The organism is Acinetobacter sp. B-6, assembly GCF_056930735.1.
This window is the reverse complement of the sequence record NZ_JBXPBY010000001.1, coordinates 288,358-403,700: the sequence shown is the minus strand read 5'-3', so window position 1 is coordinate 403,700 and position 115,343 is coordinate 288,358. Positions and strand designations below refer to the sequence as shown.

General features: G+C 37.5%; 108 protein-coding genes, 1 tRNA gene, 3 pseudogenes and 1 riboswitch (1 of these 113 running past the window's edge). Of the genes and pseudogenes, 44 read left to right on the top strand and 68 right to left on the bottom strand.

Annotated elements, in window-relative coordinates:
* Positions 1-1,731, bottom strand: partial view of an acyl-CoA dehydrogenase C-terminal domain-containing protein gene (locus AC1Z3T_RS01815; protein WP_100885514.1) — the 5' portion only. Its footprint begins 51 nt before the window's first position; the window shows 1,731 of its 1,782 coding nt (coding positions 1-1,731); the start codon lies at positions 1,729-1,731; its stop codon lies beyond the left edge, outside the window.
* A 492-nt stretch (positions 1,732-2,223) separates the two neighbouring features.
* Here AC1Z3T_RS01815 and AC1Z3T_RS01810 point away from each other — a divergent pair, with 492 nt between their 5' ends.
* The gene (locus AC1Z3T_RS01810; protein ID WP_004824579.1) at positions 2,224-2,844 is read left to right on the top strand and encodes a TetR/AcrR family transcriptional regulator; all 621 of its coding nucleotides are present in this window, start codon (positions 2,224-2,226) and stop codon (positions 2,842-2,844) included.
* 52 nt (positions 2,845-2,896) lie between these two features.
* On the opposite strand, the gene AC1Z3T_RS01805 is transcribed toward AC1Z3T_RS01810, so the two are convergent.
* The 7 genes from AC1Z3T_RS01805 to AC1Z3T_RS01775 all read right to left on the bottom strand — a co-directional run bounded on the left by AC1Z3T_RS01805 (position 2,897) and on the right by AC1Z3T_RS01775 (position 11,094).
* The gene (locus tag AC1Z3T_RS01805; RefSeq protein ID WP_005032325.1) at positions 2,897-3,847 is read right to left on the bottom strand and encodes a LysR substrate-binding domain-containing protein; all 951 of its coding nucleotides are present in this window, start codon (positions 3,845-3,847) and stop codon (positions 2,897-2,899) included.
* A gap of 138 nt (positions 3,848-3,985) precedes the next feature.
* Entirely contained in the window at positions 3,986-4,813 is an 828-nt protein-coding gene (locus AC1Z3T_RS01800; protein ID WP_042086874.1) for an SDR family oxidoreductase, read from the bottom strand.
* Between the two features lie 331 nt (positions 4,814-5,144).
* A complete protein-coding gene (locus AC1Z3T_RS01795) occupies positions 5,145-6,401 on the bottom strand; it encodes an acyl-CoA dehydrogenase family protein (protein ID WP_483396448.1) in 1,257 nt (418 codons plus the stop codon).
* 32 nt (positions 6,402-6,433) lie between these two features.
* Positions 6,434-7,684, bottom strand: a complete 1,251-nt coding sequence (locus AC1Z3T_RS01790; protein ID WP_009584527.1) for an SfnB family sulfur acquisition oxidoreductase — start codon at positions 7,682-7,684, stop codon at positions 6,434-6,436.
* A gap of 318 nt (positions 7,685-8,002) precedes the next feature.
* Positions 8,003-9,394: an LLM class flavin-dependent oxidoreductase gene (locus tag AC1Z3T_RS01785; protein WP_100885516.1), complete on the bottom strand. Its 1,392-nt coding sequence runs from the start codon at positions 9,392-9,394 to the stop codon at positions 8,003-8,005.
* Positions 9,395-9,604: 210 nt separating this feature from the next.
* Positions 9,605-10,519, bottom strand: coding sequence for a DMT family transporter (locus tag AC1Z3T_RS01780; protein WP_483396447.1), 915 nt, complete (start codon positions 10,517-10,519; stop codon positions 9,605-9,607).
* A 104-nt stretch (positions 10,520-10,623) separates the two neighbouring features.
* Positions 10,624-11,094, bottom strand: coding sequence for a YaiI/YqxD family protein (locus AC1Z3T_RS01775; protein ID WP_004824594.1), 471 nt, complete (start codon positions 11,092-11,094; stop codon positions 10,624-10,626).
* A gap of 270 nt (positions 11,095-11,364) precedes the next feature.
* On the opposite strand from AC1Z3T_RS01775, the gene AC1Z3T_RS01770 reads away from it, so the two are divergent.
* Entirely contained in the window at positions 11,365-12,294 is a 930-nt protein-coding gene (locus AC1Z3T_RS01770; RefSeq protein WP_010591375.1) for a hypothetical protein, read from the top strand.
* A gap of 883 nt (positions 12,295-13,177) precedes the next feature.
* On the opposite strand, the gene serC is transcribed toward AC1Z3T_RS01770, so the two are convergent.
* The 4 genes and pseudogenes from serC to AC1Z3T_RS01750 form a co-directional block, all read right to left on the bottom strand.
* Positions 13,178-14,257, bottom strand: coding sequence for a 3-phosphoserine/phosphohydroxythreonine transaminase (gene serC / locus AC1Z3T_RS01765; RefSeq protein ID WP_005032331.1), 1,080 nt, complete (start codon positions 14,255-14,257; stop codon positions 13,178-13,180).
* Between the two features lie 145 nt (positions 14,258-14,402).
* Positions 14,403-14,894, bottom strand: coding sequence for a GNAT family N-acetyltransferase (locus tag AC1Z3T_RS01760; RefSeq protein ID WP_100885518.1), 492 nt, complete (start codon positions 14,892-14,894; stop codon positions 14,403-14,405).
* A gap of 218 nt (positions 14,895-15,112) precedes the next feature.
* A pseudogene (locus AC1Z3T_RS01755) lies at positions 15,113-15,199 on the bottom strand (LysE family translocator); the annotation flags it as partial.
* Positions 15,200-15,284: 85 nt separating this feature from the next.
* On the bottom strand, positions 15,285-15,695 hold the full coding sequence (locus AC1Z3T_RS01750; RefSeq protein ID WP_004824604.1) for an SRPBCC domain-containing protein: 411 nt from the start codon (positions 15,693-15,695) through the stop codon (positions 15,285-15,287).
* 186 nt (positions 15,696-15,881) lie between these two features.
* Here AC1Z3T_RS01750 and AC1Z3T_RS01745 point away from each other — a divergent pair, with 186 nt between their 5' ends.
* The 5 genes from AC1Z3T_RS01745 to gltP all read left to right on the top strand — a co-directional run bounded on the left by AC1Z3T_RS01745 (position 15,882) and on the right by gltP (position 22,439).
* Positions 15,882-17,387 (top strand): TolC family protein, encoded by a 1,506-nt coding sequence (locus AC1Z3T_RS01745; RefSeq protein ID WP_100885519.1) that lies wholly within the window; start codon positions 15,882-15,884, stop codon positions 17,385-17,387.
* 14 nt (positions 17,388-17,401) lie between these two features.
* Entirely contained in the window at positions 17,402-18,634 is a 1,233-nt protein-coding gene (locus AC1Z3T_RS01740; protein WP_100885520.1) for an HlyD family secretion protein, read from the top strand.
* A gap of 2 nt (positions 18,635-18,636) precedes the next feature.
* Positions 18,637-19,767, top strand: a complete 1,131-nt coding sequence (locus AC1Z3T_RS01735; RefSeq protein WP_100885521.1) for an ABC transporter permease — start codon at positions 18,637-18,639, stop codon at positions 19,765-19,767.
* Positions 19,764-20,879 (top strand): ABC transporter permease, encoded by a 1,116-nt coding sequence (locus AC1Z3T_RS01730; RefSeq protein ID WP_483396446.1) that lies wholly within the window; start codon positions 19,764-19,766, stop codon positions 20,877-20,879. Before AC1Z3T_RS01735 ends, AC1Z3T_RS01730 begins: the two co-directional genes overlap by 4 nt.
* A 270-nt stretch (positions 20,880-21,149) precedes the next feature.
* Entirely contained in the window at positions 21,150-22,439 is a 1,290-nt protein-coding gene (gltP, locus tag AC1Z3T_RS01725; protein ID WP_004824615.1) for a glutamate/aspartate:proton symporter GltP, read from the top strand.
* Between the two features lie 537 nt (positions 22,440-22,976).
* Here gltP and AC1Z3T_RS01720 read toward each other — a convergent pair.
* From AC1Z3T_RS01720 to AC1Z3T_RS01690, 7 genes are all read right to left on the bottom strand, one after another.
* Positions 22,977-23,384 (bottom strand): hypothetical protein, encoded by a 408-nt coding sequence (locus AC1Z3T_RS01720; RefSeq protein ID WP_100885523.1) that lies wholly within the window; start codon positions 23,382-23,384, stop codon positions 22,977-22,979.
* A 3-nt stretch (positions 23,385-23,387) separates the two neighbouring features.
* Complete coding sequence (locus AC1Z3T_RS01715) at positions 23,388-23,900, bottom strand: hypothetical protein (protein ID WP_100885524.1); 513 nt, start codon at positions 23,898-23,900, stop codon at positions 23,388-23,390.
* A 235-nt stretch (positions 23,901-24,135) separates the two neighbouring features.
* The gene (locus AC1Z3T_RS01710; protein ID WP_009584508.1) at positions 24,136-24,261 is read right to left on the bottom strand and encodes a KGW motif small protein; all 126 of its coding nucleotides are present in this window, start codon (positions 24,259-24,261) and stop codon (positions 24,136-24,138) included.
* Between the two features lie 139 nt (positions 24,262-24,400).
* Complete coding sequence (locus AC1Z3T_RS01705; protein ID WP_419319908.1) at positions 24,401-24,859, bottom strand: hypothetical protein; 459 nt, start codon at positions 24,857-24,859, stop codon at positions 24,401-24,403.
* A 106-nt stretch (positions 24,860-24,965) separates the two neighbouring features.
* Complete coding sequence (gene purL, locus AC1Z3T_RS01700) at positions 24,966-28,799, bottom strand: phosphoribosylformylglycinamidine synthase (protein WP_483396445.1); 3,834 nt, start codon at positions 28,797-28,799, stop codon at positions 24,966-24,968.
* 185 nt (positions 28,800-28,984) lie between these two features.
* Positions 28,985-29,722 carry a hypothetical protein gene (locus AC1Z3T_RS01695; protein WP_100885526.1) on the bottom strand — a complete coding sequence of 246 codons (738 nt, stop codon included), beginning with the start codon at positions 29,720-29,722 and terminating at the stop codon, positions 28,985-28,987.
* The gene (locus tag AC1Z3T_RS01690) at positions 29,719-30,804 is read right to left on the bottom strand and encodes a hypothetical protein (RefSeq protein ID WP_100885527.1); all 1,086 of its coding nucleotides are present in this window, start codon (positions 30,802-30,804) and stop codon (positions 29,719-29,721) included. Before AC1Z3T_RS01690 ends, AC1Z3T_RS01695 begins: the two co-directional genes overlap by 4 nt.
* A gap of 313 nt (positions 30,805-31,117) precedes the next feature.
* On the opposite strand from AC1Z3T_RS01690, the gene AC1Z3T_RS01685 reads away from it, so the two are divergent.
* Genes AC1Z3T_RS01685 through ruvB form a run of 4 tightly spaced genes read left to right on the top strand, consistent with a single transcriptional unit; the run spans position 31,118 to position 34,768 of the window.
* Positions 31,118-32,458: a deoxyguanosinetriphosphate triphosphohydrolase gene (locus AC1Z3T_RS01685; protein ID WP_058967434.1), complete on the top strand. Its 1,341-nt coding sequence runs from the start codon at positions 31,118-31,120 to the stop codon at positions 32,456-32,458.
* Entirely contained in the window at positions 32,458-33,123 is a 666-nt protein-coding gene (locus AC1Z3T_RS01680) for a hypothetical protein (RefSeq protein ID WP_100885528.1), read from the top strand. Before AC1Z3T_RS01685 ends, AC1Z3T_RS01680 begins: the two co-directional genes overlap by 1 nt.
* 23 nt (positions 33,124-33,146) lie before the next feature.
* Positions 33,147-33,749, top strand: coding sequence for a Holliday junction branch migration protein RuvA (ruvA, locus tag AC1Z3T_RS01675; RefSeq protein ID WP_100885529.1), 603 nt, complete (start codon positions 33,147-33,149; stop codon positions 33,747-33,749).
* Positions 33,750-33,766: 17 nt separating this feature from the next.
* A complete protein-coding gene (gene ruvB, locus AC1Z3T_RS01670) occupies positions 33,767-34,768 on the top strand; it encodes a Holliday junction branch migration DNA helicase RuvB (protein ID WP_004824631.1) in 1,002 nt (333 codons plus the stop codon).
* Positions 34,769-34,925: 157 nt separating this feature from the next.
* Here ruvB and AC1Z3T_RS01665 read toward each other — a convergent pair whose 3' ends face one another.
* Both AC1Z3T_RS01665 and AC1Z3T_RS01660 read right to left on the bottom strand, forming a co-directional pair.
* A complete protein-coding gene (locus tag AC1Z3T_RS01665; protein WP_100885530.1) occupies positions 34,926-37,118 on the bottom strand; it encodes a TonB-dependent receptor domain-containing protein in 2,193 nt (730 codons plus the stop codon).
* 589 nt (positions 37,119-37,707) lie between these two features.
* Entirely contained in the window at positions 37,708-37,998 is a 291-nt protein-coding gene (locus AC1Z3T_RS01660; protein WP_100885532.1) for a hypothetical protein, read from the bottom strand.
* 437 nt (positions 37,999-38,435) lie between these two features.
* Here AC1Z3T_RS01660 and AC1Z3T_RS01655 point away from each other — a divergent pair, with 437 nt between their 5' ends.
* The 9 genes from AC1Z3T_RS01655 to pal all read left to right on the top strand — a co-directional run bounded on the left by AC1Z3T_RS01655 (position 38,436) and on the right by pal (position 46,489).
* A complete protein-coding gene (locus tag AC1Z3T_RS01655; RefSeq protein WP_100885533.1) occupies positions 38,436-39,293 on the top strand; it encodes a hypothetical protein in 858 nt (285 codons plus the stop codon).
* 1,041 nt (positions 39,294-40,334) lie between these two features.
* Entirely contained in the window at positions 40,335-40,742 is a 408-nt protein-coding gene (ybgC, locus tag AC1Z3T_RS01650; RefSeq protein ID WP_004724526.1) for a tol-pal system-associated acyl-CoA thioesterase, read from the top strand.
* Positions 40,743-40,766: 24 nt separating this feature from the next.
* Positions 40,767-41,465 (top strand): protein TolQ, encoded by a 699-nt coding sequence (gene tolQ / locus AC1Z3T_RS01645; protein WP_100885534.1) that lies wholly within the window; start codon positions 40,767-40,769, stop codon positions 41,463-41,465.
* Complete coding sequence (gene tolR / locus AC1Z3T_RS01640) at positions 41,465-41,914, top strand: protein TolR (RefSeq protein ID WP_004824636.1); 450 nt, start codon at positions 41,465-41,467, stop codon at positions 41,912-41,914. The genes tolQ and tolR overlap by 1 nt, the downstream gene beginning before the upstream one ends.
* A 3-nt stretch (positions 41,915-41,917) precedes the next feature.
* Positions 41,918-43,303: a cell envelope integrity protein TolA gene (tolA, locus tag AC1Z3T_RS01635; protein ID WP_100885535.1), complete on the top strand. Its 1,386-nt coding sequence runs from the start codon at positions 41,918-41,920 to the stop codon at positions 43,301-43,303.
* A 63-nt stretch (positions 43,304-43,366) separates the two neighbouring features.
* Positions 43,367-43,813 carry a cell envelope integrity TolA family protein gene (locus AC1Z3T_RS01630; protein ID WP_228153601.1) on the top strand — a complete coding sequence of 149 codons (447 nt, stop codon included), beginning with the start codon at positions 43,367-43,369 and terminating at the stop codon, positions 43,811-43,813.
* Positions 43,814-43,884: 71 nt separating this feature from the next.
* On the top strand, positions 43,885-44,364 hold the full coding sequence (locus AC1Z3T_RS01625; protein ID WP_100885537.1) for a cell envelope integrity protein TolA: 480 nt from the start codon (positions 43,885-43,887) through the stop codon (positions 44,362-44,364).
* Between the two features lie 221 nt (positions 44,365-44,585).
* Positions 44,586-45,869: a Tol-Pal system beta propeller repeat protein TolB gene (gene tolB, locus AC1Z3T_RS01620; RefSeq protein ID WP_005032388.1), complete on the top strand. Its 1,284-nt coding sequence runs from the start codon at positions 44,586-44,588 to the stop codon at positions 45,867-45,869.
* 50 nt (positions 45,870-45,919) lie between these two features.
* Entirely contained in the window at positions 45,920-46,489 is a 570-nt protein-coding gene (gene pal / locus AC1Z3T_RS01615) for a peptidoglycan-associated lipoprotein Pal (protein WP_004824646.1), read from the top strand.
* A gap of 125 nt (positions 46,490-46,614) precedes the next feature.
* Here pal and AC1Z3T_RS01610 read toward each other — a convergent pair whose 3' ends face one another.
* The gene (locus AC1Z3T_RS01610) at positions 46,615-47,220 is read right to left on the bottom strand and encodes an SMI1/KNR4 family protein (RefSeq protein WP_042086463.1); all 606 of its coding nucleotides are present in this window, start codon (positions 47,218-47,220) and stop codon (positions 46,615-46,617) included.
* Between the two features lie 81 nt (positions 47,221-47,301).
* Positions 47,302-47,487 carry an NF038105 family protein gene (locus tag AC1Z3T_RS01605; RefSeq protein ID WP_004824653.1) on the bottom strand — a complete coding sequence of 62 codons (186 nt, stop codon included), beginning with the start codon at positions 47,485-47,487 and terminating at the stop codon, positions 47,302-47,304.
* A gap of 174 nt (positions 47,488-47,661) precedes the next feature.
* Here AC1Z3T_RS01605 and AC1Z3T_RS01600 point away from each other — a divergent pair, with 174 nt between their 5' ends.
* The 5 genes from AC1Z3T_RS01600 to AC1Z3T_RS01580 all read left to right on the top strand — a co-directional run bounded on the left by AC1Z3T_RS01600 (position 47,662) and on the right by AC1Z3T_RS01580 (position 51,008).
* The gene (locus tag AC1Z3T_RS01600) at positions 47,662-48,636 is read left to right on the top strand and encodes a class 1 fructose-bisphosphatase (protein WP_004824655.1); all 975 of its coding nucleotides are present in this window, start codon (positions 47,662-47,664) and stop codon (positions 48,634-48,636) included.
* A 108-nt stretch (positions 48,637-48,744) separates the two neighbouring features.
* A complete protein-coding gene (locus AC1Z3T_RS01595; protein ID WP_004824658.1) occupies positions 48,745-49,521 on the top strand; it encodes a TrmH family RNA methyltransferase in 777 nt (258 codons plus the stop codon).
* Positions 49,522-49,677: 156 nt separating this feature from the next.
* Positions 49,678-50,292, top strand: a complete 615-nt coding sequence (locus AC1Z3T_RS01590; RefSeq protein ID WP_034707874.1) for an RNA polymerase sigma factor — start codon at positions 49,678-49,680, stop codon at positions 50,290-50,292.
* Positions 50,285-50,611 carry a hypothetical protein gene (locus tag AC1Z3T_RS01585; protein WP_004824662.1) on the top strand — a complete coding sequence of 109 codons (327 nt, stop codon included), beginning with the start codon at positions 50,285-50,287 and terminating at the stop codon, positions 50,609-50,611. The genes AC1Z3T_RS01590 and AC1Z3T_RS01585 overlap by 8 nt, the downstream gene beginning before the upstream one ends.
* Positions 50,601-51,008 (top strand): DUF3106 domain-containing protein, encoded by a 408-nt coding sequence (locus AC1Z3T_RS01580; protein WP_004824664.1) that lies wholly within the window; start codon positions 50,601-50,603, stop codon positions 51,006-51,008. The genes AC1Z3T_RS01585 and AC1Z3T_RS01580 overlap by 11 nt, the downstream gene beginning before the upstream one ends.
* A gap of 514 nt (positions 51,009-51,522) precedes the next feature.
* Here AC1Z3T_RS01580 and glnA read toward each other — a convergent pair.
* From glnA to AC1Z3T_RS01525, 11 genes and pseudogenes are all read right to left on the bottom strand, one after another.
* Positions 51,523-52,938, bottom strand: a complete 1,416-nt coding sequence (gene glnA, locus AC1Z3T_RS01575; protein ID WP_208475685.1) for a type I glutamate--ammonia ligase — start codon at positions 52,936-52,938, stop codon at positions 51,523-51,525.
* 409 nt (positions 52,939-53,347) lie between these two features.
* A complete protein-coding gene (locus AC1Z3T_RS01570; protein WP_034707885.1) occupies positions 53,348-53,881 on the bottom strand; it encodes a GTP-binding protein in 534 nt (177 codons plus the stop codon).
* Between the two features lie 120 nt (positions 53,882-54,001).
* Positions 54,002-54,943 carry a hypothetical protein gene (locus AC1Z3T_RS01565; protein WP_009586680.1) on the bottom strand — a complete coding sequence of 314 codons (942 nt, stop codon included), beginning with the start codon at positions 54,941-54,943 and terminating at the stop codon, positions 54,002-54,004.
* 687 nt (positions 54,944-55,630) lie between these two features.
* A complete protein-coding gene (locus AC1Z3T_RS01560; RefSeq protein WP_009586673.1) occupies positions 55,631-55,756 on the bottom strand; it encodes a hypothetical protein in 126 nt (41 codons plus the stop codon).
* A gap of 112 nt (positions 55,757-55,868) precedes the next feature.
* Positions 55,869-56,129 (bottom strand): hypothetical protein, encoded by a 261-nt coding sequence (locus AC1Z3T_RS01555; protein WP_009586674.1) that lies wholly within the window; start codon positions 56,127-56,129, stop codon positions 55,869-55,871.
* 516 nt (positions 56,130-56,645) lie between these two features.
* Positions 56,646-56,846: a hypothetical protein gene (locus AC1Z3T_RS01550; RefSeq protein ID WP_004824680.1), complete on the bottom strand. Its 201-nt coding sequence runs from the start codon at positions 56,844-56,846 to the stop codon at positions 56,646-56,648.
* A gap of 237 nt (positions 56,847-57,083) precedes the next feature.
* Complete coding sequence (locus AC1Z3T_RS01545; protein ID WP_004824682.1) at positions 57,084-57,305, bottom strand: hypothetical protein; 222 nt, start codon at positions 57,303-57,305, stop codon at positions 57,084-57,086.
* Positions 57,306-57,631: 326 nt separating this feature from the next.
* Positions 57,632-57,708, bottom strand: a tRNA-Met gene (locus tag AC1Z3T_RS01540).
* Positions 57,709-57,845: 137 nt separating this feature from the next.
* Positions 57,846-58,145 (bottom strand): annotated as a pseudogene (locus AC1Z3T_RS01535) (transposase); the annotation flags it as partial.
* A 54-nt stretch (positions 58,146-58,199) separates the two neighbouring features.
* Positions 58,200-58,304, bottom strand: a pseudogene (locus AC1Z3T_RS01530) (IS5/IS1182 family transposase); the annotation flags it as partial.
* Positions 58,305-58,364: 60 nt separating this feature from the next.
* A complete protein-coding gene (locus AC1Z3T_RS01525; RefSeq protein ID WP_394892916.1) occupies positions 58,365-58,940 on the bottom strand; it encodes a hypothetical protein in 576 nt (191 codons plus the stop codon).
* A gap of 443 nt (positions 58,941-59,383) precedes the next feature.
* On the opposite strand from AC1Z3T_RS01525, the gene AC1Z3T_RS01520 reads away from it, so the two are divergent.
* Positions 59,384-59,794 (top strand): EF-hand domain-containing protein, encoded by a 411-nt coding sequence (locus tag AC1Z3T_RS01520; protein ID WP_483396443.1) that lies wholly within the window; start codon positions 59,384-59,386, stop codon positions 59,792-59,794.
* Positions 59,795-59,962: 168 nt separating this feature from the next.
* Here AC1Z3T_RS01520 and AC1Z3T_RS01515 read toward each other — a convergent pair whose 3' ends face one another.
* Positions 59,963-60,112 carry a hypothetical protein gene (locus AC1Z3T_RS01515; protein WP_483396442.1) on the bottom strand — a complete coding sequence of 50 codons (150 nt, stop codon included), beginning with the start codon at positions 60,110-60,112 and terminating at the stop codon, positions 59,963-59,965.
* Positions 60,113-60,252: 140 nt separating this feature from the next.
* Entirely contained in the window at positions 60,253-60,930 is a 678-nt protein-coding gene (locus tag AC1Z3T_RS01510) for a hypothetical protein (RefSeq protein ID WP_483396441.1), read from the bottom strand.
* A 718-nt stretch (positions 60,931-61,648) separates the two neighbouring features.
* Here AC1Z3T_RS01510 and AC1Z3T_RS01505 point away from each other — a divergent pair.
* From AC1Z3T_RS01505 to AC1Z3T_RS01470, 8 genes are all read left to right on the top strand, one after another.
* Positions 61,649-62,236, top strand: a complete 588-nt coding sequence (locus tag AC1Z3T_RS01505) for an anthranilate synthase component II (protein WP_005032417.1) — start codon at positions 61,649-61,651, stop codon at positions 62,234-62,236.
* A gap of 15 nt (positions 62,237-62,251) precedes the next feature.
* Positions 62,252-63,298 carry an anthranilate phosphoribosyltransferase gene (gene trpD, locus AC1Z3T_RS01500; protein WP_004828881.1) on the top strand — a complete coding sequence of 349 codons (1,047 nt, stop codon included), beginning with the start codon at positions 62,252-62,254 and terminating at the stop codon, positions 63,296-63,298.
* 18 nt (positions 63,299-63,316) lie between these two features.
* Positions 63,317-64,123, top strand: coding sequence for an indole-3-glycerol phosphate synthase TrpC (gene trpC, locus AC1Z3T_RS01495; RefSeq protein WP_121775282.1), 807 nt, complete (start codon positions 63,317-63,319; stop codon positions 64,121-64,123).
* Between the two features lie 290 nt (positions 64,124-64,413).
* A complete protein-coding gene (locus tag AC1Z3T_RS01490; RefSeq protein WP_151806754.1) occupies positions 64,414-65,397 on the top strand; it encodes a hypothetical protein in 984 nt (327 codons plus the stop codon).
* 114 nt (positions 65,398-65,511) lie between these two features.
* Positions 65,512-66,213 (top strand): Smr/MutS family protein, encoded by a 702-nt coding sequence (locus tag AC1Z3T_RS01485; RefSeq protein WP_005032424.1) that lies wholly within the window; start codon positions 65,512-65,514, stop codon positions 66,211-66,213.
* Positions 66,214-66,341: 128 nt separating this feature from the next.
* Positions 66,342-66,890 carry a GTP cyclohydrolase I FolE gene (gene folE, locus AC1Z3T_RS01480; protein ID WP_171064926.1) on the top strand — a complete coding sequence of 183 codons (549 nt, stop codon included), beginning with the start codon at positions 66,342-66,344 and terminating at the stop codon, positions 66,888-66,890.
* Between the two features lie 77 nt (positions 66,891-66,967).
* On the top strand, positions 66,968-67,327 hold the full coding sequence (locus AC1Z3T_RS01475) for a cupin domain-containing protein (RefSeq protein ID WP_004828890.1): 360 nt from the start codon (positions 66,968-66,970) through the stop codon (positions 67,325-67,327).
* 314 nt (positions 67,328-67,641) lie between these two features.
* Entirely contained in the window at positions 67,642-68,385 is a 744-nt protein-coding gene (locus AC1Z3T_RS01470; RefSeq protein ID WP_151806756.1) for a hypothetical protein, read from the top strand.
* Between the two features lie 24 nt (positions 68,386-68,409).
* On the opposite strand, the gene AC1Z3T_RS01465 is transcribed toward AC1Z3T_RS01470, so the two are convergent.
* The 8 genes from AC1Z3T_RS01465 to eat form a co-directional block, all read right to left on the bottom strand.
* Positions 68,410-69,096, bottom strand: a complete 687-nt coding sequence (locus AC1Z3T_RS01465) for a TetR/AcrR family transcriptional regulator (RefSeq protein ID WP_004828897.1) — start codon at positions 69,094-69,096, stop codon at positions 68,410-68,412.
* 403 nt (positions 69,097-69,499) lie between these two features.
* Positions 69,500-70,372: a metal-dependent hydrolase gene (locus tag AC1Z3T_RS01460; RefSeq protein WP_005032431.1), complete on the bottom strand. Its 873-nt coding sequence runs from the start codon at positions 70,370-70,372 to the stop codon at positions 69,500-69,502.
* Between the two features lie 146 nt (positions 70,373-70,518).
* On the bottom strand, positions 70,519-71,682 hold the full coding sequence (locus AC1Z3T_RS01455) for a lipid-transfer protein (protein ID WP_228153604.1): 1,164 nt from the start codon (positions 71,680-71,682) through the stop codon (positions 70,519-70,521).
* A 126-nt stretch (positions 71,683-71,808) separates the two neighbouring features.
* Entirely contained in the window at positions 71,809-74,880 is a 3,072-nt protein-coding gene (locus tag AC1Z3T_RS01450) for a peroxisomal multifunctional enzyme type 2 (RefSeq protein WP_100885548.1), read from the bottom strand.
* Positions 74,881-74,934: 54 nt separating this feature from the next.
* A complete protein-coding gene (locus AC1Z3T_RS01445) occupies positions 74,935-76,110 on the bottom strand; it encodes an acyl-CoA dehydrogenase family protein (protein ID WP_100885549.1) in 1,176 nt (391 codons plus the stop codon).
* 265 nt (positions 76,111-76,375) lie between these two features.
* Positions 76,376-77,191, bottom strand: coding sequence for an ethanolamine ammonia-lyase subunit EutC (gene eutC, locus AC1Z3T_RS01440; RefSeq protein ID WP_058967454.1), 816 nt, complete (start codon positions 77,189-77,191; stop codon positions 76,376-76,378).
* A gap of 14 nt (positions 77,192-77,205) precedes the next feature.
* The gene (locus AC1Z3T_RS01435) at positions 77,206-78,588 is read right to left on the bottom strand and encodes an ethanolamine ammonia-lyase subunit EutB (RefSeq protein WP_004828909.1); all 1,383 of its coding nucleotides are present in this window, start codon (positions 78,586-78,588) and stop codon (positions 77,206-77,208) included.
* 2 nt (positions 78,589-78,590) lie between these two features.
* Positions 78,591-80,021, bottom strand: coding sequence for an ethanolamine permease (gene eat / locus AC1Z3T_RS01430; RefSeq protein WP_046761473.1), 1,431 nt, complete (start codon positions 80,019-80,021; stop codon positions 78,591-78,593).
* A 301-nt stretch (positions 80,022-80,322) separates the two neighbouring features.
* On the opposite strand from eat, the gene AC1Z3T_RS01425 reads away from it, so the two are divergent.
* Positions 80,323-81,141: a helix-turn-helix domain-containing protein gene (locus tag AC1Z3T_RS01425; protein WP_100885550.1), complete on the top strand. Its 819-nt coding sequence runs from the start codon at positions 80,323-80,325 to the stop codon at positions 81,139-81,141.
* A gap of 22 nt (positions 81,142-81,163) precedes the next feature.
* Here the strand turns inward: AC1Z3T_RS01425 and AC1Z3T_RS01420 are convergent, their stop codons facing one another.
* The 4 genes from AC1Z3T_RS01420 to hemE form a co-directional block, all read right to left on the bottom strand.
* Complete coding sequence (locus AC1Z3T_RS01420; RefSeq protein WP_483396440.1) at positions 81,164-83,095, bottom strand: Lnb N-terminal periplasmic domain-containing protein; 1,932 nt, start codon at positions 83,093-83,095, stop codon at positions 81,164-81,166.
* Positions 83,096-83,258: 163 nt separating this feature from the next.
* Complete coding sequence (locus tag AC1Z3T_RS01415; RefSeq protein WP_004828916.1) at positions 83,259-83,729, bottom strand: DUF3015 family protein; 471 nt, start codon at positions 83,727-83,729, stop codon at positions 83,259-83,261.
* Between the two features lie 144 nt (positions 83,730-83,873).
* Positions 83,874-84,680 (bottom strand): DUF817 domain-containing protein, encoded by an 807-nt coding sequence (locus tag AC1Z3T_RS01410; protein ID WP_171248686.1) that lies wholly within the window; start codon positions 84,678-84,680, stop codon positions 83,874-83,876.
* A gap of 21 nt (positions 84,681-84,701) precedes the next feature.
* Entirely contained in the window at positions 84,702-85,775 is a 1,074-nt protein-coding gene (gene hemE / locus AC1Z3T_RS01405) for a uroporphyrinogen decarboxylase (protein ID WP_100885552.1), read from the bottom strand.
* 272 nt (positions 85,776-86,047) lie between these two features.
* Between hemE and AC1Z3T_RS01400 the strand changes: the two genes are divergently transcribed.
* Together AC1Z3T_RS01400 and AC1Z3T_RS01395 are read left to right on the top strand one after the other, a co-directional pair.
* Positions 86,048-87,277 carry a L,D-transpeptidase family protein gene (locus tag AC1Z3T_RS01400; RefSeq protein ID WP_005032450.1) on the top strand — a complete coding sequence of 410 codons (1,230 nt, stop codon included), beginning with the start codon at positions 86,048-86,050 and terminating at the stop codon, positions 87,275-87,277.
* Between the two features lie 173 nt (positions 87,278-87,450).
* The gene (locus tag AC1Z3T_RS01395; protein ID WP_005032452.1) at positions 87,451-88,140 is read left to right on the top strand and encodes a pirin family protein; all 690 of its coding nucleotides are present in this window, start codon (positions 87,451-87,453) and stop codon (positions 88,138-88,140) included.
* Between the two features lie 101 nt (positions 88,141-88,241).
* Here AC1Z3T_RS01395 and AC1Z3T_RS01390 read toward each other — a convergent pair whose 3' ends face one another.
* The 11 genes from AC1Z3T_RS01390 to AC1Z3T_RS01340 all read right to left on the bottom strand — a co-directional run bounded on the left by AC1Z3T_RS01390 (position 88,242) and on the right by AC1Z3T_RS01340 (position 97,671).
* Positions 88,242-88,994 (bottom strand): class II aldolase/adducin family protein, encoded by a 753-nt coding sequence (locus AC1Z3T_RS01390; protein WP_100885553.1) that lies wholly within the window; start codon positions 88,992-88,994, stop codon positions 88,242-88,244.
* A 313-nt stretch (positions 88,995-89,307) separates the two neighbouring features.
* The gene (locus tag AC1Z3T_RS01385) at positions 89,308-89,547 is read right to left on the bottom strand and encodes a hypothetical protein (protein WP_005032456.1); all 240 of its coding nucleotides are present in this window, start codon (positions 89,545-89,547) and stop codon (positions 89,308-89,310) included.
* 201 nt (positions 89,548-89,748) lie between these two features.
* Entirely contained in the window at positions 89,749-90,648 is a 900-nt protein-coding gene (locus AC1Z3T_RS01380; RefSeq protein WP_100886308.1) for an NAD(P)-dependent oxidoreductase, read from the bottom strand.
* 16 nt (positions 90,649-90,664) lie between these two features.
* Complete coding sequence (gene rutG, locus AC1Z3T_RS01375; protein WP_005032460.1) at positions 90,665-92,023, bottom strand: pyrimidine utilization transport protein G; 1,359 nt, start codon at positions 92,021-92,023, stop codon at positions 90,665-90,667.
* A gap of 24 nt (positions 92,024-92,047) precedes the next feature.
* Positions 92,048-92,614: an NADH-dependent FMN reductase RutF gene (gene rutF, locus AC1Z3T_RS01370; RefSeq protein ID WP_100885554.1), complete on the bottom strand. Its 567-nt coding sequence runs from the start codon at positions 92,612-92,614 to the stop codon at positions 92,048-92,050.
* A gap of 94 nt (positions 92,615-92,708) precedes the next feature.
* On the bottom strand, positions 92,709-93,092 hold the full coding sequence (gene rutC, locus AC1Z3T_RS01365; protein ID WP_005032464.1) for a pyrimidine utilization protein C: 384 nt from the start codon (positions 93,090-93,092) through the stop codon (positions 92,709-92,711).
* Between the two features lie 87 nt (positions 93,093-93,179).
* The gene (gene rutB, locus AC1Z3T_RS01360) at positions 93,180-93,950 is read right to left on the bottom strand and encodes a pyrimidine utilization protein B (RefSeq protein WP_171066824.1); all 771 of its coding nucleotides are present in this window, start codon (positions 93,948-93,950) and stop codon (positions 93,180-93,182) included.
* A gap of 5 nt (positions 93,951-93,955) precedes the next feature.
* Positions 93,956-95,071, bottom strand: a complete 1,116-nt coding sequence (gene rutA / locus AC1Z3T_RS01355; RefSeq protein ID WP_042085879.1) for a pyrimidine utilization protein A — start codon at positions 95,069-95,071, stop codon at positions 93,956-93,958.
* 329 nt (positions 95,072-95,400) lie between these two features.
* The gene (locus tag AC1Z3T_RS01350) at positions 95,401-95,988 is read right to left on the bottom strand and encodes a malonic semialdehyde reductase (RefSeq protein ID WP_174762761.1); all 588 of its coding nucleotides are present in this window, start codon (positions 95,986-95,988) and stop codon (positions 95,401-95,403) included.
* A gap of 5 nt (positions 95,989-95,993) precedes the next feature.
* Positions 95,994-96,785, bottom strand: coding sequence for a pyrimidine utilization protein D (gene rutD, locus AC1Z3T_RS01345; RefSeq protein WP_100885555.1), 792 nt, complete (start codon positions 96,783-96,785; stop codon positions 95,994-95,996).
* A 274-nt stretch (positions 96,786-97,059) separates the two neighbouring features.
* Entirely contained in the window at positions 97,060-97,671 is a 612-nt protein-coding gene (locus AC1Z3T_RS01340) for a LexA family protein (protein WP_042085885.1), read from the bottom strand.
* Positions 97,672-97,948: 277 nt separating this feature from the next.
* Here AC1Z3T_RS01340 and AC1Z3T_RS01335 point away from each other — a divergent pair, with 277 nt between their 5' ends.
* From AC1Z3T_RS01335 to AC1Z3T_RS01310, 6 genes are all read left to right on the top strand, one after another.
* Positions 97,949-98,182: a hypothetical protein gene (locus tag AC1Z3T_RS01335; RefSeq protein WP_004828949.1), complete on the top strand. Its 234-nt coding sequence runs from the start codon at positions 97,949-97,951 to the stop codon at positions 98,180-98,182.
* A gap of 764 nt (positions 98,183-98,946) precedes the next feature.
* A complete protein-coding gene (locus tag AC1Z3T_RS01330; RefSeq protein WP_009587098.1) occupies positions 98,947-99,891 on the top strand; it encodes an ABC transporter permease in 945 nt (314 codons plus the stop codon).
* Positions 99,891-100,772, top strand: a complete 882-nt coding sequence (locus tag AC1Z3T_RS01325) for an ABC transporter ATP-binding protein (RefSeq protein ID WP_009587090.1) — start codon at positions 99,891-99,893, stop codon at positions 100,770-100,772. Before AC1Z3T_RS01330 ends, AC1Z3T_RS01325 begins: the two co-directional genes overlap by 1 nt.
* Positions 100,773-100,852: 80 nt before the next feature.
* Complete coding sequence (locus AC1Z3T_RS01320; protein ID WP_174761447.1) at positions 100,853-101,857, top strand: isopenicillin N synthase family dioxygenase; 1,005 nt, start codon at positions 100,853-100,855, stop codon at positions 101,855-101,857.
* The gene (locus tag AC1Z3T_RS01315) at positions 101,854-102,741 is read left to right on the top strand and encodes a hypothetical protein (RefSeq protein ID WP_100885558.1); all 888 of its coding nucleotides are present in this window, start codon (positions 101,854-101,856) and stop codon (positions 102,739-102,741) included. Before AC1Z3T_RS01320 ends, AC1Z3T_RS01315 begins: the two co-directional genes overlap by 4 nt.
* Positions 102,742-102,757: 16 nt before the next feature.
* Positions 102,758-103,090, top strand: a complete 333-nt coding sequence (locus tag AC1Z3T_RS01310) for a DMT family transporter (RefSeq protein WP_100885559.1) — start codon at positions 102,758-102,760, stop codon at positions 103,088-103,090.
* A gap of 783 nt (positions 103,091-103,873) precedes the next feature.
* Here AC1Z3T_RS01310 and AC1Z3T_RS01305 read toward each other — a convergent pair.
* The 5 genes from AC1Z3T_RS01305 to AC1Z3T_RS01285 all read right to left on the bottom strand — a co-directional run bounded on the left by AC1Z3T_RS01305 (position 103,874) and on the right by AC1Z3T_RS01285 (position 107,922).
* A complete protein-coding gene (locus tag AC1Z3T_RS01305; RefSeq protein WP_100885560.1) occupies positions 103,874-104,896 on the bottom strand; it encodes an ABC transporter substrate-binding protein in 1,023 nt (340 codons plus the stop codon).
* Entirely contained in the window at positions 104,893-106,707 is a 1,815-nt protein-coding gene (gene atzF, locus AC1Z3T_RS01300; RefSeq protein ID WP_171266133.1) for an allophanate hydrolase, read from the bottom strand. The genes AC1Z3T_RS01305 and atzF overlap by 4 nt, the downstream gene beginning before the upstream one ends.
* A 9-nt stretch (positions 106,708-106,716) precedes the next feature.
* Entirely contained in the window at positions 106,717-107,151 is a 435-nt protein-coding gene (locus AC1Z3T_RS01295; RefSeq protein WP_042085901.1) for a CopG family ribbon-helix-helix protein, read from the bottom strand.
* Between the two features lie 4 nt (positions 107,152-107,155).
* On the bottom strand, positions 107,156-107,281 hold the full coding sequence (locus AC1Z3T_RS01290; protein WP_004828958.1) for a hypothetical protein: 126 nt from the start codon (positions 107,279-107,281) through the stop codon (positions 107,156-107,158).
* 281 nt (positions 107,282-107,562) lie between these two features.
* Entirely contained in the window at positions 107,563-107,922 is a 360-nt protein-coding gene (locus AC1Z3T_RS01285) for a winged helix-turn-helix transcriptional regulator (RefSeq protein ID WP_009587107.1), read from the bottom strand.
* Between the two features lie 94 nt (positions 107,923-108,016).
* Here AC1Z3T_RS01285 and AC1Z3T_RS01280 point away from each other — a divergent pair, with 94 nt between their 5' ends.
* Positions 108,017-108,553 (top strand): NAD(P)H-dependent oxidoreductase, encoded by a 537-nt coding sequence (locus AC1Z3T_RS01280; protein ID WP_100885562.1) that lies wholly within the window; start codon positions 108,017-108,019, stop codon positions 108,551-108,553.
* Positions 108,554-108,613: 60 nt separating this feature from the next.
* Here the strand turns inward: AC1Z3T_RS01280 and uca are convergent, their stop codons facing one another.
* The 4 genes from uca to AC1Z3T_RS01260 all read right to left on the bottom strand — a co-directional run bounded on the left by uca (position 108,614) and on the right by AC1Z3T_RS01260 (position 115,041).
* Positions 108,614-112,219: an urea carboxylase gene (uca, locus tag AC1Z3T_RS01275; protein WP_100885563.1), complete on the bottom strand. Its 3,606-nt coding sequence runs from the start codon at positions 112,217-112,219 to the stop codon at positions 108,614-108,616.
* 2 nt (positions 112,220-112,221) lie between these two features.
* Positions 112,222-112,890, bottom strand: coding sequence for an urea amidolyase associated protein UAAP2 (locus AC1Z3T_RS01270; RefSeq protein WP_046761489.1), 669 nt, complete (start codon positions 112,888-112,890; stop codon positions 112,222-112,224).
* A 14-nt stretch (positions 112,891-112,904) separates the two neighbouring features.
* Positions 112,905-113,660 carry an urea amidolyase associated protein UAAP1 gene (locus AC1Z3T_RS01265; protein ID WP_100885564.1) on the bottom strand — a complete coding sequence of 252 codons (756 nt, stop codon included), beginning with the start codon at positions 113,658-113,660 and terminating at the stop codon, positions 112,905-112,907.
* 30 nt (positions 113,661-113,690) lie between these two features.
* A riboswitch (guanidine-I (ykkC/yxkD leader) is annotated at positions 113,691-113,793 on the bottom strand.
* 441 nt (positions 113,794-114,234) lie between these two features.
* Positions 114,235-115,041, bottom strand: coding sequence for a hypothetical protein (locus tag AC1Z3T_RS01260; protein ID WP_100885565.1), 807 nt, complete (start codon positions 115,039-115,041; stop codon positions 114,235-114,237).
* Positions 115,042-115,343: the final 302 nt, after the last annotated feature.

Below are 115,343 nucleotides of genomic sequence, written 5' to 3'. Positions count from 1 at the left end.
ACCAGCTTGGATACGCTGTATTCTTGTCGCTAAGTCTGGAAGCACTTTAGCAACATAATACTGTGCTAAGACTAATTTGTTTTGATAAAAAGTGTCTGATTTACTTTGAGCCGCTTGAGCTATTCGTGCAAACATATAAGTAAAGCTCAACAAGCCAACCACATGTAAATAATCTACGGCAACTGCACTCGGAAAATCTGGACTCACTTTTGACTGCTCAATAATTATTTTCGTGATTTCGTCGACTTGAGCACAGACATCCAATGTGACCGCCTTAATTGACATTGCGTCCTGCATACTGTCGGCAAATTCACGTATTTCTGTCAGATAGTCTGCGATAAAGGCACCATTCGATTTAATTGTTTTTCGTCCAATTAGATCGAGTGCTTGAACACCATTGGTTCCTTCATAAATTTGGGAAATTCTCAAATCACGAATACATTGTTCCATTCCCCATTCACGAATATAACCATGCCCACCGAAGCACATTTGCGCTTCAAGTGCCGCATCCAGTGCCTTATCGGTCAGATATGCTTTTGCAATAGGTGTTAGAAATGCCACACGCTCATTGGCTTTTGTTATGCAATCAATGTCTGTTGAGAATTTGGTGATATCAAGTTGTTGTCCAACATACACAGCAAATGCACGTGATGCTTCATTATTGGCACGTGAGTTGAGCAACATACGGCGCACATCAGCATGAACCAGGATTGAGTCAGCAGGCTTATCTGGAGATTGTTGACCTGATGCAGATCGCCCCTGCAAACGATCTGTGGCATATTGCGCTGCATTTTGATAAGCAAACTCTGACGCACCGATTCCCTGAATCCCCATAGAAAGGCGCTCATAATTCATCATAATAAACATGGCTGCTAAGCCTTCATTTTCTTTACCTACAAGATATCCTTGAGCAGCATCGAAATTCATGACACATGTTGCTGAGCCTTTAATTCCCATTTTATGTTCAATAGAACCTGCAGTAACCGTATTACGCTTACCCAATGAACCATCTTGATTGATAAGAAATTTCGGTACGATAAATAAAGAAATACCTCGGGAACCTGCTGGAGCATGCGGCGTTTTGGCTAATACAAGATGAATAATATTCTCACTGAGATCATGCTCTCCACTGGTAATGAATATTTTTGTTCCTGAAATATTGTATGAACCATCATTATTAGGTACTGCCTTTGTTTTGATAATCCCTAAATCAGTACCTGCATGGGGTTCAGTTAGACACATGGTCCCTGACCATTCCCCTGTATAAAATTTTGGTAAGTAAGTGGCTTTTTGTTCTTCTGATGCTGCTTGATCAATTGCCATCCCTGCACCCACAGTCAACAGTGGATACAACATGAATGAAGGATTGCAACTCCAAATCATCTCATCTGCAAGCACGGTCAGCATTTTAGGCATGCCTTGACCACCCCATGCTTCATTGGCACCTAAACCAATCCAACCGCCTTGGGCAAACTGTTGAAAAGCTTCTTTAAAACCACGTGGAGTTTTAACTTCACCTTGGTTAAATTCAGCACCGCCTTCTTCATCCGCACTACGATTTAAATCCAGAATGACATTTTTAGAAAATTTTGCCATTTCTTCTAATATTGCATTGGCAGTTGCCATGTCCAAATGCGCTAAATTCTCGTTCTCTTGCCAGAACGTTTCAGCCTTAAACACATCTTGAAGAATAAATTGCATATCTTTCAGTGGTGCATTATAAATTGGCATGATTGCTTTCCTTGTGACATGACTTTTCAGTTGCGACTAAAGCCGTGTATAAATCTTTTTGCATTAAAAAAACAAACACCTCATTCATCAACCTAGCTATTTTATATATAAAACATATATAAATTTACAAAGATTGATCAACATTAGAAGTTTGTTTTCTTTAAACACCCCTTAGCTAAAGCCTTATATAATTTGTAAAAATAAAGAAATTACAAGCTTTTTAAGACAAAAGTAAGTCAAAAAACAATAATCCAATTCTTAAAATAATGGAAACATATTTACATAATTTGACCTCATAGGTTCAATTTTATTGACTTTAAAAAAGAAAATTCTTTATCTTTTGCCAATTGATAAATCAATGATTTTTGACTTGGAATCTCAGAGTTCTTTTGAAATATTTTCTTGAAAATGACGACTATAGTTTTATTGAATAACTCAAATAGCTGATATACTCTGATTCTAGTTCTTCATCAGTGGTTTTGGATTAATAGAATGAGTTCAGTGCGCCAACAAAATTTTCTTCTCCGTAAAGAGAAAATTTTAGCAATGGCAGAAACCTTATTGCTTGATAATAATCAGGATATTACTTTAAGTGAGCTTGCCGCAGAACTTGATATTGCTAAAGGCACGATTTACAAGCACTTTAAAAGTAAAAATCAACTCTACCTTGAACTGATTATCTTAAATGAAAAAAGACTCTTAGATATTTCCAAAGCCTACCATCACGACATTAAAATTTATGTCTCTCAATATATGCTGTATAACATGCTGAATTCGAATCGTACGATTCTATTACATGTGATCGAAGAGCGCTTAACCAACAATGAACGCAAGCTCAAAGATTTATTTGAAGAACTTTATTCAATCCGTGAGCAACGAATTTTAGAAATTAAAGACCTCTTTGGTGCACATCTCAAATCATTAAACAGCATTATGTCGATCCGTGATTATCTGTCTTATATTTGGACAGTCACCTATGGCGCATCCCTACTGTTAAATTCAACCCATTATCAAAAGTCAATTGGCTCTCGTGAACGCTTGATTAAACTTTATGTCAATCAAGCCCTGATGACACCTGATAAATTAACTGATTCAGAAACCTCAAACGATTGATATTCATTGTTTTCTGATCAGATTCACTGTTTAGTTAAGACATTATGATTTGCTATATATCTAATTCGTTTTGAGGGCTGAGTAACTGACTAGGTAATGGCATGGAATTAACTTGACTAAAAATTTCATAACACATATGTCTGAGCCACTGATGGCTGGTTTTATGGTGACAGGACATATGCCAATACTGTTTAATCGAATAGGTCGGAAACGAGATAGGTGCAGGAAAAATCTGTAAATTTCCTCGAGACAACAAAACTTCGCTCAAATAATACGGAACGGTTGCAATCGAGTCAGTATCTTGTACCACCAAGCCCACACCGAGATAACTTGGAATGCGCATTAACACATTACGTTTTAAATCCAAATTCAATAGCTCATTGGCAATGTGATAATGCCCCACCCCTGCATCAATATCGATGTGAGATTCACTCAAATACTGTTCAACAGTCATACTTTGCTGATTTAAACGTGGATGGTCTTTTGAAGCAATCACCACATAGAACTGTTCAAATAATTTTTGTTGATAGAATCCATTTTCCAATTGCGGTAAAAAGCCAATGGCTAAATCAATTTCTCCATTTGCCATTTGATAGCTGGTTTCAGAAGTAATGGCACGAACATTTAATTTAACATGAGGTGCATGTTGTTTGAGGTATTGAGAAATCTTTGGAAGCAAAACCAAATGTGAAACATCCGTCATAGCAACAGTAAACTGTTGATGCGATGCTGTTTCGTCAAAGTTCACACTAAAGTTATTGATAATTTCAACTTTGCTCAGAGCCTCGCTCACCAGAGGATAAAGCTGTTTCGACAATTCTGTAGGCACCATTTCATTACCAATCCGTAAAAATAACGGATCGTTATAGTGAGCACGAATTTTGTTCAGAATATTGCTTACTGTAGGTTGGCTCATTGCTAAATGGTCTGCAGCAACAGACACACTTTTAAATTTGTAGATATAGTAAAAAATACTGAGCAACTTACAATCTAACTCAAACACGAAATTACAACTCTCACATTTTTTGTATTCGGTGCTATATCTTCTGCTTTTTTATAAAAATTTCCAATGTTTTAATGTACCGATTTTAAACAATCAGACCAGTGATGAAAAATCGGTACATTTTACTTATATTCATTTCTATTCTTTTACAAATAAATCAACCATTAATTCATCGTCTGAATCTGTATAACGATATTCAGAAAAATCTGTGATGCCTGATTCTCGAAGAACATCTTCATCAATCAACAATCGCCCAGTCAACGCACGTTGTTGGCTATTCAATATATGATAAGCAGCATCCGCCATGATATTTGGTTTGCGTGCCTTACTGAACAACGCCTTACCGCCTAAAGAAAACTCAATTGCAGCAGTTGCAATAATCGTTCTTGGCCAAAGTGAATTTACACTGATTCCATAGCTAGCAAACTCTTGATTCATCCCCAAAGTCAACATACTCATACCATATTTAGTAATGGTATATGGTGCATAACTAGCAAACCATTTCTCATCTAGATTCAAGGGCGGAGAAAGATTGAGGATATGCGGATTATCGCTATTTTTTAAATAAGGTAATGCTGCTTGACTACATACCATCACCGCACGGGTATTGATTTGATACATCAAATCAAAACGATTTGGGTCAAGTAGTTCAACACCAGATAATTTAATTGCACCCGCATTATTAATTAAAATATCAATCCCACCAAATTGCGCGACGGCTTGCTGCATGGCTGCTGCCACAGCAATTTGATCTCTCACATCCAATTGAATTGCCAGCGCCTTCCCACCTGCTGCTTCAACCTCTTTCGCAACAGTAAAAATCGAACCTCCTAATTTTGGATGTTCTTCTGCAGATTTTGCAGCAATCACGATATTCGCGCCATCTTGAGCAGCTTTGAGTGCGATTTCACGCCCTATTCCACGACTTGCACCCGTGATAAAAAGTGTTTTTCCTTGAAGTGACATAACATCCTCTTTGTATTTGTTTTACGGTTAGATCTGTTGACACTTCACAGATGCTTGCGACATTAGACATTTTTAACCGCACAAGGCAGGCTTTGCAAAACTTAACCAGTCTAAGTTAACAAGACCAACATCTTCGCAACAAAAAAGCTCCTATCCAAAAGGGTTAGGATAGAAATGTCAACAGGCTCTAATCTACTAAATTTTATTTTATTCTTATAGCATTAAAACTTCCAATTTATGTACTCACCAGTACATTAATTATTTTAATTTTATCTCGCCTCAAAAACAAAAGCTTGCATATGCAAGCTTTTGATATATTCCCATGAAAAATTTAAGCTGCCCCAATCTTTGGACTCGCGCCAATCTGCCATACAAAAGGTAAAGGCTCATGATTCACCTCCCAATCTCCAATCACTTTTTCCTTATAAACTAAAGGATTATGTGAAGACACGACTCGCGCATTTCGCCAAAAGCGATCAAGCTGCTTAGATGTTGTACTGGCTGATGCACCCAATGCATTAAACAATTGGCTGGTTAGATCCAACACCAACGCAGAGATCACCACTTGACCTTGTGCCGACTCAAGTTCAGCATCATTATTCGCCTGAATATTTTTGATCTCAGACTCTCCAAAATGGCTAAGATACGCTTTTTGTAAAGCTTCTGCTGTTCGTAAGGTAATGGTTTCGCTGGCATAGGCTTGTGCAGATGCTTTACCAATCACTTGTAAAATTTGCGGATCATTACGAACCAGATCTGCATTGCCATGACTAAAGATACGATCACGCTTTTGTACTTCATGAATAAATGTGGCAACAGCTGATTGAGCAATACCCGACAAGGTCGCCAAATGAATGACTTGATAAAATGCTGTTTGGTATTTAAATCGTTGTTCAAAAGGCAATATATGATCACGCTCAATTGCAACATCAGTTAAGCTTAACGTACCACTTCCCGTCGTCTTTTGTCCAAAACCATCCCAATCGTCCAATACCTGCACACCCGAGGCATGGCGAGAAATAGCAGCAATCACATGTTGGTCAGTTGTTTCGTCATAGGCGAATAGATCGACCCAATCAGCAAAAATAGTGCCTGTTGAATAGTATTTTTTCCCATTGACCAACAGTTGATTATTTTTTTGTTTTACCCTAGTGATCACATCCCCAATTTTGACTTGACCAATTTCAGTCCAAGCATTTCCCACCAGATCACCTTGAACAAAACGTTTAAACCACAGCGTTTGATCAGCAACTTTATGCGCGTTTAAACGATCTTCGACAAAGGCAAAATGCCCCCGCAATGCCTGCACGATATTAGAATCTGCTCTGGCAAGTTCGATAAGTAACTGGAACAATTGAGGTAGAGCAACACCATCGCCACCAAACTTCACAGGAACACGAAGTGCCCCAAAACCCGCTTGTTTTAACCAGTTGATTTGTTCATATGGCAATGAACGTTGCTGTTCACGCGCGAGAGTTCCTTCGGCGATTTTTTCGAAAATTGGACGATACTTTGCTGCAACTTTTTCATAATTGGCTGTGATTGATAAATTATCATTAATATTGGTTTGAATATTTTGTTCACTCATGCTGGCTCTCCATTATCCTATTCTTATCACTCTTAGCTCCACGCATGGCGTGGCAAGTGAATGTTATTTAAATAATAATTACCAACCAAATTAAACTTCCAACGCACTGGGTCATGTAAAGTATGGGTGCGTGCATTGCGCCAATGACGATCTAAATTCAACTCGGATAAAGTTGAACGAGTACCCGATAACTCAAATAATTTATTGGACGCCAAAATTGCAATTTCAGTAGTTAGCACTTTAGCCTCGGCGACCAACAATGTCGCTTCATTGGCGTGCTCTTCTGAAGGTTGAGCAATTGCTAAATCAATTGCATCACCTGCCAAGTCTAAAACGGCTTCAGCTGCTCTTAATTTAATTTTTAATTCACCAATATTGGCGATGGTATAAGGATCATCGGATGCTTTTTCCAAACCAGAATCTACCCAAGGACGGGAATGCAATTTGACATATTGAATGGTTTCTTCAATCGCACCACGTGCAATTCCTGCATCGACGGCAGCTTGAATAAACTGAGAAATTGCGCCAGCCACTGTTGGTTTTTCAAATGCTTTATAGATCGGCACAATATATTGGGCGTCCACTTGTACTTGTTTCAATACCACTGTGCCACTTGCTGTTGTCCGCTGTCCAAAACCGGACCAATCATTAATTACCTCTAGTCCAGCTGTGGTTCGAGGTGTTAAAGCTACAACCGGCAAACCTTCTTCATTGACCGCAACTACAGGGACCCAATGCGCCAATAATGCACCCGTGGCAAAAAATTTTTGTCCGTTGATTTCATAGCCTTGAGCTGTTTGATGAATTCTCGTTTCCAAATCAGCAACTGTTTTGCTGCCTTTTTCTGAAAAGGCATTTCCTAAACGACGCCCTTTTAATATCTCTCCAAAGAAAAACTTTTGCTGTTCTGGACTTGCATCCAAACGTAAATGTTCAATGAATGCCCAATGGTTTTGTGCAATTTGCCCCAAGGATGGATCAACACTTGAAATCGTTTTGACCACTTCTGCTAAAGTTCGATATTTGACTTCAGCGCCACCAAAAGCTTTAGGAATATTGATTCCCCACAAACCACTTTGTGAATACTGTTGTATTTCAGCAAGAGGGAGACGGCGCTCATAATCACGTTGTGAAGCTTCTTTGGCAAACTCTTTCGCCAAAGCTTGAGCCACTTGAACAGCTTCTGCATCCGATCGAATCACATGTGCATCTTGATTAACTTCAAAAAAATGTAAAGGCACAGCCGTCTGAGAAGAAAAATTTTCTTGGTTTAAATCAGTCATTGTTGTCACTCTCTTAAAATAAGCATGACATTAAACTAGCATTATTCTTTTCAATCATTTATATCAATAAATGCATTCAATATTCAAAATAAAATCATAAATTTATCATTAAAATTCATAATCAATAAAATCAAAAAATAATACCCACATAAAGTGGGCATTCTATTGAATTTATCATGTTTTATTTCTAAGCGATGCATAATGCTTATTATTTTACTAAATATTAAGCTTTAAATAAAACATTGAATACTTGCTTAAACCAGCACATTTATATATTGAATGAACAAATTTAAAAACCTTTAAACCTGATGAAAACACTTAACTGGCTTGTGCAAATTTATCTTTAGTTACTTTTCTGAATTGTGCACCACGATGGTTTTCGACCAGATATGCACCCTGCCCAAATAACTTCTCTCTTAGCGTTCCAGTCCGATATTCAGTTTGATAGACCCCACGTCGTTGTAACTCGGGGACAATATACTCCACGACATCGATAAAAGTTTGATGTGCCAAAATATAAGCCAGATTGAAACCATCTACGTCAGTTTCTTCAATCCAGTGTTGCAATTCATCAGCAACCGTTTGAGCTGAACCGACAATTACAGGACCATTTCCACCAACACTATTCCATTGTGCAATTTCTTCTATCGTCCATACACGATTAGGATCTGCATTAACATAAGCATCTAACATTGATTGAATAGCATTGGTTTCAATATATTCCACTTTATCTTTTGCTTGATATTGGGAGAAATCTACTCCAGACCAGCCTGAAACCAATGTTAGCGCCCCATCATAACTTCCATAACTTTGATATTCTTTAAATTTATCCTGTGCTTTTTGATCGGTTTCATCAGTCACAATAGACAATAATGTATAAATTTTAACAGCATAAGGGTCTCGCCCTTCCTCACTCAATTTCTGACGAATGCTCTGAACAATTTTCTTTGCAGCAATTTTTGAAGGTGGTGCAATAAAAATACATTCCGCATTTTGACTGGCAAATTTTTGTCCACGAGATGAAGCCCCTGCTTGGTACAATACAGGCGTACGCTGTGGTGATGGTTCACAAATATGAATACCAGGTACTTTAAAATATTTACCTTCATGCAAAATCGGATGAACTTTGGTATGGTCTGCAAATTGACCAGCTTGTTTATCTCTTAAAACTGCTCCTTCTTCCCATGAGCCCTCCCAAAGCTTATACAGTACTTCTAAATATTCATCTGCAACGTCATAACGGTCATCGTGATTGAGTTGTGTGCTTAACCCCAGATTTTTAGAGCCACTTTCTAGATAAGAAGTGACAATATTCCAACCTACTCTACCCTTAGTCAAATGATCCAAAGTACTGATTCTTCGCGCAAAGGGATAAGGGTGCTCAAATGAAATAGAGGTGGTGACGCCAAAACCTAAATGCTGTGTCACTGCTGCCATTGCTGGGACAATTTGTAGCGGATCATTTACAGGAACCTGTACTGCTCCTGTTAAAGCATGCTCAGCACTTTGATGATATACATCATAAATTCCCAGCACATCTGCGATAAAAATCCCATCAAATAAGCCTTTTTCTAAAATCTTGGCAAGATCAGTCCAATATTCAATATCTTTGTATTCTGTAGAACGGTCTGATGGATGACGCCATAACCCCGGAGATTGATGTGCAATACAATTCATTTCAAAAGCATTGAAGCTAATTTGCTTAGTCATTTCTATTCAACATCGGTATTCATATTATTTTTATCCTATGCCATTTATGTCAATTCTTTTATCTTAATATCTTCAATGATTATCATGATTTTTTTTATATTATTTTATGGCTTATTTATATTGTTTTCTCACATCTTTTCATATTGCTGTGTTTAAAACAAAAAATAAATAACTTTGAGAGTAATACTACAATTTACTGAGTATAAATAATTAAGATGAAGTTTTGATTTTTTCAGCAAGTCTTCGACTGGCTTTAAAATCTTTATAGAAATATAAAAATAAACCACAAATTAATACGGCTGCACCAACAAATACCGTAATTGTCAGTTTTTCATTATTCAACATTGCCCCCAAAAACATGGCGATCATTGGTGTCATGACCGTTGTTAAGGATAAAGTCGTTGCTTTAATATTTTGAACCAATTTGAAGTAACAGAACATCGCCAACAATGATGCCATCAACACCGTATAAATTAGGGCAAATAAAGATTTAGTTTCTGGGATATGTGTTGGGGCATGTTGCCAGATAAAAGGAATAAGACAGCTTGCTGCTAAGGTTGAAACAAGGATTGAACCTGTTGCTTGTGCCATGGGTAGCACATCGGCATTGACCTTTTTGACCCAAAAAATTGACAAAGCATAAGTAAATACACTCATCAACATCAACCCGATACCGATAGGATGTACATATTGACTTGCACTACCACTCATACAGATGATTGCCAAACCGCATACCGCGACCAGCATGCCTAACCATTGAATTCCAAGCAAGCGTTGACCAAAACCAAAACGACCAATCAATCCCGCCATAATCGGTGCTAAACCAAACATTAACACAATAATTCCTGAACTCAAATAACTCGTTGCTGCATAAGTAAAAATCTGCGAACCAATCAAACTGAATGATCCTGCAAGGTAACTATGCAAAGCAATTTTATTGAGCGGTAGTTTGACTTTGAGGATTAAAAGTAAAAGTAATGCAATCGGCAATGCGATAAAAAAACGCAATACCAACGCCCACATCATATGCAAATCAGCCACACTCCAAACAATCGCCAAAGGCGTGCTTGCCCAAATGAAGACCAATAAAATATAGGTCGTCACTAGGTTAGATTTGGAAGGCATAATTTGTCCTGTAAGTCATCAGTTCAATTCAATGGATTGTCGAGTTAGAGATGATAAGATCAAACAATTATAAAAATTCAAAATAAAAAGCGAATGAAAATGGCTTAAATCGAAGTTTTCCGTTTCTGCTTTTGAATTGTTTGATCTAGGCTACTCGAAAATTCACGTTTATCACGTTCAGAAATTGGCGGCGGTCCACCTGTTTGTACACCTGCTCCACGCAAAGTATCCATGAAATCACGTAAATGCAGTCGAGCTTTTACATTGGCTGAGGTATACACCTCTCCACGTGGGTGAATTGCAACACCCCCTTTCTCAATAACTTGAGCAGCCAAAGGAATATCTTGAGTAATCACAATATCATGCTCACCCATACGCTCAACAATCTCTTGATCGGCTTGATCAGCACCAGACATCGCCTGAATTGAATTAATTCGAACCGAAGGCGTGATTCCAACAGGTTGATTGGCAACAAAAGTGACTTCGAGTTGGTAACGATCAGAAGCGCGTAAAATCACTTCACGAAGAATTTTAGGAAGTGCATCTGCATCGACCCAAAGTTTAAATGGCAGCACAAAATATCTCTAATCAAGATTTTCCAGTATTTTAGCAAAATGCTTATGGCGTGTCCTATGCTTATTATTTTATTTGTTTGTGCTACCTCAATATCCTATTGATCTTCACAAGAAGATTCTTATATTGTTCATTTAAAATACAACCCGAGCCATTCTTGTCGAAAATTCGCTTTAATCTTCTGGTTTTTCTTATGATTTTACATTTCGTGACTTGAAATTTATACATCATCCTCGATTTAATAGAATAAGAGAGGCATTTAATACGTGAAAATGAACAATCAAAACAGACCTGAAACAATTATCATCGAAGATCAAAATTTTGGTAGCCATGTCGAACATTGGAATCTTTTAACTGAGAATCCAACAACAGAAGTGCCCAAATGGTTAGGTCTTGCTTTAGATGCGCCTGTTATGCCGATGGGTCTATGTTCACAAGAGTGCGATATGGATGTATCAACTTGGCTGATTCAAGGTCCAAATGGCTCTGCTGTGCAATTATGCCAAGTCATCGATGTTGAAAATAACAAACCTAAAGCCGTCAAAACCGCATTTCCTAGTTTTGAAAGCCCATATCAATTAAATGCTTCTATTGATCGTATTATCACCTGTAAAACCAATACTCAAGCAGTACTAAGTTTAAAAGTTGGAACTAACAGTGTGGTCTACGCCTTTGATAGTTTATACAGTGTCAACAGTCATCAATACTTACAAGATCAGCAATATAGAGTTCAATTAAATGCATGGGCATATGAACTAGAGAAAGTTTCTGATCATGAACAAATCATTGTTGATGATCCTGCTTCAATCAAACATCATCGTGCATTGAATGATATTCTTTCACAAAACAATGGTGTTGCTCCAGAAAACTTGCAAGAGCAAATCGATGCATGGGAGCCCAAATCTGAGGACGATAAAGCTCCAGTAACCGTTGATTTTTCAAAAATGGTGGCATATCTGTACGGTGAAACACTCGGACAAGAAGATGAAGCATGGTTCCAAGGTAAAGTCGTTGGAAAGACTCAAATGCAGTTTATGCAACAAGATTATACACTTTACGATGTGACCTTGATTCTTGAAGAAAATCAACCTGCTATTCTTGTTCGAATTGCAACCAAAGACCCCGCTTATAAAAATTTCGAAATTGGTCAATACATTCGTGGCAATATTTGGATTCAAGCCAATATTTATTCTGCTGCATAAACTTGTATAGCATTCAAAAAAGCATGATGAAGGTCCATCATGCTTTTTTATTACACGTTTTGTAACATTTTTGATATATTGAATTTTTGCTGTTCAATTTTTCTTGTTTTGAATTCAAAATAACGATTTATCCACAATTTAAATTCAAAATGAATTAATCTCCCCCAATTTGTTTGTTAATAAATTAAGCAATATAAGGAATTATTTTAATAATCAAATGATCCCTATGTTTCTCAAAGTAGAGATTTATAAATTTATAAATAAATTTAAAAACAAACATTTAGACCTAAAAATTAATTTATTAAATATCATTGATTTGTGTATAGGCTAAGCTCGTTTAGCATGCATTTCTGCGTATTTTTTCCGATAAAATTTTGAAACAGCCAAAGTTATCCACAAACCATCCACAAAAACCCATGTTTTAAATTCATACTGTTTATATTTTTTTAGAGATAATAATTTCTCAAAAATTATAATAATTAGATTTAGCGCTTTATTTAACCAGTCAATTATGTTAAAAATACGACGAACCAGTAGGATTTAACAATAATTTAAAATCTAGGCTCAGTAATGAAAATTATACCTGAACAATCGACTAGTCTAATCAATCAAGTTAGTGGTTTTCACTTACGTTTGGATAAAGGAGCATGCTGCTTTTTTGTTCTGGGTATGTTTTTAGCTGCAATATTGATCCATATATTAGGCATCTTTCCAACGACTTAATGTGCAACATGATCTATTTACATAAAAAATCCCTCTTGATGATGATCAGAGGGTTTTTTATTCGCTTTAATCTTCGCCCTTCCTTTCTCTAATCTTGAAGTTAAAGAAAGAATAGAATGCCATCTCTAAAAGATGGCATGTTTTTATTCAGAACAGCCTATTAGCCATTACGTTGAGCAAAATCATCCATAAAGTTGACTAATGCCTGTACACCTTCTAAGGGTACAGCATTATAAATACTTGCACGCATTCCACCTACTGAACGGTGACCAGCAAGATTTAATAAATGATTTTCTTCCGCCTCTTTCAGGAACAATTTATCAAGTGCAGCATCAGCCAAGGTAAAAGGTACATTCATGATCGAACGGTTCTGAACTGCGATTGGATTGTTATAAAAATCGCTTGAATCAATATAACCATAAAGCAATTTAGATTTTTCAAGGTTGGTTTTATGCATTGCATCTACACCACCCTGTTCAAGCAACCACTCAAACACAAGACCAGACAAATACCATGCATAGGTCGCAGGTGTATTGACCATAGAATCATTTTTAGCTTGTGCACCGTATTTCAGTAAACTTGGAATTTCAGGTTTTGCTTGATCCAACAAGTCATCACGAACAATCACCAAAGTTAAACCTGCAGGACCAATATTTTTTTGCGCACCGGCATAAATCAGACCAAACTTTGAAACATCCAGTGGTGCAGATAAAATACTTGATGATAGATCTGAAACTAAAGGTTTATTGGTTTCAGGAATATTGGCAAATTGAATCCCACCAATCGTTTCATTGTCGGCATAATGAACATAAGCAGCATCATCAGACAGATCCCATGTACTTTGCTCAGAGATGGCTAATTTCCCCTCAATTGTTGTACCCGCCTCAACAATATGAATATCACCATAACGTTGCGCTTCTTGAGTAGCCTTTTCAGACCAAATCCCAGTATGGATATAATCTGCTTTTGAGTTTTTGCCCAATAAATTAAGTGGAATTGCGGAGAACTGAAGTGATGCGCCACCTTGCAAGAACAATACTTTGTAGTTCTCAGGAATGTTCATCAATTTACGTAAGTCTGCTTCTGCTTTTTCAGCGACAGCCACATAGTCTTTACTACGGTGGCTCATTTCCATGATGGATAAGCCTTTACCATGCCAATCCAATAACTCAGCTTGAGCTTTTTCTAAAACGGCAGTAGGTAATGCAGCAGGACCAGCACAGAAATTGTACGCGCGCATGATTTTTCCCTTTTATAAAGTGAAACGAATGAAATAGGCGCATTTAACCACAAATCGCCTTTTCTTGCAGTAGCTTTATCAGTCAATATTTCAATGTAATTGCATATTTAGAGCTAAGTTTTCAATAACAAAATTTGAATATTGTTTAAATTTTAGGGATCAAGTAGGTTACTGATTTATATTTTGGTTGTTGCGAACAATAGATTGGCGTTCCATTTAAAGATTCAGCGATACGACAGCTTGCATAGTTTTCAATTGCAACAGGATAAATGAAAGCTTCAAAATTAAAATGTCTTGAAGCCCAATCGGCAATTGCTGTCACGGCTTCTTTTCCATAAGCAAAACCATGGCGATCTTCTCTAATCCAGATACCTAACTCAGGTCTAGACTGCTTTGCTTGATGAAAACCAACCAAACCCAAAAATTCATCATTCAATTGATCTCGAATGACAAAAACCCAATCTGACTCATCTTGAATGGTGATTAACCATGTACGCCAAATATTTTCGAAAGCATTTTGATCTTGAGGTGGGTCCCAGGACATATACTTTGTCAATGTCGGCGTAATGCAGGCATAACACTCATCAGCGTCAGCATAAGTAAACGGTTTTAAACATAATCTTGTTGAACTGATCATATATTTGGGTTCTGTAGAGATATTGTTGGTTTGCAATCAAGTAGATGGATATAGCCATAAACCGTCTTGGCTTGTAGTAGACTTATTGGTCAAAATTGCCATATATTTTAAGTTTATAATCTATAATTCAATCAATTACTACTAGAGTCTGTTGATAATTCGTCTATCTTTGCGACTACACGTGTTTTTTAACTGATACTGGGCACGAAATAAGAAATTTTGCCGGTTAATCCTGAATTTAATCCAATAAAATTGACTGGACTAGGGCTATACATCACACTTAAGGTATACAATAAGATTTCCAAAATAGTACTCAACTTCGATCTAAAATAGTTTCAGATCATTAAATTAAGTACTTTAAAATATTTTGTATTGTACGTTTGTGCAGCGCTAATTTTCGTTTTCCACATAGCGCGCAAAATTATCTAAAATGGCTTGCCAGCCTGCACGCTGTTGTTCAACAGGGTATACAGTTTCAGGATCAAAGCTTATGCGAACCAATATAGCTTGGTCCTGTTGAGTAAAGGTAATTTCCGCTTGGCGCTCTCCAAATGAGTATGCAATTTTTTCATTTGGAATAATCTCTGTATAAGTGCCAGCAAAATCAAAGCCCATACTGCCATCTTTAGCTTCCATACGATTTGAAAACTCGCCACCAATGCGTAAATCATTTTTCGAATTTACCGTATGCCAATCAGGTGAAGCTGTATTCCACTGCTCTATATCCTGAGGGTTATTATAAATACGCCATACCACGTCTATAGGTGCCTTAACTAAAGATTCCACAGTAATTTTTGACATTTTCTTCTCCATAATTGTTTTACGATTCGATTGTTATTTAAATATCGCCTCAGCAATTATAATTTAATCAACCTTATGTACTGTATAAAACTACAAAACTACACATATTCTTAGGGCTATTTAGATTATTTACTCCAGCCTTTTCCATGTAAAATAGTTTTTAAATTTAGTCAGATGCAAAAGATTATGCTGATCAAATCACAACACCTTAAAAATAGAAAAGCATTATCCAAAACACTTCAACTTTCAACTTTCGGATATGTTTTTTACAGCCTGATCTTGGGGCAAATGAGTTTTGCTGAAAATTTAAGCTACAGCCAAGCAGAACAATATTTACTTGAAAACTCTTATACAACTCAAGCCAGTGACGCTTTAAATCGAGCATCAAAACTTCAAGCTGAGGCTGCAAAAAATATTGGTTTACCACGTGTAGACTTGAATGTCCGTGCTTATAAATTTCATACTGAAACCGACCTTCCATTAAACGGTGTGAAAAATAATCTCGAACAAACCTTATCGCAAGGTGTCAATGAACGTGTTGATCAATGGCAATCAGAACAAAATATTCCTTCCACGATCATGGATCCTTTAAAACAGGGATTAGCACAAGGCATTCATAGTGGTATTGGTTTAATTCCAGACACAGCAAACGTTGTATTAGAAGATGAAGTCGTTCGCCCAACAGTTTCAGTAATGATGCCAATTTATACTGGTGGTGTTACATCCAGCACCAAACAAATTGCAAATTTAAAAGCTGAACGTAGTCAGTTGGACGCTAAACAGCAACAAGATACGCAACGTTTTGAAGTGATACAGGCTTATTTTAATGTGCAATTACAACAACAATTTGTAGATGCCAGCCGTTTCAACCTTAAAGCAATGCAACAACACTATGACAATGCCCTCAAACTGGAGAAACAGGGTTTTGTCAGCAAAGGACAGCGTATGCAATTTGAGGTTGCACGAAATAATGCCTTGCGAACTGAACAAAATGCCACGGCGAATTTACAATCCAGTCAGTTTCAACTAAAAAATTTACTCAATAAATCCAGTATAGACCAACTAACAACCCCACTTTTTGTCAATCGTCAACAAAGCCAATCCCTAAATCAATTGCTTGATTCTTATCCTGAAACATCAAGTCTAGTTCGAAAGATGCAGATGGATACACAGTTGGCCAATCAAAATGTCAAAATTCAAAGTGCAACCAAAAAACCTACGTTATTTGCTTTTGGGGAATATAGTTTAGATCACAATCAAAACTGGATTGTAGGAGTTGCTGCCCGTTACAACTTATTCTCAGGCATTGATAAAAATAAAAATGTACAAGCTGCTGAATTGCAGCGATATGCGACTGAATTGATGACTGCACGTACCCAACAAGAGATTGAGAATATTATTTACAAATCTTATAGTGAGTTAAGTACAGCCCAACAATCCAATCAACTTTTACAACAAAATGAACAAGCTGCTCTCGAAAATCTCCGTATTCAGCAATTGTCATTTAAAGAAGATATGGGAACTGCAAGCCAAGTGATTGATGCACAGAATCAATTGAGTGTATTAAAAACTGAAAAAGCACTCAATGCTTATAAATATGTAATGGCTTTGGCGACCCTACTGCAAAGTCATGGCTCAATTTCTCAGTTCAAAGACTATGTTAATCAAACCAACACCGATTTTATTCGTTGAAGATGGAGCTAAAAATGTCACAAGAAAATAACCATCAGAATACGCATAATGATTCAACATCAGACGCTAAGTTAAATGCTGAAAGTTCGCATGACAACATCGCCAATACGCAAGCCTCAGATCAAGTTCAGGAACATCAGAACAACTCAAACTCACAGGATGACCGTGTAACCAATGAGGCTGAAAACTCCACATTATCTCAGTCAACTGACGATCCAGCACAAGCAATTCAGCATTCTACAGTCAAGGAAAATGCCTTTAAAAAAAGAACTGTAATTGCAATTGGTTTGATTATTCTCATCATTCTTATCGGATTGATTGCATTTGGATTATGGAAAAGTTACCAACCTAAAACTGTAGATGTTCAAGGTCGTGTAGAAGCAGAAACACTGCATGTCAGTACCAAAGTACCCAGTCGAATTGAGGGTATCTTTGTCAGTGATGGACAAAAAGTGAATAAGGGTCAACTTCTAGTTACTCTAAGCAGTCCAGAAATTGAAGCAAAGAAACAGCAGGCTCTTGCCACCCTACAATCAGCTTTGGCATTGCAATCCACAACTGATCGTGGCTCGCAACAAGAAAATATTGATACCCTCTATGCCAATTGGCAAAGTGTAAAGGCACAAGAAAATCTTGCTAAAGCAACCTACCAACGTGGTTCCACTCTCTTTGCTCAAGGTGTAATTTCACGCCAACGTCGTGATGAAATGTTTGCGGCTGCCCAATCCGCCACGCAAATGAGTGAAGCTGCCTATCAACAATATGCACGTGCCAAACGCGGCAGCACTGCTGAGCAAAAATCAGGTGCTGATGCGCAAGTTGAAATTGCCAAAGCTGCTGTTGCCGAGGCAAATGCGCTAGAAGCAGAAACCAAGCTCTATTCGCCTGTGAATGGTACTGTATCCAAAACCTATGGCAAACCATCTGAATTGGTTGCAATTGGTGTCCCTGTGGTGAGTATTATCCAAGACGAAGAAAAATGGGTCAGTTTAAATGTTAGAGAAGATCAATATGCGCAAGTTTATCAAGCAAAATCACTCGATGGATTTATACCTGCATTAAACAAAACTGTTTCATTTCACATTAAAAACATCGATGCAGAAGGTGAATTTGCAACCATTAAAACCACGCGTCAAACAGGCGGTTATGATATTCGTAGCTTTAAAATTAAATTGACGCCTGCTGAAGCATTGCCTGATTTGAAGGTTGGTATGAGTGTGATTTTTAAACTTCAAGAGCATCAATAAACATGTGGGCGAGCATGCGAAGAGAGCTTCGATATCTGTTTATACATAAGTGGGATTTATGCTTAGTCACACTCGCTCCTTTGTTTGTTATTGTTTTATTTAGTAGCATGTTTTATGCAGGCAAAGCAGAACATTTACCAATTGCCATTATTGATCAAGATCAAAGTGAGTTAAGTCGTAATATCGAGAAATATCTCAGTTACAACCACACACTTTCGATTTATACCGTTTCAAATGACCCAAATCAAGTTGAACATTTACTGAATCAAACCAAAATTTGGGGTTATGTACATATTCCTGTAGGTGCTGAACAAAGATTGGTACAAGCACAAGATGCGCAGATCAGCATTGCATTTAACCAGTCCTATTTCAGTATCGGAAATGGCATTTCATCTGCAATGCTACTCTCAACGGTTGAAGCAATCGGTGATTTTGCACAACACTCTTATTATCAAAACAAAATTCCTTATGCTGAAATCGCGACACCGAATGTTAAAATCTCACCATTATTTAATCCAAATCTGAGTTATGAGTTCTATCTAGAACCTTTTATGATTCCAGCAATTTTGCACCTCTTGCTTTGTTGTTGCGTTGCTTTTGCAGTTGGTCAAGAACTGAAATACGCAAGTGTTAAGCAATGGGTTCAAGGACGATCTGTCTTTACAGCATTGCTGGCTAAAAATATGCTCTATGTATTGATCTTCTGTTTTTGGACATGGGTCTGGATGTTTTGGCTGGTTGAAATTCGAGGTTGGTTTATTGCTGGAAATTTATGGATGATCTTGCTTGGACAATTTTTACTTTATACAGCTTATGCCCTAATCAGTAGCACAGTTGTACTTGCAACCAAAAATTTATCTAAAACCTTTGGCTTTATTGCAGTCTATGGCGGTTCTTCTTTGAGTTTTGCAGGTGTCACCCTGCCTTTGAATAATGCCCCTATCTTCACTCAGTTTTGGGCCAATATTATTCCTTATACACCTTATGCAAAATTACAAACTGAACAATGGGTCGTGGGCAGTCCCATTTTTATCTCGATGCTTCCTCTCGGAATTTTAAGCATTTATTGTATTTTATATGGTGCTATCTCTACTTTGCTCCTAAAAAAAGTGGTTCAAGGGGGCGCAATATGATTAATTTCTTTAAAGCACTCGTTCAACACTATTTTGCCACTTTTAAAAATATAGCGAAAAATTCGTCCATATTGACCACAATGATACTCTCAGTATTTTTTTATAGTTTTTTTTATCCTACTGCCTATAAAGCCCAGACAGCAGAAAACTTACCGATCATTATTGTAGATGAAGAACAAAGCTTTCTCAGTCATGAAATTATTGTCGAAGTTTCTAAAAGCCCCAATGTAGCAATTACAGAAATTACGGGTAATTTTGAACATGCTAAACAAATGGTTCAACAACAAAAAGCCGATGGTATTTTATTGTTGCCTGAGAACTTGTCCAATAGTGTTGTACGGGGCGAAGAAGGCGGTATCGGTTTATATTTAAGTAGTGCTTATTTTCTTAAAACTAAACAAATTGGTTTAGGTCTAGCGACTTCGATTGAAAATACAATTGCAGAGCATGCAGAAAGGTTTGGGAAAATTTCACACTTTCAATTCTCAATTCCTATTCATCAAATTCCACTATTTAATACTTTATCTGGATACGGCAGTTATATTTTTCCAGCAATTGCACCATTAATTATCCATCAGACCATCGTTTTAGGTTTATGCATGCTGCTTGCTGGTTATCGTGAACAATACTGGCGTGCCACCCTGCCTGAGTTTGTTGCGATTTATTTAGCCGCTTTAACCATCGGTTGTTTGGGTTGTTTTTATTTATTTGGTTTTACCTATTGGCTCAATGATTATCCACGAGGTGGAAACTTTTGGGGAATGCTATTTGCAGTACCCATCTTTATTAGCTGTGTAATTGCAATGGCAATGGTTCTAGCAAGTTATCTGGATATTTCAGAACGGGCTGGACATGTTATTGTTTTTACATCAATTCCTTTATTTTTATTATCTGGCGCTGCTTGGCCTTTAGCGGCAATGCCGCATTTGATGCAAGCGTTTGCTCATATTTTACCATCCACACAAGGCATCAATTTGTTTATCCAACTCAATCAAATGGGTGTACCCACTTTCATCTTTATTCCTAAGTTGATCTATCTTGGATCTCTGTTTGCAATTTTGATGATATGGGCTTATCTCCGACTCAGCAAAAGACATAAACAAATAGAATGAATATGTAAAATATAATTTATATAATTAATAAAATTTCACAATAAAATCGAATAATTTAATCAAACTGAATTATTTTTAATCAATTGAACGCATTTTGAATAAAAATATTAGTATTACAGAGTCAAATAGCGTCAGAATACACCATTTTCAAAATACTCTGAATGTTCAGAATCTCCCACCCTAAAGTACCCACATACTTTAGCGGGATTTTTTTTTCATTTTTTTGATAGAGTTTTCTTTTCGCCAAAATCTGAATTTTAAGGGCTCAGTATGAAGAAAATGAGAATTAGCCTAGCTTGGCAAATTGTTATTGCGCTCTTCTTAGGTATCCTTGTTGGTGCATTCTTGCACAACTCTCCTGAACTTCGTAATGACATCGTTGCAAACTTTCTACAACCATTGGGTAAGATTTTTATTAATCTGATCAAAATGATTGTAATCCCACTTGTGCTTTCCATGCTGATTTTAGGGATTGCCAATGCAGGTGACAGTAAAAGTGTCGGTAAATTAGGTTTAAAAACCATTGTTTACTTTGAGATTATTACGACCGTCGCCATCATTGTGGGCTTGGTTGCTGCGAATGTATTCCAGCCAGGCGCAGGCATTGATATGTCTACACTGACAACTTCTGATATTTCTCAATATAAAGAAACGACACAGGAAGTCAGTCATGAAGCTCATGGTTTAGTGAATACCGTTCTTTCACTTATTCCACCGAATATCTTTGCTGCAATGAGCGATGGGCATATGTTGCCAATCATCTTCTTTGCAGTGATTTTTGGTATCGGTCTTGGATCATTATCTAAAGAAACCAAACAGCCTTTAATCGATGTATTGAAAGCTGTTTCTGAAACCATGTTTAAAGTAACGCATATGATCATGATGTTTGCACCGTTTGGTGTTTTCGGTCTGATCGCAGCCACTGTCGCAAACTTTGGTTTCAGTTCTTTATTGCCACTGATTAAACTGGCAGTATTGGTTTATGCAGCAATTCTATTCTTTATCTTTATCGTGCTTGGTTTTGTGGCTAAATTCTGTGGTTTCAGCATTTGGACAATTATCAAAATCTTAAAAGATGAATTGATACTTGCTTATTCGACTGCAAGCTCTGAAACCGTTTTACCTCGTATGATGGAAAAAATGGAAGCTTATGGTGCGCCTAAGTCAATCACCAGTTTCGTTGTACCGATTGGTTATTCATTTAACCTAGATGGTTCTACGCTTTACCAAAGTATTGCGGCAATCTTTATTGCTCAACTTTATGGTATTGATTTAACCATCACACAACAAATTGTTTTAGTGCTTACACTGATGATTACCTCTAAAGGGATCGCAGGTGTTCCAGGTGTGTCTTTCGTTGTGCTATTGGCGACATTGGGCAGTGTGGGTATACCACTAGAAGGTTTAGCATTTATTGCGGGTATTGACCGTATCTTAGATATGGCACGTACAGTATTAAATGTGATCGGTAACGCACTTGCTGTTCTTGTGATCAGTAAATGGGAAGGCAAATTCGATACTGAAAAACAAAAATCTTATAATTTTGATGCCACACATTAATTTTTTAAGATGAAAAACCACCTCCGGGTGGTTTTTTTATGCCTATAGTCAAACCGTCTAATGATTCATACAAGTACTTTGCGATCAATCATTGATATTCAATAATCTATATACTCCTTAGAAGATTTTGATCATTCATATATTTTGCCCTTTTGAATCATTGATGGTCTTGCTATCGTGAGGCGACATGGATGTCGCCATGTTGAGCGGGGGGTATATGAGCAAAAAACAAAGCATTGCTTTGTTTGCAGCACAAGACCCCTGTTAAACAGAAGATTTTTGTTACTTTTCATCTCTGAAAAGTAAAGTATCGCCTGCGCAAAACGTTTTAAACTTTGGAGGTAAAGCTTGGCAGTGCAAGCTTTAGGTTATCAAACAATATATCGATAGCATTCATTTTAGTGATCAAGAGAAATGATATTTTACTGTCTGAATTTTTCATCAAGTTGGCTATATTGTTAAATGCTTAGGAGAGAACAAGCTTTATTATGAGTTATTTACCTTTAAGTATGATAATCAGCATTAATATTTAACATCTTAGCACTGATAAGCATATTGTCTTGATGGTGTATTACCCTGCTTTAAAATAATTTTAATCTGCTCATTTTTATTGACATCAATAAAATCTTGAGTGATATAGCCTTCTTTTGCCACACATAAATGCCAATCGTAAAACTGCACACCATGAATCATTAGACTTTCAACTTTCCATTGCGCTTGCTTTTCAAAGTTTACGACGCCTATTTGGTTGCTGTACTTTTCATCGTATTGGTCATCTATTTTTGCTGGACGTACACTGGTCACTAAGACGACTTTTACATTAGGAATAGCGACTCCCCGTTCATTTACAACATTTACAGTCAGTTGCGGCTTTTGTGTTTTATAAACAGGAAAACATCCTGTTAAAAAGATGAAAAAGGGAATTAAAAGTATAATTCTATTCATGATTTAACTTGTATAACCACAGCTTAATTTTGAGTTTCCTTGAGGTGTTTCATCTATAGCATTTTCGATATTCCAATCGTCGCCTACAACCTTACGTAAATGATAAAGTACTGTGGTTGGCTCCCCTCGAAATACAAAATAATAGCCTTTGGATTGCGTATTTGCCAATTGATGTTTTTGTAATGCAATTTTGATTAGCCGAACCCCAAAAACATCAGTATCAACCGCTAAATCATCCTGTTCAGTATGTGCTGTTTTATAATACTGATGACCTTGTATTCCCACATAAGTATGCCTTCCAATCGTCATCATTTGTTTTGATTTATTTAATTTGACCTGCTTTGGTCCATTTGCGCTAAAGTCACGCAATAATCCCGCAATTTTGCTTTCAGGCTTTTGAAAAATCATGTCGCAATTCAAAGCTTTGATGTCAATTAATGATCCAATTTGAACGCCTTGAGCATGCGTAAATTGCCACCCAAAAAGTATTGAAATCGCAAAGATTATTCTTGTCATATCGAAATCCTATTTTATTTACTCTCATTATTTCTTCAGCGCGATAAGCTTGTCTGATATTTAAAATAATATTAATTGTGAAAGTATAGCGTTAAATAATTTTTGAAATAAGATTAACTTTATAAATCATCATGTTTTTTTATAATTCGTATATACTTAGCATCATTTATAAAGATTAAATGCAAAAAACCACAATCAAGTGGCTTTTGCGATTAAATGTGAATAAAAGTATTGTTTAAGCAATAAAATATGCGCTCAAAATAATCACTATTTGTAGCAGTAAAACTGCACCAAACCATTTCCATCCTTTTTGGCGAAGGATGACCTTTTCTGCTGTTGAATAATTTACTGTTCTTATCATTTTATCACCTCATTCTTGCTACATGTTGGAACACCTTTAGGGCAAAACATTGGTCTTTTAATAGACAATTTATAACAAGCAAGAAATAAACCAACTCAAAAAATGTAACAAATTATCAATGCATTTATTGATGTTCACTCTAAGCTTCCCAGTAAAATTTTTTTTGTTCTAATGGCAATGAATCAATCAATTTTCTTTGTTGAATCCATTCAATGTGAGGACAACAATAGCCATCCAACTCAGCAATAAAATACTGACCTTTTTGATCTATAAGCTCGACTTGCACATAAAAATAATCCCCATATAACGTTAAGGGCTTTAAAAGATGATCACGATCGAAGTCAATTTTAATCATAGCCAAACTTAAATCAGTCAGAAATTTATGATGAATACTTAAATAATGAACTAAATATTCAGAGAATTTTTGATGAACTTTCTCTAAAAAAACATCGTTAATGTCATGGTGTTGATTCAACAATTTAAAAGTAAAGCTCGATGTATTTAAATGCTTTGCATGGCTATACAATACACCTATACCCCAGAACTCATCATAATCATGATAGCGATTGCTAAACTTATCCAAAATAACTCTTGTCACATCCAATAATCTTTTTTTCATTTTTCATACGTATTCAATATTTTCAAACATCATAAATTAAAAAAGCCCCTTACGGGGCTTTTACAATGCATTGGTATAGATCTAATTAACCAATAAACTTACGTACATTACGGAACATACGTAACCATGCACCATCTTCAGTCCATTCTTCAGGTTTCCAAGAGTGTTGAACTGCACGGAAATTCCGTTCAGGATGTGGCATCATAATGGTGGCACGACCATCTTTTGAGGTTACACCAGAAATTGCTTCAGGCGAGCCATTCGGGTTCAATGGATACTGTTGAGTTGCATTACCCAAGCTATCAACATAACGTAAAATAACTTGATTACCCGCATTGAGTGAAGCAAAGTTTTCCGCAGAAGTTTCTGCACGACCTTCACCATGTGCAACAGCGATAGGTAAAATAGAACCTTCCATACCTTCTAAAAGAATAGAAGGCGTTTTTTCAACTTTGACATTGACTACACGTGCTTCAAATACTTCTGAAGTATTACGACGGAAATGTGGCCAGTTGTCTGCACCTGGAATCAGTGGTGCAAGCTGTGCCAACATTTGGCAACCATTACAAATACCTACTGAGAAAGTATTGTCACGATTAAAGAATTTTTCAAATTGATCACGCAACTTCGCATTGAACAATACAGATTTAGCCCAACCGCCACCTGCACCTAAAACGTCACCATAAGAGAAGCCACCGCAAGCAACCAAACCTTCAAAATCATCTAAATCAACACGACCTGAAAGTAAATCACTCATGTGGACATCAACAGTATTGAAGCCGACTTTATCAAATGCAGCAGCCATTTCCACATGACCGTTAACGCCCTGCTCACGTAGAATCATCATGTTTGGACGACGTTCGTTGATATATGGCGCTTCAACAGGTTCATTTAAATCAAATGTTGGTAATGCGATTAAGCCTTTATGCTCACGGTCGCCAATCAATGCAAACTCAGAGTCAGCAGTTTCTACATTATCACGCAAACGCTGGATTTGATGAGAAACTTCAGTCCAAGCTTGTTGTAATTCAGCACGCTCAAGCACTAGACCATTGACAGTAAGCTGATCAGAATCGTTGACTGTACCAACTACAGCAATCGCATCCCTTAAGCTTGATACTGCAACCTCATCAGCCAAAGTTGCCCAATCTGCTTGAGAAATTTGCAATACTGCACCGATTTCTTCAGCAAATAAGCTTTCATTCGTTTGGTTTTCAAGTGACACACCTAAGCGTGAAGCAAACATCATTTCAGCAACAGTTGCCAATAGACCACCATCACCAATGTCATGATAAGCCTTGATTAAACCACGGTTATTCCAGTCTTGTACTAAAGCAAAGAATGCTTTGAAATCGTCAAAACTGTCAACATCTGGCGTTACAGAACCAATTGCTTTATATACCTGAGCAAGAATCGAACCGCCTAAACGGAACTGACCTTTAGATAAATCAATACGGACTAAAACTGATGCTTCGTTTTTCAATTCAGGGGTTAAAGTTTTACGTACATCTAATACAGGTGCAAATGCAGTGATCACACCTGACATTGGTGAAGTGACTGATTTATCTTCACCTTGATCATTCCAAGTGGTACGCATAGACAGTGAGTCTTTACCGACGGGGATCGCAATACCCAAGGCAGGACACATTTCCATACCAATGGCTTTTACACCTTCAAATAATGCCTGATCTTCACCTTTTTGACCTGCTGCCGCCATCCAGTTTGCTGATAATTTAATATCGCTGATCTGTTCAATATTGGCACACATGATATTACTGATTGCTTCGGCAACTGCTAAACGTGCAGAAGCGGCAGGATTTAACAATGCGACTGGTGGACGTTCCCCCATTGCCATTGCTTCACCTGTATAACCTTGCAAACTGGTTGTGGTTACTGCGGCATCGGCAACAGGAACTTGCCAGCGACCCACCATTTGATCACGTGCAACCATACCTGTGATCGAACGGTCACCAATGGTGATCAGGAATGATTTAGAAGCAACTGTTGGATTTTTCAATACGCGGAAAATTGCATCTTTCAAGTCAACTTGAGAAGCATCGAATGCATTACCTTTACGTTCAATCGTTTCATATGAACGGCTCATACGTGGTGTACCACCAAGCATGACTTGCATTGGCATATCCACTGCTTTGTTATCAAACAATGGATCATTCACAGTAAGTTGACGTGCTTCTGTTGCTTCCCCTAATACTGCAAATGGGCAACGTTCACGTGCGCAGATTGATTCAAACAACTCTAATGATTCAGGTTTGATTGCTAACACATAACGTTCTTGTGCTTCGTTTGACCAGATTTCCATTGGCGACATGCCTGGTTCTAATGATGGAATCTTACGAAGATCAAGAATTGCACCTAATTCATGGTCGTTGACCAATTCAGGCATTGCATTGGAAATACCGCCAGCACCAACATCATGCACAGATACGATCGGGTTGAAATCTTCCATTCTCCAACATGCATCGATCACTTCTTGACAACGACGTTCCATTTCTGGGTTTTCACGTTGAACCGAAGCAAAATCTAGATTTTCACCTAATTTACCGCTGTCTACAGAAGATGCTGCACCACCGCCTAAGCCGATCAGCATTGCAGGACCGCCTAAGACGATCAGTAAATCACCAGGTTGAATCGCATCTTTTTCGACATGATCAGGGCGAATGTTACCATAACCGCCTGCAATCATGATCGGTTTATGGAAACCTTTTACTTCACCATTTACGTTTTGTTCAAAAGTACGGAAGTAACCATTAAGTGCGGGACGACCAAATTCATTATTGAATGCAGCACCACCCAATGGACCATCAATCATGATTTGAAGTGGTGAAGCCATACGTGATGGTTTACCGTAATTCTCTTCCCAAGGTTGTTCAAAACCCGGAATATTCAGGTTAGACACCGTAAAGCCTGTTAAACCAGCTTTTGGTTTACCACCACGACCAGTTGCACCTTCATCACGAATTTCACCACCTGAACCTGTTGCCGCGCCAGCAAATGGTGCGATTGCAGTTGGATGGTTATGGGTTTCCACTTTCATTAAGATGTGTGCAGCTTGGCTCTTATATTTATAAACATAGTGCCCAGTTGCTTCATCTTTTTTAGGATAAAAACGTTGCGTATCAAAACCAACAATCACCGATGCATTATCTTTATAGGCTGATAATACGTCTGTCGGAGATTCTTTATAGGTATTTTTAATCATTTGGAACAATGACAATGGTTGTTTTTCACCATCAATTGTCCATTCAGAACCAAAAATTTTGTGACGACAGTGTTCTGAGTTTGCTTGAGCAAACATCATCAACTCGATGTCGTGTGGGTTACGACCTAATTTATTAAATGCTGCTGTTAAATAATCAATTTCTTCATCTGATAATGCAAAACCGAATTCAGAGTTCGCTTTAACCAGTGCGTCTTTACCTTGACCTAAGATATCAATTGAGTTTAACGGCTTAGGTGCAGTTTCTGAGAACAATGCGGATGCATCATCAATTTTATTGAAAACGCTTTCTGTCATACGGTCATGTAAAACTTGTTTCACTTCTTCAGATACTTCAGAAATACCCTTTAAAGTAAACAAAACACCGCGTTCTAAGCGGTGTACAGGCGTATTACAATTGGCAAAAATATCGGTTGCCTTAGACGACCACGGCGAAATTGTACCGACACGTGGCGTGACTAAAATCTGTACTTCATCACTGGTTGCCTGATGTAGTTCAAACGATGCACCATCGTTTAAAAGCTGTAAAGCAGATTGCTGTTGTTGCTCGTTGAGCGCTTGGTCGAAAAGGTAAACCCATTGGCTTTCTATTGATTGAACAGAACTGATTGACGCAAGGCGTGTTAATAGTTGTGTTTGCTTAAAAGAAGAGTGTGCAGGTGCACCGGCAACGATAAACATGCTGTTTTTGGCTCCACGGGCAGGCTTTGGCAACCTACCTCAATGTGACTTGAAGAGAGCGCATATTCTACTGTGAAAGCAAGATTTCAGCTAGTCATATCCAACTTAAAAAATGCTGAAATCTTGCTTTTAAACATTCGATTTACTTTGACTTTCGTCTTTAAACATGATTCGTAACAATTGAATTATTGAGCACGATAACTAGACTCGCCTGTTTTCGGATCTTCTTTTGCGATAATTCCACTTTTTTGATAAAAAACTTTTCCACATGAAATATCTGGTTCAATTTCCCCATCAATTGCATAGGACAATTCAACATTTACATGTCTTAAATCGGGATTTTTGGGCACAGAATCTATAAAAAATACATCTAAACTTTCCATGTTATAGCAAACATAAATTTTTTCAGGATGTGCGTTTTTATTCAGATCAATTGTATAAAGGTGGTCTGCTGTTTCTGTCATCCTGTCTAATTTGAGGGCAACCGTATTCACTAGATCACCATCATGATCTATCGCATAAGCATATTTTGCTGTTTCATTTTGATAACCTTCATTGCAGTTTTTTATTGGTTGTCCAATTTTTACTTTGCTTGGCGTAATATCCTCTGCAGTAAATTTAGATTTTCCATTCAACATACTGCTCGGTATGATGCTCCAATACACTTTTCCTTGTGCATCTGGATCATCTGTCCAAATACAATTACTGGTCAGATGACCATCTGAGGTTTTCTGAAAAGTAAAAGTTGCTAAAGCTTGATCTGCTGGTTCAGGCTTCACAGGAATGCTTTCTTCGATTTCAAATTTACTCTCTTCGGTTTTTTTCTGAGTTTCAATTTGTTTATTTTGGCTGCTTAAGTTTTTATCAGTTTGATTACATCCTGACAAAAAAATTATGAATAGCAATATAAATTTATTATTCACTGAATACCCTTCATTATTTTGCGTTGCTCTAACAACATACGTTGCATAGTCGGCGGATCATAGCTATAAATCCCTAAGTTTGGATCAAATTCCACTCTATTTATCTGATTTTTATCTTCCAATTTATAGTTAGAAAAAATAAATTTATTACCTTTATATTGGATCTTTATTGGATAATATGACTGGCCTTTTACAGGAATAAAAGAAAGTTTTGAATCAAACTTGTGCGCTTTAGGTCTATAAAACATTTCTGTTGTGTCCTCACTCGCATTTGAGACTAAATAGCTCCGTAGAAACTCATCCTCTTTCAGACTTAAGACGTACCAATCTGAGTACTGCGCTCCATTATTTGTTATAGCATATAATCTGAAAAAACTTCCCTTTCTATCTGCGCCAATTAACCTAATATTTGAAGCAATTTCAGGTACACTCAACTTACTCAGGGAGATTTCAAAGCCTTCATAAGAATCAATGCCTTCATAATTTATTGGTGTTCGAGTAACCAATTGATATTTTCCAGTTTTTAATTGCTTAAATAGATAAAGTTCCAATTTAGGATCTGTAATGCGTATTTCTCGTCCAGTACCGTTCATTTCAAATATTTCGACTGGAAGTAAAAAACGCTTTTCCTTTTTTATATTTTTGAATTTAATAACTTTATGGGGGAAAACGACGATATTTTTCTCAATGAGTTTTTTACCCTCAACACAATTACATTTTTCATAGTATTTATATTCAACAGCAGTAAATAACTTTGTATTTGAATGTGAAAATTGTGAATCATTCATTTGTACAATCTCAAAAGGATACAAAGTTTTAACTATATTATTGAGTTCAAAACTTTCTAATTCTATTTGTTTCATCTCATCTGAATTAAATACCTGATTTTGCCCAGTTTGCTTGTGAGGATAAAATGTGTAATCAATTATTGTACGTTCTTCAAATGAGCGTAGCCCCAATGCATTTTCGGTAGTAGAAATTTCTTTTGAAGGATCAATAATAGAATAGTCTTTAGCATGGGCATAAATGATTGCTAAACATAAAATAACCACAAAACTTATGAATTGATTTATAAAAGTCACTTACTAAACCTAATTATTTATCATTTATAAATCATAATTTTAGCATTTATTTTTTAAATTACTCAATCACTGTAAAATTAAAGTCAAATTGGTAATACTCTTATTTTTAGTTAATTTAATAAATAGAAAGCCAAAGCCCCTATAATTGTTTAAATTTAGGTGGTTTACCAGACATATAGGTCATTCTGATTGCATCCTGCTATGTTTCTCATATGAAAATAAATCAACAACATGACAACTTATGTCGCCCAGCTCTAGTACATCTTCCATAAATTTGGCATCATACAATTAACGAAAAAATGATAAATGATAAATGACTCAAATGCGTTGGTTAGAACTTCTCTCAACTGTTCGTTTAGGAAGTAAGAAACAAAGTACAGAACAAGCACGAAGCCCTTTTCATAAAGACTATGACCGCATTATATTTTCACAAAGTTTTAGACAACTGAATCGTAAAACTCAAGTCCATCCACTGACTCAACACGATGGTATCCATACACGACTCACGCACTCTCTAGAAGTTTCATGTATTGGTCGTTCATTGGGTATGCTGGCAGCCGAAAAAATACAAAAAGAACTTCCAATCTGGATTTCCCCAGCCGATGTTGGCGCAATCATACAAGCAGCATGTTTAGCACATGATATTGGCAATCCACCTTTTGGGCATGCTGGTGAATATGCCATTCGTGAATGGTTTGACGATGCAGCACATACTGATTTTTTAAAAGACTTAAGTCCTGAACAACAAGCCGATGTTCGTCAGTTTGAGGGTAATGCGCAAGGATTACGCTTGCTGACCAAAATTGACTACCATCCTCATGATGGAGGAATGCGCTTAACTTACGCAACGTTAGGAGCTTACTTAAAGTATCCGTGGTTATCCCAAACCATAGAATCTCAAGGTAATACACCTGCTAGTAAACGGGCAAAATTTGGCTGTTATCAAGCTGAGAAAGAAATCCTCAAACAAATTGCAGACCAACTTGGCTTAATTCAATTAGGTGAATATCGCTGGTGTCGCCATCCTTTAACCTATTTATTAGAAGCTGCAGATGATATTTGCTATGCCTTAATTGATTTAGAAGACGGGATTATTCTCAACATGCTTTCTTATGAAGAAGTTGAACCTATTTTTCTTGATTTATTAGGAGATTTTGGCGTTCCTGCTGAATTAAATATGCCCTATACCACTTGGCAACAAAAGATTGCAGCATTACGTGGTCGTGTGATGAAACGTTTGGTTGAAGAAGTCACGACTGCTTTTGCAAAGCAACATTTCCAAATTATATCAGGACAACTCAAAGGCTCTTTATTGCAATACTGTTCTGAAGATATTGAACTGGGAATAGATCGTGCCAAAAACCTCGCTCGTGAAAAGATCTTTGAACATCCACAAAAGTCAGGGTTGGAAATTATTGCACATCAAAGCCTGCAACATATCTTAGATGCATTTATTCCACTGACCACACCACATAAAACTTTAAGTTTTAAAGATGGTCGCTTGATGTCCATTTTAGAACGTTTTGGCGCACGCTTTAGTGATAACCACTATGACAATATTATGCAAGTTCTTGATATTGTCAGTAAGTTCTCAGATCACCAAGCCTATAATTTGGCGCAAGAACTTCAAGGGAATAAGGTAGGGTTTTTCTGATGACATCACGCTATATTGATGATGGAGTGTATAAATCTCAGTTTATTTTTGCCGATCAATGGGTGCATTGCCCTGACTGCGAAACCCCAGGAGTCATCCATTATCAAAAGTTAGACAAAACAACGTTCAGCTGTGAATGCACTTCGCATTTTGTATTTACATGTCGTAAATGCAACCGTCACTTAGACAGTCATTCTAAAGAATACAATAAAGAATTTAATGGTCATTACTATGTTTATGTTACTGAACGCTGTCATTTTTGTGGTGGAACTCAACTCAGTGTAAACCAGAAAATACATCATCTTAAAAATCCAGTGACACATGTAAAGGCAATTTGTCCTATATGCAATAAGACTTCTCAACTCAGCGTAAAACCACGAGATATCGACTATGCCAACGCAAATCGACTTAAGCATACGCAATTTGGGCTTAAACTGTATTTAACGGCGCATACCCGACTTGGCAATCTCTACATACACAATCCTGAGCATTTACAAGTACTCAAGTCCTTTGTTCTCGCTGATTTACGTGAAAGAACACAAAATACAGGAAATTCCAGTTATTTTTCTCGCTTACCTGCTTGGATAAAATCTGCACGAAATCGTAAAGAAATCCTTAAAGCAATTTTGCGTTTAGAGCAAATGGCATCTACTATTCAACCATGAACAAAATTAAGTGAACCAATGCAATGATCGGATGTCTTATCGGTGAAGTCTTCGCTTTAGAAGCACCAACAGTACTTTTAAATGTTAATGGAGTGGGCTATGAAATTGACACCCCACTTTCAACATTTTGCCAACTGCAAAAAGGACAACAGGTCACCTTATGGACGCATTTAGCAGTTCGTGAAGATGCTCAATTGTTATATGGCTTTTCAAATGCGCAAGAAAAAACCATTTTTCGTACCCTACTCAAAGTAAACGGTGTGGGTCCTAAAATGGCTTTGGGTATTCTTTCTACCTTAAGTGTAGAAATGTTAGTGCATACTGTTGAAAATGGTGACGTCAAAACTTTAGTTAAAGTTCCAGGTGTCGGTACCAAAACAGCGGAACGCTTAATGATTGAACTTCGTGATCGTTTTAAGGCATTTTCGACAGGCAACACTTCAAATAACTCGACTACAGCTCAAATACAATTTACAGGTAATTCTGCTGTTGCTGAGGCTGAAGCAGCATTACAATCGTTAGGTTATAAACCTTTAGAAGCACAAAAACTGATTAATGCCGTGAAAGCAGACTATACTGAAGCAAGCGACATCATCCGTGCTGCACTCAAATCCATGAATAAATAAGACAGATCAAAATACTCATGCAAGACCGTTTAATTAGTGGGACTGAAAAACCTGAAGATCATTTTGATCGTGCCATACGCCCAACATCATTGGATGACTACATCGGTCAGCCTGTAGTTCGTGAGCAAATGGAAATCTTTATTGGCGCTGCACGTGGTCGTGGTGAAGCACTTGATCATACTTTAATTTTTGGTCCACCGGGTTTAGGTAAAACCACTTTAGCCAATATCATCGCACGTGAAATGGGTGGAAATCTTAAATCAACTTCTGGTCCTGTTTTAGAGCGTGCAGGTGATTTGGCAGCCATGCTGACCAATCTTGAAGAAGGCGATGTGCTCTTTATTGATGAAATTCATCGCCTTTCACCAGTGATTGAAGAAATCCTTTATCCTGCTATGGAAGATTATCAGCTTGATATTATGATCGGTGAAGGTCCAGCCGCACGTTCAATTAAGCTAGATTTGCCACCATTTACCTTGGTTGCCGCAACAACTCGTGCAGGTCTACTCACCTCTCCATTACGTGATCGTTTTGGGATTGTGCAACGTCTTGAGTTCTATTCCGTTGAAGATTTAACCCACATTGTGGCTCGTTCAGCACATTTAATGGATGTGCCTACTACACCTGATGGTGCAAAAGAGATCGCTCGAAGAGCACGTGGAACACCTCGTATTGCCAACCGTTTATTACGTCGTGTGCGAGACTATGCACAAGTCAAAGGAACAGGTGAAGTCACTCAAGAAATGGCGCAACGTGCCTTAGATATGCTGAATGTTGATAAAGATGGGTTAGATACACTCGATCGTCGTTATTTGTCGATGTTATTAGAACGCTTTGATGGTGGTCCAGCAGGTGTTGAAGCTTTAGCCGCTGCGATGGCTGAAGATTCTGGTACTTTAGAAGATGTGATTGAACCTTATTTGATTCAGCAAGGCTATGCGATGCGTACAGCACGCGGACGTATTGCGACTAATCAAGCTTATTTGCAATTTGGTATGACGCCCCCCGAATCCAAGTAAGTTAGATCGGGAATATTAAATATTCCCGATCCCTATTGATGGTTTTGTATCCATCAAGATAAAAATTCTTTGGATTAATTTTAAATACAAAAAATCAATGCTTTAATTTATAAGATATCGAAACTCTATCAGGATAAAGTTTCGATATAAGCTCATGCTAGAATTTAAAGGTAGTACTCAATTGAACTCGGCGCCCTTCTTGAGTATTTTTATATCGATTATAATAATCTCCACCTACTTTTTGATAATCAACAAAGTTTTTATCAAATACGTTGTATAAACCAACACCGATATCTACCTTCTCATTTACGCTAAAGTTCCAACCTACATGCATCAAAGCATAGGCTTTAAAATCCCCTAAAGCATTATAAACAGCTTCATTAACAACAGGTACACTATTATAATAATCTGGTGTAAAACGAGCACGTTTACCTCGATATTCACCTCTCGCCCATAATTGAATTTTATCATCAGCTTGCCATTTCAGTGATGCATTCGCCATATGTTTAGGCGTATCATTTAGAGGTGGATTACCTATCGCTTTATCCTGAATCTCTGTTTCAGTCCACGTATAGTTCAAACCCAATTTCCAGGTTGGTACAAACTCCCAATTTAAACCAGTTTCAATACCATAAATATCAGCTTTTTGCGCATTGATTGGACGTCTAACACTCCAAGTACGTGAACCTGTATCACCAGATTGCATTAACCATGGTGTACCAATGCTTGCCATATATTTTTCACAATCAGCTTTTATTATAGCGTCCTTGGCATCACAGGTTCTCTCTGTAGGACCAGTAACAATCTTATCTTTTACCTGACTGTAAAATGCAGTGATATTGGCATCAAAATTGGATTGATTATTAAAATAAGTACCGAACTCAAGGTTACGACTTGTTTCTGGTTTTAGATCAGGGTTACCAAAAAGTGGCGTTCGCCCTTGTCCACCAACATTATAAATCCCATTGGTCAAACGTTCTAAGCGAGGTGCTTTATATCCCTCACTATAACCACCTTTAAGGGTCCAATTATCATTTGCATTCCATACCAAATAGGTTCTAGGTGTCCAAAAGGAGCCAAAGGTATCATGATTATCAAAACGCAAACCCGTTGTGAGAGCCAAACTTGGAGTAAGTGCCCATGTATCTTCTGCAAAAACACCAATCTGTTTAAAAGAAACGTCTTTATTTACCCTTAATCCATCTTTAATACTGGCATCCCACCATTGTCCACCGAGGGTAATGTTGTGTGCATCAAAATATTGCGTCGCTAATTTAGTATCAAAAATCGTATCTTTACTCTCTAAAAGTCGAGGGTTAATTGCGTTTGAACCTGCTTGTGCACGGGATGGAATAAGTCGACCTATTGTTTCGGTCTGGGTATTACTAATACTCGAATCTAAAGTCCCTATCTTATTACGCCATGTATGCGCAAGTACGATTCGATTTCGATTATATTCTTGAGCTTTGTCATAGCCTCCATTTGCACCCAATGTGCCCAATTGAGCTTTACTGTTGTCATACCATTGCTCAGTTTTTTCATACTCTAAGTAAAGATCATGCTGTTTTGTTGGTGTTAGTGCTAAACGAGCACCAACAGTATCAATCGCTGATTTGGTCGGATTATCTCCTCTATCAAGTATTACAGCATTATCACTTTGGTCGAGATAACCGACATTGGACTGAGCTCGTCTAGCTGTTCGTGTACGAAGCTGTAACCCCAACAAATCTTTAATAATTGGACCTGTTATAAAAGAATCTACAGCACGTTGATTACCAAAATTAGAACTGTTTGGCAGTAAGGTTGCTTCTATGGTCGAACTACCTGTCCATTCATTGGATACTTTTTTAGTAATGATATTGACAACCCCCCCCATTGCATCTGATCCATAAAGTGTTGAAGCAGGTCCTCGAATCACCTCAATCCGTTCAATTGCTGAAATCGGCGGAATAAAACTATTGTTGGATTCACCGAATCCATTGGGAGTAATATCTCCTGTACTGTTTTGACGGCGACCATCGATTAGCACCAAAGAATATTCAGCATCCATTCCTCGAATTCGAATATTCAGTCCCCCTGTTTTTCCAGCTTGAGGGCTAATATCAACACCTTCAACATCGACTAACGCATCTGCAATAGAGTTTATACGTTTATCTTTTAAATCTTTTTCGGTAATCACCGTAATACTGGCTGGTGCATCTTTTAACTTTTGCTCGTAGCCTGCAGCTGAAACAACAATAGTGGCAAGTTGTTGAGCAGAATTCACTTCTGCATTGTTATTTGCATAGACTGTGCTTGTTGTAATACCTAAAAGCGCTATCGAAACAGGACGAAGATTAAACTTTCTCATACATAAAATTCCATAGGATGGACGAGATCAGATTTGAAAAATATGCAAACATAAATAATAAGTATTCTCATTTGCATCAAAAGCCGTACAAAACTTATCAGAAATAGTGAAGAATTAATACATTTAAAATTAAATATTACTTAAATGTAATTTTCAGAATCATAAATAGACTGCAATCAATGCTTATCTTTCTTGTTATCTACAACAGATCATATTCCAAGTTATGACAGCTTGATGAGCAATAGCCTCATCACGCTTATAACAGCGATTTAATAATCAATGCCGCTTGATGAATTGCCAGACTTGCTCCATGGGATTCAATTCTGGGGAATAGGGAGTTAATTTTAATCAGATAACATTGTCTTAATTGAGTGAAGGTTGATGCTTGATGATCCACCAAAAAAATTTTTAACAGCCCATATTGAGGCTGGATATACTGTTAAATTTATGTTGTGCTCGAGTTTTAAGCTCGCTGCATTTTTTATGAAAATACCATAAAAAATCATTGCCGAAACAGAGCTATTATGCTCATCTTCGATAATCATTAAGATTTTTTTTCATTATTCACTTTTTCAAAACAGTGAAAAGCCTATCTATGTCCTAATTCAGGTTGCTCACGTTCAATCCATTTCTGATAGCTAATACTGATATTAAAAAAATTCATACCAACCGCAAGCCCTATAGATAACAAACTAATTGATATTGCTTTTGTGTTTCTGAGTAATAGCGCTAATGCAAATAAAACAAGTGATGCACCTACAAAAAACATATCTATAGATATGGCATAGTGATTATTTCTTGTCATAAATGAAAGTATATAGACTAAAAATATACCAATCAGATTTAGAGTAGAAAGCCAAAATAATATTTTTAATTTCATAAAATTACTTCTTTTTCTCAACAATTAAGGCAGGAATTTTTTCAGCACCAGTGATATTTCCAACGTAACTATTAGACCACTTACGTTAGTCGAATTTTAAGCAGATTTGATCTTTGATTTATAGGGTATTACACAAAACCTAAATGACCAAAAAGCCTACTTTCGCAAGAAGTCCATTATTCCGTGTTACTCTCAATCATACACAACCTTTTCGTTACGCCTTTATTCAAGATTAAAAGATGTATAATTATTTTGACCATTGGCAAGATTAGTTAATAACTATAAATGAAGTTCAGCTTTTCCCACATAGAGTAGTTCTTTATACCTGATTTCAGGTATATCTTTCTTTTCATTTAAATCTCATAATTAAAAATAAGAATTTAGCTATTAATTAACTAGATTCAAATTAACACTTATATAATTTAAAAGGAAATAACATGTTAAATGTAGAAACAAAATCAGAGTTAAGGGTAACAGGTCGCTATTATTGGGAGCTTTTATTCAACCTTGACAATTCAAAAAATAAAGCAAGCATCACTTTAAAAGAATCTTATGAATATATTAAGAAAATTAATTATAAAAATTTTCTTAAAAACACTAACAACATTAAAGCTGAATATACTTATGAAAATAAAATTGCTGCTAGTTTAGAGTTTTTAAGAGCTAAAGCTTCAAGTGAAATTTCTCATTCATTTCATATTGAAATGTCAAATGAACTAATTGTTGGTTTTGAAAAATGTGAAGAAATTACTGAAACAAAAAAGGTTGACAAAGAATTTATTATTGGACCTAGGTCAACTCTAAAAGTTTATCGTTTAGTCTATGAAGCTGCGGGACAGATTTTTAAATCTGATATTATTTCTAGTGAACCTGAACCAGAAGTAATTATTGATTTAGATTTCTTATATAAAACATACTTACCGGGTTTTGATAAGCTCGTAAATGTCCTAGTGAATACCCGCCCAGGTAAAGACAATATAAAAGAATGGGAAAAAATACGCGATAATATTATAGAATATTCTGATGTTAAATCAAATAACATTAGATTTCATGAGTTGTTGAAAGTTTTATCTATAACTACTCCTTCGAGAGACAATAGATTAGAGTGGAGTTCAATCAGAGAGACATGTAATCAAATTCTTAGCTCATGGGATACCTCGGATGATAAAATTCCATTTCTTAAAAAACTAACAGCAAGACTTGCAACTATAACACCCGGGTCGTCTAATAAAATTGAATGGGCAAAAATACGAGAGGTTTCAAATATAATTAACTCAAATATAAAACATTTATAATACTTCTATTGTTTTAAATTTTTTAAAATAGCAATTTATATAAATTGTCATTTTATTAAACAGCAAAAGCTCTTCTAGTATTAATTCATTGTATTCAAACTTTTAACAGTCTCAATCGAGCTAACAAAACCAGTAGTTTTATCAATTGAATGTGTGACTGAATCAATTGACCAGTCACCATCAATACCCGATTTAAAACCTCAAAGGCTTAATTTTTCTTCAGCGAAAAGAAATTGATCATCAAGTAACTGTTCTTGTTTAACATACTTTTTATGATAATTAACTTTATTCCACGCTCTTTTTGATTTGAATGTTATAACTGGATTAACTGCAGTGATTATTGACTTATTTTTAACATCAAAAAAGCTCAATAGAAAAATTAAAAAATCACTCTATAAACAACCATCATTGTGTTTGCTTAATTTTGGACTTCTTTCTGTTAATTTGCTGTACTTTTCCTATACTTTAATTTGAAAGATATTACCTATTTTTTACTTTTCCAACATGCTAAGTAAGCATTTAGAACCTGATCATAATCTTTTAGCACTTTTGGTTTCGATGTTCTATTTTTCAGATATTTACTTTTTAGGCAATTTCTAAAGTTCAATGTTGTATCAAAACCTTTAACTCATGTTCAATTCGCTAATACTCAGCCCTTTTCACTTTACTCGGAATGTAATCTTGTGCCATTTGAGAAAACATACCTTGTGCTAAAATTTGCGCCAAAGTCAGTGCTGAATTCTTGTCAAAATCTATAAGTGGACCGAATCAATTTTTTTCTGCAATATTAATTTTATAGCCTATGTACAGATACTGTTCAAACAATCCGTCGTTGTTCATGTAGATACCTATGTCGCTCAAAAAACCACATAGCTGCTGAGGTACTATTGGGATGTTTCTTTATAGATCTTGTAAAATTTAATTCAGCAATGCGATCATTCAAACAAAGTCCTTCTTTTTTCAACTGAGTGATTTGAAATTGATCAGTACTGACAAACTATTGATAGATATGCAATAAACAACACAGGAATGCATAGCAACATGAGTAATAAATTCGAATTCCAAATCCGTGTATATATTGAAGATACAGATGCTGGCGGCATCGTCTATCACGCCAATCATATTCGCTTCATGGAACGTGCTCGTACTGAATGGCTACGTGCTTCTGGGATTGATCATTACTGGCATCAAAAAGATTACAATTTTGTCGTGCATAAAATTGCTTTGAAATATTCACGTCCTATACTGATGGACGACCTGATTACTGTTACAGCAAGTGTAGTTTCATGTAAAGCTTCGTCATTTGTGTTGCAACAAAATATATATCGTGGTGAAATCATGCTTGCTTCTGGCGAGGTAGAGTTGGCATGTTTAAGCACTGATATGAAACCTCGTAGAATTCCTGACGAAATCCGTGATTTAATTCTTCGAGAATTAGCCCACGAATAAAAAATATTTTTGGCACATGTAACTATGGCAACACAACTAGAATCTTCTCTGCACATCTCTGATTTAATCTTACAAGCGAGCCCTGTGGTTCAATTGGTCATGCTGGTCTTAGTACTTGCATCTGTTTTTAGTTGGTATCTGATTGCCAAGTTACATATGGGCTATAAGAAAGCACGCCAAGGCGACGACCATTTTCAAAAAATATTTTGGTCTGGCGCTGAACTTAATACCCTCTATAACAATGCGCAACTTAACTCTAAACGCGATGGTCTGGAAGACATCTTTTATCAGGGTTTAAGTGAATATTTGAAATTGAAAAAGCGCCAAGCTGATACTGCACCCATGATTGAAGGTACAGAACGTATTTTGCGAGTAGGCTTAAGTCGTGATCAAGGTCGTTTAGAACAAGGTTTGAGTGCCTTAGCCAGCATAGGCTCTGTCGCTCCTTATGTAGGGTTATTTGGTACTGTTTGGGGCATCATGAGTGCCTTCATCGGTTTGGCACAGGTTGAACAGGTAACTCTTGCCACTGTTGCACCAGGCATTGCCGAAGCACTGATTGCAACTGCGATTGGTTTATTTGCGGCAATTCCAGCAGTATTGGCATTTAACCATTACACTGCAAAAGGTGAAGAAATTTACTCAGATCGTGCATTATTTGCCGAAGAAATGGTGGCGCTGTTACAACGTCAGTCTGTGGGAACTACACAGGAAGCTGAATAATGGCAATCCAACGCTCAGGACGTTTTGACCGTGTCAAAAAGCCTTTAAAAAGTGATATGAACGTTGTTCCCTATATCGACGTTATGTTGGTTTTATTGGTCATTTTTATGGTTACAGCACCTATGATTACGACGGGTGTCAAAGTTGACTTGCCACAAGCCAATAACAACCCGATTCAATCTGAGGATCGACCTGCTATCGTGACGCTTAATGCGGATGGAAGCATCCAGCTCGAAGATAAAACACATAACAATGATGTGCTTACTTTAGAAGAGCTTAAAATTGTCCTTACAGAAAATCAAAAGCAAGCTCAAGCAAACAGCAAACAATTGAGTGTTTTGATTAATGGTAGCGAGTCACGCCCATACGGTGAAGTGATGAAACTTATGTCTGCATTACAAGATGCGGGTTTAAGCCAAGTTGGCTTACTGACAGAGTCTGTAAAGTAAGTTATGAAAAATACTCAAAAGCCACAATCTAAAGATAAAGCGATTGCACTTGGATTTACCCTTGGTATTCATGTGGTGGCGATTACAGGCTTACTCTTTTTAGGTCTTAGTCGACCACCAGAACCTCCGAAGCAAATTAAAACTGTTCTTATCAAACCTGAAGATTTACCTCCTCCAGAACCAAAACCATTGGTAGACAGTGATTCAACGGAAACAGCTGACTCAAAAGTTTCAGAAAATATCCAACAAACTGCTGAACCAGACCAAACTGCGCCTGAAATTCCAGTCGAATCAAAGCCTGATACTGAAGCAGTGGATATAAAAAAAGCAGCTGATGAAGCTAAAGCCGCTTTAGAACAAAAAATGGCACTCGCTGCAGCGCGAGCTGCTCAGGAAAAAGCTACAGAACAAGCAAAAGCGAAAGCTGAAGCCGCGGAGAAAGCAAAACAAGAAGCCGCTGAAAAAGTGAAACAGGCAAAAAATGCAGCTGAAAAAGCCAAAGCTGAAGCTGATGCAAAAATTAAAGCTGAAGCGGCGGCTAAAGCGAAGCAAGAAGCCCTCCAAAAAGCTAAAGCCGATGCTGCTGAGAAAGCAAGATTAGCTCGTCTTGATGCTGAAGCTAAACGTAAAGCTGAAGCAGCAGAAAAAGTGAGAAAAGACGCTGCTGAAAAATCAGCTCAAGCCAGAGCGGATGCAAAAGCCAAAGCTGATGCCGATGCTAAACGCAAAGCGGAAGCTGAAGCCAAACGTAATGCCGATGCTAAAGCCAAAGCAGATGCTGAAGCTAAACGTAAAGCAGATACGCATGCAAAATCCAAGGCTGATGCAGAGGCAAAAGCAAAAGCCGATGCGAAAGCTAAGGCAGATGCAAAATCCAAGGCTAAAGCAGATGCTAAAACCAAGGCTGATGCAGATGCTAAAGCCAAAGCTGATGCAAAAGCCAAGGCTGATGCAGATGCTAAAGCCAAAGCAGACGCAAAAGCCAAGGCTGATGCAGATGCTAAAGCCAAAGCAGATGCAAAACGCAAAGCTGATCTTGCTCGCGAGTTAGAGGAAGAAAAGAACTCTGCTGCTGAGAAAGCAAAAGAAGCGGCTGCGAATAAAAAGGCAGAAGCCAGAAAAATTGCATCTTCAGCGAAAAAGGACTTTGAAAATAAGGTTCGAAATGCGTGGCGTATGCCAGCAGGCTCATCTGGTCAAAAGGCAACCGCCCGTGTCACGTTGACAGATAGTGGTGCTGTTGCATCGGTTATCGTGAATGCATCTGATCCTGATGTTAAAGCAAGTGTAGAACAAGCTGTACGTAACGCAGCCCCCTTCCCAATGCCTTCTGATCCAGATGCACGACGCGAGGCACGAAGCTTTACTGCGAGTTTTACTGTGAAATAATTTTTGTAATATACCCTGCTTCGGCAGGGTTATTATTTGATTCACGCTATGGATAAGGTATTTGTGAAATTTTTTTTATTTATATTTCTTGCATTGATCTATCAAAGCACGCTTGCAAATCAAAATAGCCAAAATACTGAAACTAATTTTGCATCAATCCATCCAATGGAATTGAATACAACTGCGTCAGCCCTTGAAAAGAAAAGTGATCTTGCCAACGAGCAAAAAGCTAAGGCTAAAAAACTGGCATTCAGCATAAAAAAAGAATTTGCCCATAAAATTCTGAGGGCTTGGCATATACCAACAGGCGCAACAGATCAAAAAGCCAACGCACGTATAAAGCTTACACAAAATGGCTCCATTGACTCAATCGTTGTCAGTTCAGTTGCTCCAGATGTCAAAACAAGTATAGAGCAAGCGATCTACGATGCAGCGCCATTCACATTGCCCACTCAACCAGAAGTTAGGAGAGATGTACAAAGCTTCTCAGTCAACTTTATTGTAGAATAGAATTTACATTCTCTATAGTTAAAACAATATCTATTATCAACCAAGTCATATAGACACATTGGAAAAATAAAATGCAATTTAAAACATTGCTGATTAGCAGCTTTCTTATTTGTTTCTCAACATTTTCATTTGCTGAAAAAAATCAAATCAACCCGCCAATTGAGGTTAACAGGCAACAAATACCTTCTAACCCATTTACACATGAAATGCCACCAACTGCTCCATCTCAGCAAAAAAATACACCTACACAAAATGAACGACTTAGACAAAATCAAATCACCAGTCAAATTCACAAAAGCAGAATGAATCGTATTACAAAATATTGGAAACGCCCTGCAACAAATTTAGCAGAGAAAGCCAATGTTCGGGTCTATCTAGATGAACAAGGAAATGTTGAAGATATTCTATTCGTGGGTGGACAGTTTAGTGATGAATTTGCGCTTTCAATCAAAACAGCGATTTATAAAGCTGCTCCCTTTGAAATGCCTAATGAACAATCGCTTAAAAAACAATTTCAAGAAATTCCTCTCCAATTCGCTGTCAGTGAATAATATCCTATGTTTCGTCAACGGTTATGATTTTAATCAATTTGTTTAGATAACTTATCAAGCTGTCATTCATCTGAGTCATACATTTAGATTTATTTTTTATCAACAAACAGCGAATTATCATCTTTTATTCATAATTACATGCTTTATATAGATTAAAATAATGTCTTTATGCTACAAAGCTAAGCATAGTTAAAAATTGATATTTGAGTACATGAAGTCCAATGAAAATCATGCCTAAACGTCTATTAGGATTAGCGATAATTGTTGCATTGAGCCCAGCATTGATCACCACATCGTATGCACAATTGCATTTAGAAATTGCTAAAGCTCCTGAGTCCGCACCTAAAATTGCCATTCTTCCTTTTAGCAATGATCAATCCATCTACCCGATCATCGAACAGGATTTAAATCGTTCTGGTCGCTTTACCAGTTCTTCTAAAAACTTACCTGCAACTGCCAGCGTAAATAATGTGAATGCAGAAGCTTGGAAAGCCGCTGGTGTTCCTTATGTCGTTCTAGGTGAGTCAAAAGTAAATGCTGATGGTTCATTGGCTGTACATTACCAACTGTATGATGTCGAAAAGCAAAAATTCTTGCTCAATGAATTGCTCACAGTTCCTGCTTCGCGTGTACGTACCGCAGCACATATGATCAGTGATGCTATCTATCAAGCATTAACAGGTATCCAAGGTGACTTTACTGGACGTATCGCCTATGTGCTACGCAATCCTGCAACACCTGATACACGTTATACTTTGCAAATCGCAGATACCGATGGTGAACAACCTAAAACTGTGTTGAGCTCAAGAGATCCTATTCTCTCTCCTGCTTGGACACCAGATGCTAAAAAGATCGCCTATGTATCATTTGAAACAAAACGTCCAGCCATTTATGTTCAAGATTTGGCTTCTGGCGCTCGTGAGAAATTAGCCTCATTCCGTGGTTTGAATGGTGCACCTAGTTTTTCTCCTGATGGAAAATCTATGTTGTTCACCGCATCTATGCACGGCAATCCTGAAATATATCAAATGGATTTAGACACTCGTCAAGTTAAACGAATGACCAATGACAGTGCAATTGATACAGAAGCACGCTATGCACCTGATGGGAAGTCATTTATTTTTACCTCTGACCGCGGTGGTTCAGCGCAAATTTATCGCTATAGCTTTGATGACGGGTCAACAAAACGTTTAACTTTCCGTGGCGCATTCAATGCTCGTGGTACGCTCAGTGCAGATGGCAAATATGTTGCATTGGTACATCGCCCTTCTGGCAGCAATTACAAGGTCGCGATTCAAGAAATTTCTACTGGAATTACCAATATTCTCACTCCAACAAGTCTCGATGAATCACCTAGCTTCTCTCCAAACGGGCAAATGGTGGTATATGCAACGCGTGAAGGAAATCGTGGCTTATTGGCAATCATGTCAACAGATGGTCGTTTCCGTATGAATTTACCGAGTGAACAAGGTGAAGTACGTGAGCCTGCTTGGGCACCTAAATGATTTACCCATGTCGCATGACTTAATTTAAAAAGGAAGTATCGGAGATCAACATGAAAGCTATTCAATATTTAACGTTACCATTACTCGCAGCAAGCTTAGTCATGACTGGTTGTGCCAGCCGTAAACCTGCTGCAACAGTAGAGTCTGGAACAAATCCCAATAGTGCGACTACGGTAAACACGACGGGCTTAAGTGAAGATGCAGCTTTAAATGCACAAAATTTAGCAGGCGCTTCAGCCAAAGGTGTAACTGAAGCAAACAAAGCATTTTTAGCAAAGCGTGTTGTACATTTTGACTATGACAGTAGTGATCTTTCAAATGATGACTATCAGACACTTCAAGCGCATGCACAATTCCTAATCGCCAATGCAAATTCAAAAGTTGCTCTAACAGGTCACACGGATGAACGTGGTACCCGTGAATACAATATGGCTTTGGGTGAACGTCGTGCAAAAGCTGTAGAAAGCTACTTAATCACTAACGGTGTTAAGCCAAACCAATTAGAAGCGGTAAGTTATGGTAAAGAAATGCCAATCAATGCAGGACATGATGAATCTGCATGGAAAGAAAACCGTCGTGTCGAAATTAACTATGAAGCTGTTCCACCGTTATTAAAATAATTTTTAAAAACAATATAAAAATGCCCAATTCAATTGGGCATTTTTATTTTAGGCTAGCCGACCAATTGATGATTTTGATATTTAAAAGTTCAAATATTAAAACTAGACTTTCTTTGGATTTAAAATCAATACCGCCATTTTTTGAGCTTTTGATCACCGATGAGCTCAATCACCATATCTTCTACCCATTGCTCAACTTGATCAGGGGTAGCATCACCAAATAAATCCGACTGCAACAAGATTAAACAACATTTGAGATATTCATCGACATCATCAAAGATTTTTGCCAAATAAGGTCTATCATCATGATCAAAATAATAGACTTCTTTGCTTATGTCATGAAAACAAAACATATTGCCATTACCGAGATAGTCACTAAAAGTAATCAAATGCGGTAAAACTTCTACATCTTTTGAAGTGAATTCAGGTGCATATTCTGGTGCGGCAGCCCATATATCTTTTAAATAGCCAATATCATCAAACTGTTGTAGCTCTTCACCAATATCCGCAATGCCAAATGTTTGATAGAAAATTTTTAGAGAAACTGGCAAAGTGGTTTTTAAGCGCAGTTCAAGTTGATCAATTTCATCAATATTTATTGGAGATGCAACTTCATCATCATTTAAATCTGCAAATGATTGCAAAATGCGTTGGGTTTTTACCTCCCACTCTGGCTCTCCAATTTGATGAAATGGAAAGACGATATCTGCTTTATGATGAATTTCAATCATGATTGATGCGATAGTCTTCGAAATTTACTTGGATTATAAAATAAAAAAGCGCTTATCAAAGTGATAAACGCTTCTTATTGATTAAGCCTTTGACTCGTCTGGCTTGGGACTTTGCATGGATTCAATCATATCGTGCTTATTGAATTCTTTGAACTCAGGTTTAGCTTCGTAATTCTTCCATGCTTCTTTCACATTTTCAGCACTAATCTCTTTAAGATCAATACCTTCATTTTGAGTCGGAGTCGCTTCAAACTTTGCCGTTGTCATGTGAGTGCTCCTTTACGTTATTATCCGTATATCCAACATAACACTTTCTAAAATACTTGCAAGGGTAATTTCACGACAAATAACACAGGATAATTTTTATTTTGAGCTGAACTCATCTAAAATACCGCTATTGTTTAATGTGTCAAAATTTATCGCTTTTGGAGCACCTCTGATATGTCATATCGCACTCTATCCCAATATTTAGAACAACAACAAGGGAATTTAACACCTGAACTTGCCAATGTGATTGAAACGATTGCCAACACATGTAAAACCATTGATCAGGCGCTACAAAAAGGTGCGTTAGCAGGTGTACTGGGCAGTGCTCAACATGAAAATGTACAAGGTGAAGAACAAAAGAAACTTGATGTTATTTCAAATGATTATTTAATTGATGCACTTAAAGCTAACTCAAATGTGGGTGGCTTAGCATCAGAAGAATTAGATGAGTTTACCCCAGCGCAAGAAAACGGCAAATATCTTGTTTTATTTGATCCTTTGGATGGTTCAAGTAATATTGATATTAACATGTGTGTAGGTACAATTTTTTCGATCCTTCCTGCTCAAAATAGCATTACACAAGCTGAAGATTTCATGCAAGCAGGTTCACAACAAGCTGCTGCAGGTTATGTTCTTTATGGTCCATCAACCATGATGGCACTTACAGTTGGTGCAGGTGTTGTATTTTTTACCTTCGATCCAGAAACTCAACAATTTTTACTGACTTCTGAAAATGTTCAAGTGGCTGCGGATACTAAAGAATACGCAATCAATGCTTCAAATCAACGTCATTGGGAAGCGCCTGTAAAACGTTATATTGATGAGCTACAAGCAGGTAAAACTTCTGTACGCGAAAAAGACTTCAATATGCGTTGGGTAGCATGTATGGTGGGTGATATTCACCGTATTCTATGCCGCAGTGGTATCTTCCTATATCCATACGACACCAAAGACCCTCAAAAAGCAGGTCGCCTGCGTTTGATGTATGAAGCCAATCCAATGAGCATGTTAATGGAACAAGCCGGTGGTGCATCTACAACAGGTCGCGTGCGTATCCTAGATATTCAACCGACTGAGTTACATCAACGTGTTCCAGTCGTGATTGGCTCTAAGAATGAAGTTGAACTTGTTACAAGCTATCATCACTAATTCTTTCATTTTTACGTGCGCTTTAAGCGCGTAAAACCAGTAAAGGTCTGTTGTAAATTCATTTTGGAATGATCAACAGATCTTACTTATTTTTGGATCTACTCTCCCATGCCTACAATTTTCCTTGAATCAAAAGACAATCCTAAAATTAAACACCTAAGAGGTTTAATTGAACAAAATACTTATCGTAAGAAACAAGGACAAACTGTACTTGAAGGCACACACCTGAGTCTTGCATGGTTAGAAAAGGGACGCAAAATTAATTCGATTTTCACCACTGAGCATGCATTGGATCATGAGGATCTTGGTGAGATCATTGACCAATACCAAGGGATGGTGTTCGTGATCAGCGAAGCATTATATAAGGACCTAAGCACCTTAGGAACCACCCTTGCCTGCCTTGCAATCGTTGATTTGCCAAGCTCAACACAAGCATTGAATTTTAGCGAAGACACGTTAATTCTTGAAAATGTTCAAGACCCTGGTAATGTCGGAACGCTATTGCGTTCTGCCGCAGCTGCAGGCATTGAACAAATTGTCTGTACAAAAGGCTCTGCTTCATTATGGTCACCACGTGTTCTGCGTGCGGGTATGGGCGCACATTTCTCCTTACAAACCTATGAGAATGTTGTACTTGAGGATATTTTAAAGCAATTCAAAATTCCTGTTTATGTCACCAGCTCACATGAAGCAGAAAGTCTGTATTCCAAAAATTTACGTAAACAATGTGTGTGGATTTTGGGTAATGAAGGTCAAGGCGTTTCAGAATTTGCATTAAAACGTGCAGAAGCTGTATCTATTCCACAACCAGGCGGTCAAGAATCACTCAATGTCGCTGTTGCAGGCTCAATTTGTTTCTTTGAAATGGTTCGTCAACGACTATAAGGTTAAATTATTTTAAATATCGCCCGTTATTGAAAAAAATCATTTAAACTGAAAAAAATAATTGATTTACGTGTCAACCCAAACCATTTTTTAAACGTTATAGTGATATGAATTTAAAATAATGGTGGGTACCCAATGACGGGATTTTCCATCTCTATGGACTTAGCACCAAAGAAGTCACAGTCTGAAACAGCCAGTGCTCAAACGAGTACCAGTGAACAGCGCCTGCGTTTTTTTATGCAGGATGTGACAGGTCGTGCCTTGGTCATGATGGAAAATGCAACACAAGGTCATAATGGGATTGCAATGGATTTGGTACAGGAAGCATTTATTTCCTTACATAAGTCTTATGCGGATAAGTCCACAGAAGAATGGTATCCATTGTTCTACACTATTTTAAATAACAAACTACAAGATTGGCGTCGTAAAGAAGCACGTAGAGCATCTCCTTTTTCCCTATTTCGAAAAATCGATTTAGATTCTGATGATGAAGAAGCGATGGAAATTGTTGATGAATCTACGCCAAACCCGCTTCAGTTTTTAGATCAAGATGTCACTATTGAAGAAATTCAAGACGCGATTAGTGAATTACCTGTACGCCAGCAACAAGCATTTATGCTACGTGCATGGGAAGGCTTTGATACACAGACAACGGCATCAATTATGAACTGTAGCGAAGGTAGTGTAAAAACCCATTACCATAGAGCAATTCAAGGATTGAGAACTGCGCTATCACATTTAAATCCGTATGGAGGTTCATCACATGAATAATGATGATTTCACCAAACAAGTGACGGCAAAACTGGATGAACTTGCACGTCATCACCGCAATAAAGCAGTGGTGATGAATAATGTGTTAGATCGTATCCAAGATCAGCCAACATCACGCTTTAGCAATTGGAAAATGACTGGCTTTGCACTTGCAGCAGCAATTACAGGCTTTGTTGTTGTACCAAATGCTTTCGATGTTTCCAATGAAGCTCATACCCCGCAACAAGTGGTGATTAGCCCTAAACTTTCACCACAAATGATGGAAGATTTAGATATGTTATCTGTTTTTGGTGAGGATAAAAATTCTCATGGTAGCTAGAAAATTAGCATTGGCATTTTGTGCTTTTGGTTTTCTACAAACAAGTTTTGCTGGATTTGAACGTTTTTGGATTTTTTCCAAAGATGCGAATACGCAAGTCAATGAAACATGGGATGCGCTGTCTGAAGATGAACAAAAAGCATTAATCAAGCGCTACCAAAATTTAAAAGAGCTCCCAACAGAACAAAGCGCTGCTTTACAACAACGTATGGACTGGTTTACTCAACTTCCTGAACAAGAAAAGCAAAAAATGCGTGAAGCATGGCAACAAATGAGCACATCTGAACGTAATGAAATGCGGAAAAAAATGCAAAAAGCATCTACATCAGATGAACGCAATGAAATTCGTGAAAAATATATTCAAAAATACCAACCAAGTAGTGTTGTATCGCATTAACATCATCTATCCATATGTACTAAAGCCAGTCATGGTACTGGCTTTTTTTACTCAAATTTATTCTTTCAAAAATACAACCACCCCCCTCAACCTCTTTAAAAATAATTAAATTTCAATATCTTAAATTCAAATACTACACAATTTAGTACAAACTCTTATAATCTTTTAGTGATTATTTTGTTTTATACTTTTGCATCATAGAGCGTTTTTCTATGTTGAGATATTGCCTTCATCAATCTATTTAAACTTTAGATGTAAAACGTGACATTGATAGTTTTATATCTCAAACTACGTACTTTTAATATTCATTTTATTGATCAAAAGAAATTGTATTTTACTGTATGTCTCTTTCACAGATTGACTGTTCTTTGAATCATTTACCTTCCATCAATACCAAGCAATCACTAAAATTAAAATATTGGAACTCAAGTCAATTATAGAGATTAATTTGAATGATTAATCAATAAAAAAACCTGCACGAGGCAGGTTTTTATCGCTTAAATTCAGATCTGAATTACAAGCTATAGTACATATCAAATTCAACTGGGTGAGTCGTTGTATTTAAACGACGAACATCTTCAGTTTTAAGATCGATATAGGCATCTAACATTTCTTTCGTGAACACGCCACCTTTAAGAAGGAAGTCATGGTCCGCTTTAAGTGCTTCAAGCGCCATATCAAGACTGTGAGCAACTGTTGGGATTTTTGCTTCTTCTTCAGGAGGAAGATCATATAAGTTTTTGTCAGCAGCTTCACCTGGATGAATCTTGTTTTGAATACCATCAAGACCAGCCATCAACAATGCCGCGAAACCTAAGTACGGGTTCATCATTGGATCTGGGAAACGTGCTTCAATACGTTTGCCTTTAGGGCTAGAAACGTAAGGAATACGGATAGACGCAGAACGGTTACGTGCTGAGTAAGCAAGCATGATCGGCGCTTCAAAGTGTGGTACTAAACGCTTGTACGAGTTTGTAGAAGGGTTAGTAATCGCATTCAACGCACGAGCATGTTTGATAATACCACCGATGAAGTACAATGCCATCTCTGAAAGACCTGCATATTCATCACCAGCAAACAAGTTTTTGCCATCTTTAGAGATCGACATATGAACGTGCATACCAGAACCGTTATCACCTACCATTGGTTTAGGCATAAAGGTTGCAGTTTTTGCATATTGATGAGCAACGTTCCACACTGCATATTTGAACTGTTGAACTTCGTCTGCTTTACGAACCATCGTGTTGAAACTCACACCAATTTCTAATTGGCATGATGCAACTTCATGGTGATGTACTTCTACACGACCAGGACCCATGATGTCTTCAATACGCGCGCACATTTCAGCACGCATATCTTGATGAGAATCAACAGGAGGAACTGGGAAGTAACCACCTTTCACACGTGGACGGTGACCAGAGTTACCAGATTCGTAAGAATTACCAGTAGACCATGCAGCTTCTTCAGCGATCAAAGTATGGCGAGCGCCAGACATGTCGATGTCCCATTTAACTTCGTCAAAAACAAAGAATTCTGGTTCTGGACCAAAGAATGCAGTATCACCAATACCTGTAGATTTTAAATACTCTTCAGCACGACGAGCAATTGAACGCGGGTCACGGTCATAACCTTGACCAGTTGAAGGCTCAATAACATCACAAGTCACGACAATTGTCGCTTCAGCAAAGAACGGATCAAGGAAAGCAGTTTCAGGATCTGGACGTAAAATCATGTCAGATGCTTCAATGCCTTTCCAGCCAGCGATTGAAGAACCATCAAACATTTTACCATCTTCGAAAGTATCTTCATCGATAGTATCCGAAGGGTAACTTACATGTTGCTCTTTACCCTTAGTATCAGTAAAGCGAAAATCGACCCATTTTGCGCCACTTTCTTGTATGAGTTGAAGGACCTTGTTCGCCATGCTCATTTTGCTCCAATGAATTTTTGTTGCACTTGTGAAGTGCGTGTTAGTAGTTGGTATCTATAAAGCAATTAGCATACCAACTTTTAAAATAATTGCTAATTTATTGAATTTCTTATCAGAAAATAAGCTTAGCAACCATTATTTCGCTTCTATTATACTGAGTGCAAATAGAATTGCACCATATTCAGACACACTTCTTATTTTAAAATCATTCAGCACTATTTTAACGCACTATTTTTGTGCACATTCGTTAAAATGTTTTATCTTGGTGCTTACTTTCAAATTTTTCACAGTGATGATGACATTCAATCTTTTCAAGCACATTAAAAAAGCATATCCATAAAATGGATACGCTGTGTATTCAGACAAAATACGTTCATATTGAACGTATTATTATAAAGAGCTGATGATTTTATCCAAATTCAACTTCTGCTCGAGCAATCAATGCTTCAACCATTAACAATACATCATCTTGCTTTCTCGCATCTACAGCGAAAATGGGCATATTGACCTGATTTAAACTCATCCAATCTTTATATTGTTTTAGCAACTGCTGTGGGTTTTCGTCGACATGCGTTACCCCGACAACAATGTTGTTTACATATTCTTTGAAGCTTTGAAAGTAAAACTTCAAATCCTCAATTGCGTCTTTTTGAGAGTGATCAATCAATACTACAGCACCTATTGCACCTTTGCAGATCACTGACCAGACAAAATCAAATCGGTCTTGTCCTGGTGTCCCATATAAACCTACAACAACACCATCTTCTAAACGGATTTCGCCGTAATCAATCCCAACAGTGGTCAACGCTTTACTGTGTGATTGTTCATCAGTATTTTGTGCTTCAGTAGATAAAACTGAAATTTCAGACAAAGACTTAATCGCTTCAGTTTTACCTGCCCCCATCTTGCCACCAAATACAATTTTATACTGTTGTAAAATCACATTATCACCTTTATTCAAGTTCTTATTGCTACACATTGATTAAGTTGTAGTACTTATTTTTCAACTTAAAAAAACCATGTTTATGCAATCAATTTTCAAGTTGAACAATCAGCTACCAAATCACAGCCCTAATTTTTTCCGTAATTTACCAAAGAAACCACGTAGAACACCTGTCGACTGTTTTTCCTCAACAATTAATTTTGCTTCTTCTTCAGGTATATTTTTGAGCATGTTGCTCAATAAACCAATTGAGACAAATTTATAAATCTGATCTTTACTATAACCCGTTTTTTGCACCACTTGGGCAATACTCGCTCCTTGCTCAAAACAAGCTGCTATTTTAAAAATCATTTGTCTTTCATTTTGATGATTAGGCTGTGGCCAATCAATAAGTTGATAATAGTCCCCTTTGTGGATTGTGGTATTAATATCATTGGAATACCACAATAGATTCCACAACCAAGACTTAAGTTCGATACCTTGATTTGAACTCACTGATTGCGCCATTTGCATGGTGGCATAAGTAAAATTTAAAGAAACATCAGTGCCTTGAATTTTACGTAATGCATCCACCCATACTTGCTGAGTTCGAATATTCACTAATGCAATATTACCCTTGGCATCAAAAACTTGTACATTACCGTTTCTTTCATTAAAAAACTCTGGAACAATTTTTGTGAGATCTAAAGTTTTTGAAATTTGATTTACAATATGCACTGTTTTATGGCTAACAGGCACATGGAAATAACGATCTTTAAACCATTTTCTAATTTCATCAGTGGCAGAAAAAGGTAAATACAGCTTATCCCCTTCGATTTGCCCTGATTTTTCATTTTTATTGATTAACCTTAGATAAGGTATTTTTTTTACACCCACCAAATTTTGAATTGTAGGAGAACTAAAAAACATATCATTCACAAGAAGAATATCTAAATGCGGATCAGCAATGTTTGCCCAACTTACTTGAAGTGAGTCATCATACATCAATCGTATTTTCTGCTTTATTGCATCAAGTACATTTAAGCTCAAGCCAAATATCGCAATTTTTACTTCTTCTTTCATTTAGCCCCCACGGCCTCGTATAGAGTGTGACCAGTTTATCATTTTTATCAAAAAATAAAACAAAAAACACTATCGTAAGTGTGAAAAAATTGTAGCAAAGTTAATATACAATTTAATGTTTCAAATACAAGAATATAATAACTGAGCTTTAAATAAAATATTTTCATCAAAATAAATAAAATAAGTTATTTATTATAAAATATATAAAATTCAATATCTTAATTATAACATCTGAATTTCTTTTGCCCCCAACTCCACCGAAGGTAAATATTAATCAATTAAAAAATTTAATGAAACTTAATATTTTATTTAAAAATATTAATAACATTTGTATATTAAATCATTCTCATGCTGAGCTTAAGTGAGATAATCTCTCATTCTCATATACTAAAAGATTCTATAAAATCGTTGTTCCTGATTTGCTGGTACAAATCACACTGCATCCTAGGATATATTATTGAGTCACAAGGCTTTTAAATAAGATCAAATTGAATTGTTCGAATGCGACTTGTGATTGCTTATTGAGATGTGAATTGTTAACTATTCTTATTTTGTACTGCCAAATCTTTCATCATATATGATATTGGTTTAAAGCCTCGCAAAACGAGGCTACATTCATTAAGAGTAACAACCTGACAGTAATCCAATATAATCTACTTTGTTTGTTAAAATGAACAGTATGAAGATCTAACTGTCTTTATCTACCGAATGCGGTGTCGTGGTTTGATCTTGTTTTTGCGTATCCGAATCTCTTTTTTGACACGCAGTTAAGCCCAATAATAAAACTAAACTTACAATCGAAATGATTTTCATATCTAGCCCAATCTTGCTTAAAAATTAAACAATAGCAGAAAATAATAATCAAATTGTTGAATTCGTGAAACTCACAATTTTTTTTACTGTGCTGAAAAAAAATAATCGCCTATCAATTCCAGAAAACAGAAAATATTTTTTCTTTTCCTATCATTTTAAGCTTTACCTTGTATCCAGCTTTCTTAAATTCTTCACTTAATTTGTCTAGTTCATGAAGAGCGAAATCTTTTGCAAGACATTCGCTCACAAACAATTCGCCTTGATCTGCTTTTAATCTGATTTGCTTCTTCAAAAATCTTTTGAGTTGCTCAATTGAAAAATATTGTGATTGATTCTGGTGCATTCTCGTTTCAGTAATTGCAGGAGTAAACATGGTAAAAATCTCATATTAATAAGCACAGTCATTGATTATGAGGGATGCAACACCTAATTCAGTATAAATAATGAAATTACAACAATCTTCAAAAATACATATTAAATCATTAATTAATATCAATTAATTATAAAAAACCATGAATCTTTTCATTTACTTTGTTTAAATTAAGTTATAAAAAATGCGACATTATTTGAAGATTTTTCCATTAAAAAATAAAAGAGATTACTTTCCTGCGAACAAGATGCATTCTAAATACTTAAATTTGATAGTACCTAATCTAATTTAAAACTAGTCCCACTTTTTGATATGAGAATAGGCAGTTTAAATAAAGCCCAGCTTGAGGAGAATGCAAGCTGGGCGGTCTAGTATGTCCTGTTTTATTCTATTTAATTCTTGCTAGAGACTATACTATTGATTCAATATAAATGCAAATGATTATCATTTAAAGCAAATAATTTAGATCGACTAACTCAATTTTATAAACATAACACATTGAATTAAATAAATTTATCTCTATTGAATTGCTTTCATCATTTGTCTTTGTCTTCTAACCAATCCAAGAGTTTCTTTTCTTTTACGGATTTCTTCCTCGGTAAAAGGTAAATGATGAACTAAACTTTCTATAGGTAATACACTATTTTCAATCAAATAGCAGTCTTGATCAGTGGTCCAATTCGATAGAGGACTTTGGAGTTTTTTCTGTAATCTTTTCATGGTTCAATTTTAATATATATGACGGCTATAGAAAAGCTCATCATTTGATAATCTTTCTTGACCATAAGCGAGATATGATTCAAATACCCCCTCTCGATTATGGTTCTTTTCTTTATCAAAAAATTATAAATTTTCCAAGTTAATCTTTAACTCAACAATGCAAAAATATTTGAATAATTAAGAAGCCAAAGCAAGCCATAAGATAATTTCAATCAAAACAAAGGTACATGGAACATTTTAGAGTGTTATTCGATAAAGTTTGTTTAATCCAATATAGAAAGATCGTCCATCGAGATTAAAATTACACTTCTGTCCTGTTTCGAGTTGAATTTGCTTGCCTACTTCAACCCAAGAAATGCCGCCAACATTATTTTGTTTACGCTTCAGTGGAATAATTCTGACTTGAATTTGATCTCCATTGACTGCTTTAGCAATCGTCCATCCATTTATTAAATTCATTTTTTACTCATTTCATTGAGCTTTTGTAAAACAGTTCAGTCATTCACTATTTGAGAGAGATATTTTAAAATCCAATTGTGAGAGGCAATTGCGCCTAAAATTAAACTTCCAATTTTTACATCAGCATATTTATAGGGAATACATATATGAGTTGGAACATAGCCAACCCTGATTTAAATTCTAATCAATAGAAAAATATATTTTTCAATACTTTAACCAAAATAACTTATCCGATATTCTAAACTAATTACTAATAAGTACGGCATTGAATAAAAAAAACCTAGAAAGCATAGAGCTAACTAGGCTATAAACTTTAAATTTTTCATTGGTAGCGGGAGCTGGATTTGAACCAACGACCTTCGGGTTATGAGCCCGACGAGCTACCAGACTGCTCCATCCCGCAGCAATGAGTCACAGTTATACGCTGAATAGAACAGTAACACAATGTTTATTTTTTAGTTATGTTAAAAAATATAATTTCCGCCTATCGGCTTTGTTACACAAACATAAAAAAGCCAATTTTTCTTATGTTGACCGAATTTAAGATACAATCTGGGTATGTGGTTGACCTAATTCAGTAAGTTTATTCAATACGGCAATACATGCATGAACCTCATTGACCTGACTTTCGAAGTTCCTTGCATGCAATTTATCGCCTAATAATTTGATGCAGTGCATCTTGGTCTCAACCAAACTTCTGCAATAATACCTTGCCTATTTCTTCCATATTGTTCTGCCTAGACGTTTTACTGTATCAAATAGTGCATTACGTTCAATTGAACTCGCTCGTTTATCTTTCCAAGGCTTGGTATTTTTCCTGGGTGGAATTATCGAAGTTGCATCTGAATAGGTTGGAGTGCGCCATTGTTTGCCATTTTCCTTAGCGTACTATTAGGTATTTGGATCAAACCAAATGATGAAATCACCACGACTAATTAGAGCTTGGTTGTACGAGGACCAATTCATAGTACGATAGATTTTCGGGGTAGACTTCTTTATTCAAAAATTATATTACTAAAGAAGCCTTTAAGAACAAGTTTGTGCAACAAAGTCATTTTTTTAAGTATAAGAGCGTAAACAAATTAAGTGATATTCGTTTTCAAACTCTAATTCAGCCCTTTTCATACTCTCAGGTGTACTATATCGTGTACTTCCATATGCTAGTTTGATCATATTCTCAATTAAACTTCTGATTTGAGGTTCTGAATTTGGTAATAATGCATCAAATTGATCACTCATTGAATGACCACGTTGTCTGTTATGCATTACCGTTCTTGCTGTCAATGATGCAGATCTACAAATATCTTTCCACTCTTGTTCACTATATCGATTTGGAATCGACTCGTTTTCAGTTTGTTTATTCATATCATGATAACTTTCATTTGAAGAGTACTGTTGAGCTTCATAAATGTAAGCTTCTTGTCTTTCTTTCACCGATTGTTCTAGCGCTTTTGCTTTTATTCTCGCTTCTGATTCTCGTTGAGCTTGAACTTCATCTATCTTATTCTGCATAAGTCTTGTATTTTGCTGAATTTCAGCCATCTTTAATCGTGCCATGTCTTCCTTGTTGTTTTTATTGATGAAATATCCGATTAATAACACGATAATAATGAGCGCACCTGCAATATATTTCACAATCTGTGCACTCACATGGTCATAGAAAACGTACGATTCAACAATTGGTGACCTCGTCCCAAATCGGCAAATGAAACAAAGCTCAGCACAATAGTTAATTCAAATGTGATTTTTTTCATATCATGACCACTTATTATAAAGTGCGCCCAATGTAACAAAGTGTAAAGAAAAAATGAATATTTATTCGACTAAATATGTGTAAAACTATTAACACTTTATTTAAATGAGTTTTCATCTAAAGTACATCGGAAATTAAATTTTCATTAATTTAAATCTTCTAAAATAAAAACCACTTTGATTGAGTCAGTCATGTGACGCCCATTTTTAATTGATTTACAAAAATGATCTTAGAAAGTGTTCAGGGCAAATTGCTAATTTTTTCTTTATTGTAAGCTAAAACGACATTTGGCATTATTGATTCCATCTTTTAACAGTGAATTGGTATGCAAATTTCTAAAATAAGACACTATATATTGATAATGTTGTGTACAACCGCAAGTAACTTTGTTTACGGCTGTGAACCTGCAACACCAGATTGGGCAATGCTTTTTCAAGCTGCTGATAAAAACAAAAATAAATTCATTGAAAAAAATGAGTGGGTTGCACTAAATCTATTAAAAGAGCCAATTCCATGGGTAGATCCACCATCAAAAAAAGACCCCAATCGGTTAAGTATATTCGAGAAATTAGATGATGATAAAAATGGGAAACTCAGTAAAAATGAGTTTGCTGAAGGTGTCTATAGTTACTATTTTACAAATCCATGTGCGGAATTAGAATATCGAGAGCAAATTAAACCAGATTCTACATGGCAAAAATTTATGAATATTTTATTTGTACTAGCTCAGACCTGATCGATGTTATCCATAAGCAGGGTATTGAATTGCTTAATCCATAAGCCGATTGCATCTGTAACAGTAGATAAGACTTTTTCAAAGCCACCTCCGCACATTAATCAGCCTTCTTTGGGTCTATCCATCTTTTGTTAAAACTGGAACATGCTTTGCAGGCTGTTTAAATTGTTAAATCCCTGTAGAAGCAGATTGAGATTGATTTTTTAATTGTTTGATCTGAGCTTTAGCTTTTGCCAATTGATCACACAATAAATCTTCGTGTGATGACTCAACAGGCTGACTCTCAATTGCGACTTGATCTGCAACAGTTTCAGGCATTTGCTCAGTATTTGTTTGTTCTTCTGATTACTAACTCTCAGTCATACCAGATGTATTTAATTTGTGACCAGCCATAAAAAAGCTCCATCGTTAGTGATAGGGCTAGTGTTGTGCTTAATGTGTTTTGGTTTTTTGGGTGATTACTTAGTAATGATTTTATCTATGTCTTTATATTCAACAATCTTAAATGTATTTTTCTCTTTATCGGATAACAATAGTATTTTGTCATTACTACTTTCTACAATTCGCCAAATAGTTTTATCTACTAATATAGCATAATTTAGGTTCCTTTTATTTTGGATTGTATTTTTCCCCTCCTCCAACCCATAGAAATATGGCATCACTACAGCAAAAACAACAACAATTACAGGTATTACACCCATCAACTTATCTAAGATTGTAGGCTTAGTGCCTTTATTATTTTCCTGTCTAAAGTAAACCTCAATTAAGGTTAATGACGTTATTAAGCCAAAATAACCTACACTAATTAATGCTTGATAATTAGAGAATAACTTCATAAATGGATTTAAAATTATTATGAAACATAAACATAAAACAAAATTAATATGTGCAATTTTTGCATTAAAGTTTATTCCTACATATCCACCTATTACAACTCCAATTGAAGTAGGAACTAAGTAATTCACAAAAGATATTAAAAGATACTGAGGTGTTAATAGGCTTGGATACCAATCAACCCCAATAGCAGCATAGAAACCATATTTATGAAATAGAGACATACCAACACATACTACAAATGAGATTGTCATGTACTCGGCAAAACTAATTTTTTTAACAATATCTTTTAATAGAATCATAGTTCTTCTAAAGTCAAAATAAAGACTGATTATATCTTTATTTCCCTTCAAAATCTTTAAACTTACCACCCTTTAGGAATTTGCATGGTTGCCTCGCTCTATCTCGGCAATTCTTCCTTTCAAGTTGCTCTCTTGATTCTTTAACCATTCATCATTTCCGCTAAGAGTTTGGGAGAAGTGGCGTGAATTGGATTAGTGTAGAAATTGAAAAGCCTAAAAATGGCGAAGATGTATTAACTTTTGATAAGTCACGTGAAAATATATCAACTGAGATTTATTATGATGAAGGAATTTTTTTATGAATGGTCAGAAAAGCTAGAGTGCTATGTTCAGAATGAAAATATTACCTACGGGATGCCACTGCCAGAAACACCTAAAGAAGAAAAGGAGGAAGGTTGATGGAAATTGATCGTCATGTCCGAGCTAAGGTTATTATGGATTACTTAGAATAAGGTCGCAAAAAGTTCTACTCTGAAATTAACAAAGGAAATATCAAACAGCCCAATCGAATTTTGGAAAAAAATGTGTTCTGGTATGAGTCCTATGTAAAGCAAAAAGTGGAAGAATTTAAACAAGAATCTGATATTATAGCCTGCACCTAGCAGGCTTTTTTTATTTTGTGCTGTAACTAGGTACTTTTTCCAAAACGGGTAACCTAACGGCTATCTTAAATCACCAAACAAAATAAATTGATAAATTTCTATAGGTTAGTATCAATATGCTTCTAATGATCGATAATTACGACAGCTTTACGTATAACATTGTCCAGTACTTTGGCGAGTTAAACCAAGACGTAAAAGTTGTTCGCAATGACGCCGTGACTTTAGAGGATATTGAACGATGGCAACCAAAGTATCTGGTCATTGGTCCTGGTCCTTGCTCTCCAACTGAGGCAGGGATTTCTATTCCAGCAATTCAACATTTTGCTGGAAAAATTCCAACACTTGGCGTTTGTTTAGGACACCAAGCGATTGGTCAAGCTTTTGGTGGCGATATTATTCGTGCCAAAACCGTAATGCATGGTCGTTTATCTGACATGTATCACAGCGATCAAGGGATTTTCAGCAATTTACCTTCACCTTTTTCAGCGACACGCTATCACTCCCTCGTGATTGATCAGGCCACAGTTCCTGAATGCCTCGAAGTTACCTGCTGGACCAATGAAACAGATGGCTCAATGGAAGAAATTATGGGTGTAAAACATAAGACACTACCGATAGAAGGTGTGCAGTTCCATCCTGAATCAATTCTGAGCCAGCATGGTCATCAAATCTTTAAAAACTTTTTAGAAATTTATGCGAAATGAGTGTAGTAGCAAATCATGAATATTCAACAAGCTTTAAATAATATCACCAAAAATATTGAACTCACTCAACCACAAATGGAAGAAGTGATGCGCACCATTATGCAAGGTGAAGCGACTGATGCCCAAATAGGCGCACTCATGATGGGTTTACGTTTAAAGGGTGAAAGTATTGACGAGATTACGGCTGCAGCGCGTGTCATGCGTGAGTTTGCGATTAAACTTGAAGTCAGTGACATTCCTCATTTAGTCGATATTGTGGGTACAGGTGGTGACGGACAAAATCTATTTAATGTATCGACAGCATCCTCATTCGTCATTGCTGCTGCTGGTGCAACTATAGCAAAACATGGCAATCGTGGTGTGTCATCAAAGTCTGGTTCATCTGATCTTTTGGAACAAGCAGGCATCAATCTTGATTTGAATATGCAACAAACTGAACGTTGTATTCGAGAAATGGGGGTTGGTTTTTTATTTGCCCCTAATCATCACAAAGCAATGAAATATGCAGCGGGTCCTCGTAAAGAACTCGGTTTCCGCAGTATTTTCAACCTCCTCGGCCCGCTTACGAATCCGGCTGGGGTAAAACGCTATGTAATTGGTGTCTTTTCGACAGAACTATGCCGTCCTTTGGCTGAAGTGCTCAAGCAACTAGGTGCTGAACATGCGATGGTGGTCCATTCTAAAGATGGTCTAGATGAAATCAGTCTAGCTTCCTCAACCTATGTGGCTGAGTTGAAAGATGGTGAAGTGACAGAGTGGACAATTCAACCAGAAGAAGTCGATATTGAATCGCAAACCTTAACAGGGCTTTCAGTCGAAAGTTCAGCTGAGAGCCTTGCATTAATAAAAGATGCGCTGGGCAAGAAAAAATCAGCAAAAGGTGAAAAAGCAGCAAGTATGATTGCTTTAAATGCTGGTGCAGGCATCTACGTTTCAGGTTTAACCAATACCTATAAACAGGGCGTCGCTTTAGCACATGATATTATCTACGGTGGACAAGCTTTGGAAAAAATGAGCATTTTGTCTGAATTTACCAAAACGCTTAAAGAATATGAAGCTTAAGGATAGAAGGATTTGACCATGCTAGATATTGCCAATACGATTTTAGGTAAAATTGTTGATCGTAAACATGAAGAATTTACTACTCGTTTAAAACAACGTAGTTTAAAGGATGTTGAGGAGCTTGCTCATGCAGCAAGCCCTGTTCGGCATTTTGCACAAGCGTTACATAGTAAACGCCCAGGTGTGATTGCAGAAATTAAGAAAGCTTCGCCATCAAAAGGCATTATTCGTGAAAATTTTGATCCTGCCGAAATCGCTCAACAATATGAACAAGCAGGCGCTGCATGTTTGTCCGTTTTAACAGATGTTGATTTCTTTCAGGGTGCTGATGAAAATATTCAAATTGCACGAAATCACTGTAATTTACCCGCCCTTCGTAAAGATTTTTTAATTGATCCATATGGCGTGATTGAAGCGCGTGCCCTACATGCAGATTGCATCTTGTTAATTGTGGCTTGCTTGTCTGACCAGCAACTTGAAGAAATGTCAAAAACGGCATTTGAACACAATCTTGATGTTTTAGTTGAAGTCCATGATGAAGCTGAACTTGAGCGCGCATTAAAACTTTCAGATCGTTGTATATTAGGGGTGAACAACCGTAATTTAAAAACATTTGATGTTGATTTAAATACGTCACTGCGTTTGAAAAAATTACTTGAACCTACACGTTTGTTGGTTACGGAAAGTGGTATTGCAACACCAAGTGATGTTCAAATGATGCAAGAACATGATATTCATTCATTTTTGGTGGGTGAAAGCTTTATGAAACAACCTCGACCTGATCATGCTTTTACAGCGCTCTTTGGCACACCTGAAAACATATAAATCTCATGTAAAGGGTGAGCTTGCTCACCCTTTATACCTGTATAGTTAGCCTCTATTGATAGAATTTTTTTAATGATTGAAAAGTAGTTTATTTAACTTTCATCTTTTATTGATTGTTGCATTATGGTTTTACATTTTAAATATAAGTAATATTTACATAGATTGTTCTCACAAATACCAACAATATAATTTATTTTAAGTCTGCTTTTAATTGAGAATTGAGAATTGAGAATTGAGAATTGAGAATTGAGAATTGAGAATTGAGAATTGAGAATTGAGAATTGAGAATAATGAAATCTAAATCTATAACTCGCAGTTTTGTTTTTTTATTGTTAGTGCTGTTGTATTCGTTACAGCAAATGAGTTGGGCAAAGGAAATACCCATTTACACTGGTTCACCCTATTATATTGATTCAAAACGGATACTCTATTTTAATATCCCCCAACCATCTGAAGGTATCATTGCTGCTCAACTTGATCTTGATCAAATTTTTCCAAATATAGATATGGAATTTCTTGAGCAAAAAAACTACCTGTTTAAAAACAACCAAATTCAAATTATCAGTTATCAAGGACCCCCCATCCATATTGACTTTACTATCGACACCGAAAATAAAGAAGTTCAAAAATCGACATACCATCTTGTTTATAAAGGACAGGAACGTAGATTGCACAAAGCAATCAACATTCAATCTCAACCGATTTCATTCGAAATACTAAATCAGTTTGAACAAAATTTTAATGTCAAATCTCAAGATTGGCTGGGTAAAAATTTGTCAGCAGAACCTTATATGCTGAATACATTAATGTTTTATGCGGCGATCAATCGTTTCGATGATATGAATGAATTTATGCAAAATCTAATTAAAAATCTCACTCAAAGTCAGGACGTCAATGATTATAAAAAAGCCAAAGCTTTATATCTTCAATATTTAATCGAAAATACTGAGTTTAATGATATTGATTTAATTATGGCGACCATCGAACATCATGATCTGGATTTTTTAAATAATATGAGACTTAGACAGCTCAACCAAATCGTGATAGATGAAATCGAACCCTACACATATTATTTCACGATGTGTTCACCACTGGGTAAAGCAATACGCCTCAATCAATTTCAAACTGTTGCCCTTTTACTCAACAAAGGTGCTTCAATAGAAAAAGTCTGTATTTCAAAATTTAATGAGCAACAATCAGCATTAGAAGTTGCAAAGAAATATAAAAATAAACGTGTACTAAAATTAATCGAATCATATCTCAATAAACCATAAACTTCTTGGCACTATTAAATTTCACACCATCCTGTGAATGCAATTCAGTTCAAATTTAATCACTTTCAGACTATAATTAGCATCAAATATCGCCGTCCATTGTTTTTTGCAATTATGAGTAAGTCTGATTCTACATTTTCCAAGTCTCAACTGGATTTATTAAAGCAGTTCAAAAAACAAATCACTCATCCACACACTTCAAAAGTTGCAGCACAACCCGAAACCAAACATGTGCTTTCATCCCATGAAGATGACGTTAACGATGCCGATTTGTTTAAAACTGCTTTAACAGGTGTGACTAAACTGGATAACAGCAATATTGCTAAAATTGAGCGTAATGATGTCAGAAAAAAGCCAGATGCAAAAACGCTCGCAAAACGTGCTGCCGCTGAAGGTGCATTTGAAGCTGATGATGCTGAATTATCAGATACTCAAGCAATGCTCAACCCTGTTGCCAGTCAAGCTGCATTAAGTTATCGCATTGCAACACTGCAACATAAGGTTTTTGAAGATTTAAAGGCTGGAAATCTTCGTTGGTTTGAGGCCGTTGATTTACACGGTTGTACTGTTGAAGAAGCGCGTTCCGCAGTTTTACAAATCATCCAAATGGCAAAAGATGAAAATCAAAATGTCATTAAAATTGTGCATGGCAAAGGTCCTGAAGCAATTCTTAAAACTTATGTTAATGGGTGGCTTCGTCAGCACCGCGATGTTTTAGCATTTGTGAGTGCTCCTGAAAAACAAGGCGGTACTGGTGCTGTTTTGGTGCTACTTAAACGTGCTGAAAAAAACCCAAAGTTTAATCGTAACTCATAATCCTTTATTTGATTCAATCCCAAAATCTCCCACAGTGGCGGTTTATCTTGTAATTGAAAAAATTTATCGATTTTTCTGCTACAATGCCGTCCTTGTTCAAACCGTATAAGTGAACACGTTTTATGTCTATGCAGCAATCCTACGCAAATATTTTAACTGCCGTTGGCGAGGACTTAGACCGTCCTGGTCTGAAAGATACGCCTATGCGTGCGGCTAAAGCTTTTTCGTACTTGACGTCTGGTTATAGCAAAACGCTTGAAGAAGTGACCAATAATGCGGTCTTCCCTTCTGATAATGACGAAATGGTCTTGGTTAAAAATATTGAATTTTATTCTTTATGTGAACACCATTTACTTCCATTTCATGGTCGTGTACATATTGCCTATCTTCCGTCTGGTAATGTACTCGGTTTATCCAAATTTGCACGAATTACTGAAATGTTTGCACGTCGCTTGCAGATTCAAGAACAACTGACCAAACAAATCGCGGATGCTGTTGCTGAAGTGACTCAAGCACGTGGTGTTGCTGTGGTTATTGATTCAGCGCATATGTGTATGATGATGCGTGGAGTGAGCAAACAAGAGTCAACCACACGTACAGTCTCATTTGTCGGCGACTTTAAAACAGATAAAGAAGCACGCCGTGAGTTTCTTTCTGCTGTTCCAGAAGCACATTAAGACGTTTATTTGATTGCTTCAAATATAATTCTTAAAGCCTCATTCTACTGAGGCTTTATTTTACTTAGGATTTTATCATGTCTTCAATTTGGCTTGCTGGTTATGGATTAACACAAAGTGAAACGAGTGTAGACCATCCTCGTGCAGACCGTTTGGTACAGGGAAATCCAAAACGCCTTACAGAAAGCTTATATGAACATCCCAATATGAACTGTGGTATTTGGCGATGTGAAGTTGGTGCTTGGCATATTCAATTTGCAGACAATAAACAAGAATTTTTCCAAATGATTGAAGGCGTTGTTCGTCTACATGATCAACTAACCCAAACATTTATAGAAATCCAAGCCGGCGAAGCAGGTATTATTCCTCCCGGATTTAAAGGAACATTTGAAGTTGTAGAAGCCGTAAAAAAATATTTTGTAGTGGTTGAAGTTTAATTACAGCAATCTAAAAAATATGTTTTATTTAACTGGGTTCTTGCGCTGCAAACAAAGCAGTGCTTTGTTTTTGCTCATATACCCCAGCTCAACATGGCAACATCCTTGTCGACTCACGATAGAAAGACCATCGATGATTCAAAAGTACAAAATAAATGGATCACCAAATCTTCTTAAAAATTTTATACAAACCATAAAGTCTATTGGATAAGAATGATTGAAATCAAATCACTTGTCTAAATAGTCAAAAGGTTTGACTCTATTTTCAGTTCAGATGTATGCTTTAGAAAAACAAAATTGAGTTCTTTTTATAAATGAAAAATTTATTAATTTTTATCACAATATTAAGCTCCTCTACAGCATTTGCTGACAACTTAAATAGTCAACAACTCAAAGATGTTCAGTTTGTAATTGCGTTGTTTAAACAAAAAAATATCTCAGCGATTTCAAATCATATTGTTTATCCCTTAGCACGTGAAGAACCACTTCCAAGTATCCAAACCCCCACTGAAATGAAACAACGCTTTAATCAAGTGTTTGACGCTAAACTGATTCAAAATATCGCCAATTCCAAGCCATCACAATGGCAAAGTGTGGGTTGGCGTGGTGTCATGCTGGATAGCGGTACAGTTTGGTTAGAAGGTCATCAGATTAAAGCCGTCAACTATAGTAGTGATGCAGAACAAAAATTAAAGGCACAACTTATATCCCAACAAAAACAGAAACTACATCCGTCACTGAGAAATTTCAGCAAACCAGATTTACAGTTCAAAACAACCAAATTTCAAATACGTATCGATGAAATGCCAAATGGTCAATATCGTTATGCTGCATGGGGAGTGAACCAATCACAAACTGAAAAACCTGATTTAATCTTAAATCAGGGTAAAGTTGTGATGGATGGTTCTGGGGGAGATCATCACTATATTTTTAACAGTGGTGGTTATCAATATATAATTTATCGAAATCTGTTGGGTACAAGTGAAACGCCTGACGTGCAACTAGAAGTCACTTTAAAAGCTAAAACAATACTTAGTCAAAATGGCTATTTATTTTAATAATATTCAGTTGTGCCTAGCCAGTCAGGATTCTGTAAGATGATCCCAAAATACAGGTTTGGGTGGTGGTGAGCTCACATTCACTTTAGCCTGTAAATGGTTGGCTAAAATAGATGTCCATAATTGTATATAACGGTTAAAAAATTCATCAGCTTGTTGAATATTTTGACTTAGATGTCGATCTTCCGCCATTCCCCTTAAAAACCATAGTGTAATAATCATTAAATCACCAACATGATCTTGCTCAGTAATCGGTTCAAGATAGTGTGCTGCAGCACTATGCACAGTATGGTACGAAGCCATCCATAGTTTCTGTAATTTCTCAGCAAGTTCGGGTTCTTGACGACTCGCCACCAATAATTCTAATAATGCTGTGATCTCAGGTGTTTTAAGTAAATTTGCGCCTGCTGAAACAAGATCATGTAAACGATCATCCGATTGTTGCATATTCTTAATCAGTTTCCCTAAGGCAATGTATATACGACGTACCAATTGCTCTGCTGTAGACTCCATCAGTGCAGCTTTGGATGGGAAATGATGAACTGGCGAACCTCTTGAGACTTGTGCAATTTGGATAATTTTACTAATTGTAGTTTTTGCATAGCCTTCTTGAATCAAACTTTGTAATGTCGCTTCGATCAAACGTGCTCGCATTGCTTCACTACGTTCATTTTGACTGCGTCGAATAGCATTTGAATGAGATATATTCATCAATATTCTGCAACCTTATTTTATGAGTAATTTGAGCCGAATAAGACCTGATTTGTTGTTATTGATAGATGTCGGCAATTCATAGCTGGGTTCAATGTCATGTGCCTTACTCTATATTTATAAATCAATATTTACAACACAGTCCAATATTTCGATAAAGCACAATGGATTGAGCAACTCATCAAAGTTTGCTGATCTCATCAAACGCATTGTACTTGATCTAGGTCTGCTGATATTTCATAAATGGCTTGGCTGTAGGTTAAAATTGAGCATAAAACCTATACATCGTAAGCATTAAACCAAGAAAATAGTGCGACTATTTTCTAGGTTTCATCGCGTAGGATCGGTTAAAAATACACCTAGTCGCAAACATAGACAAATGGTCAACAGACTGTGATATTCCTTATTGCTTTTTTTCTGACAATTGATAAATCAATTGTTCCATTTGTTGCATATACTCACGGTTATCGTGATCCCAAGGATGGAAATTAGGACGAAAATAATCAATATAATTTCCCAATTGTTTTCTCAGTGCACCTATATCACCAAAAGTATAACGATAGGCTTTTTTCCAACTTGAAATATCGCTGAGCTTTCCTTCTCCTTTGACGATATTAAGAAACACAGGAATCACCAATCCCCAGAATACAATGGTTGCGATTACCAAACCAAAGCTACGGATTGTATATGCATAAGGACCCTGTCCCATTGCGGTGTTCCATACATCAAAAGCCACTGCTTTATGTTCTGTTTCTTCATAGGCATGCCAGCGCCAAATATTGGCATAATGTTGTTCTGCACCATCAAATAATTCAGGTGTACGCAACACTGAATCGGCCAATAACGCCGTAAAATGTTCTAACGCTATCGTCCCACTCAACCAAAAATAAGCGGGTAAATGCTGTTTTATCAGCCCAAAAATATCCAGTACGAGCGCTTCGAATTTTGGCGCAATGGGTGATCGAGCAAATAAAGCATTGTTGTACTCTTCATGTTCTCGACCATGCATCGCCTCTTGTCCAATAAATGCGGTGACTGCTTTTTGCAATTCAGGATCCTGAACTAAATCACGGTGTGCTCGAACAGCATCAATAAAGAAACGCTCTCCAATAGGCAATACAATGGAAAATGTATTTAATAATGCCGTAAAAATTGGACCTGCCGGTGTGTGCCAATCTGCAATTCGCTCTGCAGGCAAGTTAAATCTTACATCACGGCGAATCGGTAATGGTTCATGATATACCGCAGATTTAATAAATTTCGTTAATATTCCCATGGTTCATCCTGCCTCTGGCTGATTATCATTTTTTTAATTTAGCTGGTGCTGTATTTAGAATTTTACCCAATTGAATGTAATTCCATAGGTCATTTCGACTCATTTATATGTCATTGCATCCCTTTTATGGCTTTTATTAGAAAAAATTAATCTCGCCGATACATGGTAATGACACATGCTCCGCCTAATCCCAAATTATGCTGTAATGCAATACGGGCATGATTGACCTGACGCTGATCTGCTGTTCCTCTCAATTGCCAAACCAATTCGGTACATTGAGCCAAACCTGTTGCCCCAAGTGGATGTCCCTTTGACAGCAGTCCACCAGAAGGATTGGTGACAAATTTTCCTCCATAGGTATTCTCCGCATCCCAAATGAATTTTTCAGCCTCACCTTCGGGGCATAGACCGAGAGCTTCATAGGTCAATAATTCGTTCGCAGTAAAACAATCATGCAATTCAATGACATCAATATCATCCACACCGATACCTGCAGCCTCATATACCTGTTGAGCGGCTTGTTTCGTCATGTCATATCCCACCATTTTGATCATGCTCTTTTCGTCAAAACTTGATACATAATCCGTAGTCATTGATTGTGCCGCTATATAGACTGGATTAGAAATCTGATGTTTTTTTGCGAACTCATCTGAGCAAAGAATAGCGGCACCTGCACCACAAGTCGGTGGGCAACATTGAAAACGTGTGAGCGGATCAAATACCTCTTCTGAAGCCATGATTTCCTCTAAGGAAAGTGTTTGACCAAATAAAGCATAAGGATTATGGCTGGCATGGCGGCGTGCTTTTTCAGCAATTTTTCCAAAGGTTTCTTTTTTTGTACCATACTTCCAACGATACTCTCGCCCTGCTCCACCAAACATTTGTGCCGCTGGAGGTGATGAATTAAACCCTTGAAGATCCAACATGACTTGTGCATGTTGCCCCATAGGTGGTTCACGATCATTGAACTTTGCACCTAAGGCACCTTTTTCCATTTTTTCAAAACCCAAAACCAACACACACTCAGCCAGTCCTCCCGCTATAGCTTGTCTTGCCAGGTACAAAGCACTTGAACCTGTTGAACAGTTATTATTGACATTTAAAATTGGAATTCCTGTTAAACCCAATGTATAAGCAGCCCGTTGCCCACATGTCGAATCACCATAAACATAACCTGCAAAAACTTGCTCAATCTCTTGATAGCCAATTCCTGCATCTTTTAAAGCTTTCTCTCCTGCTTCTTTTGCCATGACATAATATTCTTCACTCGCACCCGGTTTGGTAAACTTGGTCATACCCACGCCAATCACATTAACACGTCTTAGTATTCCTTAATCCTCATTGTTTTTTGAATTCAATCAGCAATTGTCCTGTGCTGATTGCCATTATTTGGATATTTCTAGTTGTATCTATTCAACGCTTATTTATTTTTAACTTCATATACGATCTGCTGTAGCCGCAAAACTGTCTGTCAGGATTTGCAAAAATGCAGGATGCTGAATATATCGAATAGCACCCTCTACCATCAGCTCACCATGCTGATATAAATCACGTAAATCTCGTTGCTTTGAAACCAGCGCATAAAAATGCTGATCCGTTAATGTTAAAATCACATCAGCATTGGGATCATCACCTTGTTGCACAGTGCCATTGGCAAAGTCTATCTTCCAAGATTGCTGTGGTTCAGTAATATGAAACTGATAAACATAAGGCACTTCAGCATGTATTTGAAAACAGGGTTGCAACTTACTCAAAAATTCAGATGCTTTGGCTTGCTGTTTAGTTGTCATCTGCTGATGAGAAGAAATCGAAGCTTGTAATGGTGCTTGACCTGCTGCTACCCGTTGATCTCTTGCCTGAGCAATCAGTTTTTTATCCATATCCTGTAATATGACCAGTTTATTGGATGCCATCACATTTCCTGAAATTTTGAGCTGTCCGCTAAAAAATAACTTTTGCACATCAGCAAGCGAGCCATTAAATATAGTCTCTACATGTTGCTCATCCATTTCTAAGGTCACATCAGGGACAGCAATCTCCCCAGCACCTGCACCGCCCAAGTCATGTTTTAGGTCGATAAACCATGACGATTCAGGATGTTTAATCTTGAACTGAAATGTTGTATTCGTGCGTTCGACCATGTTTGGATGCGTGTGGATATATTCATTTACAGCTGTAAAAACATCTGCAAGCGTAATCTCACGATGCATAGCAGTTAAAGTATCTGAATCAGAAGCGGTTGATAAATGCTCTTTTGCCGTAGCCAAACGCTGCTTTTTAGCCGCTTCAAAACTTGAAGGATCAATTTTCCGTAATATCATGAGCTTATTCGATGCCATGACATTACCAGAAATTTTTAATTGCCCCCCAAAAAAAAGTTTCTGTACATCAGCTAAAGTGCTTGTCACCACTGTTTGTAAATGCACTTCGTCCATTTCCAAGATGACATCTGGATGGGCAGTTTCACTTTGTATACATGAAGCAGGCGTATTTTTTAAATCCAACGTCCATATTGAATCTGGATTTTTGAGTTTGAATAAAAATTGGGTTTTAGTTTTATCCACCCATTCAGGATGTTGTGCGATTTGTTCTGCAATGACGTTAAATACATCTTCAGCGATTAATCGTGCTGGCTCAGATGAACTTTCTTGAGGGGTATCCGCTATTTTCTCTGAAGACTGTGCCATATCTGGAGCACGAACTTTGGCTTGTGGAATTTCGCTATACAATTCAACCGCTGCATTTTTGATGACGATCTCGTTTCGCTCTTTGACCCATGTTTCAAAAATAATTTTAGTGTCAGAAATTTTCCACATCTTGGTCAATAGTGTATCTCCAGGATAAACACTTTTCGCAAAACGTACTTTAATACTTTTAAAATAGCGACCATCATTGTTGCTAAATGCTTTTATTACATGTCTTCCACTAAAACCAAAAGTACACAAACCATGCAAAATTGGACGATCAAAGCCAAAAGCTTTGGCAAAAGCTGGATCTGCATGCAATGGATTCCAGTCTCCTGACAAACGATACAATAGGGTCTGGTTGATATCCGTTTTTTCTTCTATGACAGCATCTGGTTCACGATCAGGGGCAATATTGGTCTCTAAAGAGTCACCGCGATCACCTCCCCATCCCCCAGCGCCGCGGACAAATGCTGTCATTTCGTTATAAATTAATTCTTCACCACTTTCATCTTTAGAAGAAATCGCAAAAGTAATCACTGCATTCGGATTTTTATCATAAGCAGTTTTTAACTTAAAGGTATGTGTTAATTTTGCATGCGGTGGCAGTGGTCGTTTGATCTCAGTATATTGTTCACCATGTAAGACCCGATCAAAACCATAATTCATGCCTGGCAAGGTAATACCCTGTTTAGCCATATTCAGCATGGCATTCATTTGAGGCATCACACCATAAGTCGGGAAAGCTTGAAATTCACTCCCCAACTCATAGACATAGGCAAGTTCTGAATGATCCAAAGGATTTTGAGCTGCCCCAATCCCGAGTGCATACAAAGATAAATCACGTTCATCATAACTTGACTCAATTTCGAGTTGGGCTTTAGATGCGACATCTAAGTCAATAAATTCATTCCCCCCTAAGTTAGGATGTTGAATACCTTCAAGAATTGGGGTAAATGATTCTGTGGTTGAACTTGGGTGAGTGGATGTCGTGAAATCAGTAATTTTGTCCCACTGTCGGGCAACATCATCAACGCTCAATACATGCTGATTTGGAAAGACATAACCTTCACTGCGTTCCCAGCGTAGTTTTGCCATAAAACCTGCACCCACCTCAAATAAACCCTTCGTTTCTTTGCAGTTTTCATGAGCGAGCCAAGCAACCAAAGGACTCACAGCTTCTGGTTGAAGTAAGGCAAGCAAATCTGCTGGCATCACAGTTTCTGTCAAACGGGATGCTGCCAAAGGCGCAATTGTATTAACTAAAATATTTTTATTGCGTCCCTCTTCCGCCAAGCAATTGGCTAAACCCAGTATCCCCAGTTTGGCAGCACAATAATTTGCCTGACCAAAATTACCATAAATTCCTGCGGCAGAGGTGGTCATGATGATTCGTCCATAACCTTTTTCACGCATAATTGACCATGCAGCATGAGATACACTTTTTGATCCATTTAAGTGTACCTGCATGATTAAATCCCAATCCTGTTCGGTCATTTTGGCAAAACTGACATCCCTTAAAATACCAGCATTATTAATCACAATATCCACTGTTCCAAAATGTATTAAAGCTGTTTGCACAATCGCTTCACCATTTTCAACAGAATCATAATTTGCGACAGCCTCGCCACCGATTGCCCTGATTTCCTCGACCACTTTGTCTGCTGCAGTTGACGATTGACCAGAACCATGTGCACCACCACCAAGATCATTGACAACCACTTTGCAACCTCGGGCAGCAAGTGTAAGCGCATGTTGGCGTCCTAAGCCGCCACCTGCCCCTGTAACAATGGCAACACGACCATCAAAGCGTAATTCTGACATTTCGATTCCTTGACTGATATCTTGTTATTTTGAACAATGACTGTAGTTGTAATGCTAAATCGTACGTGAAATCAGTTCTTTCATGATTTCATTGGTACCACCATAAATTCGATTTGGTCGAATATCTAAATAGGCACGGGCAATAGGATATTCCAGCATATAACCATACCCACCATGAAGTTGCAGACACTCGTCTACCACTTTGCAAGCAAGATCGGAAACCCAGTATTTAGCGGTACAGGCAGCCTCTATAGACAATTCATTTTTTAAGACCAATTGCATACATTGATCAATATAGGTCCGTGCAATCTGTATCTCTGCGCGCATTTCGGCTAATTTAAACCGTGTATTTTGAAATACGGAAATCGGTTTGCCAAAAGCTTTGCGCTGCTTGGTGTATTCAACAGTACTTGCCAAGGCAAACTCTGCGCCTGCAGCACAAATAATTCCGATCATCATCCGCTCCCAAGCCAATTCTTTCATTAACATGATAAAACCCAAACCTTCCATACCGAGAAGATTCGATTTTGGAACACGAACTTGATCAAAAAAGAGTTCACAAGTATCTTGTCCATGCAAACCAATTTTCTTCAGTGGTTTACCTTTAGTAAAACCAGTACGACTTGCTTCGATAATCAGCAATGAAACATTTTGTGCTTCACTTTCCCCTTTGCCCGTTTTGACTGCGACAATAGCGATATCGCATAGGTAGCCATTGGTAATAAAAATCTTAGATCCATTGACGATATAATCGTCTCCATCTTCTATTGCAGTGGTCCGAATCGCTTGTAAATCTGAACCTGTTCCTGGTTCTGTCATTGCAATCGCTCCAATGACCTCACCCGTTGCCATAAGTGGCAACCATTGTTGCTTCTGCTGTTCATTTCCAAAATTATTCAGGTAATTCGCAACAATATCCGAGTGCAAAGCAAAACCCGAAGCTGAGTCACCTACTCTGGCTTGTTCTTCCATTAAAATCATTGAATATAATCGATCAACACCCGACCCTCCATATTGTTCTGGCATCGTGCAACACAACAAACCTAATTCTCCAGCTCTCTGCCATAAATGTCGGTCAAGATGTTGCTGTGTTTCCCACTGTTCCCGATAAGGTGCAATTTCTGTTTCAAAGAAACGACGGGCTGTTTGACGAAATTGTTCATGTTCCGAATCAAATAATGTACGTGGAATCATGGCAGTCATCGGTTGGGGTATATTTAAAGCAGACATTTCAACTCCTTGTATTTATTTTTCTTAACAATTAGCAGTGAGTAGCTCATTCGATATTTACAATACGGACGTACAACTTGTTTTATTGTTTTATACTGCGCTTAGAGATTGTTCAATTGTATAAAGTTTCACCAAAGTATTGCACGGTGACGTTTTATGCCAAGATGCCCCCTAAGGCTTTGCCAGAGAAGAAAAAAAGCAATACCCAATAAGATTCAGATATTGCTTGGTACTTAAAATTGTAATGAAAAAGTAATATTGACAATTAAAATAACAATTTGGGAGGCTGTTGATTATTTTGCAAAGGCACCACATGATCATCTTTTAAATCAACGCCTGAAAGTTGTAATTTAAATGAGTTTCGCATGAGTGCCATTAAACGCTGAGTTGCAATTTGAATGCTTAATCCCGCAGGTCTTACATTGGAAATGCAGTTTCGACCTGAGTCCAAACAGCCTTTCCGAGCTTTCCAAGTATAATAAATCCCCATACTATCAGGTGAACTTAAACCCGGACGTTCGCCAATCAACATAATTAGCATTGGGGCATTGAAGGTTTGAGCTACTTCATCTCCTAAGGCAACTCGACTTCCTGTCGCGATCACAATCGGGGCAAGTGTCCATCCTTCAGCAACAATATGCTCCCGTAACGAGTTGATATAGGCAATTGCATTCTCCTCAATGGCACGTGCGGAAAGTCCATCACCTGCGACAATACATACATCATATTGTTGCGGATGGTCAGCCACATAATTGGTTAATTGCATTTGCGATTGTTCAGATAACTGACGTCCATAATCTGGGCGTTTTAAATAAATTTCTTTGTTTGTTGCCTTACTTTCGACCACAAGGCTTTGAAAGTTTAAATCCGTCAGCTTGTGCTGCATATCTTCAATATTCAATTGATGAAAAACAGCATCTTTGGCTTGAGCATGTGACAGCTGAAAATTAAGTAATTCTTGAGTCGGAATACTGCAGCCGACTCGCCCCATTGCAATTCGCGCATCGGTATATTGTTTGAGTTTGTGCCACGGGTCTTCATACAGACCATTAGAGAAGGTTTCAAATTTGGAGAGCTTCATGCTTGATGCTCCTTTTACGATAATAATTTAGCAAAATTTTTAGGCATACTATTCGGCCATTGAATCTGGCGTTGTTCTTGATGAAAAATGCCCTGATGATCCAACCAAGCTGAGAATTCAGGGGCAGGTTTTAAGCCCATTAACTGACGTAAATACAGCGCATCATGGAAAGAAGTGGTTTGATAGTTCAACATCACATCATCTGAACCGGGAATGCCCATAATAAAATTGATGCCTGCCGCACCAAATAAAGTTAACAGCACATCCATATCATTTTGATCTGCGTCGGCATGGTTGGTATAACAAATATCACATCCCATAGGCACACCGAGTAACTTGCCACAGAAATGATCCTCTAAACCGGCTCGAATAATTTGTTTGCCGTCATACAAATATTCAGGACCAATAAAACCCACTACAGTATTAACCAATAAAGGATTGTATTTACGTGCGACAGCATAAGCCCGTGCTTCAATGGTTTGTTGGTCTACGCCATGATGAGCATTACTGGATAAGGCACTGCCTTGTCCTGTTTCAAAATACATGACATTTTGACCAATTGTTCCCCTGTTCAGTGCCAAAGTCGCTTCATAGCCCTCTTGGAGCAAGTCGAGCGTTACTCCAAAACCATCATTTGCTAATTGTGTTCCTGCTATTGATTGAAACATCAGATCAATGGGAATATTTCGTTCTGCAAGCTGAATGCCTGAACTGATATGAGTCAATACACAAGATTGGGTTGGAATTTCATACTCTTGAATAATGTGATCAAGCAGTTTGAGCAACTCAGAGAGATTATGTAAGTTATCTGTGGCAGGATTAATGCCAATGACCGCATCACCATTCCCATACATTAAACCATCCAATAAACTTGCAGAAATTCCCAATACATCATCGGTCGGGTGATTGGGTTGTAAGCGTGTAGATAAATGCCCTTTCAAGCCAATCGTATTACGAAACTGTGTGACCACTTCGCACTTACTGGACACCAGAATCAGATCTTGATTGCGCATGATTTTACTGACAGCAGCCACCATCTCAGGTGTAAGCCCCTTGGCTAAATTTGCCAGTGTCTCAGCCGTTGCTTCTTCACTTAACAACCAATTTCTAAAGTCACCTACAGTAAAATGTGAAATTGGTGCGAACAAATCTGCACGATGCTCATCCATAATGAGGCGCGTAATGTCATCTTTGTCATAATCAATGACAGCCTCATTTAAAAAGGTTTTTAACGGGACTTCGGCAAGTGCCATTTGTGCCGCTACTCGTTCTGTTGCATTGCTAGCAGCGACGCCTGCCAATTCATCTCCAGAACGCAGCGGTGTCGCCTTTGCCATTAAAGTTTTTAAGTCTTGGAAAATAAATTGTTGCTGTGCAACATTGTGCCGATAAGCCATAGTTATAATTCCTGTTCTGCTGCCTTAATACTGGCAAACTCTTCTTCCGGTGTCCCTGAAATCAAATGATGGCGGCTATATACTAGAAAATACAGAATAAAGACCACATAAATCCCCAAAGCAATAAACCATACTTTAGGATCAACAAGAAATCCTGCAACCACTGCAACAACCGACAAAATCAAAGCAATGCTTGAGGTTACAATCCCTCCTGGTGTTCGATATGGGCGATATACATCAGGTTGAGAAATGCGCAACTTAATATGTGCCATCATCATCAATACATATGAGATCGTTGCTCCAAATACTGCGATTAAAATCAGCAGATCACCCTGTTTGGTTAGTGATAATAAGAAACCGATAATGCCTGGTATAATTACGGCTAAATAAGGCGATTTGTTTTTATTGGTCAAAGACAACGAAGTCGGTAAATAACCTGCCCGAGAAAGTGCAAAAATTTGTCGTGAATAGGCATAGATAATGGAAAAAAAGCTTGCGATTAGACCTGCCAAACCGACAAAGTTAACAAAATTGGCTAACCAACCATGCCCATAAACTTTAACAAGTGCATCCACCAACGGCGCACCTGAGTCTTTCAATACACTTGCACCTGCTGCGCCAGCACTGAGAATTAAGATCAGAATAGCAAATGCAGCTAAAATCAACATGGCTCCAATCAAACCACGAGGTAAAGATTGTGCAGGATTTTTTGCTTCTTCCGCAGCCAAAGGAACACCCTCAACTGCAAGAAAAAACCAAATCGCATAAGGAACTGCTGCCCAAATGCCTAAATAGCCTTGAGGTAAAAAGCTGCTTGCACCTACTTTTGATGAATCAACTGCGATATCAAATAAATTCGCACTATTAAAATGGGGAACCATAGCCACTAAAAACACCACAACTGCAACGACGGCGATCGCAGTAATCACAAACATGATTTTAAGCGCTTCACCTGCACCTTTTAAATGAAGCCCCATAAAGACCAAATAACACATCAAATAGATGATCCACCCTCCAATACCAAATAGGGACTCACAATATGCACCAATAAATGTCGCAATTGCTGCTGGCGCAATCGCATATTCAATCAAAATCGCAGTTCCAGTCAGATAGCCCCCAAATGGACCAAAAGCCATCCGAGCAAAACTATAACCTCCCCCGGCTGTGGGCATCATGGTCGACATTTCAGACATGGAAAGGCAGATGCATAAATACATAATGGCAGCAAGAACAACCGCGACAAACATCCCGCCCCAACCGCCTTGTGCAATCCCAAAATTCCAACCCGCAAAATCTCCTGAAATCACATAGGCAACACCCAAACCAACCAATAACAGCCAACCGACTGCACCTTTTTTAAGTTCTCTTTGTGCAAAATAATCTTTGGAATCACCCGCCTTACCGACAGATAATGGTTCATTGTGATCGCTCATCATCGTTCCTTTTTAATTGCCTTTTCTTGTATAAGCAAAAAAAGTGCCTTTCCTTGGGTCACATCAATTTTTATTCATTTGTTTTAATCAGTGTTCTGTTTCTTCCGTTAAAACAGATTCAATTTCAATCTAACAAACAAAGGTAGGAAAAAAGTTGAAGAACATTTAAAAATAGAACTTGGACAAAACGATCATCAAGCAAAAATTAAAAGGAGTAAAAATACATAGATGCTATTTATTTAATAAAATTAATATAGTATTTAGAATTTATACACAAATAAAGTGCAATGTGACCAAGACCATGGATGAAAAAACTGATGCTTTGAATCAAAATCTAAAACAAACACAGAAGGATTCACTTGCAAATCAAAAGCTAAGATTTGCGTTAATTGCCTGTAAAAATGACTTACTCAATACCGCATCCTTGGCTTTAATTACGATACAAATTTGGGATATGTATAAAGGTTTGTTTTGGTGTACATCCCATCCGAGTCAATTGCCTACACAACAACACATAGAGTATCCCTTTGAATCACAGAATGAATATGTTTACAAAGCTCCTATTCTCGACATAAAAACTCACTATATTTATGGCGAGGTGATTTTATTTAACCGTTTTAAACAAGAAAATATTTTTGGACAATTGGCTGCAACGCAATGTGCAGAGACGATTGTACAAAAAATAAATCAAGAACCAATACAGTGTTTGTCCATCCAAGCTTATTCAAACCAATATGAAATAAAAATCAATCACCAGCCTGTACTTCTAACACCACGCCAATTTGAAATCATCTGTATTTTAATTCTCAATCCGATGGGCTTAAGCTTAGAACAATTACACCTTTATCTATATGAGGATGAAAATATCAGCCTCAACACACTAAAATCTGAAATTTCATATTTAAAAAATAAAGTTGGCGAATTGATCTGCGCCCGAACTTATCAAATTCAGGCTGAAGTTTTTGCGGATTTTAAACTACTCGAAGAAGCACTTGACGCAGGTTATCTCGATACAATCCGAGAGCTTGATCAAGGAGATTATTTTACAAAATGCAAAAGCCCTTTTTTACGCAAGTGGCAACAAATTCTTCGCATACGAATCCAAAACCTACTTGGATAATTTTTTCAATGATTGTAACTGCCTAAAAATAGTGAACAAAACCCAAACCGACTTTCTGCCAATCTATTTGATTTTGTTTTTGATATTCCCATTTTAGGTGCACACTATTTTGTGAATCTAGTGCGTATTGAAACAAGCTGTTCACCCGTAAATTCCACTGACTTGTATCTTGCCAATATGGCAATTCCACTTGAACTACACTATTCAGCCGATCAGACCAAATATTTTGACAACCTACAGTTGGACCCAATCCTAGCCGCCATCCCTTATCCAATGACTTTCCTGCTTGCAACTGAGTTTGCAACTCGGCATAACACAAATGTTTCCGATCATCATCCGCAATGGTATAACCAGACTGCGCTTTTGCACTCATGACACCATGTTGTTGTTGGTCCGTAAACTGCCCATTTTGAATTGCTTCTTGTTGCCAACCCAAAGTAAAGCCCCAGGTTATTGGTGTTTTAAAAGGTGTAATCGGGTTATACGAGTTCACTGTGAGTAGATCAAGATGTTCGAGCTTTAAACGGTCATTTCGCCACTGCGCTGCACCATCTAAGAACTGTAATTGGGTCCCTATTCGGAAACCACCTTGTGGATCAGTTAAGTCATGATAAGCCTGTCGATGACCAAGCTCAGCATACTTATCTCCTTGAACCTCACCTACAGCAACTGACCATTTACGTGCATCATGCCCTTTGACGGGGTTAATCTTAGGTTCAGCGGGCGCTTGACGTTGCTTTGCAATTGAAATCTGACTACGCAACCCGAGCAACTGTCTAAAACGTGGCTGTGTATAGCTTGCATCGACTTGTCGCGCTACAAACTGTAAGTATAAATCGTCATACGCCATTTCTAGAATTTTAGCTCGATCTGCTTCATTATAGGCAGCAATCGCTTGTGGCATCTGTTGCGGTTCTAATGATGCAACTTCATGTGCTATCTTAGCTAGCCGATGACCATGCTGTTTGGCTTGCGAATTTAATTGTGTTTCTAATGCAGGACGATACACCGTTTCTTGAATTAATCCTTGTTGATCAATTGCCTTAATGGTTTCAATCGGTATGGCAGCATAAGTAAATTTTTTTCGTAAATTTGAATCGGGACGAACAAGATCAAGTAAACCAAGCAATCGATAAGCGCAATTGTCACTGACAAAATAATAAGGAAAGCTGACTTTTTGCATTTCCCAAATATGTTTGACTAAAAATGCAGTTTCCTCTGGATTTAAATTGAGTTCATATTCCCAAAGATCCCTACTTTCAAAATCACCATATTCTTTTACTTTTCGATAATACGGCATTAATGAATATTCACCTGGATATTTTCCAACCAGACCTTTCCACGCATATGACCAGTTGTCATCACTATTGACGGTGGCAGCATAGTTAATTGCATAGGATACCAAATTCAATTGCTTCTGATCTTTGGGATCAAGCCGAAGTAAGGTATGTCCAAACATTGAACTTGGATTTCCCATAAAATCCGTCGCATAGATCAAGGTGGCTTTATAAGGTTTAATTTGTCCAAACCATTGATCAAATTCCGGACAAGAAATAACAGGTAACTGTTGTTCAGTAATATTTAACTGCTGCATCAACCATTGGCTTCGGGCAGGAAATTTACAGCGAATGGATTGATTCGGTTCAGCCTTTTGGAACAATGCTTTGATATCGGCATCTAACTCATGTTGAATATTGGTTCGCCCATCTGGCGCAAAAAAATATCCTGAATAGCTGACTTCACTTTGATAGAGCTTTTTTTGATTTGATCCAAGTTCTGCAGTGCCCTCAGCATAAAGTAAACGTTTCCATGTCACCTGTTCAGCCAATTGTTTTTGTTGAGCTAGTTGCAAATAGTTCGCTAAGGTCTGTTGTTCTAATGTTGGTGTTTCTGCATGGGAATAAATGGTCAGTAATGTGCTGAATACGCTAAAACTAAGTGCTATGTATTTCATTCAATCATCAATTTATCATGGTTATAAAATGTGGTAATTATAAGTTGGGATCAACTCACGACTTTCCCTGTTTCATGTAGCTTATCTTGTTTCATTTTCAATCGTATATTGAGCAATAATTTTGAATAAAAAAACCCTGCACCAAAGCAGGGTTTTTTCTGGCTTAAACGTAAGCTTTTAAAACAGCATCATTTGCCATCACTTGTTGAAGTGATGCCAATACTTGTAGAGAATTTTGATTTTCTACTGAATAGATATTGGCAAAGTTAGATTTAGCCACAGCATAGAAATGTGCCTTATCAGCATCTTTAACATTTAACAAAGATGCAAGTACAGTTAAGCTTTCACCTTGTCCTACAGCCATATCACGTGCCAGTGATTCAGAATTTTCATTCGTAAAAGTAACCACTTGCGCAGTCACTTTACCATTACCATTACAACCTAAAGTACCAAAAGTAATACCGAGTAATTGGTTAGTAAACAGCCCATTTGTGGTAGCTGCTAAAATTTTAGGTACTTTACCAGATTGACCAGCCCAAACTTGAGAACCCACACCACAACCGACGTCTGGATCAGCCATAGCAACACTAGAACCCGCAGCCAATACAGCAGCTAAAGCGATTTTTTTTAACATATAATTCTCCAGAATTTTCATATGTATTATTTTTAATACAACATATGTGAATTGTTGTTTTGCAAACTATGCAACGGATGTTACACCCACGTAGATTTATCACATAAATTCAGATAAGCAAATCAAAATTTAATCACTTAAAAATTATTTATTGTATTTTTTAAGTGACCAATCACCATTTTCCATTCGATTTCCCAAAATCTTAAGCACCAAGACCAAGCTTAAAAGTAGTAACAGATACCAAGAACCGAGTTTCCCCCAACCCACCATATGCCATGCATCGACCTGACTCGGATACAGCCATATTTTATTGAAAGTGCTGATATTCTCAGCAATCCAAATGATAAATGCCAAAACAATTAGTACAGGCAACATTGGAAGCTGAAACTCATGTTGTTGTAATCTGAAAGATATTTTAGTTTTCCAGAAAATTACTACACTCCAGATAAAAAGCACATTGCGAAAATCAGGAATAAAAAATTTACTCATAAAGTTGATATAAGACAACACAGCTAAACTCAGCATATTGCCAAAACGAGGTAAATTTAAAAATGAGACTTGGTATAAGCGCAATGATCGTGCAAAGAAACTTCCGACTGCTGAATACATAAACCCTGCAAACAAAGGCACAGTTAAAATTTTAAATACAGCAGGTTGCGGGTATTGCCAAGAAGCAATTTGCGGATGAGTCAAGAAAATTTCCATGCCCATTGCCATGATATGGAACAAAGCAATGACTTTAGCTTCTGCCCATGATTCTAATTTTAGATAAAGCAAACAGGCTTGAATAATGAGTGCATAAAACAAAAGATAGTCATAACGGAAAAAACCGTAAAACTCTTGGCTTCCCATTTTAGCCGTGATGATAAATGCGATCAGCAATAAAATACCAAATAAGGCAGCTGAAGCTGCCTTAGATAGAAATTCAACCAATGATTTAAAGTAGTTCATCATATGATTAATAACAAACACTTAGCCTAGATATTTCGCACTATAATCATGTACAGTATCAATAAATACTTTTGGATGATCAGGATCCACCCACTGGGTTATGCCATGACCTAAATTGGCGACATAACCTGTTTTTTCACCATTCGCATAGGCATCATCCAACATTGCCTGAGTTGCTTTTGCAATCGTCGCGGCTGAGCCATAGAGCGTTGCAGGATCTAAATTACCCTGTAATGCTGCTCGTCCATTCACTGTTTGACGTGCAACATTTAAAGGTGTTGTCCAATCTAAACCAAACGCATCTGCATCTGTCGCGATCATTGGTTCCAACCATTGACCACCACCTTTAGTAAATAAAATTACAGGCACTTTACGCCCTTCATTTTCACGTTTTAATCCAGCAACGATTTTTTGCATATACTTCAGTGAAAATTCTAGATATTCACGATGTGCTAATGCACCACCCCAACTATCAAAAATTTGAACAGCTTGAGCACCTGCCTCAATTTGGGCATTTAAATAATCAATTACGGCATCAGCGAGACGGTCTAATAATGCATGTAAGACTTCGGGTTGCGCATACATCATTTGCTTGGTGAATCGAAAGTCTTTGCTTGAACCACCTTCAACCATATAGGTAGCCAATGTCCAAGGGCTGCCTGAAAAACCAATTAAAGGCACTTGACCCGCCAATGCAGAACGAATAGTTGAAACTGCATTCATGACATAAGCAAGATCAGACTTGGCATTAAATTTGGGTAAGTTTACGACATCTTGTTCTGTACGCACAGTTTTATGAAATTTAGGTCCTTCACCTGTTTCGAAATAAAGCCCTAAACCTAAAGCATCAGGGACTGTCAAAATATCTGAAAATAAAATGGCAGCATCCAATTCATAGCGGCGTAATGGTTGCAACGTCACTTCACAAGCAAATTCAGTATTTTTACAAAGAGAAAGAAAATCACCCGCTTTAGCACGTGTTTCACGATACTCTGGTAAATAGCGCCCTGCTTGACGCATCATCCAAACTGGTGTGGTATCTACAGGTTCACGCAATAAGGCACGTAGAAAACGATCATTTTTTAAGGTCGTCATTTACTTTCCCAATCAAATATTAATTTCGCACCATCATAACAAAAAGGTCTCACTGATATTCATTTCTTGAAAATTTTTCTCAATAAAGTTTTGAGCTTATTGATTTGAGCAGCAATTTTGTATACGAAAACAAAACAAAACTCATCTGGGACAAAAAAGTCTATAGAAAAAAATGATTAACACAAAACAAATACTGCAACACCTTATAAATTCTGTAATACTTAAGCAGATTTTTAGTCATAAATTATGAATAATTCTTAAGGTTGATCTACATGTTCGTTCGCTCAATTCTTGCTTTGAGTTTAAGCTGTGTGTTAACAGGTACAGCATTTGCTGCATCTACAGCTGAGCAACCGCTAACGCCTAAAAAAGTTGCTGCTCCTGTTGAAGATCCTATCGATCCACTTGCCATTGACAGTTCTGCTTCAAGTGTAGAAGCACAGATCAGTCCGCAAGAGCAACAAGATTTGGACAAAGCAGCAAACACGCTACAGAATTTAGAAAAAACTGAGGATAAAACTTCAGATACAGCAATTTCGCCATCTGCACCACAAACTACGCCAGCGAAAACACCTACAAATCCGAATGCAGTTAAAGCATCTTGGACTTTAGACGGAATAAACAACGCTCAATGGTATGAAAATATTGGCAGAGGACAATTCCCTGTTTATGCACGTGCGCACGTCATGTTAAATAATGCTCACGCTTCTCCTGGTGCTATTGATGGTTCAAGTGGTATGAACACCTTGAAAGCCATTGCTTCATTCCAACAAATGAATGGTATTAAACCGACAGGTGAATTAACCAAAGAAACTTGGGATGCACTTGTGACTCAACAAGGCAACAAACCAGCTTTTGTTGAATACGCTATCACTGCGGAGGACTTAAAAGGTCCATATGCAAAATCAATCCCACATGATTATGCATTACAAGCAAAAATGCCAGGTTTGTACTACACACGTGTTACAGAAATGTTGGGCGAAAAGTTCCATATGGATGAAGATTTCTTAAAGAAACTTAATCCAAAAGCGAACTTCAACAAAGTTGGCGAAAAAATCATTGTTACCAATATCCGTAACGAATTACCTGAAAACATTCATTTGATCGTTGCGCATAAAGGCGCCAAACAGTTGTATTTGTTTAATGCGCAAAACCAAATGGTTGGCTCGTTCCCTGCAACCATTGGTAGTTCAGATACTCCGTCACCAACAGGTACTTATAAAGTAACTGGTGTAGCACGTAATCCGTGGTACAGCTACTCACCGAGCAATTTTGTACAAGGTAAAAACTTGAAACCACTGTCATTACCGCCTGGTCCTAATGCACCTGTGGGTAATATCTGGATTGGTTTAAGCAAAAAATCATTTGGTATTCATGGTACACCAAACCCATCTGCGATTTCTAAGACTGCATCGCATGGTTGTATCCGCTTAACCAACTGGGATGCAAATGATCTCGGTAAAAAAGTGAAATCAGGTGTTACCGTTAAGTTCCTTGAATAATCAAAGACTTTAACCATATAGAACCAGTGCTAATGCACTGGTTTTTTTATTTAAAGCACCTGTTAAACAGCGTTGCAAAAACAAAACAATGTGTTGTAATTTCATTATTTCATCTCAAATATTTAAATATTAAACTCAACTCATGTTAAAAAATAAAGAATTGGAGATTTGAGATGAATACTTTTTTACATCACAGCGAAAACCGTGGTCATGTCAAAATGGGCTGGTTGGACACCAAACACAGCTTCTCATTTGGTAGCTGGTATGACCCAAAATACATGGGCGTCGGTTCATTACGTGTGATCAATGATGATACGATTGCCGCACACAATGGCTTTGGTACTCATCCTCACGACAATATGGAAATCTTGACCTGTGTATTGAAAGGCACAATTTCACATAAAGACAGTATGGGAAATGAACGTCATATCAATGCAGGTGAATGGCAATTGATGAGTGCAGGTACTGGTGTACAACACAGCGAAATTAACCAAGGTGATGAAGCTGTTCATATGCTTCAAATCTGGGTGATTCCAAATGTTCGTGATGCTGAACCGAATTATCAACAAATCGAACGTGATCCTAAAAAATCACCGAATGAATGGCAATTGATTGTTGGTCCAAATGATGATGCTCCAATGCACATTCGTCAAAATGCTGAAATCAAAGCAGCGTATTTGGAAAAAGATCACAGCTTAGACGTTAAAGCGACTCAAAAATTTAACTATGTGCATGTGATCGAAGGTGAGATTGATATTGCCGGTCAAGTACTGAAAGCAGGCGATGCTTACTTGTTTGATGAAGATTCAACACTCACTGCACATGAAAACAGCCAATTTATTTGGTTTGATTTAAACAGTTAATCCTGCTGAAATAAAAACCTCCATATGCAATATATGGAGGTTTTTTTATACTATTTCAAAACTGCCTATTCAGCTCAAGATAGGGCGAGTACTCCCCCCACTCAACGACAATAATCCTTTTTCTGATCTTTGATCAATGATAATGCAGCATTCCAAGCTGCACAGATAATCGGTTCAGCAGCGTCACTTTCAAATTGCTTCACAGTATATTCTGAAACCTCTTTACTCGGATAATGTAACTTTGAACTGCTCATGGCTTTAATCTGAATCTGACAGGCACGTTCAAGAAAATAAATTTCATGAAATGCTCGAGCTATGCTATTCCCCGTTGCCAATAAACCATGATTGCGCAAGATCATACAACGATGCTCACCAAGGTCTTTAACTAAACGCTCACGTTCTTCGGTTGAAAAAGCAATCCCTTCATACTCATGATAGGCAATATTGTTATAAAACTTCAGTGCATGTTGAGACAAAGGCAATAACCCTTTTTCTTGCGCAGAAACGGCAATACCATCTGCTGTATGGGTATGAATCACACAGTTAATCTGATCATTGGCATGGTGTAAGGCAGAATGAATCACAAATCCAGCGACATTGACCATCTTACCTTGATCACCTTTTGCCACGATATTGCCTTGATGGTCAATTTTGACCAAATCAGAAGCAGTCATTTGATCAAAAGTCACGCCATAACGATTAATCAGAAAATGATCAGATTCATCGGGAACGCGTAAACTGATATGTGTATCAATCAAATCTGTCATTTTAAAATATGCAATTAAACGATACAGTGCTGCCAATTGGCAACGTGCTTCCCATTCAGCTTTTTGCATATACTTTGGTCGTTTCATCCTAAAATCCTTTTTAGTATCGATTGATTGTTATTCATTTTTAACCAGTGTTCCACCACGATACAAGTTTTAATTCGTGAATGACGCGCCCATGCATAATATTGCTTATTTTAAACGTAAAAAATCCAAACCAATATTGACCTATTGATTTGGATTCAAAATTATCAATTATCATATTTTATTTTTATTTATTTTTCTTTTTCATTTATTTTTATTCAGCCGTATTCTTATTATTATTTTTTCAAAAAAAATAAAAAACTATTATTATTTTATCTTATTCTTATTCATGTCTTATTGTTTTTATAAAACTTAACTAGACACTAAGTTGGTAGAGTAATTTTTTACCTTTAAAAGTCAAATCCTTAATAAAAACAATGTTTTTATTGTCTAAATATGAAATAGCATCATCAATTTCAATATAATTTTCTTCAATCAACCATGTAATATCAAGTTCATTTAAATCAACCATTCCCACCAAAGAAATGGCTCTATTTTTATTATGTTGATTTTGAATATTCTTTAAAACTTCGCGTACTTTAATTAAATCGTTCATATTTTAAATCTCATCGTGCTTACAGGTTCTATTATATAAATTGGGAAAACTATTACTAGATACAAAAATGCCCTGTGCGACAAAAATTGTCGCATAGGGCATTCAATATAAAGAACAACATTTTTGAGATGTTTCTATTGCTAGAATAGCAATAAGATAAATTAAATATTATTTAAATTTCAAATATTTAAAACCAAGTCATTAAAACCGTAATTTGTAGCCTGTGTCTTGCTCCAAACGTTGTATTGCTGCTGAAAAGTCCATGGATGCTGCATCTGTTGTTTTAATCAGATCATAGCAAGCATGGGTTGTTTGCAATACTTGAAGTTCGAGCTGGCTACGACGCATTAAATCTATAGCAATCCCCATATCTTTTTGAAGCAGGTTTAAAGCAAAGCTTCGATCAAATGCACCATTCAAGATTCTCTGTGCAACGATGGTTTCAGACATACCACTTCGCCCACTGGAATGATTGATACAGTTAAGCGCCGCTGCTAAATCCACTTGTTGGGCTTTTAAAATACTTAGCCCTTCGGCGGCTGCCCAAAGATTCACAGCCATTAAACTATTGTTAACAGCTTTTACTGCAAAACCAGAACCACTTTCGCCCACATATTCAATGAGATCAGCAAAGGCTTGAATAAATGGCTTTGCACGTAGACAGGCATCATAATGACCTGCCAACATCACGGTCAGAGTGCCATTTTCTGCTCCGATGGTTTGTCCTGAAACAGGTGCATCCAAATAATCAATATTTAACTTTTTTAGCTTTTCTGCCAATCGACACGCTGAACTGGGAATACCACTGGTACAATCCACCCAAATACTTCCAGCTTTTAAGCTGACCCTTGCAATCAAGTTTTCAATATCTGCGCTGGTGGGTAAACAAGAAAAAATGATGTCTGCCTGTACTGCTTCTTGTAAATTTACAGCAATTGTTCCAAAGCTTTGCGCATGTTGTTGGGCTTTTTCAAAATTTCGATTCCAGACTTTTACTGTTTTACATACCTTAGGCAGATGGGAAGCCATATGCCATCCCATTGCCCCAAGCCCAATGAATGCGACATGGGGCAACTCACTGTCTTTTGTATTATTGCTCATCACATTCATCTCCGTTTTAAGCACTATGCGTAAATGACTTGATACTTTCATCAGACTCCGTCTGCACTGCACCAGAGGGCTTTTCGCCGCGGTTGAGGAATAAATTTAGAATAATTGCAGTCAAAGTGGCTGTACCGATACCGCCTAAATCAAACGAGCCAATATGCACGCTAAAATTCCCCGCCCCCATGATCAGACTGACAGCAGCAATGATAAGGGTACTATTTTTAGTAAAATCAATTTTGTTATCTATCCAAATTTTTGCGCCTGCCACAGTGATTAAACCAAATACCACAATAGACGCTCCGCCAAGTAAAGCGACTGGAATGGTACTGATGACCGCACCAAATTTAGGTGATAACCCCAATAAGATGGCAAAAATACCAGCAATCACAAATACGGTCGTCGAGTAAATCTTGGTCACCGCCATCACGCCAATATTTTCAGCATAAGTGGTCATTCCTGTGCCACCGACTGATGCTGATAAAGTTGTACAAACACCATCAGCAAAAAATGCGCGCCCCATATAAGGCGATAAATTTCGCCCAGTCATGGCAGAGACCGCTTTAAAATGACCTAAGTTTTCCGCAACGAGAATGATGGCAACAGGTGCTATCAAAAGCATCGCATTGGCATTAAATGTCGGTGCAACAAAATGTGGTAATCCAAACCAAGCAGCGTTATTGATCACGGCAAAATCAATGGCTTTGCCTAGTCCCATGACATTGGCAAGAATAAAATACAGGACATAAGCACAGACCAATCCCAGTAAGAGCAAAAGTCGACGCATCATCCCTCGGGTAAATACAGCAATGACACTAATACACACGATTGTGAGAATTGCCATCCAAGTATCAAAAGAATTGGCTGAAACGCTTTTAATGGTGACTGGTGCAAGGTTTAGTCCAATGATCATGACAATTGCCCCAGTAACGATCGGAGGCATCAGTTTTTCTATCCAACCTGTTCCTGTTTTCATCACGATTAAACCGATGGCAGCGTAAACCAAACCACAGGCAATAGTTCCTCCCAAAGCCACTGCGATATTGGGATTTGTTCCAACACCTGCGTAACCTGTTGCTGCTGCTACAGCACCAATAAATGCAAAACTCGACCCGAGATAACTCGGCATTCTTCCACCAGTCATGAGGAAAAATAAAATTGTGCCAATCCCTGTAATGAATATGGTTAAGTTCGGATCAAAACCCATCAATAAAGGTGCTAAAACAGTTGCACCAAACATTGCAAAAGCATGTTGTAAGCCCAGTACGATGCTTTTTCCTGCTGGTAAATACTCGTCAATCTGCACAGGTGTTTGGTCTAAATTTCCTGTATAAGGTTTAAATGAAGCAAACCACGGTTCTTTTGTCGCCATTTTTTAATTCCCCATATTTAAAAATCAACATACGTTTTGAGGTTCACAATAGTTACGTTTAAAATACAGAAGCGCATTTAAGTCTGGATTGTGTCTTATTGCTTTGACTTGGCAAAACAGCACATCATGGCTTCCTACGGATTGACTCGAAACAACTTCACAATCAAACGAAATCAATGCACTCTCCAACACGGGTGATCCAGTGATCAGCTCACTCCAGTTGGCTTGTGCAAATCTTTCTTGCATGGGTGTTTTTCCCCCAAATAAATTAGATAAATCTGCCTGATTTGACCCTAATGTGTTGACACATAAAACTTTATTTTCTGAAAATGTGCTGTAAACAGAAGAAGATCGATTTAAACAAACCAATAAAGTGGGTGGTGTATCAGTCACACTACATACTGCGGAAGCTGTAAAACCTGCTTGACCTGCCTTGCCTTTAGTGGTGATTACATTGACTGCCGCACCTAAATTAGACATCCCCTGTCTGAATAAGGTTTGATCGACTTCTAAATGAACGTTGGCTTCATTGGCTTGAGTGAATTCAATTATTTCACCTATGACTGTGTTGGTTGGTTTGATCATTTGCATCATGGCTCTCCCACCCCGATGCGCAAATGCTCAAAGGGGTTAAAAATATCGTTGAAAAATTAAATTCAGGTGATTAATAAAATTGAACGAAGGCTTATCCCACATGTGCAACAGATGCAATTTCAACGAGAGCATCGGGTTTGACTAACCCCACCTGAACACAGTAGCGTGCGGGTTTATCATTAGGAAAATATTCAGCATAAACTGTATTCACCGCAGCATAATCTGCCCAATCTCTGACAAAGATTGAATTAAACGTGACGTCATCCATCGTTCCACCCGCTGTTTCTATCACTCTTTTGATGGTTTCTAGAATATGCCGAGTTTGTCCCGCAGCATCGCCGACATAAACCACATCATTATTTTCATCAAATGCCAAAGTGCCTGAAACATAAACGATATTGTCTGCTTTAGTTGCAGGAACATAAGGGGCGAGTGGTTTAGAAGTTCCTGCTGGGATTACAACTTGTTTAGACATTTAAAATTCCTTATTTTACAAAGTCCATCTCCGCCATAAACTGAATCATTAACAGGTGGCAAAAATGAATAAATCATTAAAAAATACTTAGGCAGATTGACTTAAAACCACTGTAGTTTCTTGAGGTGATTGAAAAGTTTCTACAAATGCAGCGGTATTTGACACCCATCCAAAAAAAGTTTTAATGTTATATAAAGCTGCGACTTGAGCTTCTTCTGGACCTGCCTGATAACAAGCATCTTCTAGCGCGATGCCAAAATATTCCAAAAAGAAACCATCCCTCAAGGTTGACTCGACACAAACGTTGGTGGCGATGCCGACAAAAACCAGATTTCGTATACCACGAGCACGTAACATGCTATCTAAAGCAGTATTAAAGAAGCCGCTATAACGAGGTTTTTCAATAACAATATCTTGAGCTTTAGGTTTTAACTCATCGATTAATGCAAAATCCCAGCCACCTTTTGCCAATAATTTGCCTGCCAACTCTGGTTTTTTACGCATGGTTTTTAATGCATTGGATTTATGAAAATTCGGTGAACCTAAACCACCTGCCTCTTGATATTGATCATCCCAACCATTTTGAAAATAGATCACTTGGATACCCGCAGTATGTGCAGCATTAACCGCTTTTTTTATATTTGCGACCACAGGTTGAGTTTTTGAAACATCAAAGCCTGCCAGATCTAAATAACCACCGAGCGAGGTATAAGCATTTTGCATATCAATCACAATAAGTGCTGTATGCTCAGGTGCCAGTTGAATAGATTCAGGTTCAGCCTTTAAAAGTTTTCCCGTACCTGCTTGAGAGGTAAAATCAGCACAAACAATGTTCGATAGAGCTTGGTTTTTTTCCATCATATTCATGCGCTTTTCTCCAAAATGGTTTGGCTAGGTTCTTGATAACTTGCAACAGCAGCTTCACGACTTTTCATCAAGGGTTGAATACGCTGACCAAAATCCTCCATACCTTGTACAAAATCATCAAAAGTTAATAAAATCCCTTCCGTCCCATCTATTTCAGCAATTTCATCCAGCATCTTGGCAACATTGTCATACGCCCCTACGATCGTACCCATATTGATATTGACAGGCGATACGCTAGACGCCATTTGACGAATATTGGTATCTGTACCAGATGTTTGATCTTTACTCCCTTGATTCATCAGCCAGTTAATTGCTTCTACATCTGCGCCTGCGTTGTAATTTTTCCATTTATCCATTGCTTCTTGATCTGTTTCAGCTGCTATCACCATAAACAGCACATAAGTTTGAACCTCACGCCCTGTTCGATCTGTATGTACTTTTAAGCGATCATTGATTTCAGCATAGGCAGTTGGTGTATTTAGCCCTTTTCCAAAAACAAAGTTATAGTCTGCATATTGTGCAGAGAACGCCAGACCTGTCTCAGACTGCCCTGCACAGATAATTTTCATGTCCGCTTGCGGTGTTGGCTTGACTTGGCAATCATCCATTTGGAAAAACTCACCTTTAAAATCTGATTTTCCTGTTGCCCATAACTCACGTAAAATTTCGACATATTCCGACAAATAATCATAACGCTTGGCAAAATAATCATTTCCAGGCCACATGCCCATTTGTGTATATTCAGGTGGTTGCCATCCCGTAACAACGTTTAAACCGAATCGTCCATTAGAAATTGAGTCAATGGTTGAAGCCATTCGTGCCACAATTGCTGGAGGCATCACCAACGTTGCTGCCGTAGCAAAAATTTTAATTTTACTGGTCACAGCCGCAAGACCTGCCATTAATGTAAAAGTTTCTAAGTTATAATCCCAAAATTCAGTTTTACCGCCAAAACCGCGGAGTTTAATCATAGAAAGTGCAAAATCAAAACCATAATATTCAGCGCGTTGTACAATCTGTTTATTCAACTCAAATGTTGGTTTATATTGCGGAGCATTTTCTGAAAGCAACCAGCCATTGTTTCCAATCGGACAAAATACACCTATTTTCATCTTTAAACCTCACTGCATAAAAAATATTCTAAACAAAACTACTTCGTCATAAACTCAAATTTAGACGCTTTGATATTTTTAATAATGCATAGGGCGTGCCACTAAATTTATCCTATTGTTTATTATATTTAATTTTTTATATTCATTTTTTATTTTACCTTTTGGTAAAAAATATATTTATTCTACACAAATACTAATAAACTAAAATGGTGCAAAATGCGCCGAATTAGATCATTTCTAAAACTTCTCAATTAAATGCTTACATCAAATAAAAAACCGCATCAAAAATAGATACGGTTTAATTTAATTCTTTCTTATTTAAATATTATTTATAATATTTTACATGCTTCCAAAAAATCTAACCTAGGTAGTCTTGAATATATTTTTGTATGATCTCCATATCCAATATTAATGATCATATTAATTTGATAATCCGTGTTCTTAAAGAAAATATCATTTACTTTTTGAGGATTAAAGCCAGACATTGGTCCCGTATCTAGCCCTAAACTCCGACAAGCTAAAATCAAATAAGCAGCCTGCATTGAACTATTACGAAACGCTGTTTCTTGTGTCAGTTCAGGGCTTGACGTAAACCAAGACTTCGCATCAGCATGGGGAAATAATTTACCAAATTGATCATAGAACTTTTGATCTGTGGCGACTAATACGGTCAAAGGCGCCGACATGGTTTTCTCAATATTACCTGTAGACAACGCAGGTTTAAGCTGGGCTTTTGACTCAGCCGTCGTTAAAAATACAAATCGTGCAGGACAACAATTGGCTGATGTCGGTCCCATTTTAACCAAGTCATAGATTTTGTGAATTTGTTCAGTTGAGATTTGCTGATCTAACCAGCCATTATGTGTTCTGGCTTGATGAAACAATTGATCTAAATCTATATTTTCTTGCTTAATCATCGCGCTTATCCTTTTAAGTTTTTAATCAACAAATGATTGAGTGTTTTACTGTCAGTGATTGTTGAAGCATGTGCACCATAGTCCAATACGGTTAAGTCTCCATGCCCTAATGCTGCTTGAAGATCGTGACTTTTTTGATAAGGCACCAGAAAATCATCTTTATTGGCAATGTAATACAAGTCTGTATTCAATAAAGCCTTTCGATGAATGGGTAAAATTTCAAATTTCATCAGTGCTTTCAATCGTGCCATTACATTGTGCGATGGAGGAAAGTCTTGTAGTCCTATATTCTCTATCTGTTGTATTTCTTGGTGATTTTTTGAAATAAAAGCAGGGGGATAAAGAAATAAAACCTGTGCACGCACATAAGCTTCTGCCCCAGAATCTTTTAATAAAGCGATTCGAGTTTGAAAACATTTTTGTGTGTGGGAATCCAAAGTGTCCCAAGCATTGATCATGGTTAAACTCAATAAAGAAATCGAAGTATTTTGTACCAGCACAGCCAGTTCAGCTCCAATCACTGCACCTAAGGCATGCCCAATAAAGTGACATTTATCGATTTTATACTTTTGCAAAATTGCGAGGGCTTGTTCAGCCATATTTTGAATGGAATAGTATTGAGGCAAATGGGCTGAATCTGCATGACAGCCTTCTTGATCATAAACCAAGACATGAAAATATTGCGTTAGCGGCTCAATCTGCGGTTGCCAGAATGTTGCATGTCCACCTAAACCTGAAGACAAAATGACGAATTCGGCATCTTGTCCGTTGCTACAAGGAAAAATCTTCTCTTTCATTTTTTACCATTCGATAAATTAATTAAGCGAACAACAGCAAGAAATATGCCGAATTAATATTTTTTAAATTTTGGTATTTATGAATTTTGAGCATGCTTGCTTGAAGCGAGCATGTTTATAAACAGCTAATTCAGCTAAAGGCAGGTTTTTAGTGTAGTGAATATATCAACTCATTTTTTCATGTAATGCATTCACTTTACTTAAAATTCGATCAAAAAAAGCAACACGAATGTTGCTAGCTTGAGTAATTAGAGACAATTAAAAAAGAAGCTCATCAACGCATACGCTTTAAGTTATAGGTGACGACACCCCAAATTTCAAACTCTTGCCCTTCTTCAATATAAATATTCTTAAATTCAGGGTTTTCTGCTTTTAACCAAACTTTAGGTGGATCAAAATGCTTATCAATCATTAAGCGCTTCACGGTAAAATCATTGTCAATACGCGCAATCACGATATCACCAGACTTTGCCGTGATACTGCGATCGACGATCAACGGATCTTCAATATCTATCCCCACATCCAACATTGAAAGAGAATTGGCTTTAACAATAAAAGTCGAACTTTCATTTCGAATCAGATATTCATTCATATCCAAAGATTGTTCAATCGTGTCCTGAACAGAAAACGGCACACCTGCTGCAACTCGTTCGGTCGCTAAAGGAATTTGATAAATCTTATCGTTTTTTGCTTGAACTGTTTGGATATGCATAGTCGAGCTAAAATCACTTAGCTGTGCATTGCTGAAATTTTTCAGTAACCAATTTTTGATAAAATCAACTTGGGATTCAGGCACACGGATTACTTTGGTAGGCTCACTGAATTGTGCTTTTCGTCCAGCATTGGCTCTCGCACCTCCATGTTCAAATTCTACTTTTTTAGTCATTTTTTATCCTGTATGCTACATAAAAACCAGTAAAATCAATATACCTTGAAAAAGTTACAAATTCAAGTTGACGGCAAGTTTTTTTTGAATAACAATAACCCTATCGATCAGTTTTGATACATTTCTTTGAACAAGGATGTCAAAGACAATCAATATACTTATCATAAATCAATAATTTACAATATAAGCTCAATGTTATTTTATTGATTTCTTTGAACAAGTTCTCTGGTCATCGTTATGCACTTATTTGATTGATTTTCTATGTGGAGACATAAAAATGGCTACTCAACGTGATGCAATTCTTGGTTATGCTGATGAACAACATGCGTACTATATTCGTTTAATTGAAGACAATAATGTGCTTGGCAGTCAATATGGTTTGTTCTGTGAAAACACCAACAGTGATGATGCTGAAAGTATCATGACTACACTATTTTTAAAGAAATCATTTTGGCTGAACGGTTCTGAATTTAACGATATCGTCAAAGGATTAGAACCGCTTCCATTTTAAATTAAATTTTATCCACCTAAATTGAATATGCTTTGATGTTCAACTTTAGTGAATCATGATCTATATTTTTGTGCAATCAAAATGCCGTTGTATTCAATTGAATAGAACGGCTTCTTTATGGTTCAATTTTAACAACAAGTGTGAATTCAATTCATGAACATCACCCTCAAAGCGCACAACGCTTGTCCTCTTTATTCTTAAATACTCTATCTATAGTCAAATTGTTGAAAAATTCATACAGTAGAATATCATTTCTCTTGATCAATAAAATTAAAGCGATGAATATATTGTTCGATGATATAAGCCTTGCACTGCCACGCTTTAGCTCTAGAGTTTAAATTGTTTTGCGTAGGCGATACTTTACTTTTCAGAGATGAAAAGTAACAAAAATCTTCTGTTGAGCGAGGGGTACATCCTAATACCCCCGCTCAACATAGCGACATCCATGTCGCCTTGTGATAGCAAGACTGTTTATGATTAAAACGTACAAAATAAATGAATCATCCAAATTACTTGTATGAATAATCAGACGTTTTGACTATATTTTATTCTCAATAATTTCATTCAACACTATTTGATTATCTGTTTATTTTAAATGCTTTTTAAAAGCATCATGTTTCAAACCTCTCAACTGTTTGAACACATCACTTACTTTTTTATTTACTTCAATCTCATGTCTTTTGCCTTATGGCACTCATTTTGCTTAATCAATATTACGTTTTTTAATAATCGTAATACTCAAGCAAAGAATGAGGATGACAAATATGGGTTATGTCGCAAAGGATATGGGTCAAAAGAACAAGCTGATCTTAAGCTTGTGCTCTTTTCTGATCCCTATATGTCTCTGGTGTGCTGTTAGTTATTTACCTTTTATTTGGCATCCACAAGTGCAAATTACCGATTCAGGAAGTGTTTCATATCTGCAAGTCGGAAGCCGTGTCGATAAAAATGTGTTCTATAGTGAGGCACAAAATGCTGTAGATCACCATTCTGCACCGCCACAAGGTGTTTTGGTCAATCCAATTTACTTACCAGCTCCACATGAAGTTGCTAAAGCATTGGTAACTGCTTTTACCACGCCACCCGAACAACCTGATACGCCTTGGTTTCATCAAAGCTTATGGCACAGTATTAAAATTGTTTTCTCTGCTTTCCTGATTTCCTCAATTGTTGGTATCCCACTGGGAATTCTTTGTGGCTTCTCACAAAAAATATCTCTACTCACTGAACCTTTTGTTGAATTCTTTCGCTATTTGCCTGCACCTGCATTCGGTGCCTTGGCTGTAGCGATTTTAGGAATTAATGATGCACCGAAAATTGCAATCATTATCATTGGTACACTTTTTCAGCAAATTTTGATTATCGCCAACACCACACGCATGGTTGATCAAGGATTGGTTGAAGCGGGTTATACCCTAGGAACCAATAAATTGAAAAGTCTGTTTTATGTCGTTATTCCCGCCGCATTTCCTGATATCTACCGCGATTTAAGAGTGCTACTGGGTTGGGCATGGACCTATTTAATCGTCTCTGAATTGATCGGAACAACCTCTGGTATCACTTGGTTTATCACCCAACAAGCGCGCTATCAAAACTTTGACAATGTGTATGCCGCAATCTTAATTATTGGGGTGATCGGCTTAGTTTGTGATTGGGTGTTGATGAAGTTGGGTGAGCGTATGTTTGCATGGAAAATAGGAGCAAAATAATGAATGATTCAACTTTTAACTCACATGAATATTTTCAAAAGATCTATGCACGTCCTGTCATTTTAGAGACCAAACAACTCAGCCAAGTATTTAAACATGGCAAGTCTGAACGAGTGGTGTTAAAACAGCTTGATTTAAAAATTCATAAACGAGAATTTGTTTGTGTGATTGGTCCTTCTGGTTGCGGGAAATCTACCTTAAGTCGTGTGATTGCGGGTTTAGATCCTTATCACAGTGGCGAGGTCTTGGTCGATGGCGAGCGTATTACAGGTCCTAGTCCTGAACGGGGTATGGTGTTCCAAGGCTATACGCTATTTCCTTGGAAAACAGTCAAAGAAAATGTCATGTTTGGCCCACGAATGAAAGGTATCAGTCAAATCTCTGCTGAATCCCATGCACGTGAATGGATTAATATCATTGGTTTAGAAAAATATGAAAATCAATATCCTCATCAGTTATCAGGTGGGATGAAACAACGTGTCGCTATTGCACGTGCTTTGGTCAATGAACCTAAAATTTTATTGATGGATGAACCTTTTGGCGCATTAGACCCGCATACTCGCCAAAAGATGCAAAAACATCTGATGGATTTATGGCAAAACATAGACATCACGATTATTTTTGTGACCCATGATATGGATGAAGCCATATTGTTGGCTGATCGTATTGTGGCACTCAAAGCCAACCCCGGTGAAATCAAAGAGATCATTGAAGTCGATTTACCTCGTCCACGTTCAACAGACTTAATCAACAGCTCTGCATTCAAACAACTCAGAGCTCGCGTTGATCAGTTAGTGCATGCTCAAGAAGATGAACTTGATCCAGCACTACAAAATTTACCGAAAATTCCACGTATGACACAAATCAGTACGGATAAATAAGCCATAAACGCTTTCTTATCGCATTTGGGACGACCCAAATTGCTTAGTTCTTTGTTGGACGACCAACTTTGGTGATATTCATGACAAATCGCTATGTTTTACCACTTTTGGATATTTCTTTATTGTGTAGCGCTGATCGTAATGAACGCTTGAAAGTCGCACGTGCTTTAGATCAAGCCTGTAAAGATGTTGGTTTTCTTTATCTAAAAGGTGAACAATTTAAGCCTGAATTATTTGAAAAACTCCATCAAACGGCGCAACAGTATTTTGCCCAAGATACAGCCTTAAAGATGCAGAATTATATTGGTCTATCGGAGAATCACAGTGGCTATGTGCCCATTGGGGAAGAACGTTTTGTAGAAAATACCTATGACCTCAAAGAAGCTTATGATGTGAATTATGATCACCTCAGTTTGGAAGATCGACGCCCACTGGTAGGTCCAACTCAGTGGCCTGGTGATCCTAGCTTTAAATTGCATGTTTCCAATTATTATCAACACATTAAAAAAATTGGGCAGCAAATTTTTCAAAGTTTTGCCTTAGCATTGGACTTGGATGAGCATTATTTTGATGCACATATTTCAAAAGCGCCCAGTCAACTTCGCTTGATACATTATCCATATATTGCGGATATTCAGGATAAAGAAGGTATAGGTGCGCATACGGATTATGAATGTTTTACCTTACTTCTCCCGACCGCACCTGGCTTACAAGTGCTCAATAAAGCTGGACAATGGATAGATGTACCATTGCTTGAAAATACCTTGATTATGAACATTGGCGATATGATGGAGATTTTATCCAATGGACGTTATTTAGCCACCAAACATCGGGTGAAGAAAGTGGCTGAGGAACGTTATTCTTTTCCATTCTTTTTCTCATGTGATTATGACTACATCATTCAGCCATTGATCAATCCTGAATCTGCTCACTATGCGCCATTAAAAGGTGGGGAGCATTTATTTAATCAAACAGCGCAAACATTTCAATATCTCAAAGATAAAGTCGCACGTGGTGAAATTCAACTTGAAAATGCCAGACCACTTTACTCCTTTGGTTTAAACCAAAACGAGGAGTCACAATGAATCTCATAACACTCTGTACTCAACTCAAAGTATCTGCTACTTCAACATGCCTACTCCCTGAGTATTTGTTGGGTGCTTTTCGCCGTAAAAGTATTAGCTTTGCCAATGGGCTCACTGACGAAACTACCCTGGTCTATTGGTTTCAGTCTAAATCATTCACCATCGATTTACGTTTAAAAAGCCAAAACACAACACCCGTTTTGGAGCGACAAGGCTGGGTTGGCAATACACTGTGGGATGAGCAACAGCAACTACTTTCTTGGCAAATCACCAGTAATTATCAAAATCATGTTCAATGGCCTGAACAAGCAAAACTTTATGCGATTGGCAATGCCATTTTAGAATTTTCCCCGAGCCATGCTTATGTTGAAGACTGGCGTCAGCAAGCCAAACGTGGGCTTTTTCTGGGTTTACGTTTATTTAAAATTGACAATATGGATTTAAATACAAGCTACCCTGCGGATGGTGGTTTAATTATTTGTGATCATTTTATTGCCTTTGCACGATCACGCCATCCTGAGATCCAACAACGTTTAGAAATGGAAAAATCTTTGACCGAAGCCTTTGCTCAGCAAGATTTCACTGTTCAAGATATCCAAGATTACGAAGTATCGATTAGTTTTGGACAGCAAATGATTGATCTCAGTACTGTGACGGAGCAAGTTGGCACACACATGGAACTTGATCACTTTACTCAGTTGGATGACAACACATTGGTACAGCAACGCTTTATTCAAGGACAACGTTGCCAGTTATATTTCACCATTGATACTTTTGAGCAAGATTTTTGTTTTTCCACACAGACAGCAACATCAAATGCCAGCCTTACTTGGTTTGATCAGGAACACAACCACCTTTTTCATCATGCAAAAATAAGTGTCTAGGAAGCATATTTTAACCATGTCTTTTATCTATTTAATTATTGCAATTGTGGCAGAAGTCATTGCGACCTCTGCCATGAAAGCTTCAGAAGGATTTAGTCAGCTCTTACCTTCAATCATCACGATATGTGGCTATGCTGTGGCGATTTATTTCTTATCCCTGACCATGAAAACCATTCCAGTCGGTATTACCTATGCCTTGTGGTCAGGCGCTGGCATTATTTTGGTTTCTTTGGTTGGCTTTTTTTATTATAAACAGCACTTGGATTTCGCTGCTATTCTTGGACTTTCACTAATGATTATTGGAATTTTAATTATTCATCTTTTCTCAAACAGCACAGAACTCACTTAAGTAAAGTTTATGCCTGAAATTTTGAGGCTTACTCATTTGCCTCAATCTTCTTTTTTTAATTCCTTTTTAGTCAATTTGGACTCATATAGTCAAACTGCCTGATTATTCATACAAGTGATTTGGATGATTCATTTATTTTGTACTTTTGAATCATAAACACTCTTGCTATCACGAAGCGACATGGATGTCGCCATGTTGAGCGGGGGTATTAGGATGTACCCCTCGCTCAACAGAAGATTTTTGTTACTTTTCATCTCTGAAAAGTAAAGTATCGCCTACGCAAAACAATTTAAACTCTAGAGCTAAAGCGTGGCAGTGCAAGGCTTATATCATCGAACAATATATTCATCGCTTTAATTTTATTGATCAACAGAAATGATATTCTACTGTATGAATTTTTCAACAGATTGACTATATTTAAAAAGATAATACTGAATGAACAGATTTAAATATTGTTATGCTTAATTTGATCTAAACAATTAAAAGCCCAACTGAGTTAGGCGATGATACGGATCAATATGATTAGATGAAGAAAATAACATACCTTCGACTTAATTTGAATGAATTAGCTCGATGTTCGAGATGGTATCTTTTCATCTCTGAAAACTAAGGCATCGTCTGCACTAATTGATCAAAGCTTTTCACAAAATAAGAAGCAGTGAAGCTTCTTATCTAATTATTTAAGTTTCCAGAAGGATACTGCTTAGGCTATTGGGTCTTTAGCTAATTCGCGATTGGTCATAAAGATGTCTCTCCAGACCAATCCAATTAGCGCAAATCCCCTTATGGTAACTCTTGTAATAAGGTTGGATAAATCAAACCATCTACATTTTGCTCAGTTTTATAGATGCCATTCTGTACATTAAATTTATTCACATGATAGGACGAACCATATATCGAATCAAAACCATTACCTTTGCTAAAGACTTTTTTATTGGCTGAAATATCCAGTAAATGTGTACCATTCACCATCGTTTCGTATTGTTTCGGATCGACACCTGAACGATTTGCCATAATTTTGACTGCATCTGCATGTGTAGCCGGATCGTTGATATATTTCACCGTTTTATCCCACACTTGCAGAACTTTTTTCCATTCCTCTTTATGCGCAGTTAAATGACTCATATTGACCGTTAATGTGTCATAGATTAAACCCGGTTTATCTTGCGATGTATAAATGATTTTTGATCCTGCAACGGCTTTTAATGCTTGACTGGCAACAGGCTGCCAAACTGCAATTGCTGAAATATCAGGACTTGAAAACACTTGAGGCAATTGATTGGTCGCAGAATTCACCAATTTGATTTCATTAATGGGAATTTTCTGATCTGACATCGCTGTTGCAAGCAGTAAATGGTCCACCAATCCCTTTTCAACACCAACTGATTTGCCTTTTAAATCCTGAATATGATTAATCCCCTCTTTGGCAATAATGACATCATTTCCAGCAGAATAATCTGTTGCCATAATCATCATGCCTTGCGTACCGCCTGAAGCAGTCACCAAATTATCTCCATTGGTGACAAATACCGCATCCAATTGATTTGCTGAAAAAGCTGAAAGCGATGCTGAGTAATCAAACCATTTAAAATCAACATTTAATCCCGCTTCTTTTAACCACCCCTTTTCAATCGCAACTTGCCATGCAACAAATCCCGGCCAATCACTATAACCAATAGTAATCGGTTGTGCGTTTGCTGTGGTTTGCTTATTTTCTTTGGCTTCTGGCACTTTTGCTGTGTTGTCACAACCTGATATTAAAACTGTAGTTAAAATGGATATAGATAAAAAAGATTTATGAATCATACCGAAACTCCCCCAACGTTCTCATAGTTAAATTTTGTATTTGATGGATTGAGTGACTTGATGTAGGCACGCCAACCACCAAAATGACTGATATCGACAGCCTCTTGAATTGCATAAGCTTCACAAATAAAACCTTTCACCCATGTCCCATCTTCAAGCTGTAGATTGCCAATGCCTAGTGGTGATGGAACTTCAGCGACGATTGCCCCAAAATTCGCTAAAGGAATCTCCCAAACTTCAACTTCAATCGCAGTACCATCAATATCAAATTGCAATCCCGGTTTCGGTGGAACGGTATTTTTCAAAGCAAATAACTTATAGCTTTTAGCCGTTCGGGTTTTTGCGAGCAATGTCGCTTGACGGGTTGTCAATTGAAAATTCAAAGGCATCGCTGAGAGATGCGCACCGACAACAGCAAGCTTTACCGAGTTTTGTGATTCAATTTCAAAGCTTTTTTGATAACGATATGATGACGTGCCAAGCGGAAGTTCTGTGAGTGTTTGCCATTGTTGGGCAAATTTTGCCAATGCTTGGTCATACCAAGCAGATGCAATAAAAGTCACGCCACTTGGCAGACCATCTGCACGAATGATATTGGGTAAGGCAATCGCAGCTAGATCAGCAAAATTTACAAAGTTGGTATACGCCCCCATATGTGAATTTTTATTGTGTGGGTCTGCTTCAACTTCACTGATCCGATAAATCGTCGGTGAAGTCGGTACCAACAATGCATCATAGGCTTGTAACTGAAGATTAATTTTTTGTGCTAATTCAGCCCGTTGATACTCAGCTTTAAATGTATCTGTAGCTTTAAACTGATCTGCTTGCGCAATGATTTCAGCAATCACTGGATGCGCTTGTTGCCGAGAGACTCGCGCTTCGACAGCAACCGTTCGCTCTGCAACCCAAGCGTCATTATAAAGTGCTCTCGCCAAAAGGTTGAAATCCGTAAAATCAATAGATTCAACCTCATATCCAAGTGCATGAACACGTTCTACGGCAATTTTAAATGCTTTCTCGGATTCAATATCACCATAAAACTCAAGTTGAGCAGGTATCGCAATTTTTCCTTTAGAAAATTGTGTTGCAACATTGGCAGGATGACTACGCGAATAAGCATCTGTTTTATCATTACCTTGCATCAATGTTGCAACCAGCCAAGCATCATCACTGGTCAGTGCAAAAATTGAAATCACATCCAGTGTTCTACACGCAGGCATCAAACCTGTGGTGGAAAACCATCCCTTTGTAGGTTTCAGTCCAACTATATTGTTATGACCTGCTGGAACTCGACCTGAACCTGCCGTATCTGTACCTAGACTAAAAGGTACAATTCCATTCGCTACAGCCACAGATGACCCAGAACTAGAACCACCACTGATATATTCTGGATTAAAGCTATTTTTTACTGCACCATACGGCGAACGTACTCCCACTAAACCTGTTGCAAATTGGTCAAGATTGGTTTTACCAATAACAATAGCACCCGCCTTTTTTAACTTTACAACCACCGTTGCATCTGTTGTTGCTAAATATTCAGCTTCTTTACATGCACCTGTTGTATGAAAACCAGCAACATCAATATTGTCTTTGACTGCAAAGGGCACACCATAGAGGGGTAGATCATCGCAATTTTGAGTTTTTAAATACTCAATTTGCATCTGTATTTGTGCTGAAGATGCGATTTCAATCCAAGCATGATCATCATTTTTTATGGTTTTAACATAGTCGATTAAACCATCAATATTGATTTGCTGATTTGCATACGCATTTTTCCAATCTTGGATCGTCCATAAGTCTTGCATGACCATACTCCTGATTTAATCATTTTGTAGAATCGGAGGCATCACTGCATCCATAAGTTCTAAATGCCCTTTAATCACGCCTTTGAGTGCAATAAATTGCTGACTAATTTGCTTGAGCTCTGAGCTTGCACCTTGCATCAACATCACCTGTAAGATTTTTTGCTGATCAAGTTGAATATGTAGTGAGCTGATCACTTGGGTTAAAAACTGTTGTTGTAAATCAATTAGTTGATTTCTAAGTGGCATCTGCCCTGCATCATAAAGAATGGTTAATGTCCCCACCATCACTTCATTCGCTTGAACCTGCTCTGCAATCAAATGTTTGTTGATCATGTCTACAATTGCTTGTGATCGGCTTTCATAGTGTTGATCAACAATTTTCTGGTCGAGGGCATTGAGTGTCGTTTCAGGTACAGTAATACTGATCCGAGCCAACTTTTGTTTAGGCACAGTGCTATCCTTTTGGTTTATGGACTGAGTGTGTTTGTTTGATATACAGACCAGCGCGTACACTGAATAATTCGACAAAAAATGTTTTGAGCGGATGTACTTTTTTGTCTGCTGTTTTTACATGATTCATCGCACCACTCCTATGTAAGGGTCTGATGGCCATTCGCTATTTGTAAACATAGAAGAATAGGCATCAGTATTACCAAATTAAGTTTTTGTATTACGCCCCTATAGATGCAGAAAATGTGCCAATTTCTAAGCGTGCTTTTACTGCGATTGATCAAAATTTATGACTATTTTGTGGGCAAAAAAATGCCCCATGCGCAGTGATGGGGCGAAAATATTCAAGTCGTTATATTCATCAGTCAGATTTTTTTTAAGTACGATTCAGCAATAGCATTTTATTATTTTTTAATCTAAATCTTCATTAAGCATGCCATGTGCCCAAATAGACAATGATTCTAAAACAGGCTTAAAAGAATGTCCTAAGTCGGTCATTTCATAGACTACTTTGATTGGTGCTTTTTCTCCATACACGGTTCTAGAAACCAATCCACTTTGTTCTAATTGCTTAAGTTGCAGGCTGAGTGTCATTTCAGTAATCGTTGGCATCAGTTGTTTGATTTCATTAAAGCGTTTTGCTCCATCTTTGAGATAGTAAAGAATTACACTTTTCCATTTCCCACCGACCAAATCCATTGCCATACTGATATGACATGGATAGGTTTTACCATTCATTTTTATTTCACATTTATTTTCAATAGGTTCCATCAATATCTCTAGGCTATCAACTTTGATAGTTATTGTACGCCATCCATATAAAAAATATAGTGACTATTATTTTTATAGTTAATAGGTACATATTATGGCACTGCTCATTTTGGCGCATCCCTATTACACACGGTCGATTGCAAACAAGACCATTGTCAATGAACTGACAGACAAGTATCCAGATTTAGAAGTTCGAGATATTTTCCAGCGCTACCCTGATTATCAAATTGATGTCGCAGCGGAACAGCAGGCATTACTGCGACATGAAACGGTCATTCTGCAATATCCAATGTTTTGGTTTAATATGCCCGCTATTTTAAAATTATGGTTCGATGAAGTTTTTAGCTATCAATTTGCTTATGGTTCACAAGGAGATAAATTGAAAAATAAAAAAGTTTTGCTGAGTATGACCGTTGGACAGCCAGAAAAAAATTTAATCAATGAACACGAAAATTTAATCGAAAGCTTTTTAAAATCTGTTCAGCACTCCATTCAATATAGTCAAATGAATTTAAGTGGCACTTTTCTACTCTTTGATGTGTCCCCCTTATCTGGTCACTCAGCGTCTAAAATCAAACGGGAAGCGGTCGAACACGGTGACAAAATTCTTAAACATTTACTCGCTACTTGATAAAAAGGGCATCTTAATGATGCCCTTTGTTTTAGTATTGTTCTCTCTTTAGAGGTTTTTTCAAACCACCGGTGCTAAGGTAAACAACACCTGCCCTGTTTTAACTGTCTGCCCTTTTTCGATGGTTATAGTTTCAACTTTCATTCGCTCAGGCGCGATGATTGGAATTTCAATTTTCATGGCTTCGATCACTGCAAGGGTTGCGCCTTCTTCCACAATGTCACCTGAAGCACATTCTATTTTCCAAATTGAACCGGGCATATGTGATTCAACAGCACACCCACCTTGCGGGATAATGACGGCTTCTGCATCGTCTACAGCATCCAGACTTTCAGAAACATATTCTTGTAAACCAGCAGCATGCCAACGACGACGTTCAGCTTCAAAATTGGTTTGTTGCGTGTGTTTGAATGCCTGAATACTGTCTTGATTTTCGGCTAAGAAGTCATTGTATTGTTTAAGGTTGAGCACACCCTCTTCAATTCGAAGTTGCAAACGACCTGCTTTAAAATCTTCACGCATTTTTAGCAGTTCTGACTCGGAAACTTCATAAAATTTTACCTGATCAAAAAAGCGCAATAACCATGGCTTACCCGCTTCAAAATTTGCATTTTGACGATAACGACTCCACATTTGTGTAGTTCGACCAACAAACTGATACCCACCCGGACCTTCCATTCCATAAACACACATATAGGCACCGCCGATACCCACAGCACTTTCAGGTGTCCAAGTCCGAGCAGGGTTATATTTGGTCGTGACCAAACGCTGACGTGGATCAAGTGGCGTGGCTACGGGCGCACCTAGATATACATCTCCTAAGCCCATCACCAAATAATGTGCACTATATACCACATCTTTCACTGCCTGCTTAGAAGCTAGCCCATTGATACGACGGATAAACTCGATATTATCAGGACACCAAGGTGCATCTGGACGCACAATTTGGGTATAGCGTTCAGTCGCTAACTGCGTTTGTGAATCTTCCCAAGCCAAAGGTAAATAAACTGTTCTTGAAGGAACTTGCATCTGATCAATATCAACGAGTTCAGCTTCAGCACTTTGCAATATCTTTAACAATTCCAATTGATCAACTTGAATTGAATCAAAATGGATCTGTAAAGAACGAATACCCGGTGTGAGATCAATAATCCCTTGAATATTTTGAGCTTTTACCCATTGCATCAAGGCATGAATACGGAATCTTAAATTCAAATCTAAAACCAGTTCACCATATTCAACCAATAAATAACTGTTTCCTGCGGGTCTATAGCAGACACTTGGCAACTTGCCTTGCCCCTCTATGTTCGCAAGTACAGCATTGCTTAAAGTTTCATGCTCAGGCTGAATCAGAGGATGGAAATCAACAGTGGTCGTGTCTGTAGCGATTAAACTTTGATGATATTTTTGGTCGAGACTTTTTGCCTGCGCATAACCTACAGGTATAAATTTGACTTTATCTCCTGCCTTCAACTGCCCAATTTTCCAAAGTTCAGAATGAATTACTACTGCGGGACATACAAATCCGCCTAAACTTGGACCATCAGGTCCCAAGATAATTGGCATATCTCCAGTGAAGTCTATTGCACCAATTGCATAGGCGTTATCATGGATATTGGAAGGATGTAAGCCAGCCTCACCTCCGTCTTCACGTGCCCAATCAGGCTTTGGTCCAATCAAACGAACCCCTGTACGGCTGGAGTTATAATGAATTTCAAAGGTATTGGTAAAAAACTGATCGATGTCTTTTGTAGTAAAGAAATCAGGAGCTCCATGCGGACCATACATCACAGCGATTTCCCAAATTCGGCTAAAGCTTGGAATTTGATCTTTGGCTAAACGCTTACTGTCTTCAGAACAATACTCAGTGATTGGAAGCATATCTCCAATCAATAAATTACGACCTGCATGTCCACCAAATTGACCTAAGGTAAAGGTTGCTTTTGAGCCTAAGTATTCTGGAACGTCAAATCCGCCTTTAATCCCAATATAACTACGGCAACCTGTGCTGATTGCGCCACACTTTAAGACTTGAGATTTTTTAACATTGATTGTTTGCCACATCGGTAGAGCGATACCATCAAGTGTGACCGCCATCTCTCCACCCGTGATGACAATTTGACTATCACAATGGAACTTTAAAGTTGGACCTTGTAAAGTACATTCTAGTCCTGCCGTGTTGTATGGATTTGCTAAAAGTTGATTGGCAACATTTAAGCTTAAAGGGTCAATTGCACCTGACGGTGGTACACCAACATCCCAGTACCCTAAACGACCAGTGATGTCTTGAATCGAAGTTTGAATACCTGATTGTAAAACTTCAATTTTTTGAGTTTTCCATACGAAAGTATTTAAAAAACGCGTGGTTTGCGCTCCTGATTGAAACACTTCGCCTGCAATAATATTCTGCAAATACTCCAAATTGGTTTCAATACCTGCAATTTGAGTTACTGCAAGACTGGCTTGCATGGCGTGTATTGCTGAGTTTCGATCTGCTGCTGTGACAATAATTTTGGCCAGCATCGGATCATAAAATGAAGAAACATGAGAACCGGTTTCGACCCATGTTTCGACCCGCGCCTGCGAATCAAATTGCACATACGTCAATAATCCTGCACTGGGCTGAAATTGCTTAATCGGGTCTTCAGCATATAAACGTACTTGGATCGAATGCCCTTTCGGGACTAATTTTTCTTGTGGAGCAGACCAGTCACCACTGGCTAAAGTCACCATCCACTCAACCAGATCAACACCATAAACTTGTTCAGTCACCCCATGTTCGACTTGTAAACGCGTATTCACTTCCAAGAAATAGAATTGCTCTGTTTCCGTGTCCATGACAAATTCAACAGTCCCTGCCGAACGATAATTGACTGATTGCATCAATTGAGTTGCAATTTTTTGAATGTATTCACGCTGTTCAGCATTTAAAAGAGGTGCTGGCGTTTCCTCGATGACTTTCTGATTACGGCGTTGTACAGAACAATCACGCTCTCCCAAAGCCAATACCTGTCCTGTACCATCACCAAAAATTTGTACTTCAATATGCCGAGCATGCTCCACAAACTTTTCTAAATACACACCTGCATCTTTAAAGTTTGCTTGAGCGAGATAAGAGACAGTTTGATAGGCATCTCTGAGCTCAGCTTCATTCCAAACCAAACGCATCCCAATACCGCCACCACCAGCGGTGCTTTTCAGCATGACTGGATAACCGATCCGTGTAGCTTCAGTAATGGCTTCGTTTTCATTAGCCAGCAAAGCACTTCCCGGCAATAACGGGACTTGGCTTTGAATTGCAAGTTCACGTGCAGTATGTTTTAAACCAAAATCCAGCATTTGACTGGATGTTGGACCAATAAAAGCAATCCCCTGATTTTCACAAAGATCACAAAACTCCGCATTTTCAGATAAAAATCCATATCCCGGATGAATTGCCTCAGCGCCAGTTTGTTTTGCAACTTCCAGTATTTTTTCAATATTCAAATAACTCTGTTGCGCAGGCGCTGCACCAATACAAAATGCTTCATCTGCCAAGGTCACATGTAAAGAATCTTGATCGGCTTCTGAGTAAACAGCAACGGAAGCGATGCCTAATTTTTTCAGTGTGCGTATGACACGGCAAGCAATTGCACCACGGTTGGCAATGAGAACTTTTTTAAACATAATTAAGCCTCCGTACCAGTATGAACAATCAATTGAATTTTGGTTGGGTTATAGCCATTACATGGATTGTTTAATTGGGGGCAATTCGAAATCAATATAATCAAATCCATTTCTGCTTTGATTTCAACATATTTTCCTGCTGCCGAAATACCATCAGCAAAGGTCAAATGACCTTTAGAGCTCACAGGGACATTCATAAAGAAATTAATATTTGGACCAATATGTCGAACATTAAGTTGGTGTTTTTGTGCAATTGGATGTTTCGCCAATGCATACATAAAGTTATTACGGCAACTGTGCATTGGATAAGTCTCATGTGCATAACGTACAGTATTACTTTCACATGAACATGCACCGCCCAAGGTATCATGTCGACCGCAGTTATCATCATGAATCACGCCAATCGCACGACCATGATTGCTATATAAAGTGGTACCTTTTTCTAAATATATATGTTGATTGATGCTCAAAGTGTCCGTCGCACTATAACGTTCAGCTGGGTTTTCTGCAGATATGAACAAAGTATCGACTGCTTGATTGCCTTCCAAATCAACAATGCGAAAATACTGTCCTTTTTTAATTTCGCCCATCCATGCCTCACCTGCAAGGCATACGTCATCAACAAGTACTTGGTCGAACACACGATGCTCGATTGAACTGAATATGGTCATGATCGTTGCCCTCTTTATGCGTTAATGTTATGTGATGAATGGCGTGCAAAATAACGATCATTGTTGTTAAATGCGCGTTGATTTTGTGGACAAGAATCCCGACAAATATCATGTTCTGACAAAGGCAAAGCAGTAAAAAGACTTAAAGCAATAGCTGCTGGAGCATAATCCGCAGAATGATCTAAAGCATGTGGTGCAGCGGATAAAAACACCCAACTATCCATTTCAAATCGGAGCTGAATGATTTGATCCTGATTATCCGAAGCAACATAACTCAATGCACCTGTTTGATCTGGACTGACTTTTGAAAATAAGTTAATCGTGGCACTTAAATCAATTTGCCCCAAAGAATACTTACTCATTTCAATCAGCAAACCATCTAAACCATTTTGATACATCTGATTTCGGGCATCTTGAAAGCTTTTCGTTCCAAAAGTGCGCTGAATTTGTTCAGGTCGACTTGCACCACATAAAACATCATTCCAGCCATGATCATCACGAACAATTGATGCCATGACTCGTCCCAAATCAGAATATAAAACATGACCTTGTGTTAAATATGCAGTATGTTGCCCTTTTAGGCTGTCAGGCATATTGAAGCGTTCAAGTCTGTCATTCGCATTGACACAGAACAAAGACACATTGGCATTTTTAGCTAAAGCTTTAAATTGCAGTACAGTTCCTTTGGGAATACGACCTGACCAGTGATGCCCACCCGGTAATTTTTCAGACCAAATCTCATTCTGATCATGATAATGTGTCGTGTTCATAGCCACTCCTGTTCGGATAGTTGATTGACTTCCTCCCGGGCTTTTATCCCTCCGTGTAGTTCTTGCGAACCGCGAACTCTCGGTCCAGACATATTTGTATGGTACAAATATCGGAACCCTAGATCACTTTTTATAGGGCTAAGGAATGCAAAGGCTATGCCAATTCAGTATTACGATTTTCAGCTTTTGTCATACTTATTTTGAGCAATATGGGTGCGTTTTAGGCTTATTTTAAAAATGAAGCGCCATTTATGATCAAAAATCGTTTTATTTAGATGGATAGATACGAAAGGTAAAGCCATAAAAAAGCATTCGCTCATGACTTTACTGAATCAAAAAAGTGAAAGACAAGATTTAGCGACTTAGCCTATCTAGTTTTATTTCTCTGCTTCTGCCTGGGCGATTGTCAGCCTTAGGGCGAGTATCAAAACGTGTGGGAAACAATGCCATTCTTTCGTTCATTGATATGAAAACATCAATGAAATGAATTCATTAAATGTAAATGAAAGCCACCACTACTTTTATATTTAGAAGTTTTTTCATCAAAAATTTAACTTACTATTCAACTAAAATTTTATTTTTCAGGACTTTTTATTATAGAATTTGCTATTTCTATCAATTCATTTTCGCTTAAATTATAAGCATTTATCTGGTAATAATTTCTATCACTAACAAAAGTTAATTTCTGCAGCATTTCTGATGGTAATTTTTCATAAATAGCAGGAGTATCATTAGCAAGTGAACTATTTAGAGCCTCTTTAACCAACTGTTGAGTTGATTTTTCTGGTTTTAAATGAATTTGCTCTATTTCAACCTTACTTTTATTATTTTCATAAAGTTTATATATCCCACTCCATCCCTCATTCTGGTTATAGGATCCAAAATTTTGAGCACCTGTCAATTGCAGACCGTATTGTTCTAAAATCTTATTCGGCGTGCTTTTAAACCCATCAAGGTCTTTTACCATTTCATCTAAAGTTTTGTCTCTTAAGTTTTCTCTGACTTTTTCTAAATCACTAAACTCATTAGTTTTCACGCCACCACTGAGACTTCCCTTTTCATTTAAATTTTTTAATGCTTGTTTGATAGATGCTCTGGTAATCTCATCCAATTCATTTAAAGATGTATAAATAACTCCGTTGACTAGCCCTTCTTTCATGATTTTGTCGAACTTGTCTTCGGTCATATTCAAAGCTATTTTTTTGTTAAGCTCAGGATTTAGGTTTTTACCACTAGCCCAATCATCATTTTTCCCAGAAACTTGTGATACATCTTGATTTTTTTCATTTTGACTCACTGTTCCTTTTGTTGAAAGGTACATATATCCTATGAGAAAAATCAAAAATCCCAATATAACAACGAGTAATTTAACTATACGCATAATGCCATGACCATCCTTGTGATAAATTACAATTTGTTGCTGAGGTATTACTGCTGTATATACTCTTAATCACCCTTTAAGGCTTTGAAAAATATTCATAAATTTTATTTACATTACTTCTAAAGCTTGTCTTTAAAATTGAATCTGTTGTTCTTCGATAATTTGCAATAATTGCTCTTCTACTTCGATCATCATCTCTTAGCCTATTGATTATAAATCCATTCTGCCATTCTCCAGTGACTTTATAAGGTCGTTGAACCTTATACGAGATCGTTTACATACAATAGTCGACAAAGTCCCCC

Bases quoted from the DNA above. Each gene is read 5' to 3' on its own strand.
- AC1Z3T_RS01810 (WP_004824579.1), top strand. From the start codon at position 2,224: ATGAGTTCAGTGCGCCAACAAAATTTTCTTCTCCGTAAAGAGAAAATT.
- AC1Z3T_RS01800 (WP_042086874.1), bottom strand. From the start codon at position 4,813: ATGTCACTTCAAGGAAAAACACTTTTTATCACGGGTGCAAGTCGTGGA.
- AC1Z3T_RS01795 (WP_483396448.1), bottom strand. From the start codon at position 6,401: ATGAGTGAACAAAATATTCAAACCAATATTAATGATAATTTATCAATC.
- AC1Z3T_RS01790 (WP_009584527.1), bottom strand. From the start codon at position 7,684: ATGACTGATTTAAACCAAGAAAATTTTTCTTCTCAGACGGCTGTGCCT.
- AC1Z3T_RS01785 (WP_100885516.1), bottom strand. From the start codon at position 9,394: ATGACTAAGCAAATTAGCTTCAATGCTTTTGAAATGAATTGTATTGCA.
- AC1Z3T_RS01780 (WP_483396447.1), bottom strand. From the start codon at position 10,519: ATGCCTTCCAAATCTAACCTAGTGACGACCTATATTTTATTGGTCTTC.
- AC1Z3T_RS01770 (WP_010591375.1), top strand. From the start codon at position 11,365: ATGAACAATCAAAACAGACCTGAAACAATTATCATCGAAGATCAAAAT.
- serC (WP_005032331.1), bottom strand. From the start codon at position 14,257: ATGCGCGCGTACAATTTCTGTGCTGGTCCTGCTGCATTACCTACTGCC.
- AC1Z3T_RS01760 (WP_100885518.1), bottom strand. From the start codon at position 14,894: ATGATCAGTTCAACAAGATTATGTTTAAAACCGTTTACTTATGCTGAC.
- AC1Z3T_RS01750 (WP_004824604.1), bottom strand. From the start codon at position 15,695: ATGTCAAAAATTACTGTGGAATCTTTAGTTAAGGCACCTATAGACGTG.
- AC1Z3T_RS01745 (WP_100885519.1), top strand. From the start codon at position 15,882: ATGCTGATCAAATCACAACACCTTAAAAATAGAAAAGCATTATCCAAA.
- AC1Z3T_RS01740 (WP_100885520.1), top strand. From the start codon at position 17,402: ATGTCACAAGAAAATAACCATCAGAATACGCATAATGATTCAACATCA.
- AC1Z3T_RS01735 (WP_100885521.1), top strand. From the start codon at position 18,637: ATGTGGGCGAGCATGCGAAGAGAGCTTCGATATCTGTTTATACATAAG.
- AC1Z3T_RS01730 (WP_483396446.1), top strand. From the start codon at position 19,764: ATGATTAATTTCTTTAAAGCACTCGTTCAACACTATTTTGCCACTTTT.
- gltP (WP_004824615.1), top strand. From the start codon at position 21,150: ATGAAGAAAATGAGAATTAGCCTAGCTTGGCAAATTGTTATTGCGCTC.
- AC1Z3T_RS01720 (WP_100885523.1), bottom strand. From the start codon at position 23,384: ATGAATAGAATTATACTTTTAATTCCCTTTTTCATCTTTTTAACAGGA.
- AC1Z3T_RS01715 (WP_100885524.1), bottom strand. From the start codon at position 23,900: ATGACAAGAATAATCTTTGCGATTTCAATACTTTTTGGGTGGCAATTT.
- AC1Z3T_RS01710 (WP_009584508.1), bottom strand. From the start codon at position 24,261: ATGATAAGAACAGTAAATTATTCAACAGCAGAAAAGGTCATCCTTCGC.
- purL (WP_483396445.1), bottom strand. From the start codon at position 28,799: ATGTTTATCGTTGCCGGTGCACCTGCACACTCTTCTTTTAAGCAAACA.
- AC1Z3T_RS01685 (WP_058967434.1), top strand. From the start codon at position 31,118: ATGACTCAAATGCGTTGGTTAGAACTTCTCTCAACTGTTCGTTTAGGA.
- AC1Z3T_RS01680 (WP_100885528.1), top strand. From the start codon at position 32,458: ATGACATCACGCTATATTGATGATGGAGTGTATAAATCTCAGTTTATT.
- ruvA (WP_100885529.1), top strand. From the start codon at position 33,147: ATGATCGGATGTCTTATCGGTGAAGTCTTCGCTTTAGAAGCACCAACA.
- ruvB (WP_004824631.1), top strand. From the start codon at position 33,767: ATGCAAGACCGTTTAATTAGTGGGACTGAAAAACCTGAAGATCATTTT.
- AC1Z3T_RS01665 (WP_100885530.1), bottom strand. From the start codon at position 37,118: ATGAGAAAGTTTAATCTTCGTCCTGTTTCGATAGCGCTTTTAGGTATT.
- AC1Z3T_RS01660 (WP_100885532.1), bottom strand. From the start codon at position 37,998: ATGAAATTAAAAATATTATTTTGGCTTTCTACTCTAAATCTGATTGGT.
- AC1Z3T_RS01655 (WP_100885533.1), top strand. From the start codon at position 38,436: ATGTTAAATGTAGAAACAAAATCAGAGTTAAGGGTAACAGGTCGCTAT.
- ybgC (WP_004724526.1), top strand. From the start codon at position 40,335: ATGAGTAATAAATTCGAATTCCAAATCCGTGTATATATTGAAGATACA.
- tolQ (WP_100885534.1), top strand. From the start codon at position 40,767: ATGGCAACACAACTAGAATCTTCTCTGCACATCTCTGATTTAATCTTA.
- tolR (WP_004824636.1), top strand. From the start codon at position 41,465: ATGGCAATCCAACGCTCAGGACGTTTTGACCGTGTCAAAAAGCCTTTA.
- tolA (WP_100885535.1), top strand. From the start codon at position 41,918: ATGAAAAATACTCAAAAGCCACAATCTAAAGATAAAGCGATTGCACTT.
- AC1Z3T_RS01625 (WP_100885537.1), top strand. From the start codon at position 43,885: ATGCAATTTAAAACATTGCTGATTAGCAGCTTTCTTATTTGTTTCTCA.
- tolB (WP_005032388.1), top strand. From the start codon at position 44,586: ATGAAAATCATGCCTAAACGTCTATTAGGATTAGCGATAATTGTTGCA.
- pal (WP_004824646.1), top strand. From the start codon at position 45,920: ATGAAAGCTATTCAATATTTAACGTTACCATTACTCGCAGCAAGCTTA.
- AC1Z3T_RS01610 (WP_042086463.1), bottom strand. From the start codon at position 47,220: ATGATTGAAATTCATCATAAAGCAGATATCGTCTTTCCATTTCATCAA.
- AC1Z3T_RS01605 (WP_004824653.1), bottom strand. From the start codon at position 47,487: ATGACAACGGCAAAGTTTGAAGCGACTCCGACTCAAAATGAAGGTATT.
- AC1Z3T_RS01600 (WP_004824655.1), top strand. From the start codon at position 47,662: ATGTCATATCGCACTCTATCCCAATATTTAGAACAACAACAAGGGAAT.
- AC1Z3T_RS01595 (WP_004824658.1), top strand. From the start codon at position 48,745: ATGCCTACAATTTTCCTTGAATCAAAAGACAATCCTAAAATTAAACAC.
- AC1Z3T_RS01590 (WP_034707874.1), top strand. From the start codon at position 49,678: ATGGACTTAGCACCAAAGAAGTCACAGTCTGAAACAGCCAGTGCTCAA.
- AC1Z3T_RS01585 (WP_004824662.1), top strand. From the start codon at position 50,285: ATGAATAATGATGATTTCACCAAACAAGTGACGGCAAAACTGGATGAA.
- AC1Z3T_RS01580 (WP_004824664.1), top strand. From the start codon at position 50,601: ATGGTAGCTAGAAAATTAGCATTGGCATTTTGTGCTTTTGGTTTTCTA.
- glnA (WP_208475685.1), bottom strand. From the start codon at position 52,938: ATGAGCATGGCGAACAAGGTCCTTCAACTCATACAAGAAAGTGGCGCA.
- AC1Z3T_RS01565 (WP_009586680.1), bottom strand. From the start codon at position 54,943: ATGAAAGAAGAAGTAAAAATTGCGATATTTGGCTTGAGCTTAAATGTA.
- AC1Z3T_RS01560 (WP_009586673.1), bottom strand. From the start codon at position 55,756: ATGAAAATCATTTCGATTGTAAGTTTAGTTTTATTATTGGGCTTAACT.
- AC1Z3T_RS01555 (WP_009586674.1), bottom strand. From the start codon at position 56,129: ATGTTTACTCCTGCAATTACTGAAACGAGAATGCACCAGAATCAATCA.
- AC1Z3T_RS01550 (WP_004824680.1), bottom strand. From the start codon at position 56,846: ATGAAAAGATTACAGAAAAAACTCCAAAGTCCTCTATCGAATTGGACC.
- AC1Z3T_RS01545 (WP_004824682.1), bottom strand. From the start codon at position 57,305: ATGAATTTAATAAATGGATGGACGATTGCTAAAGCAGTCAATGGAGAT.
- AC1Z3T_RS01520 (WP_483396443.1), top strand. From the start codon at position 59,384: ATGCAAATTTCTAAAATAAGACACTATATATTGATAATGTTGTGTACA.
- AC1Z3T_RS01515 (WP_483396442.1), bottom strand. From the start codon at position 60,112: ATGCCTGAAACTGTTGCAGATCAAGTCGCAATTGAGAGTCAGCCTGTT.
- AC1Z3T_RS01510 (WP_483396441.1), bottom strand. From the start codon at position 60,930: ATGATTCTATTAAAAGATATTGTTAAAAAAATTAGTTTTGCCGAGTAC.
- AC1Z3T_RS01505 (WP_005032417.1), top strand. From the start codon at position 61,649: ATGCTTCTAATGATCGATAATTACGACAGCTTTACGTATAACATTGTC.
- trpD (WP_004828881.1), top strand. From the start codon at position 62,252: ATGAATATTCAACAAGCTTTAAATAATATCACCAAAAATATTGAACTC.
- trpC (WP_121775282.1), top strand. From the start codon at position 63,317: ATGCTAGATATTGCCAATACGATTTTAGGTAAAATTGTTGATCGTAAA.
- AC1Z3T_RS01490 (WP_151806754.1), top strand. From the start codon at position 64,414: ATGAAATCTAAATCTATAACTCGCAGTTTTGTTTTTTTATTGTTAGTG.
- AC1Z3T_RS01485 (WP_005032424.1), top strand. From the start codon at position 65,512: ATGAGTAAGTCTGATTCTACATTTTCCAAGTCTCAACTGGATTTATTA.
- folE (WP_171064926.1), top strand. From the start codon at position 66,342: ATGCAGCAATCCTACGCAAATATTTTAACTGCCGTTGGCGAGGACTTA.
- AC1Z3T_RS01475 (WP_004828890.1), top strand. From the start codon at position 66,968: ATGTCTTCAATTTGGCTTGCTGGTTATGGATTAACACAAAGTGAAACG.
- AC1Z3T_RS01470 (WP_151806756.1), top strand. From the start codon at position 67,642: ATGAAAAATTTATTAATTTTTATCACAATATTAAGCTCCTCTACAGCA.
- AC1Z3T_RS01465 (WP_004828897.1), bottom strand. From the start codon at position 69,096: ATGAATATATCTCATTCAAATGCTATTCGACGCAGTCAAAATGAACGT.
- AC1Z3T_RS01460 (WP_005032431.1), bottom strand. From the start codon at position 70,372: ATGGGAATATTAACGAAATTTATTAAATCTGCGGTATATCATGAACCA.
- AC1Z3T_RS01450 (WP_100885548.1), bottom strand. From the start codon at position 74,880: ATGTCAGAATTACGCTTTGATGGTCGTGTTGCCATTGTTACAGGGGCA.
- AC1Z3T_RS01445 (WP_100885549.1), bottom strand. From the start codon at position 76,110: ATGTCTGCTTTAAATATACCCCAACCGATGACTGCCATGATTCCACGT.
- eutC (WP_058967454.1), bottom strand. From the start codon at position 77,191: ATGAAGCTCTCCAAATTTGAAACCTTCTCTAATGGTCTGTATGAAGAC.
- AC1Z3T_RS01435 (WP_004828909.1), bottom strand. From the start codon at position 78,588: ATGGCTTATCGGCACAATGTTGCACAGCAACAATTTATTTTCCAAGAC.
- eat (WP_046761473.1), bottom strand. From the start codon at position 80,021: ATGAGCGATCACAATGAACCATTATCTGTCGGTAAGGCGGGTGATTCC.
- AC1Z3T_RS01425 (WP_100885550.1), top strand. From the start codon at position 80,323: ATGGATGAAAAAACTGATGCTTTGAATCAAAATCTAAAACAAACACAG.
- AC1Z3T_RS01420 (WP_483396440.1), bottom strand. From the start codon at position 83,095: ATGAAATACATAGCACTTAGTTTTAGCGTATTCAGCACATTACTGACC.
- AC1Z3T_RS01415 (WP_004828916.1), bottom strand. From the start codon at position 83,729: ATGTTAAAAAAAATCGCTTTAGCTGCTGTATTGGCTGCGGGTTCTAGT.
- AC1Z3T_RS01410 (WP_171248686.1), bottom strand. From the start codon at position 84,680: ATGAACTACTTTAAATCATTGGTTGAATTTCTATCTAAGGCAGCTTCA.
- hemE (WP_100885552.1), bottom strand. From the start codon at position 85,775: ATGACGACCTTAAAAAATGATCGTTTTCTACGTGCCTTATTGCGTGAA.
- AC1Z3T_RS01400 (WP_005032450.1), top strand. From the start codon at position 86,048: ATGTTCGTTCGCTCAATTCTTGCTTTGAGTTTAAGCTGTGTGTTAACA.
- AC1Z3T_RS01395 (WP_005032452.1), top strand. From the start codon at position 87,451: ATGAATACTTTTTTACATCACAGCGAAAACCGTGGTCATGTCAAAATG.
- AC1Z3T_RS01390 (WP_100885553.1), bottom strand. From the start codon at position 88,994: ATGAAACGACCAAAGTATATGCAAAAAGCTGAATGGGAAGCACGTTGC.
- AC1Z3T_RS01385 (WP_005032456.1), bottom strand. From the start codon at position 89,547: ATGAACGATTTAATTAAAGTACGCGAAGTTTTAAAGAATATTCAAAAT.
- AC1Z3T_RS01380 (WP_100886308.1), bottom strand. From the start codon at position 90,648: ATGAGCAATAATACAAAAGACAGTGAGTTGCCCCATGTCGCATTCATT.
- rutG (WP_005032460.1), bottom strand. From the start codon at position 92,023: ATGGCGACAAAAGAACCGTGGTTTGCTTCATTTAAACCTTATACAGGA.
- rutF (WP_100885554.1), bottom strand. From the start codon at position 92,614: ATGCAAATGATCAAACCAACCAACACAGTCATAGGTGAAATAATTGAA.
- rutC (WP_005032464.1), bottom strand. From the start codon at position 93,092: ATGTCTAAACAAGTTGTAATCCCAGCAGGAACTTCTAAACCACTCGCC.
- rutB (WP_171066824.1), bottom strand. From the start codon at position 93,950: ATGGAAAAAAACCAAGCTCTATCGAACATTGTTTGTGCTGATTTTACC.
- rutA (WP_042085879.1), bottom strand. From the start codon at position 95,071: ATGAAAATAGGTGTATTTTGTCCGATTGGAAACAATGGCTGGTTGCTT.
- AC1Z3T_RS01350 (WP_174762761.1), bottom strand. From the start codon at position 95,988: ATGATTAAGCAAGAAAATATAGATTTAGATCAATTGTTTCATCAAGCC.
- rutD (WP_100885555.1), bottom strand. From the start codon at position 96,785: ATGAAAGAGAAGATTTTTCCTTGTAGCAACGGACAAGATGCCGAATTC.
- AC1Z3T_RS01340 (WP_042085885.1), bottom strand. From the start codon at position 97,671: ATGACTAAAAAAGTAGAATTTGAACATGGAGGTGCGAGAGCCAATGCT.
- AC1Z3T_RS01335 (WP_004828949.1), top strand. From the start codon at position 97,949: ATGGCTACTCAACGTGATGCAATTCTTGGTTATGCTGATGAACAACAT.
- AC1Z3T_RS01330 (WP_009587098.1), top strand. From the start codon at position 98,947: ATGGGTTATGTCGCAAAGGATATGGGTCAAAAGAACAAGCTGATCTTA.
- AC1Z3T_RS01325 (WP_009587090.1), top strand. From the start codon at position 99,891: ATGAATGATTCAACTTTTAACTCACATGAATATTTTCAAAAGATCTAT.
- AC1Z3T_RS01320 (WP_174761447.1), top strand. From the start codon at position 100,853: ATGACAAATCGCTATGTTTTACCACTTTTGGATATTTCTTTATTGTGT.
- AC1Z3T_RS01315 (WP_100885558.1), top strand. From the start codon at position 101,854: ATGAATCTCATAACACTCTGTACTCAACTCAAAGTATCTGCTACTTCA.
- AC1Z3T_RS01310 (WP_100885559.1), top strand. From the start codon at position 102,758: ATGTCTTTTATCTATTTAATTATTGCAATTGTGGCAGAAGTCATTGCG.
- AC1Z3T_RS01305 (WP_100885560.1), bottom strand. From the start codon at position 104,896: ATGATTCATAAATCTTTTTTATCTATATCCATTTTAACTACAGTTTTA.
- atzF (WP_171266133.1), bottom strand. From the start codon at position 106,707: ATGGTCATGCAAGACTTATGGACGATCCAAGATTGGAAAAATGCGTAT.
- AC1Z3T_RS01290 (WP_004828958.1), bottom strand. From the start codon at position 107,281: ATGAATCATGTAAAAACAGCAGACAAAAAAGTACATCCGCTCAAAACA.
- AC1Z3T_RS01285 (WP_009587107.1), bottom strand. From the start codon at position 107,922: ATGGAACCTATTGAAAATAAATGTGAAATAAAAATGAATGGTAAAACC.
- AC1Z3T_RS01280 (WP_100885562.1), top strand. From the start codon at position 108,017: ATGGCACTGCTCATTTTGGCGCATCCCTATTACACACGGTCGATTGCA.
- uca (WP_100885563.1), bottom strand. From the start codon at position 112,219: ATGTTTAAAAAAGTTCTCATTGCCAACCGTGGTGCAATTGCTTGCCGT.
- AC1Z3T_RS01270 (WP_046761489.1), bottom strand. From the start codon at position 112,890: ATGACCATATTCAGTTCAATCGAGCATCGTGTGTTCGACCAAGTACTT.
- AC1Z3T_RS01265 (WP_100885564.1), bottom strand. From the start codon at position 113,660: ATGAACACGACACATTATCATGATCAGAATGAGATTTGGTCTGAAAAA.
- AC1Z3T_RS01260 (WP_100885565.1), bottom strand. From the start codon at position 115,041: ATGCGTATAGTTAAATTACTCGTTGTTATATTGGGATTTTTGATTTTT.